This window comes from Edaphobacter aggregans DSM 19364 (genome assembly GCF_000745965.1).
Classification (GTDB): Bacteria; Acidobacteriota; Terriglobia; order Terriglobales; family Acidobacteriaceae; genus Edaphobacter; species Edaphobacter aggregans.
In genome coordinates this window covers 1-112065 of the sequence record NZ_JQKI01000020.1, presented here as the reverse complement: position 1 = coordinate 112065, position 112065 = coordinate 1, and the positions used below count along the sequence as shown (strand labels likewise).

At 60.6% G+C, this 112065-nt stretch carries 97 protein-coding genes; 63 read left to right on the top strand and 34 right to left on the bottom strand.

Annotated elements, in window-relative coordinates:
- Nucleotides 1-44: 44 nt before the first annotated feature.
- The 4 genes from Q363_RS10670 to Q363_RS10655 all read right to left on the bottom strand — a co-directional run bounded on the left by Q363_RS10670 (nt 45) and on the right by Q363_RS10655 (nt 3361).
- Nucleotides 45-473, bottom strand: a complete 429-nt coding sequence (locus Q363_RS10670) for an IS91 family transposase (protein ID WP_051978636.1) — start codon at nt 471-473, stop codon at nt 45-47.
- Nucleotides 470-1069, bottom strand: a complete 600-nt coding sequence (locus Q363_RS10665) for a tyrosine-type recombinase/integrase (RefSeq protein ID WP_169746961.1) — start codon at nt 1067-1069, stop codon at nt 470-472. Before Q363_RS10665 ends, Q363_RS10670 begins: the two co-directional genes overlap by 4 nt.
- 137 nt (nt 1070-1206) lie before the next feature.
- A complete protein-coding gene (locus Q363_RS10660; RefSeq protein ID WP_035349882.1) occupies nt 1207-1905 on the bottom strand; it encodes a response regulator transcription factor in 699 nt (232 codons plus the stop codon).
- Nucleotide 1906: 1 nt separating this feature from the next.
- Nucleotides 1907-3361, bottom strand: a complete 1455-nt coding sequence (locus Q363_RS10655; protein WP_035349880.1) for a sensor histidine kinase — start codon at nt 3359-3361, stop codon at nt 1907-1909.
- A 284-nt stretch (nt 3362-3645) separates the two neighbouring features.
- Between Q363_RS10655 and Q363_RS10650 the strand changes: the two genes are divergently transcribed.
- The 8 genes from Q363_RS10650 (at nt 3646) to Q363_RS10620 (ending at nt 14268) form a co-directional block, all read left to right on the top strand.
- Nucleotides 3646-6981: a TonB-dependent receptor gene (locus Q363_RS10650; protein WP_245632154.1), complete on the top strand. Its 3336-nt coding sequence runs from the start codon at nt 3646-3648 to the stop codon at nt 6979-6981.
- 785 nt (nt 6982-7766) lie between these two features.
- Nucleotides 7767-8717 (top strand): potassium-transporting ATPase subunit KdpA, encoded by a 951-nt coding sequence (locus Q363_RS45850; protein WP_342667404.1) that lies wholly within the window; start codon nt 7767-7769, stop codon nt 8715-8717.
- Between the two features lie 40 nt (nt 8718-8757).
- A complete protein-coding gene (locus Q363_RS45845) occupies nt 8758-9486 on the top strand; it encodes a potassium-transporting ATPase subunit KdpA (RefSeq protein ID WP_342667403.1) in 729 nt (242 codons plus the stop codon).
- A 565-nt stretch (nt 9487-10051) separates the two neighbouring features.
- Nucleotides 10052-11176 (top strand): MlaE family ABC transporter permease, encoded by a 1125-nt coding sequence (locus tag Q363_RS10640; protein ID WP_084080223.1) that lies wholly within the window; start codon nt 10052-10054, stop codon nt 11174-11176.
- 68 nt (nt 11177-11244) lie between these two features.
- The gene (locus Q363_RS10635; RefSeq protein WP_245632153.1) at nt 11245-11943 is read left to right on the top strand and encodes an ABC transporter ATP-binding protein; all 699 of its coding nucleotides are present in this window, start codon (nt 11245-11247) and stop codon (nt 11941-11943) included.
- Between the two features lie 4 nt (nt 11944-11947).
- The gene (locus Q363_RS10630; protein WP_035349871.1) at nt 11948-12910 is read left to right on the top strand and encodes an MlaD family protein; all 963 of its coding nucleotides are present in this window, start codon (nt 11948-11950) and stop codon (nt 12908-12910) included.
- Complete coding sequence (locus Q363_RS10625) at nt 12910-13512, top strand: ABC-type transport auxiliary lipoprotein family protein (RefSeq protein ID WP_035349868.1); 603 nt, start codon at nt 12910-12912, stop codon at nt 13510-13512. Before Q363_RS10630 ends, Q363_RS10625 begins: the two co-directional genes overlap by 1 nt.
- A 21-nt stretch (nt 13513-13533) precedes the next feature.
- Complete coding sequence (locus Q363_RS10620; protein WP_483782888.1) at nt 13534-14268, top strand: outer membrane beta-barrel protein; 735 nt, start codon at nt 13534-13536, stop codon at nt 14266-14268.
- A 69-nt stretch (nt 14269-14337) separates the two neighbouring features.
- On the opposite strand, the gene Q363_RS10615 is transcribed toward Q363_RS10620, so the two are convergent.
- Nucleotides 14338-15531 carry an L-rhamnose/proton symporter RhaT gene (locus Q363_RS10615; protein WP_035349862.1) on the bottom strand — a complete coding sequence of 398 codons (1194 nt, stop codon included), beginning with the start codon at nt 15529-15531 and terminating at the stop codon, nt 14338-14340.
- Nucleotides 15532-15647: 116 nt separating this feature from the next.
- Here Q363_RS10615 and Q363_RS10610 point away from each other — a divergent pair, with 116 nt between their 5' ends.
- The 5 genes from Q363_RS10610 to Q363_RS40380 all read left to right on the top strand — a co-directional run bounded on the left by Q363_RS10610 (nt 15648) and on the right by Q363_RS40380 (nt 23402).
- The gene (locus Q363_RS10610) at nt 15648-16853 is read left to right on the top strand and encodes a sugar isomerase (RefSeq protein WP_035349861.1); all 1206 of its coding nucleotides are present in this window, start codon (nt 15648-15650) and stop codon (nt 16851-16853) included.
- Between the two features lie 134 nt (nt 16854-16987).
- Complete coding sequence (locus tag Q363_RS10605; protein WP_035349858.1) at nt 16988-18076, top strand: substrate-binding domain-containing protein; 1089 nt, start codon at nt 16988-16990, stop codon at nt 18074-18076.
- A gap of 134 nt (nt 18077-18210) precedes the next feature.
- Entirely contained in the window at nt 18211-20418 is a 2208-nt protein-coding gene (locus tag Q363_RS10600; RefSeq protein ID WP_035349855.1) for a bifunctional rhamnulose-1-phosphate aldolase/short-chain dehydrogenase, read from the top strand.
- Complete coding sequence (locus tag Q363_RS10595) at nt 20415-21875, top strand: rhamnulokinase (protein WP_245632152.1); 1461 nt, start codon at nt 20415-20417, stop codon at nt 21873-21875. The genes Q363_RS10600 and Q363_RS10595 overlap by 4 nt, the downstream gene beginning before the upstream one ends.
- Before the next feature lie 486 nt (nt 21876-22361).
- Nucleotides 22362-23402 (top strand): tyrosine-type recombinase/integrase, encoded by a 1041-nt coding sequence (locus Q363_RS40380; RefSeq protein ID WP_245632151.1) that lies wholly within the window; start codon nt 22362-22364, stop codon nt 23400-23402.
- A 452-nt stretch (nt 23403-23854) separates the two neighbouring features.
- Here the strand turns inward: Q363_RS40380 and Q363_RS10585 are convergent, their stop codons facing one another.
- Nucleotides 23855-24112 (bottom strand): helix-turn-helix domain-containing protein, encoded by a 258-nt coding sequence (locus Q363_RS10585; RefSeq protein ID WP_035349852.1) that lies wholly within the window; start codon nt 24110-24112, stop codon nt 23855-23857.
- 873 nt (nt 24113-24985) lie between these two features.
- On the opposite strand from Q363_RS10585, the gene Q363_RS10575 reads away from it, so the two are divergent.
- The 3 genes from Q363_RS10575 to Q363_RS10565 all read left to right on the top strand — a co-directional run bounded on the left by Q363_RS10575 (nt 24986) and on the right by Q363_RS10565 (nt 26865).
- A complete protein-coding gene (locus Q363_RS10575) occupies nt 24986-25300 on the top strand; it encodes a helix-turn-helix domain-containing protein (RefSeq protein WP_035349847.1) in 315 nt (104 codons plus the stop codon).
- Complete coding sequence (locus Q363_RS10570; RefSeq protein WP_035349845.1) at nt 25293-25559, top strand: hypothetical protein; 267 nt, start codon at nt 25293-25295, stop codon at nt 25557-25559. The genes Q363_RS10575 and Q363_RS10570 overlap by 8 nt, the downstream gene beginning before the upstream one ends.
- 280 nt (nt 25560-25839) lie before the next feature.
- Complete coding sequence (locus Q363_RS10565) at nt 25840-26865, top strand: HNH endonuclease (protein ID WP_084080219.1); 1026 nt, start codon at nt 25840-25842, stop codon at nt 26863-26865.
- Between the two features lie 458 nt (nt 26866-27323).
- Here Q363_RS10565 and Q363_RS10560 read toward each other — a convergent pair whose 3' ends face one another.
- Nucleotides 27324-27548, bottom strand: coding sequence for a hypothetical protein (locus Q363_RS10560; RefSeq protein ID WP_035349839.1), 225 nt, complete (start codon nt 27546-27548; stop codon nt 27324-27326).
- Nucleotides 27549-27846: 298 nt separating this feature from the next.
- Between Q363_RS10560 and Q363_RS10555 the strand changes: the two genes are divergently transcribed.
- Nucleotides 27847-28296, top strand: coding sequence for a hypothetical protein (locus Q363_RS10555; protein ID WP_035349837.1), 450 nt, complete (start codon nt 27847-27849; stop codon nt 28294-28296).
- Between the two features lie 29 nt (nt 28297-28325).
- On the opposite strand, the gene Q363_RS10550 is transcribed toward Q363_RS10555, so the two are convergent.
- Nucleotides 28326-29702, bottom strand: coding sequence for a glycoside hydrolase family 28 protein (locus Q363_RS10550; protein ID WP_051978633.1), 1377 nt, complete (start codon nt 29700-29702; stop codon nt 28326-28328).
- A gap of 109 nt (nt 29703-29811) precedes the next feature.
- Between Q363_RS10550 and Q363_RS10545 the strand changes: the two genes are divergently transcribed.
- Nucleotides 29812-30258 carry a hypothetical protein gene (locus Q363_RS10545; RefSeq protein ID WP_035349835.1) on the top strand — a complete coding sequence of 149 codons (447 nt, stop codon included), beginning with the start codon at nt 29812-29814 and terminating at the stop codon, nt 30256-30258.
- A gap of 300 nt (nt 30259-30558) precedes the next feature.
- Here Q363_RS10545 and Q363_RS10540 read toward each other — a convergent pair whose 3' ends face one another.
- On the bottom strand, nt 30559-33315 hold the full coding sequence (locus Q363_RS10540; RefSeq protein WP_035349833.1) for a glycosyl hydrolase: 2757 nt from the start codon (nt 33313-33315) through the stop codon (nt 30559-30561).
- Between the two features lie 68 nt (nt 33316-33383).
- Complete coding sequence (locus tag Q363_RS10535) at nt 33384-33908, bottom strand: beta-galactosidase (protein WP_035349831.1); 525 nt, start codon at nt 33906-33908, stop codon at nt 33384-33386.
- A gap of 163 nt (nt 33909-34071) precedes the next feature.
- Between Q363_RS10535 and Q363_RS43935 the strand changes: the two genes are divergently transcribed.
- The 7 genes from Q363_RS43935 to Q363_RS10500 all read left to right on the top strand — a co-directional run bounded on the left by Q363_RS43935 (nt 34072) and on the right by Q363_RS10500 (nt 41593).
- Nucleotides 34072-34386 (top strand): hypothetical protein, encoded by a 315-nt coding sequence (locus Q363_RS43935; RefSeq protein WP_035349829.1) that lies wholly within the window; start codon nt 34072-34074, stop codon nt 34384-34386.
- A gap of 27 nt (nt 34387-34413) precedes the next feature.
- Nucleotides 34414-35715, top strand: coding sequence for an ROK family transcriptional regulator (locus Q363_RS10525; RefSeq protein WP_035349826.1), 1302 nt, complete (start codon nt 34414-34416; stop codon nt 35713-35715).
- Nucleotides 35716-35808: 93 nt separating this feature from the next.
- Nucleotides 35809-37296 (top strand): xylulokinase, encoded by a 1488-nt coding sequence (xylB, locus tag Q363_RS10520; RefSeq protein WP_035349824.1) that lies wholly within the window; start codon nt 35809-35811, stop codon nt 37294-37296.
- Between the two features lie 77 nt (nt 37297-37373).
- Entirely contained in the window at nt 37374-39107 is a 1734-nt protein-coding gene (locus Q363_RS10515; protein WP_084080217.1) for a sodium:solute symporter family protein, read from the top strand.
- A gap of 9 nt (nt 39108-39116) precedes the next feature.
- Complete coding sequence (locus Q363_RS10510) at nt 39117-39341, top strand: hypothetical protein (protein WP_035349822.1); 225 nt, start codon at nt 39117-39119, stop codon at nt 39339-39341.
- A 31-nt stretch (nt 39342-39372) separates the two neighbouring features.
- Entirely contained in the window at nt 39373-40785 is a 1413-nt protein-coding gene (locus Q363_RS10505; RefSeq protein WP_035349819.1) for an L-fucose/L-arabinose isomerase family protein, read from the top strand.
- A gap of 100 nt (nt 40786-40885) precedes the next feature.
- A complete protein-coding gene (locus tag Q363_RS10500) occupies nt 40886-41593 on the top strand; it encodes an N-acetylmannosamine-6-phosphate 2-epimerase (RefSeq protein ID WP_245632150.1) in 708 nt (235 codons plus the stop codon).
- A gap of 5 nt (nt 41594-41598) precedes the next feature.
- On the opposite strand, the gene Q363_RS10495 is transcribed toward Q363_RS10500, so the two are convergent.
- Together Q363_RS10495 and Q363_RS10490 are read right to left on the bottom strand one after the other, a co-directional pair.
- Complete coding sequence (locus tag Q363_RS10495) at nt 41599-42375, bottom strand: GntR family transcriptional regulator (protein ID WP_051978632.1); 777 nt, start codon at nt 42373-42375, stop codon at nt 41599-41601.
- A gap of 233 nt (nt 42376-42608) precedes the next feature.
- Nucleotides 42609-44840 carry a sialidase family protein gene (locus Q363_RS10490; RefSeq protein WP_211256163.1) on the bottom strand — a complete coding sequence of 744 codons (2232 nt, stop codon included), beginning with the start codon at nt 44838-44840 and terminating at the stop codon, nt 42609-42611.
- Between the two features lie 265 nt (nt 44841-45105).
- Here Q363_RS10490 and Q363_RS10485 point away from each other — a divergent pair, with 265 nt between their 5' ends.
- The 5 genes from Q363_RS10485 (at nt 45106) to Q363_RS10465 (ending at nt 51380) form a co-directional block, all read left to right on the top strand.
- Complete coding sequence (locus Q363_RS10485; protein WP_035349812.1) at nt 45106-46254, top strand: Gfo/Idh/MocA family protein; 1149 nt, start codon at nt 45106-45108, stop codon at nt 46252-46254.
- A 42-nt stretch (nt 46255-46296) separates the two neighbouring features.
- Nucleotides 46297-47433: a dihydrodipicolinate synthase family protein gene (locus Q363_RS10480; protein WP_035349810.1), complete on the top strand. Its 1137-nt coding sequence runs from the start codon at nt 46297-46299 to the stop codon at nt 47431-47433.
- The gene (locus tag Q363_RS10475) at nt 47433-48242 is read left to right on the top strand and encodes a sugar phosphate isomerase/epimerase family protein (protein WP_035349807.1); all 810 of its coding nucleotides are present in this window, start codon (nt 47433-47435) and stop codon (nt 48240-48242) included. Before Q363_RS10480 ends, Q363_RS10475 begins: the two co-directional genes overlap by 1 nt.
- 112 nt (nt 48243-48354) lie before the next feature.
- Nucleotides 48355-48708, top strand: coding sequence for a PadR family transcriptional regulator (locus Q363_RS10470; protein ID WP_035349805.1), 354 nt, complete (start codon nt 48355-48357; stop codon nt 48706-48708).
- Nucleotides 48705-51380: an ABC transporter permease gene (locus Q363_RS10465; protein ID WP_245632149.1), complete on the top strand. Its 2676-nt coding sequence runs from the start codon at nt 48705-48707 to the stop codon at nt 51378-51380. Before Q363_RS10470 ends, Q363_RS10465 begins: the two co-directional genes overlap by 4 nt.
- A gap of 60 nt (nt 51381-51440) precedes the next feature.
- On the opposite strand, the gene Q363_RS10460 is transcribed toward Q363_RS10465, so the two are convergent.
- The gene (locus tag Q363_RS10460) at nt 51441-51944 is read right to left on the bottom strand and encodes a YciE/YciF ferroxidase family protein (protein ID WP_035349803.1); all 504 of its coding nucleotides are present in this window, start codon (nt 51942-51944) and stop codon (nt 51441-51443) included.
- Between the two features lie 267 nt (nt 51945-52211).
- Here Q363_RS10460 and thiC point away from each other — a divergent pair, with 267 nt between their 5' ends.
- Entirely contained in the window at nt 52212-53699 is a 1488-nt protein-coding gene (gene thiC / locus Q363_RS10455; RefSeq protein WP_035349801.1) for a phosphomethylpyrimidine synthase ThiC, read from the top strand.
- A 372-nt stretch (nt 53700-54071) separates the two neighbouring features.
- Here thiC and Q363_RS10450 read toward each other — a convergent pair whose 3' ends face one another.
- From Q363_RS10450 to Q363_RS10435, 4 genes are all read right to left on the bottom strand, one after another.
- Nucleotides 54072-56315 (bottom strand): M28 family metallopeptidase, encoded by a 2244-nt coding sequence (locus tag Q363_RS10450; RefSeq protein WP_084080215.1) that lies wholly within the window; start codon nt 56313-56315, stop codon nt 54072-54074.
- Complete coding sequence (gene mscL / locus Q363_RS10445; protein ID WP_035349798.1) at nt 56315-56710, bottom strand: large conductance mechanosensitive channel protein MscL; 396 nt, start codon at nt 56708-56710, stop codon at nt 56315-56317. The genes Q363_RS10450 and mscL overlap by 1 nt, the downstream gene beginning before the upstream one ends.
- A 71-nt stretch (nt 56711-56781) precedes the next feature.
- Nucleotides 56782-58599 carry a VWA domain-containing protein gene (locus Q363_RS10440; RefSeq protein ID WP_084080213.1) on the bottom strand — a complete coding sequence of 606 codons (1818 nt, stop codon included), beginning with the start codon at nt 58597-58599 and terminating at the stop codon, nt 56782-56784.
- 53 nt (nt 58600-58652) lie between these two features.
- Complete coding sequence (locus tag Q363_RS10435) at nt 58653-58958, bottom strand: hypothetical protein (RefSeq protein ID WP_035349795.1); 306 nt, start codon at nt 58956-58958, stop codon at nt 58653-58655.
- 128 nt (nt 58959-59086) lie between these two features.
- On the opposite strand from Q363_RS10435, the gene Q363_RS10430 reads away from it, so the two are divergent.
- A complete protein-coding gene (locus Q363_RS10430; RefSeq protein WP_035349793.1) occupies nt 59087-60466 on the top strand; it encodes a hypothetical protein in 1380 nt (459 codons plus the stop codon).
- 6 nt (nt 60467-60472) lie between these two features.
- On the opposite strand, the gene mtnA is transcribed toward Q363_RS10430, so the two are convergent.
- From mtnA to Q363_RS43930, 4 genes are all read right to left on the bottom strand, one after another.
- Nucleotides 60473-61546 (bottom strand): S-methyl-5-thioribose-1-phosphate isomerase, encoded by a 1074-nt coding sequence (mtnA, locus tag Q363_RS10425; RefSeq protein WP_035349791.1) that lies wholly within the window; start codon nt 61544-61546, stop codon nt 60473-60475.
- A 53-nt stretch (nt 61547-61599) separates the two neighbouring features.
- Nucleotides 61600-61887: a hypothetical protein gene (locus tag Q363_RS40375; RefSeq protein ID WP_157466734.1), complete on the bottom strand. Its 288-nt coding sequence runs from the start codon at nt 61885-61887 to the stop codon at nt 61600-61602.
- Entirely contained in the window at nt 61884-62483 is a 600-nt protein-coding gene (gene pyrE / locus Q363_RS10420; protein ID WP_035349789.1) for an orotate phosphoribosyltransferase, read from the bottom strand. Before pyrE ends, Q363_RS40375 begins: the two co-directional genes overlap by 4 nt.
- A 454-nt stretch (nt 62484-62937) precedes the next feature.
- Nucleotides 62938-64449, bottom strand: a complete 1512-nt coding sequence (locus Q363_RS43930; protein ID WP_035349786.1) for an RNA polymerase sigma factor — start codon at nt 64447-64449, stop codon at nt 62938-62940.
- A 387-nt stretch (nt 64450-64836) separates the two neighbouring features.
- Here Q363_RS43930 and Q363_RS10410 point away from each other — a divergent pair, with 387 nt between their 5' ends.
- Nucleotides 64837-65247 carry a VOC family protein gene (locus tag Q363_RS10410; RefSeq protein ID WP_035349918.1) on the top strand — a complete coding sequence of 137 codons (411 nt, stop codon included), beginning with the start codon at nt 64837-64839 and terminating at the stop codon, nt 65245-65247.
- A gap of 80 nt (nt 65248-65327) precedes the next feature.
- Here the strand turns inward: Q363_RS10410 and Q363_RS37960 are convergent, their stop codons facing one another.
- From Q363_RS37960 to Q363_RS10375, 6 genes are all read right to left on the bottom strand, one after another.
- On the bottom strand, nt 65328-66122 hold the full coding sequence (locus Q363_RS37960; RefSeq protein ID WP_084080211.1) for a DoxX family protein: 795 nt from the start codon (nt 66120-66122) through the stop codon (nt 65328-65330).
- Between the two features lie 179 nt (nt 66123-66301).
- Entirely contained in the window at nt 66302-66733 is a 432-nt protein-coding gene (locus Q363_RS10395) for a YciI family protein (RefSeq protein ID WP_035349784.1), read from the bottom strand.
- A 33-nt stretch (nt 66734-66766) separates the two neighbouring features.
- Entirely contained in the window at nt 66767-67195 is a 429-nt protein-coding gene (locus Q363_RS10390; RefSeq protein ID WP_035349783.1) for a YciI family protein, read from the bottom strand.
- A 38-nt stretch (nt 67196-67233) separates the two neighbouring features.
- The gene (locus Q363_RS10385; protein WP_035349780.1) at nt 67234-67596 is read right to left on the bottom strand and encodes a YciI family protein; all 363 of its coding nucleotides are present in this window, start codon (nt 67594-67596) and stop codon (nt 67234-67236) included.
- A gap of 105 nt (nt 67597-67701) precedes the next feature.
- On the bottom strand, nt 67702-68319 hold the full coding sequence (locus Q363_RS10380; RefSeq protein ID WP_211256162.1) for a VOC family protein: 618 nt from the start codon (nt 68317-68319) through the stop codon (nt 67702-67704).
- Nucleotides 68320-68768: 449 nt separating this feature from the next.
- On the bottom strand, nt 68769-69218 hold the full coding sequence (locus tag Q363_RS10375; RefSeq protein ID WP_035349776.1) for a YciI family protein: 450 nt from the start codon (nt 69216-69218) through the stop codon (nt 68769-68771).
- Between the two features lie 156 nt (nt 69219-69374).
- Between Q363_RS10375 and Q363_RS10370 the strand changes: the two genes are divergently transcribed.
- Both Q363_RS10370 and Q363_RS10365 read left to right on the top strand, forming a co-directional pair.
- A complete protein-coding gene (locus tag Q363_RS10370) occupies nt 69375-70133 on the top strand; it encodes a 3-keto-disaccharide hydrolase (protein ID WP_245632148.1) in 759 nt (252 codons plus the stop codon).
- A 39-nt stretch (nt 70134-70172) separates the two neighbouring features.
- Nucleotides 70173-70760 (top strand): hypothetical protein, encoded by a 588-nt coding sequence (locus Q363_RS10365; RefSeq protein WP_157466732.1) that lies wholly within the window; start codon nt 70173-70175, stop codon nt 70758-70760.
- A gap of 186 nt (nt 70761-70946) precedes the next feature.
- Here the strand turns inward: Q363_RS10365 and Q363_RS10360 are convergent, their stop codons facing one another.
- Entirely contained in the window at nt 70947-71507 is a 561-nt protein-coding gene (locus Q363_RS10360; RefSeq protein WP_035349771.1) for a hypothetical protein, read from the bottom strand.
- Between the two features lie 780 nt (nt 71508-72287).
- On the opposite strand from Q363_RS10360, the gene Q363_RS10355 reads away from it, so the two are divergent.
- Nucleotides 72288-72782 (top strand): hypothetical protein, encoded by a 495-nt coding sequence (locus Q363_RS10355; protein WP_157466730.1) that lies wholly within the window; start codon nt 72288-72290, stop codon nt 72780-72782.
- Between the two features lie 10 nt (nt 72783-72792).
- Here the strand turns inward: Q363_RS10355 and Q363_RS10350 are convergent, their stop codons facing one another.
- A complete protein-coding gene (locus tag Q363_RS10350) occupies nt 72793-73806 on the bottom strand; it encodes a CPBP family intramembrane glutamic endopeptidase (RefSeq protein ID WP_035349765.1) in 1014 nt (337 codons plus the stop codon).
- Nucleotides 73807-73997: 191 nt separating this feature from the next.
- Complete coding sequence (uvrA, locus tag Q363_RS10345; protein ID WP_051978631.1) at nt 73998-77222, bottom strand: excinuclease ABC subunit UvrA; 3225 nt, start codon at nt 77220-77222, stop codon at nt 73998-74000.
- Nucleotides 77223-77375: 153 nt separating this feature from the next.
- Here uvrA and Q363_RS10340 point away from each other — a divergent pair, with 153 nt between their 5' ends.
- The 14 genes from Q363_RS10340 to recO all read left to right on the top strand — a co-directional run bounded on the left by Q363_RS10340 (nt 77376) and on the right by recO (nt 93002).
- Nucleotides 77376-77654: a hypothetical protein gene (locus tag Q363_RS10340; protein ID WP_035349764.1), complete on the top strand. Its 279-nt coding sequence runs from the start codon at nt 77376-77378 to the stop codon at nt 77652-77654.
- A 246-nt stretch (nt 77655-77900) separates the two neighbouring features.
- On the top strand, nt 77901-79343 hold the full coding sequence (locus Q363_RS10335) for an ammonium transporter (RefSeq protein ID WP_035349907.1): 1443 nt from the start codon (nt 77901-77903) through the stop codon (nt 79341-79343).
- 35 nt (nt 79344-79378) lie between these two features.
- The gene (locus tag Q363_RS10330) at nt 79379-79717 is read left to right on the top strand and encodes a P-II family nitrogen regulator (RefSeq protein WP_035349761.1); all 339 of its coding nucleotides are present in this window, start codon (nt 79379-79381) and stop codon (nt 79715-79717) included.
- An 87-nt stretch (nt 79718-79804) separates the two neighbouring features.
- Complete coding sequence (gene glnD, locus Q363_RS10325; protein ID WP_051978638.1) at nt 79805-82453, top strand: [protein-PII] uridylyltransferase; 2649 nt, start codon at nt 79805-79807, stop codon at nt 82451-82453.
- On the top strand, nt 82443-83150 hold the full coding sequence (locus tag Q363_RS10320) for a hypothetical protein (RefSeq protein ID WP_035349758.1): 708 nt from the start codon (nt 82443-82445) through the stop codon (nt 83148-83150). Before glnD ends, Q363_RS10320 begins: the two co-directional genes overlap by 11 nt.
- A gap of 72 nt (nt 83151-83222) precedes the next feature.
- A complete protein-coding gene (locus Q363_RS10315) occupies nt 83223-83837 on the top strand; it encodes an NADH-quinone oxidoreductase subunit B (protein WP_035349757.1) in 615 nt (204 codons plus the stop codon).
- A 217-nt stretch (nt 83838-84054) separates the two neighbouring features.
- Nucleotides 84055-85668: an OmpA family protein gene (locus tag Q363_RS10310; protein ID WP_035349755.1), complete on the top strand. Its 1614-nt coding sequence runs from the start codon at nt 84055-84057 to the stop codon at nt 85666-85668.
- A gap of 125 nt (nt 85669-85793) precedes the next feature.
- Nucleotides 85794-87818, top strand: coding sequence for a WD40/YVTN/BNR-like repeat-containing protein (locus tag Q363_RS10305; protein ID WP_035349752.1), 2025 nt, complete (start codon nt 85794-85796; stop codon nt 87816-87818).
- A 34-nt stretch (nt 87819-87852) separates the two neighbouring features.
- Nucleotides 87853-89004 carry an aminofutalosine synthase MqnE gene (mqnE, locus tag Q363_RS10300; protein ID WP_035349746.1) on the top strand — a complete coding sequence of 384 codons (1152 nt, stop codon included), beginning with the start codon at nt 87853-87855 and terminating at the stop codon, nt 89002-89004.
- Nucleotides 89005-89150: 146 nt separating this feature from the next.
- Entirely contained in the window at nt 89151-89690 is a 540-nt protein-coding gene (locus Q363_RS10295; protein ID WP_084080207.1) for a molybdenum cofactor biosynthesis protein MoaE, read from the top strand.
- A 14-nt stretch (nt 89691-89704) separates the two neighbouring features.
- Nucleotides 89705-90679: a VWA domain-containing protein gene (locus Q363_RS10290; protein WP_245632147.1), complete on the top strand. Its 975-nt coding sequence runs from the start codon at nt 89705-89707 to the stop codon at nt 90677-90679.
- Between the two features lie 119 nt (nt 90680-90798).
- Nucleotides 90799-91674, top strand: a complete 876-nt coding sequence (locus tag Q363_RS10285; protein WP_035349744.1) for an inositol monophosphatase family protein — start codon at nt 90799-90801, stop codon at nt 91672-91674.
- Nucleotides 91675-91809: 135 nt separating this feature from the next.
- Nucleotides 91810-92070 carry a 4Fe-4S dicluster domain-containing protein gene (locus Q363_RS10280; protein ID WP_035349743.1) on the top strand — a complete coding sequence of 87 codons (261 nt, stop codon included), beginning with the start codon at nt 91810-91812 and terminating at the stop codon, nt 92068-92070.
- A gap of 194 nt (nt 92071-92264) precedes the next feature.
- Nucleotides 92265-93002, top strand: a complete 738-nt coding sequence (recO, locus tag Q363_RS10275) for a DNA repair protein RecO (protein WP_035349741.1) — start codon at nt 92265-92267, stop codon at nt 93000-93002.
- 12 nt (nt 93003-93014) lie between these two features.
- On the opposite strand, the gene Q363_RS10270 is transcribed toward recO, so the two are convergent.
- Nucleotides 93015-94325, bottom strand: coding sequence for a nucleotide disphospho-sugar-binding domain-containing protein (locus tag Q363_RS10270; protein WP_051978630.1), 1311 nt, complete (start codon nt 94323-94325; stop codon nt 93015-93017).
- A gap of 200 nt (nt 94326-94525) precedes the next feature.
- On the opposite strand from Q363_RS10270, the gene Q363_RS10265 reads away from it, so the two are divergent.
- Together Q363_RS10265 and glyS are read left to right on the top strand one after the other, a co-directional pair.
- The gene (locus tag Q363_RS10265) at nt 94526-95515 is read left to right on the top strand and encodes a glycine--tRNA ligase subunit alpha (protein WP_035349740.1); all 990 of its coding nucleotides are present in this window, start codon (nt 94526-94528) and stop codon (nt 95513-95515) included.
- 11 nt (nt 95516-95526) lie between these two features.
- Nucleotides 95527-97635 (top strand): glycine--tRNA ligase subunit beta, encoded by a 2109-nt coding sequence (gene glyS / locus Q363_RS10260; protein WP_035349739.1) that lies wholly within the window; start codon nt 95527-95529, stop codon nt 97633-97635.
- Nucleotides 97636-97650: 15 nt separating this feature from the next.
- On the opposite strand, the gene Q363_RS40360 is transcribed toward glyS, so the two are convergent.
- Together Q363_RS40360 and Q363_RS10255 are read right to left on the bottom strand one after the other, a co-directional pair.
- Nucleotides 97651-97824, bottom strand: coding sequence for a hypothetical protein (locus tag Q363_RS40360; RefSeq protein WP_157466728.1), 174 nt, complete (start codon nt 97822-97824; stop codon nt 97651-97653).
- Between the two features lie 154 nt (nt 97825-97978).
- Nucleotides 97979-98203: a hypothetical protein gene (locus tag Q363_RS10255; RefSeq protein ID WP_035349738.1), complete on the bottom strand. Its 225-nt coding sequence runs from the start codon at nt 98201-98203 to the stop codon at nt 97979-97981.
- 197 nt (nt 98204-98400) lie between these two features.
- Here Q363_RS10255 and Q363_RS10250 point away from each other — a divergent pair, with 197 nt between their 5' ends.
- Nucleotides 98401-99129: a YoaK family protein gene (locus Q363_RS10250; protein ID WP_051978629.1), complete on the top strand. Its 729-nt coding sequence runs from the start codon at nt 98401-98403 to the stop codon at nt 99127-99129.
- Here the strand turns inward: Q363_RS10250 and Q363_RS10245 are convergent.
- A complete protein-coding gene (locus Q363_RS10245) occupies nt 99122-99787 on the bottom strand; it encodes a hypothetical protein (RefSeq protein WP_035349888.1) in 666 nt (221 codons plus the stop codon). The two genes, Q363_RS10250 and Q363_RS10245, sit on opposite strands and share 8 nt — an antisense overlap.
- Before the next feature lie 75 nt (nt 99788-99862).
- Between Q363_RS10245 and Q363_RS10240 the strand changes: the two genes are divergently transcribed.
- The 10 genes from Q363_RS10240 (at nt 99863) to Q363_RS10195 (ending at nt 111464) form a co-directional block, all read left to right on the top strand.
- The gene (locus Q363_RS10240) at nt 99863-102433 is read left to right on the top strand and encodes an LptA/OstA family protein (protein ID WP_157466726.1); all 2571 of its coding nucleotides are present in this window, start codon (nt 99863-99865) and stop codon (nt 102431-102433) included.
- Nucleotides 102430-103158 (top strand): LPS export ABC transporter ATP-binding protein, encoded by a 729-nt coding sequence (gene lptB / locus Q363_RS10235; RefSeq protein ID WP_035349735.1) that lies wholly within the window; start codon nt 102430-102432, stop codon nt 103156-103158. Before Q363_RS10240 ends, lptB begins: the two co-directional genes overlap by 4 nt.
- Before the next feature lie 206 nt (nt 103159-103364).
- Nucleotides 103365-105053, top strand: a complete 1689-nt coding sequence (gene rpoN, locus Q363_RS10230; protein WP_035349733.1) for an RNA polymerase factor sigma-54 — start codon at nt 103365-103367, stop codon at nt 105051-105053.
- Between the two features lie 32 nt (nt 105054-105085).
- Nucleotides 105086-105721, top strand: a complete 636-nt coding sequence (gene hpf / locus Q363_RS37435) for a ribosome hibernation-promoting factor, HPF/YfiA family (protein ID WP_064742625.1) — start codon at nt 105086-105088, stop codon at nt 105719-105721.
- Between the two features lie 49 nt (nt 105722-105770).
- Nucleotides 105771-106676 (top strand): RNase adapter RapZ, encoded by a 906-nt coding sequence (gene rapZ / locus Q363_RS10220; protein ID WP_035349731.1) that lies wholly within the window; start codon nt 105771-105773, stop codon nt 106674-106676.
- Nucleotides 106677-106755: 79 nt separating this feature from the next.
- The gene (locus Q363_RS10215; protein ID WP_035349730.1) at nt 106756-108636 is read left to right on the top strand and encodes an ABC transporter ATP-binding protein; all 1881 of its coding nucleotides are present in this window, start codon (nt 106756-106758) and stop codon (nt 108634-108636) included.
- A complete protein-coding gene (locus Q363_RS10210) occupies nt 108633-109538 on the top strand; it encodes a YicC/YloC family endoribonuclease (protein ID WP_035349729.1) in 906 nt (301 codons plus the stop codon). The genes Q363_RS10215 and Q363_RS10210 overlap by 4 nt, the downstream gene beginning before the upstream one ends.
- Before the next feature lie 53 nt (nt 109539-109591).
- A complete protein-coding gene (gmk, locus tag Q363_RS10205; RefSeq protein ID WP_035349728.1) occupies nt 109592-110248 on the top strand; it encodes a guanylate kinase in 657 nt (218 codons plus the stop codon).
- A gap of 77 nt (nt 110249-110325) precedes the next feature.
- On the top strand, nt 110326-110535 hold the full coding sequence (rpoZ, locus tag Q363_RS10200) for a DNA-directed RNA polymerase subunit omega (RefSeq protein ID WP_035349727.1): 210 nt from the start codon (nt 110326-110328) through the stop codon (nt 110533-110535).
- 38 nt (nt 110536-110573) lie between these two features.
- Complete coding sequence (locus Q363_RS10195) at nt 110574-111464, top strand: uracil-DNA glycosylase (protein WP_035349725.1); 891 nt, start codon at nt 110574-110576, stop codon at nt 111462-111464.
- Nucleotides 111465-112065 lie beyond the last annotated feature (601 nt).

Sequence of the window (112065 nt, the reverse complement as noted above, 5' to 3'; positions counted from 1 at the left end):
GGAGGTTCTGGCTCCAGGTATGCAGGATGGAGAGGAATCCGATCTCAGCGCCGAGGTATTTCGGATCGGCTGCGACTTCCAGCAGAGTCCGTGAACTGGCCACGAACAGCAAGTCGTAGAAGACCGCCGGTGTGGTGAGCGCCCAGTGGGTTCAACTCGTGGGGCACGGTGAACACGACGTGGAAGTAGCCGGTGTTGAGCAGATCGCGCTCCTGGGCTTCGAGCCAACGCTGTCGGGCCTGTGCCTGACATTTCGGGCAGCATCGTGAGCGGCAGGAGTTGTAGGAGATGCCGGTCTGATAACCGCAGTCGTGACACACGTCGAGATGTCCGCCCAGCGCGGCTGTGCGGCAACGGCTGATAGCGCGGAACGCCTTCATCTGCTGATAGCTGAAGCCGGACTGGTAGCGTTCCAGGAATCGGTTGCCGTGCGCGCGGATGATGTCAGCCACTTCGATGGCCGGCCGGGTCATGAAGGAAGCGGACGATGATAGGAGCGGCGGCTCTGGTCGACAGCGGAGATCTTCAGCTCTTCGAGCGGGTTCGAGACCTGGTGCAGGTGCTGCTGGGAGAGGTGAAGATACCTGGCCGTGGTCTCCAGATCCTCGTGGCCGAGCAGAAGCTGGATGGTGCGCAGATCGTTGCCGGCTTCAAGAAGGTGCGTGGCCCAGCTGTGCCGAATCAAATGGGGGCTTACCCGTTTACGAATGCCCGCTCTTCGCGCAGCCTGGCTGCAGGCCCACCATAGGGTCTTATCCGTGATGGGCTGCTCCCGGTCGCGATGCATCCGTGAGGGGAACAGGTAAGTCCGCGGCTTGAGCCAGCGCCAGTAAGCGCGCAGGGTCTCCAGCAGCGCCGGGCTCAGCGGCAGGTCACGATCCTTGCCGCCCTTGCCCTTGATCACGCGGATGATCATGCGCTGACTGTCGATGTCATCGATCTTCAGAGCGACGACCTCGGAACGGCGCATGCCCGTGCCATAAAGGACCATCAGCAGGGTACGCTGGAACAGGCTCTCGCTGGCGTCAATCAGACGCGCCACTTCTTCCTTGCTTAGGATGTTGGGCAATTTCCGCTGCACCTTCGGATAGGGCAGAAACTCGCAGAACTCGGGTCGCCTCAGGGTGCGCATGTAGAAGAAGCGCAGAGCGGCGACGTGGTTCTCGACGGTCCCCGGAGACAGCTTCCGATGATATAAGGTAGCGGCTATGGCTCACGAAAGCGGTATCCGACATGGCTGTCTGTCAAAAGATACATTGGGTCCGCAGCATCGTCCTCGAGTTTCTTACGGAGCTGACCGATGAGAACCCGCAAATAGGCACGATCGTTTCCAGAGCCGGGCCCGCGCAAGGCAGCAAGTAGCCGCGAATGTGTAATTGGCCGGCCTGCATGTGTCATCAGGAGATGAAGAGCATCGAATTCGCGCGGGGTCAGGTGTACTTCAATCCCAGTTCGTTCGACACGCCGTCGGACGGGATCGAGCACGATGGAGCCGTTTGTGAGCGCCATCTCGGCAGGAGTTTCCGGCGCACGAAATCGGCGAATCGCGGAACGGATTCTAGCCGTCAACTCACGTGTTTGAAACGGCTTTGTCACGTAGTCGTCAGCGCCAGCCTCCAACGCCTCGACTTTGTCATCTTCAGTGTCGCGAACCGTCAGCATTAGAATCGGCAGTCTCGTGTAGATGCGCCGAATACGCCGACAGGTCTCGATACCCCCAATTCCTGGCATATTAATGTCGAGGAGAACGGCCTCATAATCAACCATGCGCAGCCGTACGAGGCCATCCTCGCCGTTGCCGGCCTCACCCACATCGAATCCTAGAACATCAAGGGTGGTGCGCAGACTTCGTCGCAACGCGGAGTCGTCTTCTACAATCAGCAATCTGCCTTGTGATTCGTCCACATCAGGCCTCCTTGCATATGAGCGGCAGCGTGAAAAAGAATGTTGTGCTTGTCTCTGAATCACTCTCAACCCACACTCTACCGCGGTGGGCCTCAGCAATTCGTTTGGTTACAGACAGACCAATGCCAGTTCCGGATGCTTTATGTTGAGACCCTGGCGATCGATAAAAACGCTGAAAGATCCGCAACCGCTCTTCAGGGGCAATAAACGAGCCTTCGTTCTGTATGCTGAACACGACCTCAGTATCGGTTAGCGTGACACGAAGCGTAATTGGCGATCTGGGACTTGCATATTTGGAAGCGTTATCAAGCATCTGTAAGAGAGCCATTTGGAGCAAATGGGCATCCGCCCATACATCGCTCCCCGACGTCTCGTCGATGATCCGTAAATGATGGTCCGTCAAAGCAGGAACAGCCTCTTCTCTACAGAAGCGGAACAATTGATCCAGGCGGATCCTTTCGTGATCTACGTCTAATTGTCCTTCATCCAATTTTGCAGTCTGCAGCACTCGGTTGGTCAGTGTGGCCAGACGCGTTGCCTGTTCATCGATGAGAGACACAAGCTCTCTTTCAGGACATTCGAGCCGGTTGATTTCCAGCAATCCCGAACTTGCGCTCTGGATCGTTGTCAATGGCGTTTTGAACGCGTGGGCCAGTCCGTCGAGAATAGTCGAGCGGAGCTGCTCACTCCGCTTTGCAGCTTCGGCGTTACTCTCAGCTATAAAGGAATGTGCTCTTTCCAGGGCAATCGCCGAGAGCGAAGCAATCGCGTCCACTGATCGCGGATCGAGGTTGCTTTCGTGAGAAGAGCCTGCGATGTAAAGCGCGCCGACAGGTCTGGTCCCAAGTCTCAATACACGCTTGAATTTGCAAGAAATAAAGTCGTTCTCAATAAGTTCATGAAAATAGGTAGCACGAACCTCATCCTCTGGGATGATGTCTTTCCCCGCCTTGTCCATTCGCGCTTCGCGTGCGTCCCATAGAGCCACAGCATCGACCTTAAAAGTGTCAGCAATCAGGTTTGTAAGTTGTGCGCCAACTTCTTTGCGCCGGTCCATCGTGATGAGGTCCCGGCTCGTCAGATAAAGCCTTTCCATTCTTGTCCGTTCGCTCTCGGTTTGTGTCGCCTTTTGCTTTATGTGATCTGCAAAATGGCCAGCGGTCAAAGCGATAACCAAAAATATTCCTGATGAGATCCAGTCCTGAGGGTCTCGCTCATATAGAGAGAAGATCGGCGCCATGTAGAAGTAGTCCAGGCAAGCCACCGCCAATACTGAGGCGACCGCCGCTTCAATAAATCCCCAGCGGAACGCAATCAGCATCACGAGAACCAGATCGATGAGGCCTGCGGTCATTGCTTTGCCACGACCAAGGTAGACGACACCGGTTAGCAATGGGACAACGGGGACGATTGCGGCGGTTCGCAGCAGTCGCTTGGCTACTTGCGTGTACTTCATCTCTAGAGATCAGGATACCGGCAATTTCTTGAGGTTTCTTCTCGGCATTCGGCCAGAAATCAAGAAAGTTGTAAGCAAACCATAAAGGTCCTGCTCTTAGTTATGCCGTAGTTACGGAAGGCGCTCTTTCATGAGATATGCCACCAGTTGTGCTGGCAGATTGGAGAATACACATGTCCCCTTTGAGAGGAACCATTCGTCGAACCTCACCCTTGACCTCGCATTACCAGAGGTGTTTGCATTTGGAGCCAGTGCTGTTGCTCAACCGAGTTCAGAAGTGGCTTATGCTCGGTGGCCTTGTGCTACTGTTTGGGCTGCTCTTCATGAGCACTGCCCGTTTGGAAGCGCAGTCCACGTTTGGGAGCATTCGAGGGACCGCTCAGGATGATTCTGGCGCCGCAATACCGGATACGCAGATTACGCTGCACAGCATTGATCAAAATACCGATCGAGTTGTGAAGACGGGTGCTACGGGCAGCTATACGTTTGAAAATGTCCTCGCCGGCAGATACAGCATCCGAGCGCAGCACGACGGATTCGCCGAGACGGTAATCTCCGAAATCACATTGGCGGCGAGGCAGGATCTCCGGTTCACCCTCGCGATGAAGGTTGCCGCACAGGCGACGACAGTTGACGTGACCTCCTCTGCAAATCAGATCAACACCGAAAATGCAGTGCTCGGCGATTCCAAAGGCACCGCGGAGATCGGTCAATTGCCGCTCAATTTTCGCGCCTCGAGCACCAGTCCTCTGGCAGCCCTGGCAACGTCTGCCAATGTGCAACAGGACAGCCAGGGAAATGTCGCAGTGGGCGGCGCAACGTCGAACATGGTCGGGTTCTCGGTTGATGGCATTTCGACGGCGAACGTCTACAGTGCTGTTGCCGGAGCGAACCCTTACCCATCGTCCGAAGGAATCGCAGAGCTCAAGGTCGCAGCCTTTAACAACAATGCCGAGTTCTCCCAGGTCGGAGACGTGACGTTCACAACCAAGGGCGGAACGAACACGTTTCATGGGAGTCTCTTCGAGTATCTTCAAAACGACGCCCTCGATGCTCACGTGTACAACTTCGCACAGAAAGCGCCGAAACGTTTCAATACCTTCGGGGGCAGCCTTGGTGGCCCGCTGTTGATTCCGCACCTTTACAACGGACACGACAAGACGTTCTTCTTCTTCGACTATGAGGGTAACCGGAGACGGATCTCGCAGGCGCAGCAGTATGCGGTGCCGAGCGTCCAGGACAGGATGGGAGATCTGAGAGATATGGGAGGTCCGGTGATTCCGCAGTCGAGAATCAACCCCTTCGCTACCGCTTTGCTGAGTAAATATTACCCGCTGCCCAATCTGCCCAATGTGCCGGTTGGCCAACCCAATTACCAGACTCTCGTTTCGACTCCGTCGAACACTGACGGCTTCGATGCCCGCATCGATCAGGTCATTAACTCGAAGCAGCAGGTGTATGCGCGCTTCAACCGGAAGAACCTGTTGGTGAATGTGGTCAACCCGTTGCTGCCCAATGACGTGGACACCGAGCATGACCGCAGCTTCCTGATCTCCCACAACTATGTGATCAGCAGCCGGCTGCTGAATGAGTTTCGCTTTGGCTACACGGATACGACGCTCGCCCCAAACTTCCCGATCGTAGGTGCTGAGGCCCTCGAGGGGCTGAACCTTCAGGTAGGCGGCGATCAAGGTGTTAATGTTTCAAACCATCCGACCGATCAAGGGTTCCCTTCGATTGTCTTCTCCGACGGAACAGGCTTCCAATCCATCGGCAGGGATCACGTCGGCCCCACGCAGTCTTTTACCAAGCAGATTGCGGATAACGTCACGTACAGCCGGGGCAGACACACCATTCGCACTGGAGTGGATGTTCGCTGGGTACGCTTCGTCGTGCCTGAGATCGAGACGCCTTCCGACGATTACGGCCTATTCACCTTCAACAAAGGCGCCTTCACCGGAAACGCCTTCGGCGACCTCCTGATCGGCGCTCCGAACACCGCCTACTTTGCCGTGACGGGTCCGAAAGACGATGCTAGCGGCGTTCAGACCGGGATCTATGGCCAGGATCAATGGCAAGTCAATGACCGTCTTACGCTCAACTTCGGTCTGCGCTGGGAACTGCTCTCTCCCTTTGTTGATAAGAACGGGATTGCGGCCAACTTCGATCCCAACTACAGTGGGCCGGGTGCAAATGGACAGGGAGCAATTATCATCGATAACTTCGGCCTCAAGACAGCCCCAGCCTTCCTTGCGTCGTTCAATGCCTGTGGACTTGGCAATGTCAATCCGAACTACAACGCTGGCACTTGTACCCCAGTGGTGACAAACAGCCAGGCAGGACTGCCGGGGGGCCTTCGGCAGCGATATCTTCGTAACTTCGATCCGCGGGTCAGCGTTGCTTACCGTCCGTTCAAGGACAACAAGACGGTCGTCCGTGCCGGTTTTGGCATCTTTACTGTGACCGCGCTCGGACAACTTCAGAACAATATGGAGAGCACTCCGCAGGCTGCCGTCAACCTCTGGCAGAACAACAACGCAGGCACACCACTCTTCACGTTCCCACATGTGACACCGCAGGGCGCAGGCCTGCAGTTTGGCGGTGGCATATTCGAACAAGGTGTCGATCCGCACTACCGCGATGCTCAATCGGCACAGTGGAACCTCACTGTAGAACGGGAGCTTACTTCCAACACCTCTGTCCGGATCAGTTACGTGGGGATGAACTCCTACCGTCTGAACGTGAGCGTAAACCTGAACCAATCGAAACCCACTACTTCAAGCACTCCCAATCCCGTGCCGTTCCAGAACTGGGGCGTCATCTATTCGACCTATAACCTGGGCAAACAGAACTACCAGGCAATGGAACTCGAGGCAACGCACAGAATGGCCCGGGGCCTGTCCTATAAGGCAAACTACACCTGGGCGCATAACATCAGCGACGCTCAGGGCGATGCCCCCACAGCGTTTCAAGGTGAAACCCGCTATGGACTCTCGGATCTGAATCGCTTCGACATCAACGCAAACCGCGGCAATGTCGTTGGAACGCGGCGTCAGCGCTTCCTGGTGACAGGAACGTATGAGCTGCCATTCGGCAAGGGCCGGCAGTGGTTGAACTCTTCACCTGTCGTGGGCGGTATCCTCGGCGGTTGGAATGTGAACACGATCACGCTGTTGGAGACAGGGCCGTACCTGACCCCGACCGACAGTGTCAACGCTGACCAGACCAATACGAACCCTTCTGCAGCTGGATCGATTGTTCGCCCGGATCGGGTCGGCAATCCGATTCCTGCTCACCGTTCGTCGATCAATTACTTCAACCTCAATGCGTTTGAACCCACGCCGGCTAATGCAGGGCGGGTTGGCAACGCAGGAGTTGGAAGTCTCGAGGCGCCTGGCACCATCGCAGTCAGTGCGGGTTTGGCGAAGGTCGTTGCTGTCAGGGAGAGCTGGCGCCTGCGCTTCGAATCGACGTTCACCAATGTGCTGAACCGTACCAACTACGCGCCACCTGCGACGAACATAAGCAACCAGACCTCGTTTGGGGTGCTAAACCAGGCGCAGACGGCAGAAAACGCGGGCAACCGGACGGGCCAGGTCGCTCTGCGGCTTGAGTTCTAGGGCTCAATTGGAGGCAAAGCCAGCTGGTCAGGGCTGGGGGGAATATCAAGATACTTCGCCCCAGCCTGAGGCAGCCGCTCCAAAGATAGAGATCACGTTCTGAATGGATAGAACCCACGTCATTCGAGGTAGACGATGAGTTTGTTATGGACAGGTGCGTGCCGAATATATTTCAACGCATACACAGAAGCCCCCTTGTTTTGGTCGGTTGATAACGGAGACAGTGCCACGGAGGTCAAGTGTCCGCGCGTAGTGATGGCCGGAAGTTTTGAGACTGTCGTCGTGCCTGAGCAAAAAGTGCAGCCGCGCGCATGGCTTTCCTTCAAGAGAGCGAGCGTATACAAGCAAAGGGACGGAGTTATCGTTGTGATTGACTGGGCAACTGCATCGTCGCGCAATCGAGAGCGGCAATGAAGCTGCGTCTTTGGTAAGAGCAACCTCTGAGACGTGTCCGAATTCTTTATGACATCGCTACGTCTTTTTTATGCGACGGTTGTTTGAATAAAAAAATATGACGTTGACACTTTTGCTGGCCCGGAGTTTCACGGGCGCCAGCATCGTCCATGAACGCCACGGCTCGGAGGGTGCCGGCCGTCAACTCGGCTTCCTCGGCGAACGTCTCGTCAGCGGCCTCCTGACGGCGACTTACTGTGAATACACTAAATATCTAAGCGAACGAAAAACTGGCGTTAGATCTCATAGCAACAAAGATGAGCGCGCTAAGCCTAGGCTTGGGAGAGCGCCGCAAGGCCGCCCTAAACCCTGGCTTGCTCTTGAGGAGCCCCTTGGATTTTCATAGCATCTTGCAATACATTCTGTTCGTGGCAGTTGTAACCGTCCTGGTGAAGCCATTAGGCGGGTACATGGAGAAAGTCTTTTCCAGACAGGCGACCGTACTGGATCGATTATGTGTTCCAATCGAGCGGCTTATATACCGCGTTACCGCCATTGATTCAAATGTGGAGATGACCTCCACCCAGTATGCAGTGTGCTTTGTGCTCTTTAGTCTAGCTGGCACGCTTTTGTTATATGCCATTCTCAGATTGCAGGGATTCCTGCCATGGTTCTTTCCTAAGTACCTCACTACGCCGCTATCTCCTGACCTGGCTCTCAATACAGCGATCAGCTTCTCGACCACCACGACCTGGCAAGCCTACGGCGGCGAGAACACCATGAGTTACTTCAGCCAGATGGTCGGCCTCTGCGCGCAGAACTTCCTGGCTGGCGCAGCTGGACTGGCGATAGGTATTGCTTTCATCAGAGGTTTTGCTCGTCAACTCTCAAAAACACTTGGCAATTTCTGGGTTGATACTACTCGCGCATTGCTTTGGATCCTTTTGCCGGGCGCGCTGGTCGGAGCCGTTCTACTCGTATGGCAGGGAGTTCCGATGAACTTCCACCACTACGCCGTTGCGACTACTCTGGAGGGTTCTAAGGAGGTGATCCCGCAAGGCCCAGTCGCCGCACTTGAATTTATCAAGAATCTAGGGACAAACGGAGGCGGCTTCTTCAACGTTAATGGCTCCCATCCATACGAAAACCCTACACCGCTCGCAAACTTCATGGAAATGTTGGCAATCGTGCTCTTGCCGGCGGCCTTAACCAACACATTCGGCAGAATGATTCGCCAACCCCGCCAGGGCTGGCTGCTTTACTCCCTAATGGTTGTTCTATTCGCGATTGGATTGATCTCAGTCCATCTCTTTGAACAACACGGCAAACCCACATCTCGGTAGCGTCAACTCTTATCATGGTGCGTCTCAAGCCGGAGGCAATATGGAAGGGAAAGAGGTCCGTTTCGGCATTGCCGGCTCTACGTTAACCGCTGTCGTGACGTCAAACACCGCTACAGGATCGAACAACTCGATGCACGACAGTTATACCTCCTTTGGAGGGATGGTCCTCCTGGTCAACCTTCTACTCGGGGAAGTTGTCTTCGGAGGTCTCGGCACAGGGATCTACAGCATGGTGATGATTGCTGCTATAGCTGTGTTTTTGGCGGGGCTTATGGTAGGTCGTACGCCAGAGTATCTCGGCAAAAAGATAGGTCCGGCGGAGAACAAATTCATCATTCTCTATGCCCTGGCTGCCCCCGTGACTATCCTTTCGCTAACCGCGCTTGCTATTAGTAGCAAAGCCGGACTCGCCGGCCTGACCACTAACACGGGACCCCACGGCCTTACTGAGATTCTGTTCGCTTACTCGTCTTGCTTTGCCAATAATGGACAAAGTTTTTCAGGTCTCAGCGCTAATAATGTTTTCTATAACATCACCACTGCGCTGGCCATGATGGCGGGGAGGTTCGGATTGGCAATTCCCGCCCTGGCCTGCGCGGGTTTGGTTGCGCGGCAGAGAAGTACACCCTCCTCAACAGGAACTCTTCGCACAGACGGTCTTACATTTGGGATTTTCCTGACAGGTTGTCTAATAGTAGTGGCTGCACTGAGCTATCTTCCGGTACTAGTCCTCGGCCCCGTGCTTGAGCATTTGATATTCGGAGTTTAGGGCGCGAGCAACTCACACAACTCCGATTTGATCCCGTTGGTCTTTATCTCTGGCTACTCGTCGCGCGTGGGCGATATACACTCTGCAACAACGGGCCAGAGTCACCGATCAACCGATCAGATGATGAACCGATGAGCTATCGAAACGGAGTGAAGATCGACTTCCCCCGTCCCGGCAAGTTAAGCAATCTGTCTTCCTGCTGTGTCTGGAGCGGTGGCGGAACATGGGTCTTGAACATTGCGAGATTCTTGCTGGTTTGGCCAATTTTGCAGTATGATACCTAACCGATAGTGGCTAGGTTGGATACAGCGATCTAAATCTTCTGCAAGCAGTGTTGAAAGCCGTATCAGGCATTGCCCAATCTTCTGGTGGTGCTAAGTTGCGCATCGTCCAGGATACGAAGGTAAGGCAGGACAAAATGGTTGGGTATTGCTGCGCTGCCTGACCATGCTGTTGCTCGAAAGTCCAGCGTTTCGCGTCAAAATATACTCGAAGTACTGAATGCTCTCCGGTTTCGGGCTCTGGAAACTTTGACCTGCCCAACTAAGCTCGGGAGATCTGCGCAATGAGTGTTGCCCTTCGGGCTGACCGAGAAGGAGGCCACGTAACTCTAGTACCTACCGGTCCGTTCGACTTGGCCCATGCGACAGCGGTGACGCGGGCACTCAAGAACACTGAGGCCAGTCTGAGTGGATGTTGCTCAGTCGATGTCGACTTGGCGCAGCTCGATCGAATTGACGGCACGGGCGCAGCCTTGTTGGCACGTCTTCTCGATCGGCTGGACGCGGATGGGCTGCGCGCGTCGGTCGTTGAAGGCCATAACCCCGAAGCGGCACGCTTGATCGCGCTTTATCGCGAACGCCGGGCTGTCCTCCCAGCGCCTCAGACGCGAACGATGAATCCGCTGACGCGGATCGGCGCACTTGTGGCGCACCTGCCTGGCAAGACAACCGCCGCACTTGATTTCATCGGTCGCTGTGCCGTCGCAGTTCCGAGAGCGTCCGCCACACCGAGCTCGGTCGATTGGCGTTCGTTGCCGAGGCTGATTCAAGAGATCGGCGCAGACGCGCTGCCGGTCACGAGCGCCGCCAACCTGCTGGTCGGCGTCATCATCGGTTTGCTCGGCATCTCGCAACTCGGGCGCTTCGGTGCGATCACCTACGTCCCCGAACTTGTAGTGGTCGCGCATTTCAGAGAGCTCGGACCGCTGGTAACAGCAATCGTCGTGGCCGGGCGATCAGGCGCTGGTCTCGCGTCGGAGATCGCCACGATGAAGGTGTCGGAGGAGATTGACGCTTTGCGCTCGATGGGGTTCGACCCTGTGAGATGGTTGGTCCTGCCCCGCTGTCTCGCGCTCGCCGTTACGGTGCCGCTCTTGACCTGGGTTGGCGATGTGCTGGCCCTCGTCGGAGGCCTAATGGCCACCGTGGTTATGACGGACATGACACCCCACGCCTATATTCAGGCGACTGCGAAGGCGATCACCGTCAGCCACCTGCTCACGGGTCTCATCAAGGCTCCGTTTCTGGCGCTCGCGATCGGGTTGATCGCATGTGGCCAAGGGCTGCTCACACGCGGTGGCGCCGCCGCTGTCGGCGCCCGGACGACGACCGCCGTGGTGCTGGCCATCTTCAGCACGATTGTGATCAGCGCGCTTTTTACGCTATTCTTCGCACTCATGGGAATCTGAACATGCCGCTATCAAGACCGCACATCATCGTCGACGATCTGCGCATCGGTTGGGGGACACGCGTGCTCATGGAGCACACCACTTTCCAGGTGGAGCGCGGAACGATTTTCGCTATCCTCGGCGGATCAGGGTGCGGCAAGAGCTCGCTGCTGCGACATTTGATCGGGCTTGAGCAGCCCCAGGCCGGGCGAATCGATATCGATGGCGTTGGAGATCCGAGTAGCTACGCGGGCACGCCGCCATTCGGCGTGCTCTTTCAGTCGGGCGCGCTGTTCAGCTCTATGACGCTCGCGGAGAACCTCGCGCTGCCGTTGACCACATGGACTCCGATACGCGGCGCGACAGTGCGTGAGCTCGTCCACGCGAAGCTCGACCTCGTCGGCCTTGGTGCGTTCGCCGAGCATCTTCCCGGCGAAATCTCGGGTGGCATGAAAAAGCGGGCCGGCATTGCCCGTGCACTGATGCTCGAAGCCGATCTCCTGTTTTTCGACGAGCCGTCCGCCGGACTCGACCCGATCTCGGCGGTCGAGCTCGACCAGCTCATCCTCACGCTTAGCCGCGACCTGGGAATCACGGTCGTTATTGTGACCCACGAGCTGCCGAGCATTTTCCTCGTGGCTGACAACTGTATCGTGCTGGACAAGGCCGCGAAAGGGATTGTCGCACGGGGAGACCCGCGCAAACTTCGCGATGAATCGGAGATTCCGTTCGTCCATGCTTTCTTCACGCGGTCGCCGTATGGCGTGTCCGCAAATCCGGGAGGATAACCGAATGGCCGTCGAGAAAAGTTATGCGCGACTGGGCTTGTTCATCGTTGTCGTACTGGTTGTTGTCCTAGCCACGGCGGTGCTCTTCATCCAACGGATGAGGAGCCGTGACGTGATCGGCATGGTCACCTATACCACCGAGAACGTCAGGGGCCTGGACGTTTCGAGCCCGGTACTGTTCAGGGGCGTCCACATCGGCCAAGTCACAGAATTGCGTGTGGACGCACAGGGGACCATCGTCGAAATCGACTTCGAGGTGTTCCTCGACCGCCTCAATACCGTTGGCCTGGATGTCACCAGGATCCGGACGATTACTGATATTGGAGGCACCTTTCCTCGCCTTCGGGCCCGGACCGTGGCCAACCCGGTGACGGGGGAGGCATACCTGCTGCTCGATGTTCCGCAAAATCCCCCTCCACCGATGGACCTTGGGTTCACACCGAGTCGGCCTTACGTGCCGTCGATGCCCTCGACGTTTCAGACTGTGCAGGATCGGCTGCCTGCGCTTTTGGATCGCGCGGAAGCGACGCTACAAACTCTCAAGGAGATTGTTGCCAGGGTTCCCGATAGCCTCGACCGAAGCGACCGATTCTTCACTAACGTCGAGCGCATTGTGCAGGACAGCGACCTACCAGCGCTGAGCGCAGACTCGCGGAAATTCTTTGCAACGACAACTACGCAGATCGAACAGATCAGGTCTGAGTTGGATGGGGTAATCGGCACCGAGGGGACTTTGGTCAAGTTCTCTGAAGAGGCTCGGGCCGCGATTAAGGGCGCAGACTTTCCGGCCGTGAACCAATCGGCGCGCGAAGCGGCGGAGAATTCCAGGCTTGCGGCGGACGATCTCCGACGTTCCTTGCCTGCCATCCAGGATTCGCTCGAAGAGATGCGCGATCTTGCGCGGCTGCTCGAGGATCAACCCGAGTCGGTGGTCCATGGTCTACGACCAGCTAAGGTGAAACGCTAATGATTCGTGTGCCCCGACTAGGGTTCTGTCTCCTGCTCACGATCGCCTGCCTGGGGGCAGTCGCCTGTCGCCTTCGGCGCCCCGATACGGCACCCACCCGCATGATCGAGCCGCAACTGCTCGAGCCGCAACTGCCCGAGCCAGCGAGGCAAGTGACCAAGGTTCCCAATGCCGCCGCTGTCCGGCTGCTCGATACACAAGCACGCGGACACATCGGCCGCCGGGTACTGCACCAGCAACCGGATGGTGAGTTGACCGAGGACTCTGTCTGGCGATGGTCGTCCGCTCCTGACAGGTATCTGGACACGGCACTGCGCATCGAAGTGGCGTCGAGTCCCGCTATCCGCCTTGTCGACGCTGGCCGTGCTCCCGCGCTGGCCGCGACACTCCTGGTCTGGGATCTAGAGTCCGCGGGAGGGACGCGACTCGTCGGGGCTGTGGAGTTTCAGATCACTGGGACCGACCGCGTGGTCCATACACAGGTGGTGCGAGCTAGCGAGCCCGTCTCGGCCGAGCTACCTGGGGACTTGGCCGCCAGCGCCGGCCGCCTTTTGCGCCGCCTCGCGTCTGAGGGCCTCAAGGGCGTCGCAAACGAACGATGAGGAAGCGCGGTATGTTCTTGGCTGTTCTCCAGATCACTACTATCAACAATTCAATCCCGAAGCGCGCTCCCTACGCGGGTCTGTCGATTCGGCGTATATGAACTTCCCTTCGGCAAAGGCAAGATTGGTGGAGACCACTTCTGGGTTCGCGCGCTGCTTGGCGGGTGGGAGTTTTCGAACATCTTCCAATACTCCTCGGGCATTCCGTTGGCGATCGTGGGTACTTGCAACGCCACCACTCAGAACGTGGGTGCGGGTACCTGTATGCCGGATGCCAACCCGAACTTCATCGGAGGCAACCCGCGCCAGGGTGGGGGATGGGGCGACGGCGTTACTGCAGCCACGCTGGGAACCAAGAGCTACCTGACGGGAGCATTGTCCAGCGCTAGTCCAGGTACCGGCGCCGGAGGTGTTCCCTGTGCCGCGAGCACAGGGCCGTACTGCAACTCCGGTACGTTCATGATCAGCAACCTTACTCGCATTGCTCCCTATGGCCTGCATGGTCCGAGCATGAACCGCCTCACCAGCGCTCTGCGCAGCACCTTCGACATTACGGAACGGGCTAAGTTTGTCTTCGGGGTCGATTGCCAGAATGTCACGAATACCGTGACGTTCGGAAGCAATGCTTCGAACAACACGATCCCGGTCAATGTAAACAACAGCGCTACCTTCGGGACCCTCAACTTCGCCAGTGTGATTCGCGTGCCTTTCAGTTCTTCTCTGGAAGGTTCACATTCTAGGCAGGAGATTGTTTGACAGGGCGGACTCGGTACTTCAAGCAGACGCCCGCCATCTCCGTTGAAGCGTACCGCTCTGCGCTTCGAGCTATTGCGCGGAGACGGTCGGGATTCCATCTTGAACGGCTTTCAGGTAGTTGCCATAACCGACCACTACCGTGGAGCCGATCAGGAGGAAGAGGCCGCAGGAGACGAGGAGTTTGGTGCGGCGACTGGTGCCGTGCCATTCCTTCAGAAAGAGGCCCCAGAGAGTGGCGAAGATGATGATGCTCGCCATATGAAGGGTCCAGCTGGAGAAGTCGTACTTGCCCATCTTGGTCTGGCCCATGGAGTAGAAGAAGAATTGAAAGTACCAGACAACTCCGGCGAGAGCGGCGAAGATATAGTTGGCCGCGAGGGTCTTGGGAGCGAGTTGGTCGTAGGTGGAGGCGTCCAGAGGATCGAAGTCGACGAGCGTATCGCCTGAAGCGTGCGTGGCACGCATGGGGTTGTGGCCGGGAGCACCGAGAAACTGCTTGATGGAACTGTTTTTGATGATGAGGATGGCGGACCAGATGAAGTTGGTCAGGAAGCCTCCCCACAGAACGACGATGAGGACGGGGAGATTCTGCCAGAGGTCGAGATGGTGGTTGGCAAGCAACTCACGCTTGGCGATGTCGCCGATCGGAGCCCCGGCCTTGAGTCCAAAGGCGAAGAAGGAACTCATGATGCCGGCGAAGATGGCGACGGCGATGCCCTTGCCAAAGCTATAGTCGGTCTCGCCTGCCTCGGCCTTCTCTTCCGGGGTAATCTCGTTTTCCTTGGAGAGGCCAGCGGCTCCATTGACCGCGACGGCAATGAGGCAGATGAGAACACCGAGTAGGATGATCAGGCCCGAGGTTTCATGGACGATTGTTCTGATGGAGCCGTCGTAAATAGGAGGGATGAGAGTTCCGAAAGCTGTGCAAAGACCAAGAGCGATGGCGTATCCGAGTGCGATGCCGAGATAGCGGATGGCGAGGCCGAAGGTCAGTCCGCCGACTCCCCAGAGCGCTCCCCAGAGGAGGGCGTAGAAGATGCTCTCGGGCTTGGTGGCATAGGCTTCGTGGAGGATCGAAGCGAGATGAGGAACGAAGATCGCCGCAAGGATAAGCGGCGCGACGATCCAGGCGGCGAAGCCCTGGATGAGCCAGTAGATCTCCCAGGACCAGCGCTTGATGCCTCGGAAGGGAATGAAGTTCGTCGCGGAGGCAAAGCCTCCGACCCAGTGATAGATGACGCCGATGAATGGATTTGGTCCCACGTGTCCCTCGTTGGCTGCCTGATGGATGTTCCTCGGTCAGAGCGTACCATTATAGGGAATCGTTTCAATAGGGAGTATATTTCTACTCAAGAGTCTTCAGGTGGCGAGGCAGCGAGATGACAACGAATGGTGCAGGTGCGGCGGAGCGGAGTACGGAGAAGGTCTGGAGTGCCCTGGACAGCTTTCGGATCGAGGTGCCTTCCTGGGGATTTGCCAATACCGGGACCCGCTTCGGAAAGTTTCTGCAGGATGCTGCGGCGACGACGATTGAGGAGAAGTTCTCCGATGCTTCGCAGGTTAATGCCCTGACTGGCGCAAGCCCCACGGTGGCGCTGCACGTCTTGTGGGACCTGCCCGGAGGCAAACAGGACGTGTCGGCGATCCATGCTCTCGAGAAGAAGTATGGGGTGCGGGCAGGATCGATCAATCCAAATCTGTTCCAGGACCAGGGGTACAAGTACGGATCAATCGCAAATCCCGACCCGGAGATCCGCAAGAATGCGCTGACTCATTTGCTGGATTCGGTGGAGATTGCGCGCGCGCTTGGTTCGAAGGATGTATCGCTTTGGATCGCGGATGGATCGAACTACCCCGGAGCGCAGAGTGTACGGCGGCGCATCGCGTGGATGGAGGAGGTTCTAGCGGCCACGCATGCCGCCCTGGGGTCGGATCAACGAATGCTGGTAGAGTATAAGCCGTTTGAGCCGGCGTTCTATCACACCGACATCGCCGACTGGGGAATGGCCCTGGAACTCGCGCGGCGTGCAGGGCCTAAGGCCAAGGTGCTGGTGGATACCGGACATCACTATCAGGGAACAAATATCGAGCAGATCGTCGCGTGGCTGCTGCACCTGGGAGCTCTGGGTGGATTCCACTTCAACGATCGCAAGTATGCGGACGACGATCTGACGTTGGGCTCCATCGATCCCTACCAGGTGTTCCGCATCCTCCACGAGATTGTGAGTGCCAGGGAGAGCGAGCGGGCGGAGATCGCCTTCATGATCGACCAAAGCCACAATATGAAAGGCAAGATGGAGGCGATGGTGCAGACGGTGGTGACGGCGCAGGAACTCTATGCAAAGGCATCGCTGATCGATCAGGAACGTCTGGCCGAGTTGCAGGATGCCTGCAGACTGGTCGAGGCTGAGGAGTGTTTCCGCAGTGCGTTCTGGCAGGATGTGCGACCGTTTGTGCGGGAGTGGCGCATCGCGCGCGGGTTGCCGGCAGATCCTCTGGAGGCGTTGGCCGAGAGCGGGTATGTTGAGAAGATTGCGCGAGAGAGAAAGGGCGCGAACGCACAGAGCGTCTCAAGCTACGCGTAGTGGCGGTACGGCCGGTGATCCCAGGGCGCAGAGCGAGGTTCATGAAACGGATAGTGGCGCATTTCATTACCGAAACCGAATCGATGTGCCGCATAATGGGAGCCACTGCGTAGTTATTTTCTGTGCGAGAGATTATGGCCGTAAGAAGAACGATAAAGAGGCTCTATCTGATCCCGGTGCTGTCGAAGGCGCTGGATATTCTTGAACTGTTGCAGTCAGAAAACCAGCCGATGACGCTGGAGGCAATTCACCGGCAGACGAGAATTTCGAAGACGACCGTCTACCGTGTGTTGAAGACCTTCGTGCATCGCGGATATCTTTCGCAGTCCCCCGATGGGTTGTACCGCCAGGTGACGCGGCCGAAGAAGATGCGTTTTGGGTTTGCGGGGCAGAGCGCGGATATGCCCTTCTCGAATGAGGTGACAGAGAGCCTGAGGGCGGCTGCGGCCTCCGTCGGGGTGGATTTGCTAGTGCTGGATAATCGTTACGATGCGGCGACCGCGCTCAAGAATGCGGAGGAGTTTGTCCGGAGCAGGGTAGACCTGGTGATCGAGTTCCAGGTTGAGGAAGAGGTTGCCCCGATGATCGGAGACAAGCTTGCCGAGGCGAAGATTCCCCTTATCGCGATCGACATTCCGCATCCCCACGCGACGTATTTTGGTGTCGATAATTACCGGGTAGGGATCGAGGCAGGAGAGACACTCTCGGCATATGCGACAAAGAACTGGGACGGCAAGGTCGATTGGGTGCTCGGTCTCGATCTGCCAGAGGCGGGACAACTAGTGCAGAGCAGAATTACGGGCGCGCTCGAAGGCGTACGCAGCGGCATTCCCGATCTTCCGGTGGAGTCCTTCGTTCGGATCGATGGGCGTGGTATGCGCGATAAGAGCAGGAAGGTGATCTCGGACTTCCTGCAGCGGCATCCGAAGGACAGGCGCATCCTGATCGCGGCGGCTACCGATTCGAGCGCGCTGGGAGCCGTGGATGCGGTTCGGGAGCACAAGCGGCAGAAGCACGTCGCCATCGTTGGCCAGGATTGCATCGCAGAGGCGATTGCAGAGATGAAGAGGGATGGCTCGCCTTTGATCGGCTCGGTATCGCACGAGGCAGGCTCCTATGGCCCGAACCTGATTCATCTTGGCCTGTCCCTCTTGCGGGGACAGATGGTGCCGCCCTATAACTATGTGGCGCACAAGATGGTGACGCGGGAATCACTCTCGTAATTGCAGATCTCCGCACCGCATCTCGGTGAGCGATCACGAGCGGTTTTCACATTGGAAATAGTTGCTGTATTGATCTTGCCTGTGGAATGATATGCCTAAGACCCGTGTTCCGGGCAGAAGATTGAGGACTCTCCATGGTGACAACAAGCGGACTCCGGTTTTTAGAGGATCGGTGGGATGACGCGGTCGCGTCGAAGCTGGATGAACCGGAGCTGCTGCGATATCGCTCGAACCTGCTGGGATCGGATCTGCGCATTACCAACTTCGGTGGCGGCAATACGAGCTCAAAGATCGATCAGGTCGATTCGCTCGACGGACAGACGAAGAAGATCCTCTGGGTGAAGGGAAGCGGTGGTGATCTGGGCAGCATCAAGCGCTCCGGCTTCGCGACGCTGTATCTCGATAAGCTGCTCGCGCTCGAAAAGATTTACAAGGGAGTCGATCTCGAAGACGAGATGGTGGAGATGTATCCGCTGTGCACGTTCGGGAATAACCCGGTGGCAGCGTCGATCGATACTTCCCTGCACGGCTATCTGCCGTTCCCTCATGTGGACCACCTGCACCCGGACTGGGGGATCGCGCTCGCAGCGTCGGCCAACGGCAAGGTCAAGATGGAGAAGTTCAATAAGGAGTTCGGCCACAAGCTCGCTTGGCTGCCCTGGCAGCGGCCGGGATTCGAGCTGGGCATGATGCTGAAGAAGATCGTCGCCGAGACTCCGCGGTGTGATGGTGTCGTGCTGGGCGGCCACGGGCTATTTACGTGGGGCAGCACCCAGCGCGAAAGCTATCTGAATACCATCACCATCATCGATCAGCTTGGTCAGTTCATCGAACGTCATGGTTCGGCGGTGGAATACAAGCCGTTCAGCGGCCAGAAGACGAAGGCGCGCGATGACCGCGCGGAGATTGCGGCGGCGATCATGCCGTATCTCCGGGGCGCGGTCTCGCGGAGGCAGCGGTGGATCGGAAGCTACTCGGACGCGCCGCAGGTGTTGAACTTCGTCAACTCCGAAAGCGCGGAGAAGCTGGCGCATCTGGGCACGAGCTGCCCCGACCACTTCATCCGCACGAAGATCCGTCCTATGTTCATCAAGTGGAATCCGACCGGTGACCCTGCTGAGATAAAAGAACTGATCGAGACGGCGCTCGAGATGTATCGCGCGGAGTATGCGGAGTACTATGCGACGCACGCGCTCAAGGACTCACCCGCGATCCGTGATGCGAGTCCTACTGTAGTGCTGGTCCCGGGGGTAGGGATGTTCAGCTTCGGCAAGAACAAGACCGAGGCGCGCATCACCGGCGAGTTCTACATCAATGCGATTGGTGTGATGCAGGGCGCCGGGGTACTGGGTGCCGGGGTGACGTGCACGGATATCCCGCAGGCTGGGCCGGCTGCTTCGGCCGACCAGTTCTCGATGTATGAGAACTATGTTGCGCTGCCGCCGAGCGAGGCCTTCCGGATCGAGTATTGGAAGCTCGAAGAGGCGAAGATTCGCCGCCAGCCACCCGAGAAGGAGCTGAGCCGCAGGATAGCGCTGATCGTCGGCGGAGGAAGCGGCATCGGCCGTGAGGTCGCGCTGCTAGCTGCGGAGCGCGGAGCGCACGTGATGGTCGCCGACCGTGACGTGCAGGGCGCCGAAGCTGTCGCGGAAGAGGCCAGCGCAATTGCCGGTAAAGAAGCGGTCGGCTGGACCAGCATCGACATCCGGGACCGCAAGGCGATCAAGGACGCGCTCGATGCGACCGTCAAGCAGTTTGGCGGAATGGACATCCTGATCAATACGGCAGCGCTGTTTCCGTCGTCGCCGGATGGAATCATCACGGACGCGCAGTGGGCCCTGACGCTTGAGGTGAATGTTACGGCGAACTATCTGCTCACAGATGAGGCTTCGAGGATATTCAAAGAGCAGGGAATCGACGGCAGCGTGGTGCTGACCAGCTCGGCCAATGCGGTCGTCGCGAAGCGCGGCAGCGAGGCGTACGATGTGAGCAAGGCTGCGTTGAGCCACCTGGTGCGGGAGCTGGCGGTGAGCCTTGCTCCGAAGGTGCGGGTGAACGGAATCTCGCCGGCGACGGTGGTGAAGGGATCGACGATGTTTCCGCGCGACCGTGTGATTGCGTCGTTGAAGAAGTACAACCTCCCCTTCGATGAGCAGGGAAGCGATGACGATCTTCGGAACGAGCTGGCGAAGTTTTATGCGACCCGTACGCTGACGCATCAGCCGATCGATCCGAAGGACTGTGCGCAGGCGATTATGTTTCTCGCGGGGCCGCTGGCGCGGTGCACGACGGGGCATCTGATCCCGGTGGATGGGGGTTTGACTGAGGCGTATCTGCGATGAGCGAGGCGCCAGACATGGCGTTGCCCGCGGATAGGCGGGCTCTGGTTGCGGTGGACCTGGGGGCGGAGAGCTGCAGGGTTTCGTTGTTGCGTTGGGTGGACGGCGGACCCTCGATCACGCTGGTGCATCGGTTTGCGAATGCTCCGCGTGAGGTGGAGGGGGAGCTGCACTGGGACCTCGCCATGATCGAGGCGGGGCTGGATGACGGGTTGCGGCGGTGTGCGGCGGTTGCTTCGGAGGGTATTCGGTCGATTGCGGTGGATGGTTGGGCGGTCGACTATGTCCGCGTGAGAGAGGATAGTCGGGCGCTCGGAGATCCGTTCTGCTATCGGGATGAGCGGACCGTGCGGTCGGAGCGGCTGCTGCACGAGCAGATCGCTCCGGAGCGTCTTCGCGAGCTGACGGGCGTGCAGCTGCTGCGGATCAACACGCTGTACCAGCTTTACGCGGATTCGCTTCATCATTCCTTCGAGAGGCTGCCATGGCTGAATCTGCCGGAGTATATGTTGTCGCGTTGGGGTGGGGCCAGGGTTGCAGAGTATACGAACGCTACGCACACCCAGATGGTGGAGCTCGACACGCGGCGGTGGTGCGGTGAGATCTTCGAAGTGGCGATGCTCGATGCGGCGTGTGCGCCGGAGATCGTTCCCCCGGGGACGGAGGTGGGGCGGTTGCGCGGGCCGCTGGCGGAGCTTCCAGCGTTTCGCGATACGGTGCTGATCGCTCCGGCCTGTCACGATACGGCTTCGGCGATCGCCGGGATTCCGGCCGTGGGCGACGACTGGGCTTACATCAGCTCGGGCACGTGGTCGCTGGTTGGGACGGTATTGGAGCGGCCGAGGAACGATGCGCCGGCTGCGGCGGAGAACTTCACCAATCTGGGCGCGGTTGGCGGTCGCGTCTGCTTTCACAAGAACGTGAACGGGATGTGGCTGATCCGGCAGTGCATGGATCAGTGGGCATCTGCTGGTCAGGAGTGGACGATTCCGGAGCTGGTTGCGGCGGCGGAGGGAGTTCCAAGGCCGCAGGGTCTGCTCGAGGTGGATGATCCTGACCTGCTGCTGGCGGGGAAGATGCTGCAGCGGATCAACGCTCAGCTTCGGCGGAGGGGGCTTGCTCCGATGGATGAGGGGCCGGAGAACGCTCCCGCGTTTGCGAGCCTGATCTTTCACAGCCTGGCGGCGCGTTATGCGGAGGTGCTGGGGCGGGTCGCGTTTCGCAGCGGCAAGACGCTGAAGCGGCTGTTTGTTGTGGGCGGTGCGAGTCAGAATGACTTGCTGAACCGCCTGACCGGGGAGGCTACGGGGCTCGAGGTGTTTCGCGGGTCGCCGGAGAGCTCGACGATCGGGAACTTCGCGGTGCAGTTGGCGGTGCTTGGAGGTCATCGGGATCCGGTGACCGGGGCGGATGCTGGTACGGTGGCGCGTTGGGCTGGGGTGTTGTCGGCTGCGGTATGACCATCCCCCCGGTACTTAATCGTGCAAAGTCTTCGAAAATAAAGAGATAGGTTGGTACTTTGTGCGGTAGGATACCTCAATGGCAGAGCTCGGCGTTGGCTCCTTTTCGATCTCCATATCTTCTCTATATCTATTGTAGGGAGGTGATAGGAATTAATCGGCACTTTGGGGAGTTGGGGTTAGTCTACTCATTTCTTTGGTTTACGGGGTGTTTGAGATTTGAGTGGGCTTGACAAAAATTTTGTAGCTTCCCGTGGCATTCGAGTCGTTCGCCCTTTGGCCTTCACCTCGGCCTACGGCAGTGCGGTGTGCCGCTTTCAGCGGCGGGTTGATAGCCGGGCTGAAGCCCGGCCCTACCTCAGAGGCAAGAGCAAAAACAAATGCAGGTCCCTTTGGCTTACGCCTCTTTAGGGATTAGTGGCTTGACGGGAAATTAACCGGCGGAGTGGGGCTGAGTTTTAGGGTGCGATTGGCACCTGCGAAGAAATGCAGGTCCTTCGACTCCGCCCTTCGGGCTTCGCTCAGAATGGCGCGGGACGTAACAGGCGCAACGGCGTTCGGGAGGTGAGCGACGAGATGGCGCAAGCATTTGCGGACAAGGAAGCCGAGCGCCGTACCAAGGTTCAGCAGACTCTGGGCATCAGAGTGTTGAAGCCGATTGAAGTCAGACCTTCAGAAGAACGGACGGTTCCTTTTATTAGCGATTCCACGATCCGCTTTGAGATGTCCATATTCGGTGCGGTGATGAACTACGCCATCAAGAAGCGCTATGTTCCAGCTAGCCAGCGTTTCGACGAGCGCCCCAAGCTCAAGGCTATGCGGCGCGACGAGTTCACATTGGAGGAATACCGCAAGCTCCACACCGTAGGCCGCAGGTGGATTGGCGAGGCGGACAAGCCTTCGAGCATCTGGTATCGCACCGTTACCTACAACATGATTCTGATTGCGTGCAATACAGGCATGCGGCCAGCGGAGATGAAGAATCTGCGCTGGCGCGACATCATGGCCGCAAAAGATCGCGAAGGACGTGAGATTGTTGTGCTGTTCGTGCAGGGCAAGGGCAAGTCGCGCAAGCTGGTTGCTCCTAAGAGCGTCGGAGAGTATCTGGAACGCATCCGCGTGATCTCCAAAGCCACCGACCCGGAGGATCGAGTCTTTACCAACATCACAGGTAAGCCCGCAAAAACTCTTTATACCAGTCTGATTGCCGATCTTCTGAACGAGGCGAAACTGCGCGAAGGCACGCAAGGCGTGCCGCGTTCGACCTATTGCTTCCGGCACACCTACGCCACGCTCCGATTGCAGGAAGGTGTGGATGTGTATTTTCTTGCCGAGCAGATGGGCACTTCCGTCCACATGATCGAAAGCCACTATGGGCATGTGAACACGATCAAGCACGCCGACCGCGTATTGCAGGGGATGGCGGGATGGGAACTTCCGCAACCGGACGACGCCAAGGCCAAGGCGTCGAAAGCTGCAGCGACTCACGATCAGTCCAAAAGAGGTCAGCGCAACAAGCTGCGCTGACTGTGAACCTTCCGAAGCCGTCTTTAGCCGGAGCCCCTGGCGGAGACGGGCGCAGAAGATCGTTCCATGTCCGGCCCGGACTCTTCTCAGTGAGATTGTTCTGATTTGCCGCTGCCCCGCTGGGGCGTGTTTAGCGGCAAATCTCCCTGCACGTGCCGCCGCTGGCGGCTGTTCTTAGTGCAGTTCCAACCTCTTTAATGCCGGGAACCGTGCTGACAAGCGACCAGATGATGGCCCTTGAGGACTTAGCTGAGGCGGGAAACGCTACGGCACTGCAGGAAGTCCTCAACCTCAAGACGCGGGGCAGCGGACCGATCGCAGGCTGCAAACTTAGAGATATTCCACGGGCTGAAACTATGTGTGCCGTTCAATTGATGAGCGTGACACAACGAGAAAGACCTGATGCGATTCTGGGACTTTCTTTAGGCGGAAAGCTGATCTCTACTGGCGACTCAATCCGTCTGTTTTTTCGGAACGGCTTGCTTTTTGGGCGCAGCTTTTTTGCGTGGACGCCCGATTGGCATCGGAACAAATGCCTCTACCTCCGAGCGCCGCACCAGCATGCGACCGCCAATTTCACGAGCCGATAAGCGGTTCCGACGAATCAGTTTGGCGATGGCTTGCTTGGATACGCTCCGAATGCGCGCGGCCTCGACCTGTGAAATCCAATCGTCGATGTTTTCATTGTCCTTAATGGTTGTCGCGGACACCTATTTGTGCTATCATCCTTTCAAGTAGTAGTCCCGGTTCAACTATAGCCGTGACGACGCACCCTTGTGCGCCCATGCAAACCCTTGTTTTCAAACAGCTCTCTATCTCTGGAGGTCTGGCATGAAATGGGACTTTCGCCATCACCTGCTCACACAACTCGAAATGCTGCGCGGAAATATCTCGCATGAAGAATTCAGCGAGAGGCTAGGCGACGTAACCGAGCGCTGCCTGGCTCGGTACATAGCCGGGAAGAGTCATCTGACGGAAAGCGAGTTCAGGGACGTTGCGAAAGCTCTCAGCATAGATGCGCAAGTACTCGCAAGCGCATGGGCCTCATCTCTTGGTCTTCGCGCATCGAGTAAGGATGCTGTGAGTTGGATGGTGAGTCGAGCCTACCGGCGGTGGCGGCAACATTCGCGTGTCGCCGATCGCGCCGTTCCATCCCATCCCTCTCCCATGGCCATCATTCGAGCGAAATACGCCGACCGGCTTCCCATTCAGACTCCTCCTCTATGGTTTGGTCCCTATAGTCGTTGCGAAAAGGAAAGGGACACCCCTGTAAACCGAGCGCGCTTTGCGCGTGCTTACGAAATGCTGGTCGAATCTGTGCACGGTGGTCTGTCGGCCCGAGATATCGGAGCACTACGCGGTATCAGCGGGGAGCGAGCGCGGCAACTCATGGTGTGCGCAGCCTACACGTGGGCAAGGCGAGAGCGGATCGACCTCGCTGGCAAGTCGCTTCCTTTCAAGAATGAGGCTGGATTCGTCAAGAATCTCTATGCCGGACTGAGGTTCTTTGCTCAACAGCAGTTCAATGATCTTGCTACTCAGGGTTTGATGAAGGGATCTGTTACCAACGGAGATCAAGTTCGATGAAAGAACAGAGGGATACAGCTGCATTCGAACGCTACAGCCAGGAACATGGCCGCTGTCTTGGTATGGCTGTTGAAGAGTTACGAACGGATAAGGCTTTGACTCGAAGCGAAGTTGCGAAGCGGGCAAATGTCTCTGTTCTGTGGATTCAACGGCTGGAGACAAATCAGCTCCACACAAACTACACGATACGTAGGCTGGACCAAGTTGCCCGGGCTTTAGGGGTGGAACTCTATGATTTGTATAAGCGCGCGGGCGAGATGATGAGACCGCCACCTTGGCTGGATAGGGAAGGAGCGCTGAACGATGAATAAGCCAAAACGTGCCGTGCTGGTGATGGACGAGGCCACGGGGAAACGAATCCGCCGCTTGTACCTGGCAGAACCCTACCCAAAATCCCAAGAAGTTTATCTAACAATTGAGTTTGATGACGAGACGGAAATTTTGATCGAGGTGGAGTGTCGCCCGTGGTTTGGTATCACACATCTTGTCCGTGACACACATGGGGAGCTGGGACCAGTGAAAAAATCAATGCACGGATCAATCCGGTCGCTTGCGAAGGGTAGGCGGTGACTCTACTCCGTGCTGTTGGCGCTACACGCGGCATATCCGCACCGATTAACTCGCCCGGTAAACATCCTTCAGATTCATCTCGTTTGCGCCGGAAAAGCTCGCCTGGTCCTGCTGCTGTTTTTCGCCGTCGCCACGGATAGGAGCGGCTTGTTTAGGACGACTCCAAAGGATTTGAATAAACCTATGTTCAGTAATCCACGCCGCCGTTTATCTCCCATGAAGGTGAATGGCGGCGGTTGTTCGTTCTGATGTTTGGGCAACCGGATTAAACTAGCTTTCTGTGAAAAAGTGCATCTATTGCCGATGTGACGTGACGGCCGACGCGGGGCGGGAACACGTCATTCCTCAGAGCTTCGGGGTATTCAAGCCCGACCTAACCCTGAACTGCGTCTGCCGCACATGCAACGGGTATTTCGGGTCGAAGCTTGAATGGCCGATGCTGATCGAGAGTATCGAAGGCGGGCGCCGCCTTCAGTTTGGCCTCAAGGGCACTGTAGGCGGTATCGGCACAAAGGGCGTCATGCCGACAGTCGCCGAAGGCGACGATTGGAAGGGCGCACGCACACGGATTCGGACCGAAAAGGACGGGACGGAGAGCACAGAGGTTCTGCCGCAGGTCGGCGCTAGGCGCAACGCTTCAGATCCTTGGGAGTGGGTACTGGCGCATGAACTGACAACTGAATTTGCGGATCGGTACCCGAAAGGCAGCGAGTTTCGGATTGTCGGTGGCAACGATGAGGCCGACAACGACCGAATCGTCCAGAAACTCATCGCCGTATGCACGACGTTCGTCTATGGCGGAAAGATGAATCCGCCGTTCAGCGGCGACGGAAAGGTGATGCTCCACGTCGAGACCCAGACCAGCCGGGTTGTCGGAAGGTGTCTCTGCAAGATCGCGTTCAACTACATGGCCATGACCTGCGGGGATACCTTTGCGCTGGCCAGAGACTTCGACCAGATGCGGGAATTCATCCGAAACGATGTGGGTGACGAGATGGGGCGCGTGTTCGTGAAGCACAAGCCGATCATCGCCCAGGAGATATTGAGCGGACAGCGTGGAACCGATGGGCATGTGTTGACGGTCGAGGGGCGTCCAGCGGACAGCACTCTTGAAATACAGCTCACCCTGTTCAACAGCATTCCCTACAGAATCCCGATGACCCGGAACTACATCGGGCATCGCTTCGCCCAGGGGCACCATTTCAGCCTCGAGTCGGGCGAAGTGTCAGAATTGAAGACGACGTACGCCGGGCCTGACTTCGATCCGCCAATATCATCTGGTAGCTCCTCAGCCAAATTCGATTAATTCCGAGTTGCTCATGCTCATGACAGCCAATTGCTGTTACTAACACTCAATCCGGTCTTTTGACGTATTATTCCTTCGCACAACACATTTCAATCGCAGAGGGCCGCGCGCCCCGTAGCGCAGGCGGCCAGCGGCGAAGCGCAACACCGCAGGTGAAGGTTGTCCCTCGCGCCCGAGGCGCGCTTTCCTATATCTTTGATACGTTCAACCACAACTTATGAGTGCACCCGAACAGCGGTTTCAGAGCTTCATAACTCGCGTCCGACCCCACCGTGTTGCCGTCCTCACCAACATTGCCGATCCTAATTGGCAGGACGCGCGTGCCTTGGCATCATCGAATACTTCACGAAGTTGTGGGGCGGAACGCATTGCATCATCGTTCCGACTGACGGCAATACGATCGATGAGACGTTCTGGGCGGTTCTGTCCTCCCAAGACCCGGACAGCATTTACCGATATCAGAGGACCGGCGCCGACGAGCACAGATTCGCGACCTGGAAGCGTTCAATAAGTTGGTTGCAGACGCCGTTACGGACGAGGCGAAACAGACCGGTTGCGAAGAAGACCAAATTCGAAATCAGATCGAAAGGGCAATACTTGAGGCGACCTTCGACGAATGGACTGTATCCGATGAGTTGCGCGAGCAACTGCTCATGCGAATCGCGCCATTTCACCTCGAACAAATGCCCCTCCACTCGATGCCAGATCGGCAACTCAACATTTATTCCATAACGCGTGGCTCGAGGCCCAGCCACCCGCATACCGCCGTCGCCGATGTTCTAAGGGCCAGCAAGAGACCGCAAAACGTCGTTCAGATTGTGCGCGATGTAGATGACGCCGCCGCTCCGCCTCCTCTTTGGCTTGCATCGACGATAGGGAGCGGAGATGGAGCCTATTTCGCTGAAATGAATCAGATTGAAATCGTACCCATGCCCGTGCCGATGAGTCACAGCCGGCAATCTGAAATCATCAAATGGGGGATTGATTCACGTCGATACCGAGCTGGCCGCGAAAGACCTGCTCAACAGCCGCATGGCTTACGTCGCCGTCTCGCGCGGCGCGGAGGATGCACAGCTTTTCACTAACGATCGCGAGAAGCTGCCGGAGGCATTAGGGCATGACGTATCTCACGAGAGCGCCCACACGCCGATGATGAAGCCGGAGCAATCCATCACGCCGCCGCAGCCGGAGATCGCGCCGGTCATCGAACACGGCTTCGGCATGGGACAAGTCTCTAAACTTTATGAATCGTCCGTCCAGAGTTGTGTCTCGCGTTCAAGATATTCACAGAAATCGAGAATTTCCCTGCACAGTTCCTACACAGCCCAAAATCACCGTATTATTTGCAATAAAAACAATCGGATACAGAAGTTTTATCACCCGCTCAGGATGACAAGGTCTGGGTGGGTCGAGTTGGGGAGTCGTCGGTGATGGAAATTGGATCCGGCTTCGATCTCGATCTATTTGGGTTCGCCGTATGGGGTTTCTACTTTGGCGGGTGGGCCGTTGAGGGTTAGTTTGCTGGCGTCGGCGGTATTGAGGTTGATGTCGGAGAGGGTCCAGTTATTGGCGTCGGTGATGGCTCCGGCAGTTTTTGCTTCGATTTCGAGGTGGTCGATGCGGAAGTCTTCGAGGGGGGCTTTGGGGTAGGCGCTGACGTTGAAGGCCTGACGGGCTCCGGTGGCCTTGATGTTCCAGATGTGGACGTTGCGGAAGTGGGGGAGACCCTTGTCTTCGGGGACGCGGGTAGTGAGGGTGATGTAGTAAGGCGGCGGGTTCTGGATGTCGGGCGGGAGGGTGGCGTAGCTGTAGGTGGGGTTCCAGTTCATGGTGATGTGGATGGGGATGGCTACGCCCTCGAGGGTGAGGTCGTGGATGCGGATGTCGGAGGCGCTGCCGCCGCGGGTGCGGGCGGATTTGAAGAGGACTCCTGAGGGTACGCTGGAGAGGGCGGTGAGGTTGTAGGCCTCGATGTCGCGGAAGCCGCCGGAGGTCTCGGAGCCGATGGTGACGGCGGCGGCTCCGCGGCGGATGATGGAGTCGCGGATCACAACGTTTTCAGTGGGGCGGTTGACGCGGAGGCCGTCGGAGTCGCGGCCTGCCTTGAGGCAGAGAGCGTCATCGTTGACGTCGATGTCGGCGTGCTGGACGAGGATGTCGTGGGAGGAGTCGATGTCGATGCCGTCGGTGGAGGGGCCTTTGCCGCCTTCGTTGTTGCGGATGATGACGTTGTCGATGGTGACGTTGGAGGAGTAGAGGACCTGGACGGTCCAGAAGCCGGAGCGCTTGAGGGTGATGCCTCCGCCGAGACGGACGTTGGTCGAGTTCTGGAAGAGGATGAGGCGGGGGCGGCGGGCGTCGTAGTCGGAGGCCCAGCGGAGGCCTTTGGGTTCGTACTGGGCGCGGAGGTCCCAGTAGGACTTCCACCAGATGGGGCCGTCGCCGTCGATGGTGCCTTTGCCGGTGATGGCGACGTCGTGCTGGTCGCGGGCGTTGATGAGTGCGGCGGGCCAGGTCATCTCGATGCCGGCGATGCGGGTGGGGAGCATGGGGTAGTCGGAGAGCTTTTGCGAGCCGATGATGGTGACGCCTTCGGGGACGTCGAGGGTGACTCCTGATTTGAGGAAGAGGGAGCCGGTGAGATAGGTTCCGGGGGAGAGGGTGACGGTGCCGTGGGACTTGGCGGCAGCGTCGATGGCCTTCTGGATGGCTGCGGTGGAGAGGGTGGTGCCGTCGGGTTTGGCTCCGTAGCGGTTGGCGAGGAATGTTTCGGGTGCGGCGTGGGCCATCGTCGCAAGACAGATGACGAGGATGGAGAGCCATCGAGTTTGGGGCATTTCGCCTTACCTTTCCATTGGCTGGAGCTCTGTGGGCTACCAGGGATACAATTGTTCGCCGGCCTGCTAGTCGGACGCTAGCGAATTACAACTCGTTCGAGGTGAACTTATGTTTGTCCGAAAGCTTGTAATTGCTGTTTTCGCGGTGGTTGTGTTGTCTATCACGACAGCATCTGCTCAGCAGACTCTTATTGAGAAGGAAGTGCGGCTGTTCGGGATCGTTCGCTTTGATGTCGTAGTTATGACGGCATCCGGAGAGTGTGTCACGAATCTTCAACTGTGGGATTTCAAGGTATTCGACAATAACTCGGTCCAGGCGATTACGTCCTTCAAGGCGGGTCGGGTAGGTCCTAAGATGGCCGAGGCTCCTCAACTGACCTATGCTGCTGGTGCTCGAACAAATGGGTGTTATGACGAGCGTGGACTTTTTCGGTATGAGATCGCCTTCAAGGTTCCCAGGGATGCGCGGCTGAACGAATACCGCGACGTCGGGATTTCGGTGAAGAGACCGAATCTTGTTGTTCGAGCTCGTCAAGGGTACTACGTGCGGTTCTAACGCTGGACCCAGGGGCTAAAGCCCCGTTTGGGTTGGTGCGTTGAGAGGCCCAAGGCTGAGCCTTGGGGTACCTAGTGGCGAAGGCGGACTCTTGCGGAATTGAGTGCATCATGAGTGATGCGAAGGGAAGAACGGATTGTGTTGGGGAATGGGAGAGAATGCATGGGCGGGCATAACCGCAGATCCTTCGACTTCGACGCGCATGGAGCGCGCGTCTTCGCGCAGGATGACGCTTCAATAGATGGGTCTCTGATGGCCCGACAGGAGAGAGTGATATTACGGTGCTCGTTGCGGAGTTGATCACCTGGGCTCCTGCTGGATGAGGTGGATTTGGCCGAGGATGCCGGCGGGGATGGGTTTGACCTGATCGAGGTCCTGCATCTGGAAGCGGTCGCCGTATTTTTCGATGAGGGGTTTGTAGTCGTGGGGCGGGAGCGCGGACCAGGCGTTGAGGGCGGTGTTGTAGACGCGGATCTCGATGTGGTTGGGGCCGGGCTTGAGGAGTCTGGAGACGTCAAGGCGGTAGGGTGGGTGCCAGAGGGAGCCGGCGCGCTGTCCGTTGATGAAGACGATGGCGGCCTCCCGGATGGGCGGGTTGTACCAGGCGCGCATGCCGGGGCCGGTGCGGGTGACGAGAGGGTTGGGCACGCCGGGGCTGTTGTGTTCGGCTTGGTGGGTGATGGGTGGGTTGGGATTGTTAGCGGTGCCGCCTTCGATCTGGAGATAGACCGAGGTGCGGGGTGGTGATTCGAGGTTGAAGTCGCGCGAGTAGATGGCTTCGCCAGAGTAGTGGAGGGTGGCGGGGTTGGCGGTCCAATCGGAGGGGATGGATTGTGTTTCGGTCTTATTGGTAGCGGCGAAGCGGAGCTGCCAGTTCTGTGAGAGATCGGTCAGGGCAGTTGTCGATGCGGAGTCGTTGAGAGGGGAGTCGGGCGGCTCTTCCGCGCCGCTGTAGTTCGCGAAGACGAAGACGCGGGATTCATAGGGGGCCAGATTCAAAGACAGATTGCTGGCGTGAATGCGGAGCGCTTTGCCGGTTTCTGGATTCCACTGCTCGCCGTCGCGGTGCGAGGTGTCGAAGGTTGCGGTGATTCGAATGGTTCGATTCGAGGTGTTGGCGACGAAATAGATATCGGCGGTGGGGAGTTTGCGGCGGATGAAGCCGATGGACTCCCTAGTGGCATCATCGGCGTTGATGAGTTGCAGGTCCGGATCGCCTGCTTTAGCGAGAGCTTTCTCGAGCGCCGCAGCGTTGGGGACGAGCGGAATCCTTTGCGGGAGGTCTGTCAGTTCAGTCGACGCTTGGCCTTCGGGATCAGTGCTGGGTAGGTTGCCGACGGCGATAACCTTCCCTCCATATTTCATGTAGCGCTGAATCTGTTGAAGGGTTTTGATGGGGATGCGTTGGGTTGGAGGGAGGACGAGAATTTGATAAGGGCGGAGGCCGATGCGGTTGATGGTGTCGGCGTCGATGAAGTCGACGTTGTAGCCGGCGGAGAGGATGGCGGACATGAGTTCGGGAGTGATGAGGTGGGCTATCTCGCCGGTGACGGAGACTTTGCCGGGAACGAAGTGGGCCCATGCGTCGTCGGTGGGGAGGAGGAGTGCGACCTGGTTGGCGGGTTGGCCCTGACGGAGGAGCCAGCTGACGCGCTGGATGTAGAGGGCGACGTCGGGCATGACGGGATGCCAGGGGTTGTGGTCGTTGAAGACGGCGGCAGCGTAGAGGGACCAGCCGGGATCGCCGGGCTGGAGCTGCGATGGGGGCGGCGAGTAGGGCCAGCCGTGGCCGATGATCTGGTTGGTTCCGATGAGGAAGTGGAGGTCGGCCTCGGCCTTCATGTCGAGCGGGGTGGCTCGGAAGACGGGGGAGTGGAGCCAGGTGAAGGTCTCGGCGGAGGTGACGTTGTTGCCGAAGAGGTGATTGGCGGAGGATGCCCAGCGGAGGGTAGAGAAGGCGCGCCAGTGTGGGCCTTCGCCCTCGGGAAGCGCGGCGAGGCGCTGGCTGGAGAGGGTGACGGCGGGGTCGCCGTAGGTCTGGGAGCGGAATTTGGTGTGGTGCGCGGTGGCCCAGGCGTTGATCTGGGTGAGGTAGTTTTCGTCGACGAGCTCGGTGAGGGTCTTGCCCCAGTCGTGGCGGATTTTTTCGGCAGCGGGGGTGTTGCCGGCGACAAGCTCGGGGAGGTGGGGGATGAGGTCGTAGCCGCGGCGCTTCAGGAACTCAGCGGGGAGGTTGGGGGTCCAGTCGGCACCGTAGGCTTCGAGGGAGTCGGAGAAGACGGCGTAGGGCGGGGTGGGGCCGAAGGCGTTGACGAGCGGCTCGGCGACGGTTTTGAGATGTGTGGTGACGGCCTGGTGGCTGAAGGGATCGAGGACCCAGCCTTCGGCTCCGACTGCGGCTCGTTTGACCTGCTGGCGGGTGTGAGACTGGATGAAGAAGAGGGCTGTGCGTGGGGCGTTGCCGGGAGGAAGAGGGGCGGCGGGCTGGAGGGTTTTGGCAGTGGCGGCGTCCCAGTGTTTGGGTTCGCCGTTGACTAGTGCGATGGAGAGGATGGAGTCGCCTTCGGGGAGCTTGAGCTGGGGGAGTGAGGTGGCGGAGGCGGGGATGGGAATCTCGGCGACGCGGAGGCGGGTGGCAGCCTCTTCGAGTGTTGTGGCGGGGCCGCCGTAGGGCCAGCCGCTGCCGAGAGTGACGTCGACGCGGAGGCCGAGCTTGCGGGCTTCGGACTGCGCGTAACGGACGTTGTCGAGCATGGCGGGGGAGAGGAAGGGATCGTTGACGAGGCCTTTCGATGGGTCGTCGATGACTTGGGGGTAGACGAAGGCGAGCTCGACTCCGCCGATGCCGTCGGCGTTCATCTGCTGAAGCTCGCCGAGGATCTCGGGCTTTTCGACGGCCGTGCCGAACCACCACCAGCGCATCATGGGCTTGGCGTCGTTGGGGGGATTGAGGAAGGTCTGGTGGAGAGTGGCGATGGAGGTTTGGGCGGAGGTGTGGGTGGTGGAGGCTCCGGCGAGGAGGACGGCTGCGGCGATAGCGGCGATCTTGAGGGTCATTGCTGGTGGCTGTGGGTCTGGTCTTGCGTGGGGCCGTTGAGGATGGGGTGGTCGAGGCCGGTGACCTGTCAGGTGGCTGGAGGCATAAGGTCGAAGATCACGATCTCATTTTCGCCCTTCTTCAGCCAGGGGCCGGGGACGTAGAGAGTCTGCAGGGGGCCGATGTTCCAGAAGCGGCCGATGGCGTGGCCGTTGATCCAGAGCGCGCCCTTGCCGAGTTTGGAACTGTCGAGGAAGGTATCGCCTGGTTTGACGTAGAGGCCTTCTTCCTGTGCGGCTCGGATGAAGGCGGCGAGGCCGTTGTTGCCGGTGAAGTCGAAGTGGCCGGGCGTGAGTTCGTGGACGTTCCAGAAGACGTAGGTGGCGATGGTGTTGAGGCCCATGGCGCGAGCCATCTTGAGGCGCGCGTGCCAGTATTCGCGGGGGATGCGGGCGTAGTGAAGCTCGCCGGAGAGGATCTTGAAGGACTTGCCGTCGAGAGTGAAGTGATCGGCGTCAGTGGAGAAGACGTGGGTGGAGAAGGCGTGGTGCGGCTGCGCGAGAGCAGGGAGTGAGGCGAGGGCAAGCAGGGCGGAGAGGATTCGCTTGATCATTTCGGCGGTTTGCGGCGACGCAGCCACGTTAGTTCATTTGGGAGAATGTTTCAAGGGGAGAACCAGTCCTCGGGGCTGATGCGGTCTTTGCCTGGTTCATGGAGGAAAACCAATTGAGAATTTATTTTCTTATTGGTGCTCGCGTAAGATTCAATGCGAATGAATGCAGTCGTCGGGAGTCTTTCCGGTGAATGTGAGGACTCCGCAGATCGAGGGCGGGAAGGAGATTCACCTGAAGCCGCGTGAGATCGGCAGCCTGGACTTGGATTGGAAGTTGACGCTTGAGTTCATCGGGAAGAGCCCGAGTGTGCGGAGCATAGTGGTGGAGAAGGTGGAGGATGTTCCGGCGGTTTATCTTGCGGGTGACTCGACGCTGGTGGATCAGGACAAGGAGCCGTGGGCTGCGTGGGGGCAGATGCTGTCGCGGTCCTTCGCTGGCCAGGGATCGGTTTGGAGCGGTTCGGTTCGTCGCGGGTGATGGCTGGGGGTAATATGATGTTGAAAAATGGGCAAAAGATCGACTACTCCCGGCAGGACGATCGAGGCGTCTGCCCCTGAGCGGCTTTATGGCGTGCGACGGATCGACCTTGCGTCGGCGCAGCTGGCCTCGAGTGAACTGGCTCGCGACATCAATCGCGATATTGTCTTGGAGTTCATACGGTTTCGTCAGCCTGTGTCGCGAGTGGACCTATCGCGGCTGTCGGGGCTGCAGCCGAGCACGATCTCGGCGATTGTGGAGGAGTTGATCGAAGAGGGATGGGTGCGGGAGGGCGCGGTGGTGCGCGGGGCGCGGGGGCGGCCTTCGACGATGCTTTCGGTGAACGACGACCTGGTGACGCTGGCTCTGGATGTGCGGCCGGACCAAGCAATTGTGGCGGTGGTGGATCTGAGCGGACGCTTTCTGTCGCATGAGGCGGTGGTGACGGTGGCGGATCCGGTTACGTCGATGACGAAGATTATCGAGAGGATGCGGCGGCTGCGGCTGCGGCACTCGGACAAGACGTTCGAGGGGATTGGCGTGAGCGTACCGGGGCGCGTGGATCGAATGACACAGCGGCTGCTGCTGGCGCCAAATCTGAAGTGGCATAACTTTGACATCAAGGCGGCACTGGAGAAGGGGCTGGATCTGCAGGTAGAGATCGATAACGACGCGAATGCGTGCCTGTTGTCGGAGCTTTGGTACGGGCGGCTGGAGGGGGTGAAGGACGCGGTGCTGGTCGCGGTCTCGGAGGGATTGGGGACGGCGATTTTGGCGGGGGGGCAGCTTCACTCGGGATTCAATGGGCTAGCTGGGGAGTTTGGGCATATCTCGATCGACCCCACGGGGCCGATGTGCGGGTGCGGGCAGCGAGGCTGCTGGGAGATGTTTGCGTCTTCGCGTGCGGCGTTGCAGGCATATCGCAAGCTGGCGCCGAAGTCTCCTGTGAGGAGTATCGAAGAGCTTTTGCGGCTGGCCGAGGAGGGGGATCCGGCGGGGGGGAAGGCGGTGACGGCGCAGGCGACGGCTCTGGGGCGTGGGCTGCGGTTGGTCACGGCTGCGCTGTCTCCGGAGCTGATTCTTATTACTGGCGAAATAACTTCGTGCTGGAGCAGGTTTGGTCCGATTGTGCAGAAGGAGATGGAGAACGTGATGCTGGCGGGCCCACCGCCCAGGCTCGCGACGGCCGGAGATGGGTATCTGGCACGGTTGAGCGGCGGGGCTGCGATTCTATTGCAGCGCCACTCGCGCTATCATCGCTCAACGCATGCTTCGCGGGCGGCTAAGCCGGTGCGAGTTAAGAAGGCGCGCCGGAGGCGCAAGTCGTGAGGGGGTGTGGGCCGGGAATTATTTCATGTGTCATAAATAAATGAGTTCTTGCGAGCCTTGTGGTTTCGGCATGGGGCTTCTTTGAGGTGAGCGATGTTTCTCGGCATTGATTGTGGAACCCAGGGGACCAAGGCGCTGCTGGTGGATGAGAGCGGCCGATCGCTTGGCCGTGGGTATGCCGGGCATGCGCTGATTGAGCGGAAGAATGGTGCGCGGGAGCAGGAGCCGCGGTGGTGGGTGGACGCTCTGCGCGAGGCGGTGCGGCAGGCGGTCTCGCAGGCTCCGAAGGGTGAGGTTGTTGCGCTTGGCGTCTCCGGCCAGCAGCACGGACTGGTGGTTCTGGACAAAGCTATGCAGGTGATTCGGCCAGCCAAGCTTTGGAACGACACGGAGACGGCTCGGCAGAATGAAGAACTCGTCCGAAGGCTGGGAGGGGCGGGCGCGTGGCTGGATCGATTCGGGATTGTTCCACTGACGGGCTATACGGTTTCAAAGCTGCTTTGGCTAAAGGAGTGCGAGCCGGAGAGCTTTGCGCGGGTTCGTCATATTCTGTTGCCGCATGACTACCTGAACTTTTGGCTGACGGGGAAGCTGAGCGCAGAATATGGAGATGCCTCGGGGACGGCCTTTTTCAACGTGCGCACGCGAACGTGGGCCAATGAGGTGCTTGATGCGATCGATGGCGGTAGCGGTCAACTGCGGGAGGCACTTCCGAGGCTGGCTGCGCCGGAGGAGATTGTCGGTACGGTTCGTGCGGAGGTGGCCGAAGAACTGGGGATCTCGCCGAGATGTGTGGTGTCTACAGGCGGCGGGGACAATATGATGGGGGCGATTGGGACAGGCAACGTGAAGGAGGGTGTGGTTACGCTGAGCCTGGGGACCTCGTCGACGGTATACTCCTTCCGGCAGCGGCCGGTGGCTGATCCGACGGGATCGGTGGCTTCGTTCTGTTCCTCGTCGGGCGGATGGCTTCCGCTGGTGTGCACGATGAACGCGACGAACGTGGTGACGCAAACGCTGAACGTTCTGGGCAGGACGGTGGATGACATCGAAGAGGCACTGGCTTCGACGCAGCCGGGAGCGGAGGGACTGACGTTCTTTCCGTTTTTGAATGGGGAGCGGACGCCAGATCTGCCGCGTGCGCGGGGGACGATCGCAGGAGCCTCGGCGAATAACTTCACCAGCGCGAATCTGATTCGAGCGGCGGTGGAGGGAGTGAGCTTCGGGATTCTGAACGGGCTTGACCTGATGATGGAAGGCAGCCGGCCGGAGACGGTGGTGGCGATTGGAGGCGGGGCGCGTTCGCGGGAGTGGCGGCGGTTGCTGGCGGATGCGACGGGCGCGAGAATCCAGGTGCCGGCGGAGGAAGAGGCAGGATGTCTGGGGGCGGCGATTCAGGCGATGTACGCCTACGGCCATGCGTCGGGGAGGGGAGAGTCCTTCGTGGAGATTGCGGACCGCTGTGTGCGGGAGCTGGAGAGCGGGAGCGAGGAGCCTCGCGCAGGGATGCACGATGACTATCGGCAGGCGAGGGAGGAGTATCAGGTGCGGCTCGCAGAGCTGTATCTTGGAAAAGATTGACAGTCGTCTTCAGTGGACCATATTATTTCGCGACGCCTAATAAAATGCGGGTTTCCTTCAAATAAGGTCTGCTCTTGATGCCACTTTTCGCTGCGCTCCCTCTGGCTCTTCCTTCGCGACAACTTACGGCGCTGGCTCCGATCGACGTCGCGGTGTTGGTTCTGTATTTTGCCCTGGTCCTCTTCATCGGCTTCTATGTGAAGAGCTCGACGACGACGAGCGAAGAGTTCTTTCTTGCGGGCCGGGAGATGACGGCCTGGATTGCGGGGTTGAGCTTTGTCTCAGCCAACCTGGGATCGCTGGAGTTGATGGGATGGGCGGGGGCAGCCTATCAGTATGGAATTCTGGCGACTCACTGGTACTGGATCGGTGCGATTCCGGCGATGCTGTTTCTTGGCATTGTAATGATGCCGTTCTACTACATCTCGAAGACGCATTCGGTGCCTGGATACCTGAAGCTTCGCTTCGGCGAGGGGGCGCGCGGAGTGAGCGCGACGTCATTCGCGCTGATGACGATTCTGATGAGCGGCGTCAATATGTACTCGATGGCGCTGGTGATGAAGGTAGTGCTGGGCTGGAATATCAGCTTCTCGATTTGGGTTGGAGCGGTGACGGTGGCGATCTACGTGATGCTGGGAGGCCTGCGGTCGGCGATTATCAACGAGGTGCTTCAGTTTGTACTGATCTGGGCGGGCGCTGCGCTTATTCCGATCCTCGGGTTGATCGAGACGGGAGGCTGGGCGAATCTGAAGGCGCAGATTGCGGCGAACGTGGGCTCCGACGATTACACGCACCTGTGGACGACGCTGGGGCATTTTCGCGACAACCCGATGGGAGTGCACTGGACGGGCATCGTCTTTGGCCTGGGCTTTGTGATCAGTTTTGGGTACTGGACGACGGACTTCCTGGTGGTCCAGCGCGTGCTCTCGGCGAATAGTCTTCGCTCGGCAAAGATGGCTCCGATCATCGGGGCGATGTTCAAGATGGCGGTTCCGCTGATCGTGATTGTGCCGGGGCTGCTGGCGCTGACGGTGTTGCGCAATCCGGATGGAAGCATCATGCATCTGGTGGGCGAGGATGTTGCGGCGGCGACGGGACAGCACAGCTACAACGAGGTCCTGCCGCTGATGCTGATTCGCTACTGCGGTCCGGGGCTGCTGGGGCTGGGGATTACGGCGCTGGTCGCCGGGTTTATGAGTGGCATGGCAGGGAACGTGAGCGCGTTTTCGACAGTATGGACCTATGACCTTTACGGCGCTTATATGAAGAAGAATGCCGCTGATAGCCACTACGTGGCGATGGGGCGTTGGTCGACGGTTGTGGGAATGCTGATCTCGGTGGGCACGGCGTACCTGGTGGCGCATGCGGCCAGCATTATGGATTACGTGCAGGCTCTGTTCAGCTTCTTCATCGCGCCTCTGTTCGGCACGGTGGTGCTTGGGATGCTGTGGAAGCGGGCGACGCGGTCGGGAGGCTTCTGGGGGTTGCTGGCCGGCACGGTGGCATCGATTGGGATGTGGATATGGGTGCAGCGTGATGGCGTGGCGCTTCGCTATATCGCGCTGTCGTCGGATGCGCAGCCGATGGCGGAGAATCTTTATCGCGCGCTGTGGAGCTTTCTGATCTGCGTGACGGTGACGGTGGTGGTGAGCATGATGACGGAGCCGGTTCCGGAGACGCAGCTTGCCGGCCTGGTGTACGGCGCGACGACGCTGCCGGACGATGGCGCGAAGACTCTGTGGCAGAAGCCGATCTTCTGGGCGTGCATCGTGATCGTTGTGTTTTTTGTTCTGAATCTGATCTTCTGGTAGGGGTGTTCTATGGCTGAAGGCACGGGACGTGGCGAGCGATTTTCTATCTGGTTTTTCGTCGGAATTCTGCCGCTGTTCTACGGCTTGATTCTGGTGCCATATGGAATCTATGAGGCGATGGGACATGAGGCTCCGACGGCGCTGCATGAGCTGCATCCGACGCTGTGGTGGGGGCTGCTTCTGCTGCTGTTTGGCGTGTTTTATGTGATTCGTTTTCGACCGGGGAAGGACTGAGCTGGATGAGCGGGAGAGTTTGGGAGGAAGTATGGGCAGGCAGATGACTTTTGGCGTGATCGTTGGCAACCGCGGATTCTTTCCGAGCCATCTGGCGGCTTCAGGACGCACGGAGATGATTGCGGCGTTGGAGCGCCAGGGGCATAAGGCGATCGTGACCTCTGCGGAGCAGACGGCGTTTGGCGCAGTTGAGACTTACAAAGAGGCGATGATCTGCGCCGAGCTGTTTCGGCAAAATGCCCGGGAGATCGATGGGATCATTATCACGCTGCCGAACTTCGGAGAGGAGCGTGGGATCGCAGATGCGATTCGGTTGGCGAACCTTCAGGTTCCGATTCTGATCCAGGCGACTCCTGACGACGCGGGGAAGATGAGCATCGCGTTTCGCCGCGACAGCTTCTGCGGCAAGATGTCGATCTGCAACAACCTGCGGCAGTATGGGATTCCCTACACGCTGACATCGCTGCACACGGAGGCTCCGGACTCGGAGGAGTTTGCGCGGGACCTGGCGACGTTCGCTGCGACGTGTCGTGTTGTTCGCGGCTTCAGGAACCTTCGCATCGGCGCGATCGGCGCGCGTCCAGCGGCGTTCAACACAGTGCGCTACTCGGAGAAGCTACTGGAGAAGAGCGGCATCACGGTGGACACGCTGGATCTGAGCGAGGTGTTTGGGCGCATCCGCAGGTTGGCCGATGACGATGGCGCGGTGAAGGAGAAGCTGCAGGCGATCAAGAGCTATCTTCCGGTGAATAACACGCCCGAGGATGCGCTGTTGAAGATGGCGAAGCTGGGCGTGGTGATCGATGGCTGGATGCAGGGGAACGCGCTGGATGTGACGTCGGTGCAGTGCTGGACGTCGATGGAGGAGTTCTTTGGCGTTGTGCCGTGCACGGTGATGAGCATGATGAGCGAGAAGCTGCTGCCGAGCGCGTGCGAGGTCGACACGATGGGAACGCTCTCGATGCATGCCCTGTCGCTGGCGAGCGAGACGCCATCTGCGTTGCTGGACTGGAACAACAACTACGGCGGCGATCCGGACAAGGCGGTCTGCTTCCACTGCTCGAACCTGCCGAAGCACTTTTTCCGCGAAGGCGTGAAGATGGACTTCCAGCAGATTATCGCCGGCACGGTGGGGAAGGAGAACACCTTCGGGACGCTGGATGGAAGAGTGAAGTCCGGCCCGATGACGTTTGCGCGTTTCTCCACGGACGAGTTTGCCGGGACGATTCGCGGCTATGTGGGGCAGGGAAGTTTTACAGACGACCCGCTGACGACATTCGGAGGAGCCGGTGTGGTGGAGATTGAACATATGCAGCAGCTGTTGCGATATATCTGCGAGAACGGGTTTGAACACCATGTTGCGGCGAACTTCTCGCATGTGGGCGAAGGGGTGAAGGAGGCCGCGGAGAAGTATCTGCGGTGGCCGATGCACCTCCATCACTAGAGCAGGCAGCTTGGCTATCCCATTCTGTTGAGACTAGATAACGAAGGCGCGATACAGCGGGTCCGTCGGCTTGAAACGATGGGCCCCCCGGGGAGTTTCTTTGATCCAGAGTTTCTCGGCAACTTCAGCTTCGTCCATCCTTGCTTCGTTGAAGGGCAAGCTCATCGTCTCGTGCCAGGCGGATCCTGGCGATCCGATGGATCACGTGGACACGATTGCCCGAATGGCGACCTCGGTGCTTCGCGGAGGTGCTGCCGGACTGAGGGCGGAAGGTGCGGAGTGCATCAAGGCCTTCCGCGCGATGACGGACCTCCCGATTATCGGCATGGTGAAGACCAAGGGCCCCAATGGCGAGGTCTACATTACGCCTACGTTTCGAGCGGCACAGACGGTGAGCGAGGTCGGTTCAGACATCATCGCTCTGGATTGCACGCTGCGCCGGCTGACGGAGCCTGAGCCGTGGCCGGAGCTTATCGGGCGGATTCACTCGGAGCTGGGACGACCGGTACTGGCCGACATTGCGAGCCTGGAGGATGGGCTGGCGGCGCAGGAGGCCGGAGCCGATGCGGTGGCGACGACGCTCTATGGCTATACGGCGGAGACGGCGGGAGTTCGGAGTTTCTCGTGGCCCCTGCTGGATGCGCTGGTCGAGCGGCTGCAAGTTCCGGTGGTCGCGGAGGGGCATATCAACCGGCCGGAGGATGTGCGCATCGCGCTGGACAGGGGAGCACATGCGGTGCTGGTCGGCTCGGCGATAACACGTCCGGAGAGCATTACGGCGCGCTTCGTCGCGGCGACGCGAGGCTGACGCGGCTATTCGAGGGTGGTGGTTGGTATGCGGATCAGGGCGCGGTAGCGGTCGCCGCGATATCGCGAACAGGCGACCTCTATAGGAGTCTGTTCGGTGGTGATGATGATTCGCGAGATGGAGAGGACGCTGGCCCTTCGGGGGATCGTGAGCAACTCCGACTCTTCAGGGGTGGCGGGGAGCGCCTCGATGATCTCATCGGCCCAGGCGACACGAACGCCGTAGTTTTCGCGGAGGATGTAGTAGAGAGATTGCTTTGCGAAGTTGATCCGCTCAAGGCCAGGGAACTGTCGCAGGGGGATGTGCGATTCTTCGAGCGCCATTGGGATTCCATCGGCTAAGCGCAGTCGGCGGAGCTTCATGACGGATGCTTCGTGCTCGATCTTGAGGCTTTCGGCGAGGTCCTCGGTGGCCTTTACGACGATCTGCTCGAGCAACTGGGAGCTTGGGACCATGCCGCGCTGCTTCATGTCCTCGGTGAAGCCGCGGAGATGCATGATGTTCTTTTCGAGCTTCGGGCTGGTGACGAAGGTTCCGCGGCCCTTCTGGCTGAGGGCATAACCACGAGCCTTCAGGCCGTGAAGGGCCTGCCGTGCGGTCATCCGGCTGACCTTGTACGTGCGCGCCAGTTCCTCTTCGGAGGCAAGCAGGTCGCCCTCGGAGAGTTCACCGGATTGAATTCTTTCCATTAATGCGCGCTGGATCTGATAGTAGAGCGGGATGAAGCCGCTCTTATCGAGCGGATGTACGGATGAGGCAGCATGAACTTGGGCTTTCGACACAGTATTTCAACCTCCTCGACTTTTGCGGCAGCTTCCTGTCTGTGTGCGCGCATTCATGCAAACTTCCGGTGGGATGACTTGTTCCTCAGCAGATCGTCCTTATGCGTGGCTTCTATGCTTCGCGTTCCCTTGAGGTTCCGTACCGTTTCTAATTGCATTGTCCGATACTTGTCTATACATCTCGTGAAAATATTCCCAATTCGGTGTTCTTTCCGCGGATGAATGTGCGTATCTCAGCGGCTGGGGTCGAGTTCGGGAGCGGCAATGTCCCTGCTGGCGGGCGTGTCGAGAGGAAGGTGCCAGACGCCTCCGCCGAAGGTGGTGATGTAGACCTTGCGGGGATCTTCGGGGTCGGGCTGAACGCTGTGACCCCATTTGAAGTTGAAGCTGGGGATTCGGCTCCAGTGCTCGCCACGGTCGCGGGAGATCCAGGCGGAGGATTCGAAGCCGGCGGCGTAGAGGGTGCTGGGGTTACGTGGGTCGATGGTGACGTCGTAGATGTGGCGGTCGCGCTGAAGGATCCAGCGCCAGGTATGGCCACCGTCGGTGGAGAGAGCGATGCCTCCTGCTTCGCCGTTCTGGATTGAGATGCGAGAGTGGCTTGGTGGGGGCGAAGGGGCTGTTGCTTGCTCGGGAGTGGCTCGTGCCCAGAGCGCGAGATAGAGGCGCTGCGGGTCGTTGGGGTCGATGGCGAGGCCGTTGGGGGCGTTGGCACCGCTGGGAAGTAAGACGGGCGACCATGAGTCGCCGCGATCCTGAGAGCGGTAGAGGGCTCCGTCGCCTGCGTTGCCGATGCTGCCGTCTTCGCTGCGGCGTGCGATGAGGGCGTAGAGAGTGCCGTCGCCGGCACGGGCGAGGCGCCATGCGAGAGGGTTCGCGCCGGCGATGCCTTTGTTGGCGGGCTGCCAGGTGTGTCCGTCGTTGGAGGAGCGATAGACGCCGTAGCCCATGGTGGCGATCCAGAGGGTACGGTGGCCGGGCGGGCTGGCTGGGTCGAGGAGAATGTGCGTGGGGGCGGTGGGAGGGAGGCCTTCGTTTGAGGGCTGCCAGGTGCGCCCGCCATCGATGCTGACGCAGATGCCTCCGATGTAGGACGAGGTGGGAGTATGGCGCCACATTTTGGGGCGCGGCAGGTCGTGTATGTCGCTCATTGCGGCCCACATCTTGCCGGAGATCGCGGGGTCGAAGGCGACGGAGTAGGTGGTGTTGCGCCAGTTGCCGGGGACGCCGGCGACGGAGCGTGTCCACGAGCGGCCGGAGTCCTCGCTGCGGAAGAGGCCGATGTCGGTGGTAAGGATGAAGCGGCGGCGCACATCGAAGGGGTCGAAGAGATAGCCGTAGGTTGTGGTGACGTCGAGGCCAGTTGTAGTCCAAGTGGCGTTCTGTTCGGGGGCGCTTGAGGAGAGCGCGGAGTAGCGCGCGGTCCAGATTGCTCCGCCGTCGGTGGTGGCGAGGGTTCGGCCGAGGTCGGTGGCGTAGGCGAGATCTGGGTTGTTGTCATCGACAGTGAGGCTGAGTGGTTCTTCGGCCCACTCCGGGGTCATATCGCGCGCGATCCAGGCGTCGTGGACGTTGGGGGATTCGGTGCTGAAAGTGGAGCGCCAGACGAGCGTCCAGTGCTGGCCGTGGTCGGTCGTGCGAGCGATGCCTTGCAGCGTCTGGCCATCGAGTTGGAGGTGCGAGTAAGAGGCGTAGGCGACCTCAGGGTGGTGAAGGCTGGTGGCGACGGCGCGGAGTTGAGTGCCGGTGCCCGGGAGTACGGAGGTGGTCCAGGTCAGGCCGCCATCGGTAGAGATGAGGAGGCCGGAGCTAGACTGCCCGAGATGTGAGACGGCGTAGAGAGTTGGAGGACCGGAGGCCGCGAATCCTGCAGAGACGTCGGTGAAGGTGGCGCCGGGTGGTGGTGTGCGTTGTTGCCATGCTCCATGCATGCGGACGTGGATGGTATGGGCGTCGGCGATGTAGAGGTCGCGCGAGGCGCGCGGTGAGTTGGGGTCGATCCAGATGCGAAGCGGCGGCTCGGGCAGCGGGCGGAGGCGATGCCAGGAGAGGCCGCCGTCGCGGGAGAGAACGAGGGCTGTCCGAACGTCTTTTTGGGCGGCGGCGTAAAGGATGCGTGAGTCTGTGGGGTCGATGGTGAGGGCGACGATCTGGCCGATGGGGTTGGGGCTGGCGATGACGGTCTCGTCGGCGTGATCGGAGTCCATGCGGATGGCGCGGACGGTGGAGGGGCGCGGCCAGAGCAGGCGCCAGGTTGCGCCGTCGTCGGTGCTGCGCCAGAGGACGTCGGTTGCGGCGTAGAGGGTGTGGGGGCGGATGGGGTCGAAGGCGAAGAGGTGCACGCTGCCGCGAAGGTTGAACATTCTCCAGTGGTGGCCGGCGTCGTGGCTTATGTAAGCGCCGGTCATGTCGCAGGAGAGCAGAACCTCGCTGGGATCGCGCGGGTTGATGGTGACGTGAAACATGGCGCCGCCGCCTCCGGGGCCGACGATGCGCGGTGCTTGCGCGTGGATGGCAGCAGCCAGTGCCGCAAGGAGTGATACGGCTATCCAAGAGGTGATCGTTTTATGTCTTGAGATTGTAGAGACCTTCCTGACATCAAAATTGCCACCGTTTCCTGTCGTTCATTATGATCCCGTGAAGGTGGTTCTTCGTTGTGTCCCTGCTTGATGAACATTGGGGATCATTTCTTATGAGAGTTCCTTATTTCTTTTTCAGGGGAGTGCAGGGATGCGGAAGATCGGCATCATCATGAACGGCGTCACGGGACGCATGGGGACGAACCAGCACCTGGGGCGGTCGATTGCGGCGATTCGCAAGCAGGGCGGCCTGGAGCTTCGAGACAAGACAGTAGTGATGCCGGAGCCGGTGTTGGTGGGGCGGAATGCGCTAAAGTTGGAGAGGCTGGCGAAGGAGTGGGGCATCGAGCGGTGGTCCACTTACCTGGCTGCTTGCCTGGCGGACAAGGAGAACATCATCTACTTCGATGCGCAGTCGACGCTGCTTCGCGCCGAGAGCGTGAAAGAGGCTATCAAGGCAGGCAAGCACGTGTACTGCGAGAAGCCGCTGGCGGGGACGCTGGAGGAGAGCCTGGAGCTAGCGCGGGCGGCAGAGCGTGCGGGAGTGAAGAACGGTGTGGTGCAGGATAAGTTGTTTCTGCCGGGGATTCTGAAGCTGAAGCAGGTGATCGCAAGCGGCTTTCTGGGCAGGGTGCTTTCGGTGCGCGGCGAGTTTGGCTACTGGGTCTTCGAAGGACCGATGCCGCCGGCGCAGAGGCCGTCGTGGAACTACAGAAAGGAGGAGGGCGGCGGAATCATCCTGGACATGTTTCCCCACTGGCAGTATGTGCTGGAGAACCTCTTTGGACGGGTGACCGCTGTGAGCTGCATTGCGAGGACGACGATTCCTGACCGCGTGGACGAGGCGGGCAAGACGTACACGTGCACGGCGGACGATGCGGCGTATGCGACGTTTGAGCTGGAGGGCGGGGCGATCGCGCACATCAACTCGTCATGGGCGACGCGCGTGAACCGGAGCGAGCTGCTCGAGCTGCACGTCGATGGCACGGCGGGCAGTGCAGTGGCGGGGTTGCGCGAGTGCAAGGTGCAGTCGCGGGTGACGACTCCAAAGGCGGTGTGGAATCCGGATACTCCGAATCCAATCCACTTCCTCGACGCCTGGCAGACGGTGCCGACGACGGTGGCCGAGGAGAATGCCTTCAAGATTCAGTGGGAGATGTTTCTGCGACACGTGCTCGAAAACGCTCCGTTCCCACATGGGTTCCTCGAGGCCGCGAAGGGGGTTCAGCTTGCGGAGGCGGGACGGGCATCGTGGTCTGAGCGGCGCTGGGTCGAAGTGCCGGAGCTCAGTCTTCGCTGAGGCGAAGGTTGCAATTTGTAACTCTCGGAGATCGAAAGACGAATGACACAGATTCGACTTCCACTTCACGGTGGGCTGACGCAGTACAGACTGAACGAAGCAAGACCGCTGCCGATTGTTGCCGGGCCGCCCCCGGCATCGCGCGTGGCCTATGCGGCTGCGCATGTGGTGATCGATCCGCTGCGGCCGCAGGTGCTGGACATCGAGGCGACGATGGCCTTTCGGCGCCATTTGTGGTCACTGGGCTTCGGTGTGGCTGAGGCGATGGATACGGCGCAGCGCGGGATGGGGCTGGACTGGGAGACGGCGCGTGAGCTGATTCGCGTGTCATCAGGCGAGCGTGGCGGAGCAATCGCCTGCGGTGCGAACACGGACCAGCTGGAGACAGGGAAGGTCTCGACCCTGAACGAGGTGATTGCCGCATACGAGGAGCAGTGCGAGGCCATCGAAGCCGCGGGCGGCAGGGTGATCCTGATGGCGAGCCGCGCGCTGGTTCGGTGCGCGAAGGGGCCGGAGGACTACGCGCAGGTGTACGGGCGGCTGCTGAGCGGACTTCGCCAGCCGGCGATTCTGCATTGGTTGGGCGAGGCGTTCGATCCGCAGCTGACGGGATACTGGGGTGGCGCGAGCCTCGAGGAGGCGATGGCGACGTGCCTGGGTGTGATCCGCGACAACCGCGAAAAGGTCGACGGCATCAAGATATCGCTGCTCGATAAGCAGCAGGAGATTGTGATGCGGAGGCAACTGCCCGAGGGCGTGCGGATGTATACGGGCGACGACTTCGACTATGCGGAGTTGATTCGTGGTGATCAGGAAGGCCACAGCGATGCGCTGCTTGGGATCTTCGATGGGATTGCACCGGCCGCGGCGCTCGCGCTAAGGGCGTTGGATGCGGGCGACCTTGCGAAGTATGAGGAGCTGCTAGCTCCGACGGTACCACTGTCGCGCCACATCTTTCAGGCGCCAACATATTTTTACAAGACGGGGCTGGTGTTTCTCGCGTATCTGAATGGGCACCACAGGCACTTTCATATGCTGGGCGGTCAGCAGAGTGCGCGTTCGGTCGTGCATCTGGCGGAGCTGTTTGTGCTGGCGGATCGAGCGCGGCTGCTTGCAGACCCGGAGCTTGCAGTGCATAGGATGCGGCTGGTGCTGGAACTGGCGGGAGTGGAGGCTTAGTGGCTGATCTGTCGAGGCTGAGCTTCAACCAGATGACGGCGGGTAAGGCCACGTTGCGCGAGGTGGTGGATGCGTGTGTGAGGCATGGCGTCGAGTGGATCGGGCCGTGGCGTCATGCTGTCGGCGACGATCCGGGGGCTGCGGGCAGGATGATTCGCGATGCGGGGCTGCGTGTCTCGAGCCTGTGCCGCGGAGGCATGTTTCCGGCTGCGACGGCGGAGGAGCGGCGGAAGAGGATTGATGACAATCTGCGAGCGATCGACGAGGCGGCTGCGCTGCGGACGGATCTTCTGGTGCTGGTGAACGGGCCCGCTCCAGGGCGAGACATTGAAGGAGCGCGGCAGATGGTCGTGGAGGGGATTGCGGCGATCGTCGACCATGCGGAGAAGAGCGGTGTGAGGCTGGGGGTGGAGCCGCTGCACCCGATGTTCGCTGCCGACCGGAGTGTGGTGGTGACGATGGGGGAGGCGAACGAGATCGCTGCGCGTTTTGATGCGCGCCGGGTTGGATTGGTGGTGGACGTCTACCACATCTGGTGGGACCCGCAGGTGTATGCGGAGATTGCACGGACGGCAGAGCGGATCTTTGCCTTTCACGTATCGGACTGGATTGTGCCGACGCCGGACATGCTGATGGGCCGCGGCATGATGGGTGACGGTGTCATCGAGATACACAGGCTGCGCGAGGCGGTGGAGCGAGCCGGCTACACAGGGCCGATTGAGGTGGAGATTTTCAATGAAGAACTGTGGGCGCAGCCTGTGGATGCGATTGTGAGCCGGGTGGCGGCGAGGTTCATAGAGTTTGTTTAGACGTTCCGTAGCCTCAGCTAGATAAAAAAATAAAAAAGCAGAACTGCGGGAACTTTCGTGTTCCTGTGGCGTATCCACAGGTATAAATGTTGTTATGCCACAGGAGAGACGCATGGGAGACGCGAAGCTGGATCTTTTGCAGGGGACGCTGGATCTGATGGTGCTGCAGACGCTGGCAACGATGGGCGAGATGCACGGCTATGGGATCGCACGGCGGATCGAGCAGGTGAGCGGCGACGAGGTTCTGCTGAACCAGGGGACGATCTACGCGGCGCTGGTTCGACTGCAGCAGCGCGGGTGGATCGACGCGGAGTGGGGAGCTTCGGAGAACAATCGCAGGGCGAAGTTTTATTCGATTACGAAGCGCGGACGGAAGCAGTTGGCCGAGGACACGGCGTACTGGATGCGGCTCTCAGGCGTGATGGGTCGAGTGTTGGCGATGAGCGAGGATGGAGGCGAGCAATGAGTGGCCGGGCGGGTGGCTCGTCGCTGATGGATTCGCTGCGGCGCGCGGTGGCGCGGATGGGGGCGTTCTTTCACAGGGAGCCGCTGGATCGTGAATTGGAGGAAGAGGTGGCGTCGCATATCGCGATGGCGACCGAGGACAACATTCGCAGCGGAATGACGCCGGAGGTGGCGCGGAGGAAGGCCATGGTGAAGTTCGGTGGTGTGGAGCAGGCTAAGGAGCGACAGCGAGAGTCGCGCGGGCTGCCAGGCCTGGAGACGTTGCTGCAGGACCTGCGCTACACGATCCGGACGCTGGGGCGCGATCGCGGTTTTGCAACGGTCGCCATACTAATTCTCGCGCTGGGGATCGGGGCCAACGTTGTGGTGTTCAGCGTCGTGAACACGATTCTGCTGCGACCGCTGCCGTTCTACGATCCGTCGCGGCTGGTGTGGATTGCTCCGGAGGACGCGAAGGGGTTGTCGAGTTCGACGTACTCGGTGGACGCGTACGAAGACCTGCGGCTGATGAATAGGTCGTACGAGGACGTGACGGGTTACTTCGCATTTTCCACAGAGGACAACTACAAGCTGACGGGGCGCGGTGTTCCGCTGCCGGTAACGGGAATTATGGTGGCGGGGAACTTCTTTCATGTGCTTGGAGTGGAGCCGGTGCTGGGGCGGCAGTTCAGGCCGGAGGAGTCGTTAAGGGGCGGGCCCGCGACGGTAATGCTTTCCTACCCGTTTTGGAAGAGGCAGTTTAGCGGAGACCAGTCGATTGTAGGTAAGCCGATTGAGCTGGATAGCAAGCCGGTGATGGTGGTGGGGGTGCTGCCGGAGAGTTTCGACTTTGGCGCGGCGTTTTCGCCGGGAGCGAAGGTGGATATTCTGACGCCGCTGATCATGGATGATATTCGCTATCAGGGGAACACGATCGCGATCATCGGGCGCCTGAAGCGCGGCGTGACCTTGGAGCAGGTGCGCGCCGAGGCGAAGATACTGTTTCCGCAGTTCTACTGGGGCAAGCGCTTTCCGGACTCGAAGGGGAACTACACGGCTCACCCAATTTATCTGAAGGAGTACGTGAGCGGGAAACTGCGGCGTTCGCTGATTGTGCTGTGGTGCGCGGTGGGGCTGATCCTGCTGATTGTGTGCGTGAATCTGTCGAACCTGCTGCTGGCACGCGCGGCGGCGCGGAGCAAGGAGTTTGCGTTGCGTAGCGCCCTGGGTGCGGGACGCGGGCGGCTGATACGGCAGTTGCTGACGGAGAGTCTGGTGCTGGCGGGTGCAGGAGCGGCGCTGGGGCTCGGGCTCGCCTATGCGCTGCTGCAGTATCTCGCGCACCAGGGATCGATTGCGCTTCCACTGCTGAGCAGCGTCAGGCTCGATGGCACGGCACTTGGGTGGACTCTTCTCATTACGGTATCGACAGCGGTTCTCTTTGGGCTGGTTCCGGGGATAAAAGCTTCTCGTGCCAATGTGCAGGAGGCGCTGAAGGATGGCGGTCATGGAACGACCGAGGGCCGCCAGCATGAGAAGATGCGCACGGCGCTGGTTGTCTCGGAAGTAGCACTGGCTTCCGTGCTGCTGGTCGGCGCAGGGCTGCTGTTGCGGAGCTTTCTGCGCGTTCTGGACGTAGATCTGGGGTTTCAGCCAAGCACGGCGGCAGCGGTTCGCGTGGATTATGACGATGGCGGAAAAACAGAGAAGCGGACTGCGATTCTGGAGAACATTGCGCATCGTGTGGAAGGGCTGCCGGGCGTGGAAGTGGCGGGCTTCTCGGACAATCTTCCTCTGGATCGGAACCGGTCATGGGGATCGCCGTTCATCAAGGGCAAGCATTACAAGCCGGGCGAGCTTCCGGGAGCGTTTGTGTACATCGTTTCGCCGGGCTACCTGAAGGCGATGGGAATGCGGCTGCGCGGGAGGGACTTCACATGGCAGGACAACGACAAGGGTGAAGGCGTGGTGGTGCTGAACGAGAGTGCTGCCAAGGGGTTGTGGCCGGGAGAAGACGCGGTCGGGAAGATGGCTGTGATCGGAAAGAAGGATGTTCGCGTGATCGGAGTGATCGCCGATGTTCGCGATACGAACGTTGAGGGCAAATCGGGCTGGCAGATGTACCTGCCGATGATGCAGAGCGACTGGGGTCCGGACGGTGCAGTGCTGGTGGTGCGGTCGAAGCTTCCGCCGGAGCAGCTGGCGCGCAGCGTGATGCGTACGCTGCGTGAGATCAACCCGAACCAGGCGGCGGTAGAGTTTCGGCCGATCCAGCGGCTAGTCGATCATGCGGTCTCACCGCGTCAGTTCTTCATGCTGCTGGTGGGGATGTTTGCGGCGCTGGGACTGGTGCTGGCTTCGCTGGGAATTTATGGGGTGATCTCGTACTCGGTAACGCGGCGGACGCAGGAGATTGGCGTGCGGATGGCGCTGGGTGCGTCGCCGGGCAACGTGCAGATGGGAGTGATCTCGAAGACGATGCGGATGGCGTCGATTGGGATCGGTGTCGGGGTGTTGGGGTCGATCGCCGTGGCGCACCTGATCGCGTCGCTGCTGTTCGGGACGGCTCCGACGGACCCGGCGACGTTTGTGGCCATGGCTGTTCTGCTGGGCATTGTGGCGGGGCTGGCGGGTTATCTGCCGGCACGGCGGGCGTCGCGAATCAATCCGATGGTGGCCTTGCGCAATGAGTAGTCTCCATAGAAAAGCCGGCAGGTGGAGTGTGCCTGCCGGTTATTTTTTCCTGCGCACCGGTTATGCGGCCGCTTGCATATTGACACCGTCGGAGATAGAACTCAGCAGCTTGTCTGCAGCCTTTTCTTCGTTCAGGATCGACTCGAGAGCCTGAGCATCATTGGAGAGCCCGAGCAGGGTGGCCCAGTTGCGCAGAGTACCGTAGACAGCGATCTCGTGATGTTCGACCTGCTGAGCGGCGGCGATGAGCGTGATGTCGCGAATGGCAGTGTGCTTTGCGTCCTTGATACTGTCTTCCGCTTCGGTGATGAGGCCGCCAATTGCCTTGCAGGTGATGGTGTCGATGTCGCCGGTGGATCTGCGCAGCAGGTCCTCCACGCGGGCGACATGGCCCTGAGTCTGTTGCAGATGATCGCGGAAGGCGGCGGCGAGTTGCTGGTCGGTCGACTTCTCGATCATCTTGGGAAGAGCGTCGGTAATCTCCTGCTCCATGTCGAGTGCTTTCTTGAGGTTATTGATGTAGAGCGTACGTAGATCTTCGATGTTGGCTGAGAACAGTTTCATGAAAGTGCTCCTTTTGGGATATCGCAACATGCACGCCGAGCGACGCCGCGCGTTGAGGCACAGTGGCAACGGATTCCATTCGCCTGGGGTGAGACGGCAACGTGCGCCGGAGTGCTCACGGGTCGTGCGCGTTCTGTCTGGGTTGGATGCGCTCCGTTGTTGCAGGTTGGCCGGGGTTGGGGAGAGACACACACCATGTTACAGGCGTGCAACAGCGATATACTCGGATATGTCAGGACACGCACAGCGTTTCGTTGAAAGGGACCTATGAGCACAAGCAGCGGCAGTCATCCGAGTGGAAACGGCACGAACGGCAACGGCAATGATTACAAGGTTCCGACGGGCCGGGCGGAGTGGATCGTCAAGCGGAAGGCCGAGGCCGAGCGGACGGGCGACGGGAACATGTCGCAGATGCACTTTGCGCGGAAGGGTCTGATTACAGAAGAGATGGCGTTTGTGGCAGAGCGAGAGAAGATCTCCGCGGAGAAGGTGCGGAGCGAGATCGCCAAGGGAACGATGATTATCCCGGCCAATATCAATCACGTTGAGCTGGAGCCGATGTGCATTGGGGTTGAGAGCCTCTGCAAGATCAATGCGAACATCGGCAATTCGGCGCTGGTTTCCAATGTGGACGAGGAACTACGCAAGCTGCACACGGCGGTGCATTTCGGTGCCGACACGGTGATGGATCTGTCGACGGGCGGCGATATTCCGATGATCCGCGAGGCGATTTTGCGGCACAGCCCAGTGCCGATCGGCACGGTGCCGATCTACGAGGCGCTGAGCCGGGTGAAGCGCGTGGAGGACCTGAACATCGACCTTTATCTCGAGGTGATCGAGGAGCAGGCGCAGCAGGGTGTGGATTACTTTACGATTCACGCTGGCGTGCTGATCCAGTATGTCCCGATGGTGGCCAAGCGCATCACCGGCATCGTGAGCCGCGGCGGCGCGATCATGGCGCAGTGGATGACGCATCATCACAAACAGAACTTCCTGTATGAGAACTTCGACCGCATCACGAAGGTGATGGCGAAGCATGACGTCAGCTACTCGCTGGGCGACGGACTGCGGCCGGGCTGTGTGGCCGATGCGAGCGACGAGGCTCAGTTCGCCGAGTTGAAGACGCTGGGCGAGCTGACTCGACAGGCGTGGAAGGATGATGTTCAGGTGATGATCGAAGGCCCGGGCCACGTTCCGATGGACAAGATCAAGGAGCAGGTGGACAAGGAAGTGGAGATGTGTGACGGCGCTCCGTTCTACGTGCTGGGGCCGCTGGTCACGGATATCGCTCCGGGCTACGACCACATCACCTCTGCGATCGGCGCAGCGATGATCGGCTGGCATGGTGCTTCGATGCTCTGCTATGTGACCCCGAAGGAGCACCTGGGGCTTCCGAACGAGAAGGACGTGAAGGACGGCATCATCGCGTACAAGATTGCGGCTCATGCGGCGGATATTGCGAGGCATCGGCCCGGCGCGCGCGATCGCGACGACGCGATCTCGTACGCGCGCTACACGTTCGACTGGGACAAGCAGTTTGCGCTCTCGCTCGATCCGGAGACGGCGCGTGGGATGCACGATGAGACGCTGCCGGATGACTACTACAAGGAGGCGGCGTTCTGCTCGATGTGCGGGCCGAAGTTCTGCTCGATGAACTGGTCGAGCAAGGTGGATCAGTTCAATGAGCGCGAACATGGACTGAAGAAGGCGGACCTGACGCAGATCGTGACCGAGCAGATGGCGCTGAGAGGCTAGCTTCGACCCAATGCAAAATCAAAGGCCGCTCCTCTGGGGGCGGCCTTCTTACTGCGCGATGGGGTTGATGTTTCCGGTTTGAGGCAGGGCAACGGTGAAGGTTTAGAGGATGTCCTTCTCCTCACGCTCAGAGCGCATGGCCAGAAGTGCAGGAGCGATGATCATAGCGAGAAATACGAGTGCAAGAACCAAGTCGTGGACCATTGGGGAAGACTCCTTGGGGCGGTTTTTTACCGTCTCATGGAGCATCTTGAAGCAGGTATCTCGCAAGGAACATCCCACCTCGGGAAGCGCTGACTGACCCGAAAGTGGTATGGCGATTTTCCGGGAAGCCGGAAGGAGAAGCTGTCTCGGAAGTGCGTCCTGCTGGGCCTACTTTGCGGCAGCTTCAAGGATGGCTGCGGAGCGGTTGAGAGCATCGGCGAGGAGCCCGAGCTGGGTCTGGGCTCGGGCCGGGTCCGGCGTGCTGATGGCCTCGTTGACGCCGGGGATGACGACGGCGGCGTAGCCGGTGAACTCGCCTGGAGCGTAGATGGTGTGCTTGTACCACGGCCGGTGCGGCAGGCCATCGGGATTGAGCAGAGCGCTCTCGGCGGCGCGCAGGGCGTGGTTGAGAGCGGCTGCATCGGACGGCGGGGCAAGCTGCCGAGCACGGATCGCGGTTCCCGCCGCCTCGAAGCGATGTGCGGCCGCGAGCGCCGAAGCGAAGTTGAGGCTCAGCTTGTTCGAAGTAGCGTTCTTCTGCGCGGTCTCGATGTAGTTGACGATCTCCTTGCCATAGAGTTGGTAGTCGTAGGGCAGCACATCGGCGTCGGCCATGTGGAGGATCTCAAGCCCGAAGACACGGGCCTGCTGTTGCTCGAAGATGAAGGTGGGGTCGGCGAATTTGATGAACCAGTTGTAGTTGTCGAAGGCCGAGTGATAGACGCCGTAGGGGCCCTCTGAGCCGATGTCGGTGGAGGGTACGCCGAGGTGCTGGATGAAGGGCGTGTAGTCGGAGCCGGAGCCGAGGTCGCCCACGCGGACATCGTCTTCGACCTGCGCATTGAAGCGCGTGGGGCTTGCGGAGGTTGTGGCGATGCGGCGCTCTGCGTCGGTCTCCTGCGCGGTCTTCCACTGCTCGTAGACGGTGCCTCCCTTGGGCGATGGGACCTGCCTGGAGACCTCACGGACGAACTGCTTGAGGGAAGGGACGGCTGCGGACTTGAAATCGGGGCCCGAGACGCCGACGTCGGTGTTGAAGTAGGCGACGGCGTTGGCGAGATGATTGGCATGCTGCTCGGCCCACTCGGTCGAACCCATCAGGCCCTCTTCTTCTGCATCCCACGATGCAATGACGATGCGCCGCTTCGGCCGCCAGCCCTGCTTGAGCAACTCGCCGAGGCCATGGACGGTCTCGAGCATGGCGGCGGTGCCGGAGTTCGGATCGACGGCTCCGAAGACCCAAGCGTCGCGATGGTTTCCGGCGACGACCCAGTCTTCTTTCTGAGCCGGATCGGTTCCTTCGATGGTTCCGATGACGTCCCAGATGGTGCGCAGCGCGGTGTCCTGCTCAAGGTGCATGTGGACGGTGACCTTCCTATCGCTTCCACCGACGTGATAAGTGAAAGGCAGCGCTCCCTGCCATGAGCGCGGTGACTCGGGGCCGCCGAGGCACTTGAGGATGGGGCTGGCGTCCTTGTAGGAGAGCGGGTTGGCAGGAATGCTGGGCTGGTTGCCCTTGAGCTGCGAGAGCGGGATGCGCTTTGAGTCGGGAAGGTCAGACGTGGAAGCGACGCCGGGGGTCTGCGGGTCGCCGGGATAGATGGGGAGAAACTGTACGGAGCCGCGCTGTACGCCGGACTCCGGCCGATAGGGGCCCTTGGGGTATACGTCGCCGCGGAAGTAGCCGTCGTCGGCGGGGTCGGAGTAGATGAGGACGCCCTTGGCGCCGAACTGCTGCGTCAGGTAGACCTTGACGCCGCGGAAGTTGCCTCCGTAGCGGACGAGAACGATCTTGTCCTTGACGCTGACCCCGAGCTCGGCGAGCTTTTTGAAGTCGGCGAGATTGCCGTAGTTGGCGTAGACGACCTCACCGGTGACGTCGCCGGAGGGCGAGGAGCCGTTGAACGCGGTGAGGATGCGAGGGTCGTCCTGGAAGGGGTCGCCGCCGTGCTTCTTTGGATCGACGTGCTCGGGCGTCGGGCCGGACATCAGCTTGTTGCCGCTGGCATCAAAGGCCTCGATCTCGATCTTGACCGGCTTGTTGAGCAGGACCTTGTAGGGGACGATCTGGGTATCGAGTCCGGCGGCCTTGAACTTGTCGGCGACGTAGACTGCGGTGGCGTAGTCCTCGGGAGAGCTTGCCCAGTGAGGCGCGGCGGTGAGGGTCTTCAGGTGCTCGCCGGCGAGCTTGGCGTCGGGGACGGGAAGGAAGGCAGCGTCCCACCTGGCCTGCTGGGTGAAGTCGCGATAGCCGAAGACCTGCGGGGTTTGAGCCGAAGCGGTTAGGGCAGTGAGAAGAAGAGGGCAGACCAGTGTACGGACAGCGCGCAAGAAAATACCTCTAAGGGAAAGGTAGAGGTAGAGTATCGCATTCTGTGCGGTGCCCGGGCAGACGCGCAGAATGCGAAGCATCAGGCGACCGGCTCGCTGCAGAACTTGCAGCGGCGGGCCGCGGTGGGAATATCGGAGAGGCACTCGGGGCAGGGCTTGACGGCGGCGGCCTGCGGACCCTGAATGCGGGCCAGCAGCTTCTGCATCGGCAGCACCAGGAAGAAGTAGATGACGAAGGTGATGATGAGGAAGTAGATGACGGCGTTGAGGAAGTTGCCGTACTTGAGGGGCGTTCCGTTGACATTCAGGACAAGTGCGGAGAAGTCAGGCTTGCCGGCGACTGCAGCGATCAGTGGTGTGATGATGTCTTCGACGAGCGATTTTGTAATGGCCGAGAAGGCGCCGCCAATGATGACGGCGACAGCCAGATCGATGACGTTGCCGCGGAGGATGAAGTCGCGAAAGCCTTTGATCATGTAGCTCTCCGGTGAGCGAAGCTGTTTTTACGGGAGTCTAACACCGCCAAGTGTCTTCCCCGGACCGAGGACTACTGCTTTGGTACCTCAAGCGTGGCGGTGGAGACCTCGACGGTGCCGATGTGGTTGTTGCTCGTGTCGAGGACGCCGACCCGCAGGTAATACTCTCCGCTGGCGGGCATGGCGATCTCCTGACTGAGACGAAGACCGCCGCGCGAGGCTGTGGCGAAGTCCTGCTCGCTAAGGTGAAGAGGCACGACACGGCTGGTCTTGTTAACGGTATTGCTCTCTTTGTCGTAGCCGATGATCATGAACTCGAGGGTCGCCGATCGCTTGCCGTTGTCGATCTGCCAATTCATATCTTCCGGATCGACGGCGTAGTCTACCCGATAGCGGCGCTGGGCGTGCAGTGACACCGCAGCCAGGCCCCCTTGCGCGGTCGTTTTGGCAACCTCGGCAGGCGGATTGATCGCTACCGACGGGGAGACATGGATCGAGAAGATGATCTCGGTGGGGTCGGGAGCCCCGCGGCGCATGGTTGCGATCAGCGTACTGGCCTCGCTGCGTTCTGACTCGGGCGTTGTCTGCTGGTTGGCGGTGGTTGCGGCGCGCTCGCTGGCGATGTAACTGGTTCGATACGAAAGGTGGTAGTTCCTGCCGTCGAGGTTGACCTTGATCTTGCGTGTCTTGCCGTCCCATTTCGCGTTGGAGGGGACGTAGGTCAGGGTGTAGTAGTTCGCGCCCATATTGATGGCCTTGACCACCGCGCCGGCGACGTCGTTGGTGTTGACGAAGGCGTGGCCTCCGGTCTCATCGGCCACGCGATACATTGTGGCCTGTTGGGCGAGACGCGTGGCATTGGCCTGCATCGACTGTCTGGCATGGCTGCCCGGATCGGCCTGTTGCGCACCTGGAATGGTGGAACCGACCTCGGCGGTGTAAGCACGGTCGGCTGTGAGCCCGGTGGCTTCGACCGGATAGACGGCGACCTGACTCTTTGCGAGGTCGATGGAAAGCTGCTGTACCTCCCGGCTGAAGTCGACTGTGCTGTCAAATGGCCTCGATCCCGCCTCCGCCGAGTCGGCATCGAGGAAATACTGAAGCGCGAATCCTCCGGAGGCCCAGATGAGATTCTTACGTCCGGGGAGCGCTGAGAGATATTGGCTGAGTTGGCGCAGCGCGGTTAGCGTAAACTCGGCTCGGTCACGGAGTGCGGCGACGTTGACGCGGCGATCGTAGAGCGCAAGCGGTGAGCCCGGAGCGTATCCCGTTGCCTCGTAGCTGCCATTGGCGCTCATCACCATTGCCTGGTCGGCCGCGCCGGTCTGAATAGAGGAGGATGCCTGGAGGGCCGCTGCGCCGAGAATGCCGCGTTGGCGTGAGACCGCTGCCTTCAGAACAGCGGGGTCCGAGGTAAAGCTCTGCAGCATCACAAGGCGGTTGCTGATTCCGAAGACGGCGACCCGGGTGCCCGAAGGAAGGGAATCGACGACCGACTTCAGCTGGGAGCGGAGGAACGGTTGCACATCAAGCGGCGTGTTGAGCGAGTCGAGCACGATGATGTTCAGCGCGCTGCCCTCCGGCGCTGTGACGACGTTGCTGAAGGTATTGGGAGGCATCTTCGGCTGCGGTGGCAACGCCGCGTTTGCCGGGGCTGCAGTGTGCTCCTCGAAGTGACGAATCGTCTGTGGCTGCTTGTCTTCGAGCAGGACAAAGTCTGACGACTTGAGGTCGTGCACGGCGTTGCCCTTGGAGTCGGTGACGACGACATCGACGACAACGATGCGCGACTTCACATGCAGCGTCGCCGATTCGTTTGTCGGTTGCTGGGCTGCGGCACGGAGGACCATGGCTGACAGAAGGAGCAGCGAAACAACGCGAATTTTCATGATTAGCGGGGAACGTATCACGGAGTCCACCGAGGATCAAGAAAATTGACGGTCTACTGCGAACTTGCGAGCCAGTGTGTGTAGGGGTAGAGGAGGAAGAAGAGGATCATGCTGAGAGCCATCAGATCCATGTAGATGAGGAGAACGACTCCGCCGTGATACCAGCTCCAGCGCGTGCGCATGCAGCGGAGGTGGTCGAGGGTTCCGGCCGCGGCGGTGAGCGCGGGCAGGACGAGGAAGAAGTTGGCTCGGTTGTTCGGAAAGTCCGAGAGCAAGAGGGCCACTCCCAGGCTGAGGAGGACGAGAAGGCCTCCGCGGAGAAGAGAGCGGTTGCGCGGATTGAGGATGCGAGGGAGCACTCTGCTCTCTCTAGGGTAGAAGGTTTTGGCATCGGACGTGAACCTGGGCCGGATATCGATCGAAGTTTTCGTGCGGTCGCAACGTATGATGATGACGACTCACATCGAATCTTCAACGGCGGATCTCTGTGACTGGAAATCTAAAGGGTTGCGAACCGGTAACGGCCATCGAGCATAGGAAGGGTGGATGGCGGAACCTGGGTGTCTCACCGGAGCGTGCCTTTGCGGCGGTCGTGGCACTGAGCATCGCGCTACGGCTGGTGGCACTGGTGCTTGGCGCACGGGAACCGCTGGTCTCGGACTCAACGGATTATCGCGAGATGGCCGCGCTGCTCGCGAGCGGGGCAAGGTTTCTGCCTTACTGGCCGCCGGGGCTTCCGCTGTATCTTGCACCGTTCCTTGCGGCTGGCTTTGGGGATGCGGTGCTGCGCGCGGCGATGCTTCTGTGGTGGCTGCTGTTCTGCTGGGGCACATGGCGACTGGTCGTCGATCTTGGCGTAAAGAGAATCGGCTGGCTGGTGCTGCTGGTCTTCGCCATCGCACCGACAGAGATCCATTTTTCGATGGAGTCGATGACGCAGATGCCGGCGGCGGCCCTTCTGCTGATTGCCGCAAGCGCGGCTCTGCGATGCGCGCGGGGAGCGGGGTGGGGAGAGGCGCTGTTGCTGGGCGTTTCGCTCGGTTATCTGTCGCTGGTGCGCCCGAGTGTGCTGCCGCTGTTGGTCGTGATTCCGGCGCTGGTCTTTCTTCGCCGGCGACGGCTGGCTGGGCCGATTGCAGCGATGCTTATTGGCGGTGCGATGATCTTCGGCTGGATGGCGAGGGTGCACCAGCTTAGCGGGGTGTGGACGGTCAATACGTCGAACGGCGTCAATCTCTATTACGGCAACAACCCGTGGACCCCGATGTACAGGACCTGGTACTTCGGGTCGCATGCCAAGCCGGGGTCAGAGGAGATTCTAGAGTTTCCGGAGTATGCGGAGATCATGGAGCGTGTCTCCGCTCTTCCACGGGCCAAGCGCTCGGCCGAGTATCAGCGGCTGGCGGTGTCTTATGTCACGCACGCCCCGGGTGCATTCGTGCTGCGGACGCTGAACCGGGTGCGATGCTTCTGGGGCTTCGATACGTTTACGGCGGCGAACCTGCGGTCGGTTCCGGGCTGGATGCACAGGCTGTTCGTGCCAGTTCTTGCCTTGGATGCGCTTTGTTTTCTGGCGATCGTTGGGTTTGCGGTGTACTGGTTGGCGTGCGCGCCGGGGGTATTCTGGCTGCAGTGGGATACTTGGCTGCTGGGTGGGACGGTGGTGCTTTACAGCCTGCCGTACTGGGTGACGATGTCGCACCCGACGTATCACTTTCCTGTGATGGCTCCGCTGGCCTTGCTGGGCGTGAAGGCTCGGGAAGCCTCGGCGGCATCGTTAAGAGCGCCGCGTTGGCACGGCTGGCTTGGAGTGACCGCGCTGGGGCTGATCCAGGTGGAGTGGATGTTTTACTTGGCGAAGGGCTGACGCGGCTTACGCCGTCGTCAGCTCAGGCTTCGCAGAGGTTGCTTCGAACATCTCGCGGATGCTCTTGTCGTAGGGGGCGCGGAGGACTCCGTGCTCGGTGATGATGGCGGTGATGTATTTGGCCGGGGTGGCGTCGAAGGCGGGGTTCTGGATGGCGGCCCCGTTTGGCGTCATCTGGCGGCCGTTCGAGTGGGTGACCTCGGTGGCGCTGCGCTGCTCGATCGGGATTGCGTCGCCGTCGGGGGTATTGACGTCGATGGTCGAGAGCGGCGCGGCTACGTAGAACGGGATGCCGTGCTCCTTGGCGAGGACGGCGACCGAGTAGGTTCCGATCTTGTTGGCCGTGTCGCCGTTGGCGGCGATGCGGTCGGCGCCGACGATGACGGCCTGGATCTTGCCCTGACGCATCAACGAGCCGGCCATGTTGTCGCAGAGGACGGTGGTGGGGATGTTGTCGTGCAACAACTCCCAGGCGGTGAGTCGGGCTCCCTGGAGGTAGGGGCGGGTCTCGTCGGCGTAGACGTCGATCTTGTGGCCGCGCTCGACGGCGGCGCGGATGACTCCGAGGGCGGTGCCGTAGCCGCAGGTGGCGAGGGCTCCGGCGTTGCAGTGGGTGAGGACGGTGCCTTCCTGCGGAAGGAGGGCCGCGCCGTGCGCTCCCATGGACTTGCAGGCGGCGATGTCCTCGTCGTACATCTGCTGGGCTTCCTTGATGAGGGCGGCCTTGATCTCGGGGATCGGCGTGTTGGCGGCTGCGAGCGCGTTGTACTTGTCGCGCATGCGCTCGATGGCCCAGAAGAGGTTTACGGCGGTGGGGCGCGTGGCTGCGAGGGTGTCGCAGATGAGGGCGACTTCGGCGTTGAGGGCGGCGATGTCGGTGGCCTTCGACTGGCTGACGCCGAGGGCGACGCCCATGGCGGCAGAGACTCCGATGGCGGGTGCGCCGCGGACGATCATGTCGCGGATGACGGTGGCGACCTGCTGGTAGTCGGTGGCGAGGACGTAGGTCTCCTCGAGGGGGAGCTTGGTTTGATCGAGGAAGTTAACGCCGTTCGGGAGCCATTCTAGGGTGGGAATCATGTCCTTACTAGTTTATCTGCAATTGTTCGTTGGAGCAGTTAGTGGTCACACAACTAAGTTGGCACCCAGTTAGAAATGCAATGGTGAAACTCTTCCCAATCATCAAACGCCTTCCAGAGCTCAGCAGCCTGAAGTTCAGCAATTGGCGGCCCACTCAAGTTGTATTGATTGCGGCCTTTAGTGATCTGAATGCAGTCACTTTCACGACATAATTCGACATACCAATTTCCGAATGAACGAGCATCGTAAATAAGCGTCGAAAGCGACCAGCCTTTCGTTTGCAGTTCCGTTATAAGAGTCCCTGCTTCCTTTGCAATCTTGGGATGAAGAACTTGATTCATGTTGTTTTCAATGCAAGATGCGCGGCGCGGACGTCGTTGGCGGTGAAGGCGGAGTAGAAGGGGGCGTGGGGGGCGGCCGCTTCTATGTTGGCTCGGCCGCCTTGTTCGCGGTCTACGAGGCAGAGGACTCCGATGACGTTCATGCCTGATTCTTGGGTGGCCTCGATGGCGGTGATGGTGGAGCCTCCGGTGGTGCAGACGTCGTCGACGATGACGACTTGGGCTCCGGGTTTGTGGAATCCTTCGAGGCGGCGGCCGGTTCCATGTTGCTTTTCGGCTTTGCGGACGAGGAAGCCGTGGACGAGGGTTTCGCGGTGGTGGTGCAGGTGATGCCAGGCGGAGGCGCTGGCGGTGTTGGAGACGAGGGGGTCGGCTCCCATGGTGAGTCCGCCGACGGCCTCGGCCTGGGGGAAGTGCTGGGCGATTAGGTCGTAGAGGACGAGGCCGGAGAGGCGGCCGCCCTCGGCGTGGAGGGTGGTGGTGCGGCAGTCGATGTAGTAGTCGGACTTCTGGCCGCTGGCGAGGGTGAAGTCTCCCAGCTTGAAGGAGAGGGTGGCGATGAGGTTGAGCAGGTCGGTCTTGTTGTCGTCTGGCATGTCTTCTCGAGGATACCCCTCCCCCCGGCTTCGTTGTGCAAAGTCTTAGAAACAGAGAAGTTAGGTTGGTACTTTGGTCTGGATGAGGTTGATGCTTAGGTTTTCTAAACTCTATCTACTTCTATTTTAGCGAGTGGAGGGTAACTAATCGGCAACTTGTAATTCTTTTTGTTTCATGGAGTTATACGGTTTTGGGGGCTTGACAAGATTTTTTCGAAGCATGGGGCTGCATTGGTGGTTAAGTTGGCTTTGCCGAAGAGCGGCGCTTCAGACGAAATGCGGGGGTTCTTCCCCTTCGGCTTTGCTCAGGGTCAGAATGACGACCTAAAAGAGCATTGATGAGCGAGGGGTGGAGGCGGATTGACCTGCGAGGGGTAGAGGCGGATTGACGGGCGAGGGTAGAGGCGGAACGACGGGCGAAGGGCAGCGGCAGAAGCGGTCTCTGTGGCCTTTATCAGGAGTAGAGTTTGGTGGTGGTGCAGGACTGGGCTCGGGTGAGGAGGAGGGCTCGCTCGCGGGCGTTGCGGGCGAGTGAGGCGGCTCGTTCGAACTCGGCGCGGGCTTCGGGGAGGCGGCCTAACTTGAAGAGGAGGTCGCCGCGGACGCTGGGGAGCAGGTGGTAGTTGCTGAGGGAGGGGTTGGAGAGGAGGGGCTCGACGAGGTCGAGGCCTGCGGCGGGGCCGGAGGCCATGGAGACGGCGACGGCTCGGTTGAGCTCGACGATGGGGGAGGGGGTGGTCTGGTTGAGGCGCTCGTAGAGGGCGGCGATGCGGTCCCAGTCGGTGTCGGCGGCGGTGGCGGCGCGTGCGTGGCAGGCGGCGATGGCGGCCTGAAGGACGTAGGGGCCGGGCTGGGTAGTGGGCGTGGGAGCATCCTGTGAAACCGGTGTTTCAGAGGGGAGACCTGGGGTACCCGGTGCATACTGCGAACCCACCTTAGTCTTGTGCCGACTGGCGTTGTCACGAGTCGAAGATGGGGCGCCCGGGTTGGTGGCTCTACGGGGATCCTGGGAAACCTGGGTCTCAGAAGCGAGACCTGGGGCACCGGGCTTGGTGGCGGCGGGTCGAGAGGCGAGGAGGCGTTCGGCGAGTGCGAGGGCGGCGAGGCCTCGGCCGATAAGGAGGTGGTCCCAGCGTGAGCGGTCCTGGTCGAGGAGGAGGATGGGTTCGCCGGTTGGGGTGACGCGGGCGTGGAGGCGGGACGCTTGAATTTCCATTAGCCCGACGAGGCCGTGGACCTCGGGCTCATCGGGGGTGAGTTCGGCGAGGATGCGGCCGAGGCGGAGGGCGTCCTCGCAGAGGGCGGGGCGGGTCCAGTCGTCGCCGGCGGTGGCGGAGTAGCCCTCGTTGAAGATGAGGTAGATGACTTGGAGGACGGAGGCGAGACGGGCGTTGAACTCTTCGCCGCGGGGGAGTTCGAAGGGGACGCGGGCTTCGCTGAGGGTGCGCTTGGCGCGGACGATGCGCTGCGCGACGGTGGGCTCGGAGAGGAGGTAGGCGCGGGCGATCTCGTCGGTCGTGAGGCCGCCGAGGAGGCGGAGAGTGAGGGAGACGCGGGACTCGGGGGGGAGGATGGGGTGGCAGGAGATGAAGATGAGGCGGAGGAGGTCGTCGGCGATGGGGGTGTCGATGGCGGCGTTGATGTCGTCTGGGGTGAGCTGGCGGGTGCCCTCGATTTCATAACTTATTTGTTCATGTTTTCTGTCTAAGAGCTTGTTGTGGCGCAGGTTGTCGATGGCCTTGTTTTTGGCGGTGGCCATGAGCCAGGCGGCGGGGTTGTCGGGGATTCCGGTGTTGGGCCAGCGCTCGAGGGCGGCTACGAGGGCATCCTGGGCGAGGTCTTCGGCGAGGCCAACATCGCGGACGATTCGGGTGAGGGCGGCGATGAGGCGGGCGGACTCGATGCGCCAGACGGCGTCGATGGAGCGGTGGATGTCTTGCGCCTGGTGTGTGCCTGGGGCCTGCATCAGGGATGATGAGAGCACCTTTGGCGGAGGTGGTGCAAGGCGGTTCGAGCTTCGCCCTTCGGGCTTCGCTCGGGCCTACGGCAGTGCCGGTTGCGCCTTCGGCGCGGCGGGATGAGAGACCCAAGGCTGAAAGAGGGTGCTGAAAAAGTGGCTCGCGGGGGAAAACGCGACCTCAGCGGCTAAAGCCGCATTCAAAACAGGGCGGTTACGGCACGGCTGAAGCCGTGCCCTTAAGCAAGACGGGGTATTCAGCACCCTCTTGGAAGCCTTGGGGTACCTAGAAGCTCTATGCTGCATCCTGCAGAAAAAAATAGTCCCTGGTGTCGATTTGAGGGGGTGTCGTTCGACATATGAGTGGGCGCTGCCTGCGCCGGCGAAAGGGAGACGATGAAGCTACTTACTTATGTCAACTATGGCGGCAACTGCGCCGAGGCGTTTCGTTTTTATGAGAAGAACCTGGGCGGCAAGATCGTGATGATGATGATTCATGGGGAGTCACCGGAGCCTAATCCGAATGTGCCTGCGGATTGGAAGAAGGCGATTCTGCATGCGCGGATCGACATTGGCGGGACTTCGTTGCTGGGGGCAGATATTCCGAAGGCGGAGCCGATGAAGAGTGTTTACCTCTCGCTGATGCTCGACTCGGTGGAGGAGGCCGAGCGCGTCTTTGCTGTGCTGACGGACGGCGGGCAGGTGTTTATGCCGATGCAGGAGACGTTCTTTGCGCTTCGGTTTGCGATGCTGAGGGACAAGTTTGGGACGTCTTGGATGATCCTTAAGGAGCGGCCGCAGGGGTAGAGTTTTTGAGTTGGTTTGCAGATGGGAAAGGCTCGGCTGAGTGCCGAGCCTTTCTGCGGTTGCGTTTGATGTAGCTTTGGCTAGCTGCGGAGCGGGAGCAGGCGATGGAGGCGTAGGTCGCGCAGCCAGAGGCCGGCCCAGAGGATGACGGCGATGAAGGCGGGAATGAGGGAGCTGCCGAGGGACTGGCCGTCGCGGAGATTGATGCAGGTGGCTCCGCCGAGATAGCCGGCTAGCAGCACGGCGCCTGAGAACGAGGTTCGGGGGATGAGGTAGAGGATCGTGCAGGCGATTTCGATGTATGCGATGTGGTGGAAGTGATGGAGCGGGAAGCTGGGTGGGGGTGAGCCTGCTGGTGGAACGTAGATGAACTTCATGACGGCGGAGAAGAGTACGAGGAGGGCGCCGAGGGCAGTGAGCGCGTAGCCGGTCCAGAGAGTTTTCTTTAAAGACGGTAGCTGTGCAGGCGGATGGGTGACGGGGAAGAGCTCGCGGAGGTTGGCGTCGCGGGGCCAGAGGCCTCCCCAGAGGAAGAGGGCGATGTAGATGGGGAAGAGGGTGTGGGAGAAGAGGGGATTGTCGACGCGGAGATGGAGGGCGATGGCTCCGCCGAGGTATCCGGTGAAGAGGACGGCTCCGAGGACCGAGGTGGCGGGGATGAGGTAGACGGCGAGGCAGACGAGGGCGAGGACGCCGATTGCGGGAACGAGGTGTATGGGGAAGCCGAGCTGGTTGTTGGCTTCGATGACGGGCGCGGCGTGGGTGAACTTCATGCCGGCGTCCATAAGCATGAAGAGGGCGAAGAGAGTGGTAAGGGTATAGCCGGTGTAGAGGGCGGCTTTGGTGGTGGTGGCGGGCTGGGTTTGGACGGGCATGGGGTTCTCCGTGTCTGGAGTGGATTCAGTGGCAGAAATGCGAAATGCAGGTCCTTCGACTGCGTTTGGCGCGCAGGTGCGCGCCAAACTTCGCTGAGGATGACAAGTCAATTCGTGTTCGTTAGTGTTCGTTGGTGTAAAGCTGTCTCGCTTCTCGGAAATTGCTTTTTGTAGGCTACCTAGTTGGGTTTGCGGGAGGAGAGCTCGGCGCGGAGGCGCTCTTCGCTCTCGCGAAGCTCGGGGGTTAGCTCGGGACCGAAGTCTTCGAGCTCGAAGATCTGGCGGATCTCGATCTCGCTCTCTTCGTCGAAGGGGTTGGGGCAGCGCTTTGTCCACGAGATGGCCTCGTCGAGGGAGCTGCACTGCCAGATCCAAAACCCGGCGATGAGCTCCTTGGTCTCGGCGAAGGGGCCGTCGACGACGGTGCGGTCGTTGCCTTTGAAGCGGACGCGGGCGCCTTTGGCGGAGGGCTGGAGGCCTTCGCCGGCGAGCATGATGCCGGCGGCAACGAGCTCCTCATTGAACTTGCCCATGGCTTCGAGGATCTTCCGGTCGGGCATGGCTCCGGATTCGGAGGCGGGGTTGGCTTTGATGATGATCATGAATCGCATGGGTGTGCTCCTTCTCGGAATTAGGGGTTCAGGTTAGGAGGCTTTGGTGTTGGTGAGGTGGGGCTGCATGTCGGTGAAGCCGTCGAGCTGCTTCTGGACGTCGGCGGGGAAGTCGGCGAGTTCCTGGACCTGGCGGATCTCGATGGTCTCGTTGGGGCTGGCGGGGCAGCGCTTGGCCCACTCGATGGCCTCTTCTCGGGAGCGGACCTGGATCATCCAGTAGCCGCCGAGGACCTCTTTGACCTCGGCGAAGGGGCCGTCGGTGACGACGGGCTTGCCGTGGGGGAAGCTGACGCGGGCTCCCATGGAGGGTGGGTGGAGGCCGTCGAGGGAGAGGAGGACGCCGGCTTTTTTGAGGGACTCGTTGTAGCGCATCATGGCGGCGACGGCCTCGGCGGAGGGCATCTCGCCTGGCTTGGCGGATTCGTAGCCTTTGGGGATCATTAGCATCATGAATCGCATTGCTGTAACTCCTAGAGTGATGGTTGATGGTTCTTGGGTTAGTCGAGGCAGACGGGGTCGTGGATGAGGCGGATCTCGACGGTGCCTTCGCCGGCGATCTCGAGGAACTCGCGGGCCTCGGCGATGGCGTCCTGTTTGGACTTGAGCTGGAACATGGCGAAGCCTCCGATGATTTCTTTGGCCTCGGAGAAGGGGCCGTCGGTGACGTTGAGCTTGCCTTTGCTGTAGGAGACGAGGGCTCCCTTGGAGGTGGCGGCGCAGCCTTCAGTGGAGAGGAGCTTGCCCTCGCCGATCTTTTTCTGGATGAGGGCTCCCATCTGGGCGATCAGTTCGGGGGTGGGCGGGGCGCCGGACTCCATGGCGGCGGTGTCGGATGGGCGGTAGAGCATGAGGTAACGCATGGGTCTCCTTTTTTTGGTGGTGGTCCTGAGAGGGTGTCGGCGCTACGGGCGAAATGCGGGGGGTTCCTCGCTGCGCTCGGAATGACGACTTCTATCGAGGCCGGTTCAGGCGGTGGGTTGCTCGCAGTTGATCATCCAGGGGATGCCGAAGCGGTCGGTGAGCATTCCGAAGCGGGCGGCCCAGAAGGTGGGCTGGAGGGGCATGGTGATGCGGGCGTCGGCGGCGAGCTCGCGGAAGATGCGCTCGGCTTCGGGGATGTCGGTGAGGTTGAGCGAGACGGCGAAGCCTTCGGGTTGTTTGTAGCCCTGAGGCGGGGCGTCGGAGGCCATGAGGATTCCGCCGTTGACGTTGAGGCGGGCATGGAGGATCTTGTTGCGCCACTCTGGCGTGGTGTGCTGCTCGGCGGGGGAGCCGGCGTGGGGCATCATGGCCTCGATTTTGCCCTTGAGGGTGCGCTCGTAGAACTCGAAGGCCTCTTTACAGTTGCCGTTGAAGTTGAGGTAGGGGGTGATCTGCACGGTGCACTCCTTTATGTGGTGAGCGGAGGGTTTTTCTGCCGCTCTACTTGTACGTCGAACGGAGTCGACTGAGATCGACACGGAGAATGAATCTTTTTGAAAGATTTTTTGCCAGGGGCGTAGGGCGGTGGGGGAGCCAGTGAGGAGGGCGAGGGTGTAGAGGGTGGCGAAGAGGGTGATTGCGGAGCGGGTGGTGGTGTGCATAGCTCCCCTCCCTTCTGGGGTTCACTTATATGTCGATTGGGGAGGGGCGGAATCGACAGGGGGAGGGAGGTTTTTGGTGCTGCGTCGTTTTGACAAAGGCAAACCCCAGGGGCTGAAGCCCTTCTTCGCGGGCAGGAGTAGAGGGCCAAGCCTGAAGGCTTGGCGTACCCAGAAGCAAAAGCAGGAATGCAAGTGCAGAGCGAGTCCAAAAGCAAACAAAAGCAAAAGCAAGTGCAAAAGCAAGTGCAAAGCAAAAGCAAAGGCGGTGCAAAGCAAAAGCAAAGGCGGTGCAAAGCAAAAGCAAAGGCGGTGCAAAGCAGAAGCAAATGCGGGGGTTCTTCGCTTCGCTCAGAATGACGAGCAAGAGCAAGAGCAGAGGCAAAGACAAAATACAGGGGTTCCTCGGCTACGCGCTGCGGGCTTCGCTCGGAATGACGTTTGGGGTGGGGCTAGACAGTGGTGGCTGGGTGAAGGAGTTTTTCGGCGTCGGTGGCGATCTGCTTTGAGGCGTGGAGGGTGAGGGGGTCGGCGCAGTCCGCGGGGAAGTCGGAGGCTTCGAGGACCTGGCGGATCTCGGCCTGAGCGTCGACGGCGCCGGTGAGGGTGGGGCAGCGGCGGGCCCAGCGGATGGCCTCTTCGAGGGAGGGGACCTCGATGAGGATGAAGCCGGCGATGAGTTCTTTGAGCTCGGTGAAGGGGCCATCGATGACGGTCTGCTTGTTCTGGGTGGCGACGATGCGGGCGGAGCTGGCGGTGGGGCGCAGCCATTCGCCGGCGAGGAGGACGCCGGCGTCGCGCATGTCCTGGTAGTAGCGGCCTACGGCGGCGAGGAGGCCGTTGTCGGGGAGGGCTCCGGTCTCCATGTTGGAGTCGGATTTGCGGATGATCATGAAGCGCATTTGGGGTCTCCGAGTGGTTGGTGCGGATGAGTGCTACGGTGCTTGAGAAGATGATATTTGCATAGTGAAACGAAGAGTACTTCGCTGGTCACAAAAGGCTATGATGATCGGCGTTCCGGTCTGCGTCGCCGGGGATGTGTATCTTGAGGAGGGGTTGTGGTTTTAGGTGGAAGAGCGGCAGTTGCGGTGGCTGCGTTGGTTGTGTCCGTGGGGATGAGGAATGAGGCGGCGGGGCAGGTGCCGGCGATTCCGGCGCATAAGGCGGCGGTGGTTCTGTTCGATGGGAAGGATTTGAAGAACTTCGATGTGTTTCTGAAGAGCAAGGGGCTAAACTCCGATCCGGATCATGTCTTTCAGGTGGAGAACGGCGTGATTCATGTCTCGGGCAAAGAGATGGGGTACATCATCACGAAGAAGGAGTATCAGAACTACTATCTGCGGGCGGAGTTCAAGTGGGGCGAGGGGACGTACGGGTCGCGCGAGGGAAAGGCGCGGGATAGCGGGATTCTGTACAACATCCAGGGTGAGCAGAAGGTTTGGCCGCCGTCTCTGGAGTTCCAGATTATGGAGGGTGGAACGGGGGATTTCTGGATGACCGATGGCGCGGCGCTGACCGGTAAGGACGGGGGGCGGGTGACGGGGCCGGCGGGCTCGGCGATGAAGATCGATCGCTTCGGTAAGGGGCCGACGGAGAATGTGGTTGGTTTTCGCTCTGCTGTGGGCGAGGTGGAGAGGCCGCATGGAGAGTGGAATGTTGTGGAGCTGGTGATTCAGGGAAACGATGTGAAGCAGTATGTGAATGGGAAGTTGGTGAATGAGGGGACGGATCCTTCACCGGGTAGCGGGAAGATTCTGTTTCAGTCGGAAGGGGCGGAGGTTTACTTTCGCGATATGAAGCTTTATCCGCTGAAGTAACTCCTGCAAACCTTGCAACCTGAACGGACGGAGAAGATCATGCGAGTTTGGCGAGATTTGGTGATCGGTTCTCTGTTTTTTTGTGCGGTTGTTGGGGGCGCGATCGACGGCGTGGCACAGACAGCGGCGCATGATGCGGCGAAGTCTTCTGTGCCCGCGGGTTTGGCCGATCAGCGGGCGCGGTTTAGCGGGACGTATCGCTATGCGGGGAGTGCGCAGGAGGAAGAGGCGCGGAGCAAGGCGATTGATCATGCCGTCGAAGGTTTTTCTTTTGTCACTCGCTCGACTGCCCGAAGCCGCGTCTCGGCGACGACGCAGATTCTGGGTTTCTACAACTTCTCGTTTGAGCCGGGGAAGATCGTTGTTCGTCCGGAGGCGCGTCCGGAGATGGTCTCGGGGGATAAGGGAGAGCCTGCTGACTATGTGTATAAAGGCAAGCGGAGCACACTCACGCAGGTGTTTGCGGGTGATCGGATTACGCAGGTGTTTGTGTCGGAGGATGGCCGGCGCGAGAACGAGTTTACGGTCTCGCAGGATGGGAAGACGGTGACACTCAAGGTTACGTTGACAAGTGGCAAGCTTTCTAGTCCGGTTGCTTATAGCTTGTCTTACAAGAAGGTGGATTGAGTTCACGAACGGGAGGAAAAGTACTTCAGCGGCTGAAGCCGCGTTTCTGGCGGGGGTGATTGCGGCACGGCTGAAGCTGTGCCCTTAAGCGAGGCGGGGTTCGAGCTGAAGCTCGAATGAACCCACATCTCAAAATCGAGATGTGGGGCACCCGGCACCCGGCGAGTATGGAAGCACCCGTGCCGTCTAATCTGTCACAGATGTGAACTCCCCTGAGACGAAGCTTTGAGATGTTTTGTTCCAGCTCCAGCGGCGGCGTTCAATGCGGGTCAGGCGCTTCTCCACATCATTCTCTCCCGAGAGAATAGTTGTCGCGCGGGTCTCCTCTAAACTGCCATCTGGGAATGGCTGAAGCGTGCTTTGCTGTTCGACGGTCTTGTCGTCTCCGACGATTTGTTCTCGCTTGTACTCAGCGGTCCTGAGAACTGTGGACAGATGTCCGGTGTCCAGGCCGAAGAGCAGCAACATATCATCCTGCACGAAGCCGGAGCAGTGACCCTTGTTGACATGATGGGCCAACACGGCTCGTTGGAAGTGTCCGGGGATTGAAAGCAGTTGATAGGTTGCGTTCTGCCACCAACAGTCGAGTGGTACGTCGTCAGCCACGCGCCAGCCTTGCTTCGTATCTGGCCGGAGAACAAACAGATGGGCTGTCGGAACTCCAGGGCCTGTGCAGGGCAAGAACAGAATGTTCATATCCTTGCCCTCAAGGCTGTCAACCTTGATGGTTGTCTCGGTGGTCGCCACGGATGCCTCGTGGGCAATTCCCGGGTGTACGCCAAGTCGTTTTAGCAGATCTTCGCGTTGCTCCGGTTCGCCTAATTGGAACTCGCTCCCCAACTCGTCTGCAGACGCGGCGATAGGCAGTGGGCCAGAAGGATAACCAACCCGATACTGGGACCATGCCCGACCTTGAAAGCCATGATGAAGAAGCAAAAGGGAGAGAACGGTTGCCACTAGAGGCGCTCTGCCGGTCAAAGGAGAACCAAGCAATTGTAGTTTCATTGGGTGAGTGAAGGCACTTCGCTGCGGCTTCGATAGTTTCGCTGCGGCTTCGATAGTAGAGCTGTCGACGCTATCCCGCAAGGGGTTCTCTGCGAAGAGTCGGCACTGCTGAAGCTGTGCCCTAAAGCGAGGCGGGGTTCGAGCTGAAGCTCGAATGAACCCACATCTCAAAATCGAGATGTGGGGCACCCGGCGAGACCTGGGGCACCCGGCCAGGCTTTCGAATCCGGTAGTCTATGAGCTGTCGTACAAGAGAGCGGAATAAGCGACGCAGAGCTTCTGCACAAGCGTGTTCTGTTAGTAGCAGGGTGATAGACATATATCCGCATGAGAGTAAATCGGTGTTGGATCGCTGTCTGGATAGTGTTGCTAGGACCGTTGGCCTTAGCTCAGTTAGGGGCACCGAGAAAGAACGCGGCCTTTCCGCGTTTCACGCTAACCGGAGGGGATCTGGACGGTGATGGATTACCGACGTCTGGGGCAAGGCTCTGTGTTTTAGGGAGGCGAAACATTTGCTATCAGATGCCATCGCAGAAGGCTTCCGGCGAGTCGACAGTTGTCTATCAGTTTGGTCTGGACCCAAGATCTGAGAGGCTGCCACTGGCAGACGGCGGTTCATGGGCATTTTTCACCGGTACTTTCTCTGGTGGCGGAAGTGGAACGCTCGAACGCTTAGCCGTACTTCGTTTTGAATGGGATGCGGACGCCGGAAAGATCGTCAACTTACTTCCGTTCATGGCTGTCACCAACGCTAGTGATCGAGCGATGTGGACAGTACCGAGTGCATCACCATATCCAATTCTGGTTCGCGCAGATTTCATTTGGGGTGATGGTGAAACCCATTTCGGTCAGCACTATTACACGGTGGAGGTGTGGCGCTTTGAGCCGCAGTCGGATCAATATGTCAAAGCATTCTCTTACCGCACAAAGAGAAAGTATGACGGCGGCGATAGTAAGCCGGTTCACGTATTGAGTCCCGAACGACAGGAGATTGAACGGAGGCTCGACGCAAAGTGAGTAGGTAAGTCTAGCGCGCCAGTCGCTCGAGGTGGCGGTAGCCGCCGGTGGCGATGAAGAGGGTGAGGAAGACGGAGGCGTTGTAGCTGGCGTGGACCAGGGTGGAGCTGGCTACGGAGCGCGTCTTGATGCGGACTGCGGTGAGGATTAGGGAGACCACTAGGAGGACGGCGAGGGCGGCCCAGGCGTGGGCTAGTTGTTCGGCGTGGAGCAGGACGAAGAAGATGCTGGAGACGATGGTGGCGAAGACGAGTGCCGTGGGGGTGAGGTTGGTGGTCATGTGCCAGCGCTCGCGGGCGGCGGGGGTTTTGGGGAGAGAGAGCCAGTCGTAGGCGATGGCGAAGGCGGGGAGGAGGAAGCCGCGGAAGCAGATCTCCTCGGCCATGGGGGCGAGAAGGGTACCGAAGGCGGTGACGAGCCAGACGTCGGACGGAGTGCGGAAGAAGTCGTCCATGGGGATGTTCTTCGGGACGGGGATGAGGGAGGAGAAGGCCTGGACGCCGAAGCCGGTGAGGAGGCCGATGGGGATGAGCTTGTACGCGTTGCGGCGGGCGGTGACGAAGTCCCACTGGATGCCGTTGCCGAAGGGGCGATGCCAGAGAAGAGGGAAGAAGAAGTAGGACGCGACGAGGGTGGCGATGTAGGCGAGGGTCTGGACGGCGATGAGAATCTTCGGCTTCATCACGGAGGTGACGATCTTCTGCGCGTCGGCTGGGTGGGAGAGGCCGACGAGGAGCGCGGAGAAGACGAAGAGCATGAGGGCCGCCAGGGAGACGAAGAGGATGGCGTGGCCGAGATGCGGGACGCGGGCGGGGACTCCGGGGCCGGCTGCATCGGACGGCGGAGGTGCTTCGATGACGATGGCAGGGCCGTCGAGGGGTGTGATGGGAATGACGGGCGGGGGAACTGCGGGTGGAGCCTGGGGCTGGGAGGCGTCGGCGGTGAGGTCGAGGATGGCGCCGGACGGATAGGAGGCCGCACTTAACCGCAGGTCCTTCGACTCCGTAACTTGCGCGATGCGCAAGTTATTCCGCTCAGGATGACACATCTGGGGGGAAGGCTCAGGATGACACACCTGGGGGGAGGGCTCAGGATGACACATCTGGGGGGAGAGATCAGGATGACACTTCCAAAGGGGGTTCGCCAGAGAATCGTTCGTGCAATAGCGATACTCGCTACGGAATGGATCGATGAGGCGGCTTCGCATACGGGAGTTCATGCTTTGGTCTTTGTTCGCGGCTTTGCGGAGGCCTTGGCGGCGGTCTTCTTTGCGGCGTTTTTTGGCGTTAAGGCTCTCTCCGTATCGGCCAGTTTAGTCTTTCGGGCGGTGGGGACGCCGGTTTTCTTTTCTGGTGGGGTGAATTTGCCCTTTGTTTTCTTGTCGGGGTCGGCGGCGGCGGTGATGGTCGCGGGCTGCGGGCCGGCGTGGCCGTTTGCTGCTCCAGCTCCGTTTTTCGATGCGAGGACCGAGGGGGCGTAGTGGCGGGCGAGGAAGCGGGCGGTGTGGGAGCCGGCGACTTCGGCGACCTGAGCTATTTCTTCTGGGGTGCCGTGGGCGATGATCTGGCCGCCGCCTTCGCCGCCCTCGGGGCCGAGATCGAGGATGTAGTCGGCGTTGCGGATGATGTCGAGGTTGTGCTCGATGATGATGACGGTGTTGCCGAGGTCGGTGAGGCGGTGGAGGACCTCGAGGAGCTTGCGGACGTCGTCGAAGTGGAGGCCGGTGGTGGGCTCGTCGAGGAGGTAGAGGGTGCGGCCGGTCTGGCGCTTGGAGAGTTCGCGGGCGAGCTTCATGCGCTGGGCCTCGCCGCCGGAGAGCGTGGTGGCGGACTGACCGAGGTGGATGTAGCCGAGTCCGACGTCGACTAGGGTTTGCAAGCGCTGGTTGACGGCGGGGATGTCTTTGAGGATGGGCAGGGCGTCTTCGATGGCGAGGTCGAGGAGGTCGGCGATGGAGTAGCCGTTGAACTTTACGGCGAGCGTCTCCTGGTTGTAGCGGCGGCCGTTGCAGACCTCGCAGAGGACGTAGACGTCGGGGAGAAAGTTCATCTCGATGCGGCGCTGGCCCTCCCCCTGGCAGGCCTCGCAGCGTCCGCCTTGGACGTTGAAGGAGAAGCGGCCGGGCTTGTAGCCGCGCTCGCGGGATTCGGGGAGCATGGCGAAGATGTCGCGGATGGCCGAGAAGACTCCGGTGTAGGTGGCGGGGTTGGAGCGCGGGGTGCGGCCGATGGGGGACTGGTCGATCTCGATGACCTTGTCGATCTGGGATATGCCGCGGATGCGGCCGTGCTGACCGGGTTCTTCGCGGGAGCCGTAGAGCTCCTTGGCGAGCGCGCGGTAGAGGATGTCGTTGACGAGGGTGCTCTTGCCGGAGCCGGAGACGCCGGTGATGACGGTCATGACGCCGAGGGGGAAGTGGGCGGTGACGTTCTTGAGGTTGTGGGCGCGGGCGTCTTCGACGGTGATCCAGTTGCCGGTGAGGGGTCGGGGCTGCTTGCGGGCTACGATCTCGATCTTGCCGGCGAGGTACTGGCCGGTGATGGAGGCGTCGTTGGCCATGATCTGGTCGGGCGTGCCGTCGGCGATGAGGTGGCCGCCGTTTTTGCCGGCGCCGGGGCCGAGATCGAGGACGTAGTCGGCCTTGCGGATGGTGTCTTCGTCGTGCTCAACGACGAGGACGGTGTTGCCGAGGTTGCGGAGGTCTTCGAGCGCGGAGATGAGGCGCTGGTTGTCGCGCTGGTGGAGCCCGATGGACGGCTCGTCGAGGACGTAGAGGACTCCGCGGAGGCGAGAGCCGATCTGGGTGGCGAGGCGGATGCGCTGGCCTTCGCCACCGGAGAGGGTGGCGGCGGAGCGGTCGAGGGAGAGGTAGCCGAGGCCGACGGCGTTAAGGAACTCCAGGCGTTCGATGACCTCGCGCTGGAGGCGGTCGGCGATGATGCGCTCGCGGCCGGTGAAGTTCATGCACTTTGCGGCCTGGAGGGCGCGCTCCAACGAGAGGGCGGTGAAGTCGGCGATGGAGAAGCCGTAGCTACCATTGGATTTCTTCGCCGCTCCATCCCGCATCTCAGAATCGAGATGTGGGGCACCCGGTTTGGTGGCGGGGATGGGGATGGTGACTGCAAGCGATTCGGGGCGGAGGCGCTTGCCCTGGCAGCGGGGGCAGGTGGTCGCTGACATGAACTGCATCATGTACTCGCGGTAGCCCTCGGACTTGGAGTCTTCGAGGTTGGTGCGGAGGTAGGCGAAGATGCCGTGGAAGCCGGTGCGTCCTGCTTCCCCCTTCGGGGGACCGTAGAAGAAGAGGTTCTGCTGCTCGGTGGTGAGCTGGTCGAAGGGTTTGCGGATGTCGATCTTGTACTTTTCGGCGGCGAGCTTGATGAGGCGCAGGAGATATTGCGAGGCAGAGCCGGGGCCCATGGCTCCGTCGAGGAGGGGCTTGGACCAATCGGCGATGGTCTTGGCGGGGTCGAAGTCGTAGATGGAGCCGAGGCCGTGGCACTCGGGGCAGGCGCCGTAGGCGGAGTTGAAGGAGAAGCTGCGGGGCTCGAGCCTGGGGACGTTGATGCCGCAGTCGGGGCAGGCCATGGAGGAGGAGTAGAGCGTCTCCTCCTGGTGGCGGGTGACGGGGTCCTGGATGCCGATGAGGACGAGGCCGTTGGCCATCTGGAGGGCCTTGGCGACGGAGGCTTCGAGACGGCGGGTGTCGTACTTGGGTGGTGTGCCGGCTAGCGCGGCGGAGGTGTTGTCCGGCGAGAGCGGCTTGAGGATGATACGGTCGACGATGGCCTCGATGGTGTGGTTCTTGCGCTTCTCGAGGCGCATGCCTTCGGTGATCTCGATCATCTCGCCGTCGACGCGGGCGCGGAAGCCCTGCTGGTCGAGGGATTCGAGCTCTTCGCGGAACTCGCCCTTGCGGCCGCGGACGATGGGGGCCATGATCGTGATGCGCTCGCCGGGGGCGAGGGAGACGATGCGCTCTACGATCTGGTCGGCGGACTGGCGCGAGATGGGGCGGTGGCAGTTGGGGCAGTGGGGCTGGCCGACGGAGGCGTAGAGGAGGCGGAGGTAGTCGTAGATCTCGGTGATGGTCCCGACGGTGGAGCGCGGAGAGCGGGAGGTCGTCTTCTGCTCGATCGAGATGGCGGGACTTAAACCGTCGATGGAGTCGACGTCGGGGCGCTCCATCTGGTCGAGGAACTGGCGGGCGTAGGCCGAGAGGGTCTCGACGTAGCGGCGCTGGCCTTCGGCGTAGATGGTGTCGAAGGCGAGGGAGGATTTGCCGGAGCCGGAGAGTCCGGTGACGACGGTGAAGGTGTTGCGCGGGATGGAGACGGAGACATTGCGCAGGTTGTGCTGGCGGGCTCCACGCACTGTGATGTGCGTGATGCCCGGAGTGGTGCGAGTGGTCTTCGAGGAAGCGGTCGGAGTAGTGCCCATAGACAGTGTTTGGCGTTCTGTGGCCAAGTTATTAGGATACGGCATCATTGGGTTCGGCCGGGAGCGGGCTGCTGGCAACGGTGTGTCAGGAGGTTGATAATCGAGCGGTTCGATTATCTATCTTGTGAAGTTGGGCGAACGAGGGGGTGCGGGATGACGATTGCTGAGTTTCGGGCTTCGCGTGCGGAGGAGTTGAAAGGGGCGCTGCTGGCTCTGTGGTGGGACGCCCGGGGCGACTGGAGCCGTGCGCACGAGGTGGCCCAGGATGTGGGCGGGCGAGACGGCGCGTGGGTGCACGCGTATCTGCACCGCAAGGAGGGGGATGCGGGGAACGCGACCTATTGGTATCGTCAGGCAGGGCATGCGGACGGCAAGGGCGATCTCGATGCAGAGTGGGAGCAGATTGTGAAGGAATTGCTTGCTCGGCGATAGCGGCCTGCGCGGTTGCTGACAGGCCATGCAGGCTCTGCGCAGAGCCGGGAGGAGAGTTTCGGTTTTGTGGTGGGCCTCTGATTGTGTAGATTAAGTTCATCAGCAAGAGACAAAAAGCTTCGCTCCCACGCCGCAGCGAGGTGATGTGTCCCCGGGGGCAGCCGGTTCTTCTCAGGACCGAGGCAGACGGGGGTGTCTGCTCTTCTTCTAGCCTTAGGAAAAATCTTGAGACAGGTGATGGATTCCATGCGTGTTGCCGTAGTGAAGGTATTTCTGGCTCTTCTGCTGGCGCTGTTTGTGGGCGGGCCTCTGCTGGCCGGACGAGAGGCCATGGCTCAGGCTCCTGCTGCCACCGCTGCTGCGAGCCAGGCGGATCGCCTGGCGGCGCTCGAGAAGCAGGCGAGCGATAATGCGGCGGCGATTGCGGTGGCGCAGACCTCGGGCGACAACGCGTGGATGCTGGTCTCGGCGGCGCTGGTGCTGATGATGAGCGGGCCGGGGCTGGCGCTGTTTTACGGCGGGCTGGTGCGCAAGAAGAACGTTCTGAGCACGATGATGCAGACCTTCGCGATGATGGCGGTGATCACGCTGCTATGGGCGCTGGTGAGCTACTCGCTGGCCTTCGGCGAGGGCACCGCGTTTATCGGAGGCTTCCACAACGTGTTTCTGCATGGTGTGGGGCTTGTTCCCGATCCGAAGTATGCGGCGACGATTCCGCTCGAGACGTTCATGGTCTACCAGTTGATGTTCGCGATCATTACGCCGGCGCTGATCACCGGGGCCTTTGCGGAGCGGATGAAGTTCTCGTCGATGCTGGTCTTCATGGTGCTGTGGTCGCTGTTTATCTACAGCCCGATGGCGCACATGGTTTGGGGCAAGGGCGGCCTTCTGAATGCGGCGCTGGGCGGGCGGATTCCTTGCCTGGACTTTGCGGGCGGTACGGTGGTGCATGTGACCTCGGGAGTCTCGGCGCTGGTGACGGCGATTTATCTGGGCAAGCGACTGGGCTATCCGAAGGAGGCGATGCCTCCGCACTCGGTTGTGCTGAGCTTTATCGGTGCGTGCATGTTGTGGGTGGGCTGGTTCGGCTTCAATGCCGGCTCGGCGCTTTCGGCGGGCACGCTGGCGACGTCGGCGTTTGTGGCGACGCATTTTGGCGCGGCTGCGGCGGCGGTGGGCTGGAGCGCGGCGGAGTGGATCCGGCAAGGCAAGGCCTCTGCGTTGGGGGCGATCTCGGGCGCTGTCGCGGGATTGGTTGCGATTACGCCGGCTGCGGGCTTTGTGACGCCGATGTCGGCGCTGTGGATCGGGCTGATCGCAGGAGTGTTCTGCTATCTGATGGTGGTGAAGGTGAAATCGTGGTTCGGATATGACGACTCGCTGGATGCCTTTGGCGTGCACGGCGCGGGCGGAACGATCGGTGCGATCATGACGGGCATCTTCGCCAACAGCACGATCAATCCCATCCTGGGCGCAGGCAAGCCGACCGGACTGCTGGAGGGCAACGGCCGCCAGGTGTTGAACCAGGCGGCCAGCGTGGCGATTGCGTGGACTATTTCGATCGTGGGTACGCTCATCATTTTGTTCCTCGTGGACAAGGTGATGGGGCTTAGGGTGAGTGTGGACGAGGAGCGCGACGGTCTGGACCTGTCGCAGCACGGCGAAGAGGGCTACGACTGGGCGCACTAGACTGATAGGCACGACGTCGAGAGGACGAAACGGATATGCAGAAGATTGAAGCGGTGATTCAGCCGTCGAAGCTGGACTCGGTGAAGGACGCGCTGGTGGAGATCGGGGTCAACGGCATGACGATCCTCGAGGCCCGCGGACACGGCCGGCAGAAGGGACACACCGAGGTGTATCGCGGCCGGGAGTACTCGGTGGATCTGCTGCCGAAGGTGAAGCTGGAGGTCGTGGTGACCGATGAGATGCTGGACCGCGCGGTGAACGCGATCATCGGCGCGGCGCGCACGGGCACGATCGGCGACGGCAAGATCTTCATCTCGAAGATCGATGAGGCGATCCGCATTCGCAACGACGAGCGCGGAGAGATTGCGCTTTAGCCAGGCGCGTCTTTGCCTGCGGATGGAGGGCTGACACCGCACCTTGCAAGCGGCGCCGGACTGTATTCTGAAGACTCGGGAGAGACGATGCAGGCGGACGAGTCCACAGGCAGCGAAGTGCGCGGCGAGTTCGGGCGCCAGTACCAGCGACGGATGCTGGAGATTCGCGGCGCCTTCGCGACTGGCGCATCAGGCACTCAGACGATCGCCGCTCGCACTGCGGCGATGGACGAGCTGGTGACGCGGCTCTGGCGGAGTGCCGTGGAGCGCGATTCGAGGCTGGCAGAGGGGATTGCGTTGCTCGCCATCGGGGGCTATGGGCGAAGGGAACTGTTTCCTTATTCGGATGTTGACCTGCTGTTTCTGCAGGATGCGCGCGTCGTGGAGAAAGAGGTCAAGGAGGCGATCCGGCGTGTGGGGCAGGAGATGTGGGACTGCGGGATTCGCGTCTCGCAGGCGACCCGCAAGCTGGCCGAATGCGAACGCTTTTCTGAAGACAATGCGGAGTTCACGCTGTCGCTGATGGACCATCGTCTGCTGGCGGGCGATGCAGGGCTGTATGCGCAGTTGGCGGGTGAAACGGTACCGAAGCTGCTGCAGCGCGGTCAGAAAGGGATTACCGCGCGGCTGGTGGAGCTAACCCGGGAGCGGCATGCCAAGTACGGCGGCACGCTGTTTCACCTGGAGCCGAATATCAAGGACTGTCCCGGAGGCTTGCGCGACGTGCACGTCTGCGGCTGGCTGAGGATGCTGGACGGCTCTGTGGTGGCCGATGGCTCGGAGGATATTGAGTTCCGCCACGCAGTTGAGTTTCTGCGGCTGGTGCGGTGTTTTCTGCACTACCGTCATGAACGCGACGACAACACGCTGGACTGGCAGGCGCAGGATGTAGCGGCGGAGGCGGCGGTTGGACTGAAGGGACGCGACACGCAGAAGCTCGATGCCGCGTATTGGATGAGGTTCTATTTCCGGCATGCGCGCAGCATCGAGCGGTCCCTCAAGCGCCTGATTGAGGATCTTCCGATGCCGAAGAGCGCGCGGCGGATCCTGCTGAAGCGGGAGCGTGGAGTGGAGCCGCAGGCAGGCTTCCGCATCGACCACGGCCGCATCCTTCTGGACCCGGCGGTGCAGGGTTATGTGGCGGGGGCGCGGCGCGATGTGGCGCATGATCCGGAGATCGTCCTTGAGGTGTTTGCTGCGATTGCGCGTACCGGCTGCCGTCTGGGGCGCGAGGCGGAGGAGCGCATCTCACAGGCGCTTCCGCTGCTGTCGGCGAATCTGGAGGAGGGGCCGGCGCTGTGGCGCAGATTTCAGGCCGTGCTGGTTGGCCGCTATGCCGGCGATGCGCTTCGCGCGATGCACGCGTTGGGGATTCTCGAGCTGCTGATCCCGGAGTTTCATGGCATTGATGCGCTGGTGATCCGGGACGCGTATCACCGCTATACGGTGGATGAGCACACGTTTGTGCTGATCGACACGCTGCATGGGCTGGAGGAGGCGCAGGGCGGGGCAAAGTCAGAATGGGCTTCGCGGGCCGAATGGGCGTCGCGCTTCGGTGCGCTGCTGGGCGAGCTTCCGCATGCTTCGGTGCTGTATCTGATGGCTCTGCTGCACGATACCGGCAAGGGCCGCAGCACGGGGGATCACGCGCGGGAGAGCGCAAAGATGGCGCATGGCGTACTAGCGCGCCTGGAGCTGGACCAGTATGAGAGCGATCTGGTGACGGGCCTGATCGCCAACCATCTCGAGATGTCGTCGGCGCTGCGGCGCGACATCTTTGACGCGGAGACGGTGCGGGCGTTTGCGGGCAAGGTGCAGACGCCCGATCTTCTGCGGATGCTGACGCTGTTCACGTACGCCGATATCAACGCTGTACATCCGGACGCTCTGACGCCGTGGAAGGCGGAGAACCTGTGGCGGTTGTATATGGCGACGGCGAACTATCTGGATCGCAGCGTGGACGATGAGCGCGTGGGGGCGCAGGAGGCGCGCGAGCTGGTGGACAGGGTCTCGGCGTTGGTGCCGAACCAGAGACACGCGGTGGCGGAGTTTCTGGAGGGACTGCCGGAGCGCTATGTGCTGACTCGCTCGCCGGAGCAGATACGGACGCACTTCCGCATGGCCGAACGGCTGGGCGAGGACCGCGTGCAGCTTGATTTCCGGTATGCGCCAAGTGTGAGCGAGCTGACGGTGGTGACGCCGGACCGGGCGCTTCTGTTTGCCAACATGACGGGAGCGCTGGCCGCGTGGGGGATGAACATCGTCACGGCGGATGCGTTCTCGAACCGGAACGGCATTGTCGTCGATAGCTTTCGATTCACCGATACGTTCCGCACGTTGGAGATGAATGCCTCGGAACACGAGCGGTTTGTGAAGAGCCTTCACGATGTGATGACGGGCGCGGTGCCGTTGGAGAAGCTGCTGAGCGGCCGGAGGCGCGGCCGGCGGAAGACGCCGAAGGTGGTTGTGGAGACCAGAGTGGAGTTCGATGACGTGGCCTCGTCGCACAGCACGCTGCTCGAGGTGATCGCGCAGGACATTCCCGGACTGCTGCGGGCGTTGAGCCTGACGATCGCGGCGCACGGGCACAACATCGAGGTCGCGCTGATCGACACGGAAGGCGAGACCGCCATTGATGTCTTCTACCTGACGCATGAGGGGGCGAAGCTCGAGAAGAGGCAGCAGCGGGCCCTGCGCGCGGCGCTGTTGGAGGCGATGGAGGAGAATGCGGGTTAGCTGGGTGAAGGGCGCGGTGTGGCTGGTTCTCTTGTGCGGCGCGGGAATAGGGTGGGGGGCACCGGCGTCGTGTCGGACGGGCTCGCTCGAGGGCGAGGTTCGTGGGGGCGAGCTGTTTGTCCGGCCGATCGGCAATGGCCTGGAGGTGATGCTGGAGCCGTTGGCTTCGGGGTGGATTCTTCGCGTGCTGCCGGCAGGGAAGCCGCGGCCGCCGCACGACCATGCGGAGCTGGCGACGCCGCCGTATCGCTCGGTGAGCCCGCTGCTGATCACGACGGACTACAGCTTTCGCGCGCAGGACGCAGTTGGATGGAATCCGCGGCGCTTCCGCTTTGCGCCGGAGGAGCGGAGCTTTCAGGAGCTGCTGAAGGCCTATGACGAATACGAAAGCAAGGGTGTGGGCGCGGCGACCACGCAGCAGAGGCTGGCTGGGCTGGTGAGCCGTGCGCCGGAGGGAACACTGACGATTGTGGATGCACATCTGGTGCCGGGAACGGCGGATCAGGCGGCCGCTGCGGCTGCGGTGGCCTCGCACTTCGCAGCGACGGCTCACACGCTGGAGAGGCCTGCCGATGGGAGGACGACGGCATTGGGGAGGCTGACGTGGATGCGGTTCCGGATTGCGATTGAGCTGCCAAGGGGATTTGCGGCAGATCGGCGCCTGACGGTGAGCAACGAGCCATGCGGCAGGCCTTAGTAACTGTGTCGGGGCGGGACGTTATCGGGCGATTATTTCACGGGGCGCTCGTATCGGCTTTATCATTAGCGTATGAGTACAGGATCAGGGAATTCAAGCAGTGGGCGGCCTGCCGAGGCGCCTCAGAAGGGCGACCGGTACCTCTTTGGCAATCTGGAGAGCTCTGCCAAGAACCAGGAGAAGGTGAGAGAGGTTAGCTGGGGGTACGACCAGCCTGAGGGGATTGTGCTGGCATCGCTCGATGCCGCGATCAACTGGGTGAGGAAGAGCTCGGTATGGCCGATGACCTTCGGTTTGGCGTGCTGCGCGATCGAGATGATGTCGATGGGTGGCTCGCGCTATGATATCGCGCGCTTTGGTGCTGAGGTGTTTCGTCCGTCGCCGCGGCAGAGCGATCTGATGATTATTGCGGGACGGGTCTCGCAGAAGATGGCGCCGGTGATCCGCAGGCTCTATGAGCAGATGCCGGAGCCGAAGTGGGTGATTTCGATGGGCGCCTGCGCCACCTCGGGGGGCGTCTTCAATAACTACGCCCTGATGCAGGGGGTCAACCAGGTTATTCCGGTCGATATCTATGTCCCGGGGTGCCCGCCTCGTCCGGAGCAGCTGCTGTACGCGATCACATTGCTGCAGGAAAAGATACAGCGGGAACGTGGGACGCTGCGAAAAACCCTGAATCTGTCCTGAATTTCAGGTCGAATCTTTGGTAACTGGGAAGGTTCTCCCTACTTCTCCGCTCGTTTTGTTCGATGTAAAGTATTGAAAATATAGTTTCCGGAGAGTATTTTTTACCGGTACCCTCTAGCAACTGAAGTAAGCTTTACTGAATCGAAGCAGGATATCGAACATCTTGAGCTGCAAGAACGGCTCATTACTTATGAAGAATTTGAGCGGAGGAAGTCGAATGGTTTATAGCCCGTTACGTAGTTTTGGCCGGTTCGTACTGGCTGCATGTGCAGTCAGTCTTGGAGTAGCGAGTCTGGGTGCTCAGACTCCCACCACAACCGCCCCCGTGGGCGTTAACCCATCCCGCTTCGATCTCTTTACGGGCTATTCCTACTTCGGGGCGCATGGCCAATTGAAGCCGCTCGGCGTGGACTACAACTCCATTGACGCGGGAGCGATCGGCAGCGGCGCCTACTACTTTAACAAGTACTTCGGCGGCGAGTTCATCTTTGTGGCGCATCCAGATGGAAAGAACGACGGTCTGTATACGGCGTCGGCTGGACCGATCTTCCGCGCTCCAATGCAGAACTTCACGCTGTTCGCGCATGGCCTGGCCGGCGGCGGACGTCTGGTTGGTCCGAACTCCTATCGTTCGTTCCAGTACCACAACCCTTGGGAGTGGGGACCGACGCTGACGGCCGGCGGCGGCATGGACTATGACCTTCCGTTCATGAATCACCGTTTTTCGTTCCGTCTGTTTCAGGCGGACTACCGCTACATCCATGTAAACTTCGGACCCTATGTTCCGCCTCCGAGCGGACCGACGGGTGGACGCGCCAACCTCAATGGCGTCGATCTGAGCACCGGCATTGTGACGCACTTCGGCCACATCATTCCTCCTCCGCCTGTTACGTTCAGCTGCTCGGCCTCGCCCTCGACGGCATTTCCTGGCGATCCGATCACTGTGACGGGTACGGCTGCGAACCTGAATCCCAAGAAGACGGCGACGTATAGCTGGACCTCGGACGGCGGCACGGTCTCGGGCACCGCCAACACGGCGAATGTCGACACGAAGAACCTTAACCCCGGCAACTACACCGTGAAGGGCCACGTCTCGGAGGGCGCGAAGCCCGGCGAGATGGCGGACTGCTCGGCTCCGTTCACCATTCAGCAGTACGGTCCTCCGACGATCAGCTGCTCGGCTAACCCGTCGACGGTATCGCCTGGCGATTCCTCGACGATCACCTGCACCGGCTCCAGCCCGCAGAATCGTCCTCTGACCTACAGCTACAGCTCGACGGCTGGATCGGTCACGGGCAACACCTCGACGGCAACGCTGAACACGACGGGCGCGGCACCGGGAACGATTACGGTTACGGGGAACGTGGTTGACGACAAGGGCCAGACGGCCTCCAGCACCACGACGGTGACGGTGGTTGCGCCTGCACCTCCGCCGGCACCCACGACGACCAGCCTGTGCTCGATCACCTTCGATCGTGACAAGCGTCGTCCGACCCGTGTGGACAACGAAGCCAAGGCTTGCCTTGATGACGTCGCACTCAACATGCAGCGCTCGCCGGATGCGAAGCTCGCCATCGCCGGCAACGCCGCCAGCACGGAGAAGAACGCCAGCCAGGCTGCAGCCTCCCGCGCTGTCAACACGAAGGACTACTTGGTGAAGGAGAAGGGTATCGACGCAAGCCGTATCTCGGTCTACACCGGATCGCAGGACGGCAAGACGGCCAACTCGACCCTAATCCCGACCGGAGCAACGCTTGATCAGACTGGCCTTACGCCGGTTGACGAGAGCGCTGTGAAGACTCCTCCTGCCAAGCGCCCCAAAAAGAAGTAAATCCAACTAAAGTGTCAAAGAAAGGCTGACTGGGACCAACCCAGTCAGCCTTATTCTTTGTCCACGCGTGCGACCCTAAAGATTGGGTTGCTAAACTTGGGTTACTAGACTAAAAGTAAGGACCTATGCAAAACAGACGAATATCTCTCCTCCCCCTCCTCATCGTCTTGATTTTGTCTTCAACCCGCTCTCAGGCTGGTACTGCTGAGTGGCAGCCGTTCGGACCGAATGGCGGAGATGCACGCGAGATCGCGGCCGATCCGCATGACAGGACGCACCTTTATCTGGGAACAGCGACCGGCTGGATCTACGAGTCACACAACAGCGGTGCGGACTGGAAACGGCTCGCCCGGGTGGGCAAGCGAGATGACCTTGTTCTGGACTCCATCGTGCTCGATCAGGCGACGCCTGGACGCATCCTGGTGGGCGCCTGGGTTCTGAGCAAGGCCGAGGGCGGACTCTACGTCAGCAACGACGCTGGCGTCAGCTGGACGGAAGTGTCCGAGATGAAGGGCCAGTCGATTCGCGCCCTTGTCAGTGCCCCGTCAGATCCGAAGACACTCGTCGCGGGAACACTAAAGGGGGTCTATCGTTCGAGCGACGGCGGGACCCACTGGCAACTCATCACTCCCGAGGGCAGCCAAGAGCTGCATGAGGTCGAGTCGATTGCGATCGACCCGAAGGATACGAAGACCATCTATGCGGGAACCTGGCATCTTCCCTGGAAGACAACCGATGGCGGAGCACACTGGTCGAACATCAAGGAAGGCGTGATCGACGACTCCGACGTCTTCTCGATCATCATCGATCCGAAAGACCCGAATGTGGTCTACGCCAGCGCCTGCTCGGGAATCTATAAGAGCGATACCGCGGGTGCGAGGTTCCAGAAGATGCAGGGGATTCCCTCGACGGCGCGGCGAACCCGTGTGCTGATGCAGGACCCGCAGCATCAGAACATCGTCTTTGCCGGGACGACGGAAGGACTGTACCGAACGAGCGACTCGGGCAAGACGTGGGCCCGCACCAGCGGGCCGGAGTTGATCGTCAATGATGTGTATATCAACCCGACAGACTCCAATCGCATGCTGCTGGCGACAGATCGTGGTGGCGTGCTGGTCTCCAACGACGGTGGCAACAGCTTCCAGCCGACGAACAATGGCTTCTCTGCGCGGCAGATCACTTCCTACGTGGAGGACTTGCGGCAGCCTGGAACAATCTACGTTGGCCTGGTTAACGACAAAGCCTGGGGCGGCGTGTTCGTCAGCACGAACGGCGGCACTACGTGGACGCAGAAGAGCGCGGGACTCGAGAAGCATGACGTCTTCAGTCTTGGACAGGCCAACGACGGGACGATCTTCGCTGGTACGAGACACGGAATCTATCGGCTGAACGGAGCGCTGTGGAGCAAGGTCGATCGTGTCTCGCTGACGCTTCCGGTGACGCAGGTTCCGCCTGCGCCAAAGACCACGAGCAGGAAGCGCGTAGCTGGCAAGACTGCCACCAATGCAGCGTCTGCTTCGGCGAAGCGCAAGCCCGTTGAGAAGCCGTTCGACGGAACGGTGTTTGCGTTTACGCGCGATGGCGACCGGATGTTTGCTGCGACCCAGGACGGTGTTCTGAAGAGTACCGACGCCGGCCAGAGCTGGACGCTGGTCGCTAATCCCGAGGGGCACGTGTGGTACTCGATCTCTTCGGCGAAGTCGATGGTCTTCGCGTCATCGCTTTCCCGAGCGTCGCTCTCGACCGATGGTGGGCAGACCTGGACTGACGCGAAGCCACCGGCGGAGCTGACGCAGATTACTTCGGTGGCAGTGGACGGATTCGGCGGCCTCTGGATCGGCGGCCGCGAGGGCGTCTATCTCTCCGAGGACAAGGGAGCAACGTGGCAGAGCGTACATAACCTCTATGTGCGCGATGTGAACAGCATCTTCTACGACGAGCGCGGGCAGCGGGTGCTGATTACGGCGAACATCTCGACGACCCTGGTCTTCGCGGCACATCTTCCCGATAAGAGCATCAATTACTGGAATACGGGATGGAATATGCGGCTGGTGCGGCCGGTGGGCGATCACCTGGTGGGCGCGACACTGTTCGACGGCATCGTGGTTCAGCCGGAGATGGTGAACTCGGCTGAGGTGACGACGCACTGACCGAGCGGTTGCGCGAAGGGATTAGAATCGAAGCATGAGTTCAGAGACGACCTTCGCGCGACTACGGCACTCTTTCCAGACGGATGATCGGGCGCTTGAGCCAATTGCCGCGAAGGTTCTCGCAGGCGAGCGCTTGAGCTTTGACGATGGGATGGCGCTGTATCGCTCGGGCGATATCCTTGCCGTCGGCTGGCTGGCGAACTACGTGCGCGAGAAGCTGCACGGAAACGTCGCATACTTCAACGTGAACCGCCATATCAATCCGACGAACGTCTGCGTCGCGTCGTGCCGGCTATGCGCGTTTGGGCGCAAGAAGGGTGAGGCGGGAACGTACACGATGGCTCTGGAAGAGGCCTGGGAGACGGCGGGCGCGGGCTACACGGAGGCTGTGACGGAGTTCCACATCGTCGGCGGCCTGCATCCCGATCTTCCATTCGAGTACTTCATGGACTTGGTTCGTGGGCTGAAAGAGCGGTTTCCGAAGGTTCACATCAAGGCGTTCACCATGGTGGAGGTCGCGTTTCTGGCCAAGCGCGGCAAGATGACGATTGCAGAGACGTTGGAGCGGATGAAGGTTGCGGGCGTGGATTCGCTTCCCGGGGGCGGAGCGGAGATCTTTGCGGACCGGATACGGCATATTATCTGCGACCACAAGATCGACGGCGCGGAGTGGCTGGAGACAGCGAAGACGGCGCACAGGATCGGGCTGCGCTCGAATGCGACGATGCTGTACGGCCATGTGGAGAACGACGAGGACCGGGTCGATCACATGCTGCGGTTGCGCGTGGTGCAGGACGAGACGGGCGGATTCCAGACGTTCATTCCGTTGGCGTTTCATCCGGATAATACTGCCCTGGCGCATATTCCGCGGACGACGGGGATGTTGGACATCAAACAGATTGCGGTGGGCCGGTTGCTGCTCGACAACTTTTCGCACATCAAGAGCTACTGGCAGATGGTCTCGCCGAAGATCGCGCAGATCTCGCTGCGGTTTGGGGCGGATGATATCGACGGCACGGTGATCGAGGAGAAGATCTACCACGATGCCGGCGCGACAACTCCGCAGGGGTTGCGGCGGAAGGACCTGGTCCGGCTAATTACAGAAGCCGGGCGCGAACCGTTCGAGCGGGATACGATGTATCGCGCGGTGACGCGGAACGAGGACACCTTTACGGTGGCGGTGTAGGCCGCTTCAGATTCGGCTAGCTTTCCTCCACAGAGTAGCGATCGTTTGAGGTTGCGCCGCGGATCTTTGCGTGCGGGTGAGCCCGGCAAGGGGTATGCTTGAGCGGCAGACCTGGGCAGCGGACAGGCGCAGGGCACTGGACGGCGATGAGGATTGAGATTATCGACGATGTAATTCCGGCGGCGGAGATTGTTGCCGGATTGAAGAGCGGGCCGGATGGGGCGGTTTGCGTCTTCGACGGAATTGTGCGCGACAACTCGCGCGGGCGGAAGACGCTGCTCCTGGACTATGAGGCTTACCGGGAGATGGCGCTCGCGCAGATGAAGGCGCTGGCGGCCGAGGCGGTGGAGCGCTTCAGCGTGCGCGATGTGGCGATGGTGCACCGGCTGGGGCGGCTGGTGGTAGGAGAGACGAGCGTGCTGGTTGTGGTCGCTTCGGCGCATCGCGGGGCGGCGTTCGATGCTTGCCGGTGGCTGATCGATACGCTGAAGAAGACGGTGCCGATCTGGAAGAAGGAACAGTTTGAGGATGGGGCTATCTGGGCAGATGGCGAACCGTTTCCGGAGGGCATGGGGATTGCGGGGGCTAGCGAGTTAGCGAGTCAGCAAGTCAGCGAGTTGGAGGGGCAACGAGTTAGCGATTCGGAGGGTCGGCGCGTCAAAGAGGCAGCGGGTGAGCACGAGTGAGAGGATGCGTCGGAGTGCTGGTTTGGGTTTTGGGGGCTTCGCTGCTGGCACAGGCTCCGATTGTGCGGCGGCCTCCGATGAAGCCGGTGGATCCGGATCCGGACTCGCAGCAGCAGCCGGCGCAGCAGGACCAGGTTCCGACGATTCGGGTGGAGACGCGGCTGGTGAATGTGGCGGTGAACGTCGTGGATAAGACGGGCGCTCCGGTGGGTGGGTTGCAGAAGGACGACTTTGAGATTCTGGAGGACGGGAGGGCGCAGAAGATCGCTTACTTCGAGCGGGAGTCTTCGACGCCGCTCTCGATTGTGCTGGCGATCGATGGGAGCCAGAGCGTTTTGCGGAACGAGCGGCTGGAGAAGAATGCGGCGAAGCACTTTGTGAATGCCCTACTCCGGGACCAGGATGAACTGGACCTGATGGACTTCTCGGACACAGTACGGGAGATTGTGCCGTTCACGAACTCGAAGAAGAGGATCGAGAGCGGGCTGAACGAGATTCAGCGTGGGGATGCGACGGCGCTGTTCGATGCGATTTATCTGGCTTCGGACCGGCTGGCGGAGACGAGGACGGACGCGGGCCGGCGGCGCGTATTGGTGCTGATTACCGATGGCGAGGACACGGCGAAGCGCTCGCGGTATGGGCAGGCGCTGGAGCAGGCGCAACGGGCGGGGGCGATGATCTACTCGATCATCATTGTGCCGATTGCGGCGGACGCGGGGAGGAGCACGGGCGGAGAACATGCGCTGATACAGCTGGCTCAGGACACGGGCGGGAGGTACTACTACGTGGAGGACCCGAAGGACCTGGAGCCGGCGTTTGCGCGCGTCTCGGACGATCTGCGGACGCAGTATGTGCTGGGGTATTACGCGCCGCAGAAGGAGAAGGGCGGGTCGGCGTTCCGGTCGATTCGGGCGCGGATGAAGGACCCGGAGATGAAGCAGAAGTACGAGCTACGGTACCGGAGCGGGTACTACGGGGATGGGAAGTAGTTCGGCATCGAGGCGCTACAAGACCAAATGCAGGTCCTTCGACTCCGCGCGCTCCGCTCAGGATGACACCTTCTTTGCAAGGGGCTGAGCTGCATTAGAGTTGAGGGAGAGGTATATCTGTGAGCCGATTTGAGTTTGCCGAGGTAGCTGAAGGGATTGCGCGCGAGGCGGGCGCGCTGCTGAAGGGTTTTTACGAGAACGGTGTGATCGCCCAGTACAAGGGCGATGTGGACCTGGTGACCGAGGCCGATAAGGCGAGCGAGAAGCTGATTCGCGAGCGGCTGCATGCGGCGTTTCCCACGCATGGGGTGTATGGCGAAGAGGGTACGCGGGATGCGCTGGACAGCGAGTATCGCTGGTATGTGGATCCGTTGGATGGCACGACGAACTTTGCGCACGGGTTTCCGGCGTTCTGCGTGGTGCTTGGTCTGGAGCATCGTCCGAAGGGGCTGAGGCAGGACGAGGATGGAGTGTTGACCGCGGGGGTGGTCTACGATCCGCTGCGCGATGAGATGTTTGTGGCAGAGAAGGGCAAGGGCGCGTGGCTGAACGGTCGGCAGATTCATGTGTCGAAGGTGAAGACGCTGCAGGAGTCACTGACGGCGACGGGGTTTCCGAGTCATAAGCGGCACCTGAATCCGAATGCGTACTTCTACTACCAGATCACGCTGCGGTCGCACGGGGTTCGGCGCGCGGGTTCGGCGGCGCTGGACCTGGCGTATGTGGCGTGTGGGCGACTGGAGGGGTTCTGGGAGTTCAACCTGAATCCGTGGGACACGTCGGCGGGCGTGCTGCTGGTGACGGAGGCAGGCGGAGTGGTGACGCACTTCGACGGTGGTGCGTTTACGCTGGACAGCCGCGAGGTTCTGGCGACGAACGGGTTGATTCAGGGGGAGATGGTGCACATTTTTAAGGAGATGTTTGCGGGGCGGGAGCTGGAGCCGATACCGACGCCGGCGGAGTTTGCGGCGCGGAGGGCGGCGGCGGGGAAGTAGGGCTGGTAGGTCGTAATTGAATGCTGATTTCGGGTTGCAGTTCGGCCGACGGATGCTGCTAGAATCGAAGCAACGCCCCCTACAACTGGACGGAATTTTTCAGAGGCGGCACAAGATCAAGGGAGATTACCAGAGATGGCTTATGTGATTGCGGAACCGTGCATCGGGACAAAGGATACTGCTTGCGTTGACGCGTGCCCGGTGGACTGTATCCACCCGAAGAAGGACGAGGCTGGCCACGGCGATACGGATCAGCTGTTCATCGATCCGGTCGAGTGCATCGACTGCGGCGCTTGCGTTCCGGTGTGCCCGGTCTCGGCCATCTATGCGGGCGATGACCTGCCAGAAAAGTGGGCGGCCTTCCAGCAGAAGAACTCAGATCACTACGGGCGGTAAGCTCGCAAGTCTGGAGATTGGAGGACGCGCAGCCAAGGCTGCGCGTCTTTTGCGTTTGGGGCAAGTGGCGAAGATCCGTTTGGATACGTTCGAGCAATGATCGAAAGGCATACCCCAGGGGCTGAAGCCCTTTCGTGGCGGGCCGAGAGACCTAGGGCTGAAGCCCTGGGCTACTAGAAGCGACAGGCGGATAGATGGCGCAGCGGCAGGGTGAGGCGATTGTTTTGCGGACGTGGCCGTTTGAGGAGGCCGACCTGCTGGTGAGTCTGCTGACGCGGGAGCAGGGGCGCATCAAGGGCGTGGCGCGCCATGCCATGCGGTCGCGGAGGAGGTTTGGGGGGGCGCTGGAGCCGATGACGTATGTTCGCGCCACGTATTCGGAGAAGCCGCGGCAGGAGCTGGTGCGGCTGGATGCGTTCGAGGTTCTGTGGTCTCCGCTGAAGGACGCGGTGGACTACGAGCGGACGGCGGCGCTGGAGTTTGTCGCAGAGGTGCTGGAGGAGGCGCTGCCGGAGCAGGCTCCGGAGGACGCGGTGTTTCGGCTGGCGCTGGCGGTGATGGACGAGATGCAGGTGGGCCGGGTGTGGATGCCGGTGACCTACTTTGCGCTGTGGATGAGCCGGCTGATGGGGTGGATGCCGGCGCTGGGACACTGTGTGGTGTGTGGGTTGGATCTGCGAGGCGGGACGGTGTGGTGGTCTCCGGCGGCCGATGGGGTGACGTGCGAGGACGACCGGCGCGGGGGGAGTGCGGCGCTGTCGGCGGGGTCTGTGGCAGAGGCGCGGAGGATCTTTCAGATGCCCGTGGAGGAGTTGGCGAAGGAGGAGTGGCCGCGGGGGAGGGCGGCGGATCTGCGGAGCTTTGCGGTGGGGGTGCTGGAGCGCAATCTGGAGCGGCGGATCAGGAGTGCGCGGGCTCTGGAGCGGGGGTGAGCGAATCGGTGATCAGGAGGCGGCTCGCAGGTTAGTTGGGCCGGCTGCAGTGTTCCCGGCTGACTCGATGCGTATGCGGAGGACGTCTTCGATGATGTCGGCGGCCCGAGCCTTGCCATTGATGGTCTGCATGGCCCGCTGGATTCGGCGCGCGGCGGCGCGGTACTCCGGCTGTTGAAGGACGGATTGGAGGGCGGAGCGGAGGCGGCTGGTGGTGAGCCTTCGCGAAGGAACGATGATGCCGGATCCGCAGGCGGCGATGCGTGCGGCTACTCCGGGCTGATCGTTGCCCTGGGGGACGGCGACGAGGGGCAGGCCCTCGGTGAGGGACTCAAGGACGGTGTTGAGGCCGGCGTGGGTAATGACGGTGGCTGCCCGCTGAAGGATCTGTAACTGGGGAACGTATGGCACGACGATAGGGTTGCCAGGGAGCGGCCCGAGCTGGGCTGGGTCGAGACCTCCTCCGAGGGAGAGGACGAGTTGCGCGTCGAGCGGGGCGCAGGCCTGGGCGATGGTGCGGAAGATGGCGGTGGAGTTGTTCTGCATGGTACCCAGCGAGGCGTAGACGAGAGGTCGGCCATCGAGCTGTTGCCAAGGAAAGTCGATCGGCGGACGCTGGGCGCTATCAAGGAACGGACCGGTGTAGTGGAGCAACGGTGAAATGTCGATCCCAATGTTGAACTCGAGCGCTGCGGGAAGCTGAGTGACCTGCGCGAGGGGAGAGAGCGCGTCGGTGACTCCGCGAAGAGCGGGCAAACCCCACCGCCGACGCTGGCGGTTGACGACTGCGTAGATGGGGGAGGCGATTCGATAGAGGAGCCGCATGCCGAGACGGTTGCGCAAACGGGTGAGGGGGCCGGCGCCAGCCTGCCAAGGGAAGCAGAAGGGTGGGATGCGGTCGTCGTGGATGAGCGGGGGAAAGAATGCGAGGGAGATGAAGGGAAGGCCGAGATGCTCGGCGATGCTGCCGGCCATGTCGGCCTCGTCAATGAGCATGGCGTCCAGGTTGGCCGCTCGGACGGCCGCGGGGCCGTCGCGGAGGAGCATGCTGGCGGTATTTCGGACTCGCTCGACGGTGAAGCGGAAGGTGGCGAGGCCGCTGAGCTGGCCGAGGCGTTGGTCGAGCAGACGGAGGGTACCGAGGGGATAGTCGTCGGCGCCAACGAGGCGGAACTCGATGCCGGCGGCGCGGATGCGTTCCTCGGTGTCGGCAATGCCGAAGACGATGACCTTGTGACTGCGGCGCTCGAGTTCTTTCGCGAGCGCCATGAGCGGATTGATGTGTCCAGTGCCGGGAAAGCAGAACGCTCCGAGTCTTGCCATGATTCACGTCCATGCTGTGGATTTGACCCATATGAGTACGCAGAAGCGGGCGGTCTGGATGGCGGCGGTGAATTCACAGAGTGCCAAGTGAACGGGCGGGCTATTGTTTTGCCTCGATGGTTGCATTGAGTTCTCGTTCCGGCAGCCTCGCAACCAGAACAGCATTTAGAATGATGCAACCGGGAAGAGTATAGGGAAGAATGCCAGCGACGAGCGAGAAAAAAGCACTGACGTTTCAGGAACTTTTGTTCCGCCTGCAGCGGTTCTGGGCGGAGCAGGGGTGTGTGCTGCAGCAGCCTTATGACGTTGAGGTGGGCGCGGGGACGATGTCTCCGGACACGTTTTTGCGTGTGCTGGGGCCGAAGCCGGTGAGGATTGCGTATGCGCAGCCCTCGCGACGGCCAGCGGATGGGCGCTATGGCGAGAATCCGAATCGGCTGTTTCGGCATACGCAGCTGCAGGTGATTCTGAAACCGCCGCCGGAGCGGATCCAGGAGCTGTATCTGGAGTCGCTGGAGGCGATTGGGATCGACCTGCGCGAGCACGATATCAAGTTTGAAGAGGACAACTGGGAGTGGCCGGTGGGCGGCGCGTGGGGCGTGGGCTGGCAGGTGATGCTGGATGGCCTCGAGATTACGCAGTTCACGTACTTTCAGCAGTGTGGCGGGATGGACCTGGAGCCGATCTGCGGCGAGATCACTTACGGGCTGGAGCGGATTGCGGGGTTCCTGCAGGATGTGGACTCGATCTACGACATCGTTTGGGCCGTGGAGCCGGACACAGGCCGCAAGGTGACGTATGGCGAGATGCGGCTGGCCGAGGAGGAGCAGTTCTCGGCGTACAGCTTCGACTATGCGGAGGTTCCGAAGCTCTGGGAGCATTTGATGCTGTATGAGGCGGAGTGCCTGGACCTGCTGGAGCGTGCGAAGGGAATGGAGAAGATGGATGCGTTGGCGCTGAAGAGGTTTCCGGTGCTGGGAGCGTATGAGCTGGCGCTGAAGTGCTCGCATGTCTTCAATCTGCTGGATGCGCGGGGCGCGATCTCGGTGACGGAGCGCGTGGGCGTGATGGCGCGGATTCGTGCGCTGGTGATTGGTGTGGCGAAGGCGTATGCGCGGCAGGGAGAACTGCTGGGTGAGCAAGCCAGCGAGTCGGCGAGTCAGCAAGTCAGCGAGTCAGCGAACGCGTAAGAGAGAGTGTGATGGCGGATTTTCTTTTCGAGATTGGGCTGGAGGAGGTTCCGGCGCGGATGATCGCACGGGCCGAGGCGGAGCTGAAGCGGCGCGTGGTGGATATGCTCCGCCGTGAACGACTTTTGTTTGCCAAGGGAAGTGTGAAGAGTTACTCAACCCCGCGAAGGTTGGCGGTTCTGGTGAGTGATGTGGAAGAAAACCAGAATCCACTTCAAGTGGAGACGTTGGGTCCTTCGACGAAAGTTGCTTATCGTGACGGGCAGCCGACTCCTGCTGCAATGTCGTTCGCTAAAAAGGTCGGTGTCGATGTAAGCGAGTTGCGAAAGGTGCAAACTGCAAAGGGCGAGTATCTACAGGCACTTTCCTACACTCCAGCCCGAAAGACCGTTGACGTTATCGGAGAAGAGATGCCGAAGGAGCTGGCGGGCATCTACTGGGCGAAGAACATGTACTGGCGGGCGGGCAAGCCGGAGCGGTTTGTACGGCCAGTGCGGTGGATGATGGCGCTGCTGGGCGAGCAGGTGGTGCCGGTGGCGTTCGGCGGCAAGACAGCGGGCGCGGTGACGTATGGGCATCGCGTGCTGTTTGGCGATGCGGCGATCAGGCTGGAGGCTCCGGCGAAGTACGAGGAGGCGCTGCTGGGTGCGCATGTGATTGCCGATGTAGAGACTCGGCGGCAGAGGATTCGCAAGGCGCTGGATCGCGTGACGAGGACGGTGGAGGGTGCGCGGTGGCGCGAGGATCATGGGCTGGTTGACACGCTGACGCACCTGACGGAGTGGGCGTCGGATCGGTCGGTAATCCTCGGCAGCTTCGAGCCGCAGTATCTTGCTCTGCCGGAGGAGGTGCTGGTGACCGTGATGCGCGATCACCAGAAGTACCTGGCGGTGGAGGACAAGGCGGGCAAACTGGCTGCTCACTTCCTGGCGGTTTTGAATACGGAGGCAGACGCGCAGGGCCTTGCAGTGATTCGACATGGGAACGAGAGGGTGCTGCGGGCGCGTTTCAACGATGCGCGTTTCTTCTGGGAGTTCGATCAGCGCGCGACGTTGAAGGAGCGGGTGAAGCTGCTCGAGAATGTCACGTTCCAGAAGGAGCTGGGCAGCTATGCGGCGAAGTCGACGCGGGTGCGGGAGCTGGCCCTGGGGCTGGCGGAGATAGGGATCGCTCGCGGAGTGACGGTGGATGCGGTTGCGCTGGACGAGGCGGCGACGCTGGCGAAGACAGACCTGACGACGGAGCTGGTGAAGGAGTTTACGGAGCTGCAGGGAATTGTCGGCGGGCTGTACGCGAAGGCGCAGGGCGTTGCGGCTGCTGCCGCGGATGCGATCTACGACCAGTATCTGCCGGAGTCGATGGAAGACGCGGTTCCGCGTACGGTTGAGGGCGCGCTGTTGTCGATTGCGGACAAGGCGGACACGATTGCGGGAATGTTCGGGTTGGGGATGGAGCCGACGGGATCGAAGGATCCGTTTGCGCTGCGTCGCGCGGCGAACGGCATCGTGAAGATTCTGGCGGAGCGTGCGCCTGCGCTTCCCTTGACGCTGAGCGAGGTCGCCGGGCGCGCGACGGCGAACGAGGCGGTTGAGGCGAAGATCCGCGCGTTCCTGGTGGAGCGGCTGGAGTTCTACCTGCGTGAGGCGAAGGGGCAGGCCTACGATGTGGTGGCGGCCGTGCTGGCGGCGGGAAGCGACGATGTGCGCGATGCCGTGGCTCGTGCGGAGGCGGTGAGCGCGGTGCGTGGCTCGGCTGACTTCGAGGCGGTGAGCGCGGCGTTCAAGCGGATGAAGAACATTCTGTCGCAGGCGAAGGAGAAGGGCGAGTCGATCGACTCAGCGCCAGTCGCGGCGAAGAATGTTCATCCCGCGCAAGGAGCGCTGGCCGAGGCGGCTGCGGTGCTAGGCGGCAAGGTCGATACGCTGAGCGAGGGGCATGAGTATGTTGCAGCTCTCGAGGCGGTGGCTACACTGCGCCCGCAGGTCGATGGTTTCTTTGACCAGGTGATGGTGATGGACCCGGATGCGGAGGTGCGCAGAAGCAGGCTGGCGCTGCTGGCGTCGATCGTGAAGAGCTTCTCCGGTATCGCGGACTTCTCGGAGATCGTGGTGGCTGGCTGAATTCAGCGCGTGCAGCTAGCTGTGGATCAGCATGAGGCCTACCATTACGAGAAAGACGGCAAAGAGGGAGCCTAGCGGGATGAGAATTCCTTCGCAGAAGGAGTTCCACGAGGAGCGCTGCTGGAATCCATCTTCGGCGCGGGCGTTGGATTGATCCATCAAGGCAGTTTTCAGATCTGCAATGGTCATGGGTTCTCCTTTACAGAGCGCCATGCAGTGTGCAAGGAGCTCTTTTCGTGCATCGAAGTTACGTTGATTCCCGTGCAGCCTGCTACAAGGTTGAGCGGGAGGGAACCAAGGTAGCAATTGCACGAAAGAACTATAAGGAAGACCGAGGGCGAGATCAACTCCCGTAGTTTCGCCCTTCGGTCACGGGTTCGCCGCACACAGGAGCGAAGGTTCGCTGAAAGAAGGCGTTATCTACGATGTAGCGCTCGTGATTTTCGCCTTCGATGATCCAGTCGCCGGGGAGAGCTTTGCGCTCTCCGACATCGGTGAAGAGAACGGTGGTGTGGCTGCATTGCTTCGCCTTTACGAGGAGTGGTCTGCGCGTGCGAAAGGTCTTCAACGGAGTCTCCCAGGCGGCGTTGGTCCGCCGACGTTCTTTATCTCAGCACCGCGCTCATAAAGAGTGCGTATCGCAGTCATAAAAAGGCCGTATTGGTCGAGCGTGGAAGAGGGGCCCTTGGGATGATTGGAATTGCGGGTCGCCTTTGCTTTCCAGGGGGCAGTGGAGCATTCTGCACAAGAAGGAGTCATGACGAGATGGACGCGAAATCAGCGCGGGGAACGGAGGCGGAGCGATGGGCTGAGGGCGACAGCACGGATCAGGCTGCCTCCCAACTGGCGAACAGCGCACTGCTTGCCATGGGCGGGGGCTTTCTTGACGGCTTCACCTATGTAGGCCACGGGCATGTGTTCGCCAATGCGATGACAGGCAACGTCGTGCTGTTGGGGATCAACTGTTTTTCCGGGGCGGTGGGGAGCGGGCTGCGGCACCTGCCGCCCATCCTGATGTTTGTGCTGGGCGTCGCGGTTGCCAAGACGCTGGAGACGCCTGCGATGGCGCGGCTGCTTCGTCATCCTCACCTGGCGTCGTTGCTGATTCAGATTGCTTCTTTGTCGGCGCTCGCGCTTCTGCCGGAGGGCACGCGGGATATGTGGTTTACGACGTCGATCGCCTTTGTGGCCTCGATACAGGTGGAGAGCTTTCGCAGGGTGAATGGGCGAAGCTTCAACTCAACGTATACGACGGGAAATCTGAGGACGTTTGCAGAGAGCTGTTTTGCGTGGCTCTTTGCGGGCGGCGGCGGCGAGGCGCGGAGCGCCACGTGGGACTTTGGCGTGATCTGCTTTGCTTTTTTTGCCGGTGCGGCGGCCGGTGGCATCGTGACGATGCCGCTGGGAAACCGTGCATTGTGGATTGACGTTGTGCTGCTGGGGATTGTGGCGGTGCGGGTGCGTCCGAGAGCCGTTGCTGTGGCGGTTAGTTGAGCCGTTGCAGGCGGGCGATGAGCTTTTCGGCCAGCGGCTCACCGGACTCGGTCCAGAGCAGGCGGCTGGAGATTCCGGAGTTCTTCTCGACCGAGAGGGTGAAGGCGAGCAGCATCTCGACGTTCTGCTGGATGTGTTTTTGCGCTTCTTCGTCGAGGGCTTCGTCGTCCTCGTCCATGACCCATGGCGTGTCGAGGCCGAAGTCGATGCGGATGTGTCCGTTCTGCTCGTAGGTGGCCTGGTCAAACTGGGGACCGAAGCCGATGACCTTGACGGTGGAGGGCTGCGGGCGCCAGAGGGTGTCGAGCGCGGCCTCGGAGGAGGGAGCGGAGCCGGGCTCGGGGCGCCAGAGGTTCCACTTCATCTCGAACTCGTAGGCCATGTCGTCGTGGAGTTGTTCTGTGGCCTCGGCAACGGCGTTTTCGATGATGGAGTCCTCGGTGGATTGGGCGCGGTCGTCATTGACGTAGATGCGCTGGTAGGCGGGCGCCTCGTTGAAGCTGATGGGATAGACGGTGGCGGCGGCGACGCGCCGGACCTCTGCGGATCCAGACCCGCTGATGAGGGCGAACTGTCGCAGCACGGAGACGAGCGCGGCCGGCAGCGTGTCAAAGCGGAAGTTCGGGAACCAGAGGCTGAGGTAGAGCTGGTCGGCCATGGGGATAGTGTACAGGCCGGTCGGTGGCATGGTTTTGTCGCCGATGGATGAGAAGATAGTAGGGATAGGCTCACGATGCGTGTTTCGGTAGAGAGGCTGAGGCGGTGGTTGCTGGCGGGCGCAGTCCTGCTGGTGCTGGTTATCGCCGGCTTTCTCGGCTACGCGCACTATCGGACGCATCGGTTCTTGACAGAGCTTCCGAAGAAGCTTGGCGCGGACATCCGGCAGGAGACAAATGCGTTTACCTGGTCGCAGACGGTGAAGGGGCGTACTGTCTTCACGGTGCACGCGGCGAAGGCGATTCAGCATAAGGACGGCAAGTACACGCTGCACGACGTGGGGATCGCGGTGTACGGCAACGGCCCGACGCGGGGAGACCGTGTGGACCGGATCTACGGCAAGGAGTTTGACCTCGACCAGGTGCAGGGCATCGTGCGGGCGACGGGGGAGGTTCATCTGGATCTCGAGGCTCCGATGGCTGCGGATGCTTCGGGAAAGATGGACTATGCGGCGGGTAAGGATCTGAAGGCCGAGACGAGCGGCGCGCAGGATCAGCATGAGGCAGGTAAGGGAGATGCGCGGCTGATTCACGTGAAGACGAGCGGCCTAGTCTACCTGGAGAAGCTGGGAGTTGCGGCCACAGAGGAAGACATTGAGTTTGAATACAACGGGCTGAACGGTCACGCGAAGGGCGCGGAGTACGACGCCGATACGGGGATTCTTACGCTGCAGTCGGCAGTGAAGGTGAGCGGGCTGGAGAAGGGGCAGCCGGTGCTGCTGACGGCCTCGCGGGCTGAGTTGGACAGGGTGAGTCGCAGAGCTGTGCTGACTCAGGCGAAGTATGTGACGGTGCCTGCTGAGGGAAGCGGCGGCGGAGCCAGGCAGACGGTGGAGGCTCGGCGTGCGACGGTTACGATGCGAGCGGATGGTTCGGCCGAGCGGATTGAGGGTGAAGGCGGAGTGAGGCTGACGGGCGGCGACGGCTCGCAGATGACAGGGGAGCGCGGCGAGGTATTGCTGGGCGCGACGAGCAAGCCGCAGTCGATGCGCATGACGGGGCAGGTGAGGTATTTGGCCGATGATCCGGCGCGGCAGGCCCGAGGCGAGGCCATCGAGGCGAGGGTGATGTTTGATAAGGCAGGCCATGCGGAGAAGGTGGTTCTGGACGGCGGGGTGCATCTGAATGAGAACCTGCGCCCAGCGGGCGCAACTGCGAATGCGTCGAGCGAGCGGGAGTTGAGCGCGACTACGGTGGAGATGGGGATGATGGTCGATGCGGCGGGACGAGCGACGCCCCGAGATGCGAAGGCGAGCGGCGACGCCCGGTTGAAGGTGACGGATGCAGGCAAGGACGGCAAGGGTTCGCGCACGAGTGTGATGAGCGGCGATGTGTTGCTGGCGCGCTTCGTTCCGTTGAGCGGGCGGCGGCGGCTGGATGAGGTGAAGGGAGTGGGGCGGACGACTCTCGAACAGGTGAGCGAGTCGGGAGTGGTGGAGACGAGCTCAGGCGATTCCCTGGACGTCCGCTTTCGAGCTACAGCTGGGAAGCAGCCACAGAAGGCCACGGTGGCGGGCGCGGGATTCGCCGGCGGGGATGCGATTGCGTCCGCAGTGCAACAGGGCCATGTGGTGCTGACGCGTAAGAGCGCGGCGCAGCCCGGAGCCGCCGTTGGCGTGCAGACGGACAAAGCTACGGGGACGAAGGCGATCTACGACGGCGATGCGCAGACCATGAGCCTGAGCGGCGGAGTGGAGATGTCGAACGCGAGCGGAACGATGTGGGCCGATCGCGTGGTGGTGGATCAGAAGACGGGAGACGAAACCATCGACGGCTCCCTGAAGGCGAGTTATCGGCAGGCAGCTCAGGGAGAGATGGTGCATGTGCTTGCGGAGCGTGCGGAGCTGAAGAAGGCCAGCGATACGGCGATCTTTTACGGCGCTGCGGGCAGGCCGGCGAGGCTGTGGCAAGGCGGCTCGCAGGTGGAGGCTCCAACGCTCGAGTTCACACAGAAACAGCGGCGGCTGGTGGCCAGAGGTGACAGGAGCGGCACAGCGATGCCGGTGCACGCCGTGCTGGCGAGTGCGCGTGGGCCGAATGCAGGTAAAGATCAGGATGGGGCTAAGCCCGGTGATTCGCCCAAGGGAGGCGCCGCAGCGCTGCGCGGCCCGGCTGTTGTGCGTATTGCGAGCCGCGAGATGGTGTACTCCGACGAGACGAGGGTCGCGGAGTTTACGGGAGGCGTAAAGGTTGAGAGCGCGGATGGCGTAATGCGTGGCCAGCAGGCGACGGCGTATCTCGAGGGATCTCAGGCGAAGGCGGGAGTGAAGAACGCGGCGGGCGAAGCGGGAGCGGGCTTTCTGGGCGGTAGCGTGGAGCGTGTCGTGATGAGCGGCGCCCTCGAGATCGAGCAGCCGGGAAGACGCGCGACGGGTGAGCAGCTGGCATATACAGCCAGCGATGGCCTCTTTGTGCTGACGGGGACGCAGGCTGCGCCTCCGCGGGTGATGGATGACACGCGGGGTACTGTGACTGGTGCGGAGCTGCGATTCCGCGCGCAGGACGAGAGCGTCGTGATTTCTAATGGAGAAGGGAGCGGTGCGGGGCAGAGGGTTCGCACGGAGACGCGGGTGAAGAGAGAAAGATGAGGACGCTATCGACGGAGGAGATTGGCAAGTCGTACGGCGGCCGCCAAGTGGTGCGAGGCGTAAGCCTGAAGATCGAACAGGGTGAGGTTGTGGGGCTGCTGGGCCCGAACGGCGCCGGCAAGACGACGAGTTTCTACATGATCGTAGGTCTGGTCAGACCGGATGCCGGGCGTGTGCTGGCCGGAGATCACGATATTACGCGGCTGCCGATGTATTTGCGGGCGCGGAACTACGGGATCAGCTATCTACCGCAGGAGCCTTCGGTGTTTCGCAAGCTGACGGTGGAGGACAATATTCTTGCCGTGCTGGAGACGCAGCAGCTGAGCTGGGAGAGCCGGCGCACGCGTACCGAGAAGCTGGTCGAACAACTGAACCTCGGGCATGTTCGCAAGACACGGGGTTATGCTTTAAGTGGAGGCGAGCGGCGTCGCGTGGAGATTGCGCGCTGCCTCGCGATCGACCCGGCCTTTATCCTGCTGGATGAGCCGTTCTCGGGCATCGATCCGATTGCTGTGTTGGATCTGCAGGAGATTATCTTCGGGTTGAAGAAGAGTGGCATCGGTGTCCTGATTACCGATCACAATGTGCGCGAGACACTGTCGGTGACGGACCGGGCATACATTATTAATGAGGGCAGGATCTTTCGAACCGGAACGCCAGGTGACTTGGGACGCGACCCGGAGGTGCGGCGCATCTACCTCGGGGAAAAGTTTTCGATGGACTAGGTCTCCGGTACAACTTCTGTTGTAAGAGTGAGTCAACCATCGTGAGAGCGTTGGTAAGGTCAACCGGAGTAGACTTAAGTCGAAGTCGTTTCTATCCGTGTAGACTAGTTCTTTACCAGAGGTTCGATCTGGCCCTGGCGATGCATCGCCGCTGTGAAAGCGGAGCATCCAAACCCGTGCAAACGAAGTAACGAGGATCGTTCGACGTGCTGCTTCAACCCAAGCTGAATCTGAAGGTTTCGCAACGACAGGTGCTGACCCCAGGACTGGTGCAGATGGTCAGCGTGTTGGCGCTGAACAAGCTTGAGTTGAAGGAGATGATCAATACGGAGATTGTGGAAAACCCAGTGCTCGAGGAGATTGAGGATACGGGAGTCTCGCTGGATGAGCGGGCCGGGATGGAGGGCGACCGGGAGCGTTCCGCGGAGGAGGTCGTCGCCGAGAGCGAGCGCCCGGAGAAGGATCCATTTGAAGAGATCGACTTCGGAAGCTATTTCCAGGAGTATCTCGATCCGGGGTTCCGCACGAGCTCGAACTTCGAGGAGTACGACAAGCCATCATTTGAGAACTTTCTGTCGCAGCCGGGGACGCTGAGCGATCACCTGATGTGGCAGCTTGGATCGTTGACACTGGATCCTGAGGTGGCTGCGGCGGCAGAACTGGTCGTGGGCAACCTGAACGAGAACGGCTACCTGACGGCTACCGATGAGGAACTGGTGGACTCACTAATCCAGCTGAAGATGCCCGCCCCGCCGGATCCAATTCCGTTTGAACGCGGCTCGCGGAGCCGGAGCGGGACCCTTTGGTCCGAGTCTGGGGAGAAGGTGGAGGAGGGCGCGGAGGTGGAGATTAACGCCGCTGCCCCAGAGGAAGATCGCGAGGCGCTGCTGTCCGTGGTCCGCGAGGCAAGGTCGATCGTGAACAACCTTGATCCGGTGGGAGTAGGCGCACGGGATCTTCGCGAGTGCCTCCTGATCCAGATCAACGCGCAGAAGAACGAAGCAGCGATGGTGTTGCGCAGGCGCCAGGCAGCGGAGAAGAACAACAGCCGCAACGGCGTCTCGGTGGAACCCTCGGGCAGTGATCGTACCGATACCTTCGACGCGGCGAGCCACATTGTGACTCACTGCCTTGCGCTGCTGCAGAAGAAAGACATGCGCGAGTTGACGCGAAGCTGCGGTCGTACTCCGGAGGAGGTACAGGCGGCGGTAGAGTTCATTCGTACGCTCGACCCGAGACCTGGCCAGCGCTACAACCACACGGAGACGCGGCTGATTGAGCCTGATGTCGCCTTCGTGAAGCGCGACGACAAGTTTGTTGTGCTGGTGAACGATGAGGATATGCCGGCGCTTCGCCTGAACCACAACTATCGCCGCATGCTGCAGGAGAAGCAGACCGACAAAGAGGTCAAGGAGTACGTGAAGGAGCGCTACAAGTCTGCGATTCAGCTGCTGAGGAACATCGAGCAGCGGAAGAACACGATCGTTCGGACGTGCGAGGTGATAGTGCGTCGGCAGACGGATTTCCTGGAGAACGGTGTCGAGGCGCTGAAGCCGATGATGATCAAGGAGGTCGCCGAGGAGATCGGCGTGCATCCATCGACGGTGAGTCGCGCGGTGGCGAACAAGTATGTCCACACTCCGCAGGGGGTCTATGAACTTCGCTTCTTCTTCTCCGAAGGAGTAAATGGGCCTGAGGGCGGCGATCTTCCACTGGTTCTGTTGAAGCGCAAGGTGAAGAAGCTGATCGAAGAGGAAGATGCGCGCAAGCCGCTGACGGACGACCAGCTTGCCGCCGAGCTGCAACGGCAGGGGATCCAGGTGACCCGGAGAACCGTGGCAAAGTATCGTGAAGACATGCAGATTCCAAGCACGCACCAGCGCCGGGTGCGCTGAGCGGGCGTAAGATGTCTGCACGAGGTACCGCGATGAACGTGGATTACACCGGTAGACAGACGGCAATCACCAAAAAACTAAAGACTCAGACGGAAGCAGGGCTGGAGCGCATTGCCAGGATCATCGGCATTGCGGGCAGCGTCCATGTGATCCTGACCACCGAGAAGTATCGGCACACTGCCGAGCTGACGATACAGACGAGAAACCTGAAGCTGGTGGCGGCCTGCGAAGCCACAGAGATGGAGATGGCGCTGCGCGATGCGCTGGCGACTGTCGAAAAGCAGGCGATCCGCCACAAAAAGAAGAAGACGACCATCAAGCGGAACGGAAAGGGTGGCGTCCGGCAGGTGGCGGTTGCGACGGCCGAGGATGGCTCGGTCGCCGTGGTGACCCGGCAGGCGGCGAAGGCAGCCGCGACAACGAACGGGTCGACGCGCAAGGCGGTGCCGATGCTGGTTCACTCCTTCCCATCTCACTCGCCGCTGGCGGAGCCGCACCTGGTGCGCTCGAAGGACGGAGTTGCGCTGCGCCCGATGACGCTGGAAGAGGCCGTAAAGGAGGCGGCCTTTCGCGACCGGGAGGTGTTTGTCTTTCGCGACCACGCCGGCCAGGCGATGGTGCTGCATCGAAAGCGTGACGGAAAGATGGAGCTGATCGAGGTGCCGTAAACGGCTTCTGTTCTCCGTGGCATGACGGACCGATGCTAGGATTCCAGTCATGCCACGGAAGGAAGCGAAGAAGACAGCAAAGAAGTCAATTGGGCCGGAGAGCAAGGGCGAACTGGTGATTCTGACGGGGTTGTCGGGATCAGGCAAACTCTCGGCGTTGAAGACCTTTGAAGACCTTGGATTTTACTCGGTAGACAACCTGCCGCTCGAGTTGGTGCCGCGTTTTGCGGATCTGGTGCGGCAGTCGGCGGGAATCGAGCGGGCAGCCCTGGTCGTGGACGTACGCGAGGGCATGCGGCTGGATGAGTTTCCGGTGATCCTCAAGAGGGTTCGGAAGGTGCTGCCAACGCGGGTTTTGTATCTCGAGGCGAGCGACGATGCTCTGATCCGCCGCTTCTCCGAGACGAGGCGCCCGCACCCGATGGGGCGCACCGACACGGTGATTCAGTCGATCCGGGCCGAACGCAAGCGGCTGGACCCGATCCGCAATGTCGCCGATATTGTCCTCGACACGACGAAGTTCACCGTACACGACCTGCGGGCGCACATCGGCGCTCAGTTCGAGCGGGAGGAGAGCGACCGGAACCTTACGATCTCATCGAACAGCTTCGGCTTCAAAAACGGCGTGCCATCGGAGGCGGACCTCGTCCTCGATGTGCGGTTTCTGCCGAATCCGCATTTTGTTCCGGAGTTCCGCAAGCTGACCGGCAAGCATCCCAAGGTCGCGAAGTATATCCGCGACTTTCCGCAGACCACGGAGTTTCTGGATAAGACGATGGACATGCTGGAGTTTCTGCTGCCGCACTACATCAAGGAAGGGAAGAGTTATCTAACGGTTGCGTTCGGATGCACGGGAGGACAGCATCGCTCGGTTTTCATTGCCGAGGAGATGAAGAAGAGGCTGACGGCTGCGGGCTATCGTGTGAAGTCGTCGCATCGCGATATGCCGAGGTAGGTTTGACACTCGAGGAATACGGCGCGCACCACTAGAATAGAGAGATGCCAGGCATGGTAAGGATCAGGAGAGTGGCGGCTTGAGGCGCATCTGGCGACTGCTGCTGTATGTGCGGCCGTACATGCTGTACCTGCTTGTGTCGGTGGTGCTGATGGCGACGGTGGGCGCCATGGCGGCGTTCCGCGTCCTGCTGGTGAAGCCGATCTTCGATAATGTGCTGCGGCCGGATGCCTCGACCCATGACGTGCTGGTGTACACGATTCCGCGTGTTGGGTGGACGATGAACCTGCACTTCCTGGTGCCGAGCCACTTTCACAATGCGTGGACTGTCGTGGCGTACGCGCTTGTGGTGTCGGCGCTGGTGAAGTCCGTCTGTGACTACGCGGGCACGTACCTGGTGAACTACGCGGGCTTCGGAATGATCACCGACCTGCGCAATGATCTCTACAACGCAGTGCTGCGGCGTTCCGTGTCCTTCTTTCAGAAGCACACGACCGGGACGCTGCTGTCGACGCTGATCAACGACATCGAGAGGGTGCAGTATGCGATGTCGACGGTGCTGGGTGATTTTCTCCAGCAGCTGTTTACGCTGCTATTCACGATCGGCGTGGTGATCGTCGTCGGCGGCAAGATGGCTTGGGTGCTGCTGCTGTTTGTGCCGGTGGTGATTTCGTCAGCGCGGCGCATCGGCCGCCGCGTGCGGCAGACGACCCGCAAGGGCCAGGATAAACTGGCCGAGATCCAGAACATCCTGCACGAGACGATCACGGGTAATCGCATCGTGAAGGCCTTCGGGATGGAGCTATGGGAGATGAACCGCTTTCGGCGTGCGGCGCGAAGGCTGTTCCGCGCGAATCTGAAGTCGGTCAGCGTGCAGGCGATCAGCTCGCCGCTGATGGATGCGCTCGGCTCCGTGGGTATCGCGCTGCTGCTGCTGTTTGGGCGGACGCGGATCCAATCGGGCGGCATGACGGCGGGATCGTTTGTCACGTTTCTGATCGCGGTCTTTACGCTATATGACCCGGTGCGAAAGTTCGCACTTTACTACAACAACTTTCAGCAGGCTTTGGGTGCTAGCGAAGAGATCTTTAAGTTCATGGATGCTCAGGACGATGTTCGGGAGAAACGTCGCGCGCAGGTGCTGAAGGGATTTCACAAGGGCATTCAGTTTGAACATGTGGGTTTCGGCTACGCAGACGATGAGGGTGAGAGCAAACAGGTGCTGCACGACATCAACCTCGACGTGAAGCCGGGTGAGGTGATCGCGCTGGTTGGGCCGAGCGGGGCGGGGAAATCGTCGCTGGTCAATCTGATTCCGCGCTTCTTCGATGTGAATGAAGGCAGGATCGTGGTTGATGGCTACGATGTGCGGGATGTAACGATCGCTTCGTTGCGCGAGCAGATCGGCAAGGTGACGCAGGAGACGGTCCTGTTCAACGATACGGTGCGAAACAACATCGCCTACGGACAGCCCGATGTTCCGCTGAGCAGGGTGGAGGAAGCCGCGCGAATGGCTCTGGCGCATGACTTCATCCTGAGGATGCCAGATGATTACAACACGAGGATTGGCGAGAAGGGAACGAGGCTGAGCGGAGGCGAGCGGCAACGGCTGGCCATCGCAAGGGCGATCTTGAAGAATGCGCCGATCCTGATTCTGGACGAGGCGACGAGCGCGCTCGATACGGAGAGCGAGCAGTTTGTGCAGGCAGCTCTCGCGAACCTGATGCAGGGCCGCACAGTGTTTGTGATCGCGCACCGGCTTTCGACGGTGCGCAGGGCGACGAAGATTGTGGTGCTTGAACAGGGGCGGATTACAGAGGCAGGCACACATGAGGAACTGATGCGGCGCTCGGGAACATACCGCAGGCTCTACGACATGCAGTTTGGCGACGAGGGCGTTGCTGTTGCAGCAGGATATGGCGAGACGCTGCAGCAGGGAGATCTGGAGGGGTTTGCTTGAGTACGATCTACTCGATGACCGGGTTTGCGAGCGTGCGGAGCGCCGCGGATGAGAGTGTGGGCTTTGCGATTGCCATCAAGAGCGTGAACCACAGGTTCCTGGACCTGCAGCTTCGGCTGCCGTCGTACTGCGACGGGCTGGAGATGCAAATGCGGCGGATGTTGAAGGAGACGCTCAAGCGCGGCCACGTGGAGGTGACGCTGCAGGTGGAGCGCAGAGCGAGTGCGCAGATTCAGTTGAACGCGGAACTGCTAGGCGCTTACGTCGGAGCCTTCACGAAGGCAGCAGAGCTGCATGGGCTGACGAGCCAACCTGATATGAATGCCATGCTGCGGATTCCGGGCGTGATGAGCGCGGAGACGACGGTTGGCGTCGAGGGCATTCCGGAGCTGGATAGGGCGGTGATGGCCGAGATGCCGCTGCTGGTGGAGAAGCTGAATGCGGTTCGTGCGGAGGAGGGTGCTGCTCTGGCTGCGGAGCTGCGGAACTCGATGGGCCGGCTGCGCGCGTTTGCTGATGAGATGGCGACGCTGCGGAACGGCGTACGCGAGGCGCAGTTCGAGCGGCTTCGGGCGCGACTGACGGAGCTGACCGAAGGGGTTCCGGTGAGCGAGGAACGGCTGTTGTCGGAGGCTGCAGTGCTCGCCGAGAAGAGCGACGTTGAGGAGGAGATCGTACGTCTGAAGACGCACATCGACCGTTTTGTCGGGATGCTGGATGAGGGCGGCGAGCTGGGCAAGCGGCTGGACTTTCTGCTGCAGGAGCTGAACCGCGAGGCGAATACGATGCTCTCGAAGACGAGCGCCGCGGCTGGCGAGAACAGCCTGCGGATTACGGAGCTTGGCCTTGAGATCAAGGCTGAGATCGAGAAGGCTCGCGAGCAGGTTCAGAATCTTGAGTAACAGACAGCAGTTACACTCTTCTGTATCGCTACAGGTTGGTCTCTAAGGAGCAGATGGCAGGAATACTGTTTATTATTTCGGCGCCTTCGGGGTCGGGCAAGTCGACGCTGGTGAATCAGCTGAGGACGCTGGTTGAGGGTCTTGATTTTTCGATCTCGTACACGACGCGATCTCGGCGCGGCTCGGAGGAGGACGGGCGCGAGTACCACTTCACGACGCGCGAGGAGTTCGAGAGGATGGTCGCCGCATGCGACTTTCTCGAGTGGGCTGAGGTCTTCGGCAACTACTATGGAACAGCGGTTTCGGCGCTCAAGCATGCGAAGGCTCTGGGCAAGGATCTGCTGCTCGACATTGATGTGCAGGGCGCGATGCAGGTGATGAAGAAGATGCCTGAGGCGGTCTCGATCTTCATTTTGCCGCCGAGCCCGGAGGTGCTGGAGTTGCGGCTACGCAATCGCAGCAAGGCGGAGAACGTGACCTCCGAAGCTGTGATTGAGAAGCGGCTGAATGCGGCGAAGGGCGAGTTGAAGCAGGTTTGGGACTACAAGTACGCTCTGGTGAACGACGTTTTGGACAAGGCTGTTGCGGAGATGCGCGCGATCGTGCTGTATGAGCGCGGCTCCGAGGAGGCTGCGGAGATGGTGAAGAGTTGCAGAACCGATGTTGCTGCTCCTAAACTCAGAGCGGTTCTGGAGGCGTTTGGAGAATAACGACGGGATATACACCACAAATTTGTTATGGACATTTCGTCCGGCTGAGATACATTCAGACGACAAGGGGGATGCCAATGACAACGATCGAGTATTCATTGCATAACAAGTACAGCCTGGTGAAGGGTGCGGCGCGGCGTGCTCGTCAGCTGCAGTCGGGAGCTCAGCCGCTGATCGTGGCCAAGTCGACCAAAGCCTGCCGCGTGGCTCAGGACGAGATCATGCAGGGGCAAGTGAAGTACATTCTGCCGGAGCGTCCGGCGACCTCTGAGCCGAAGGTTCATTAGCGCGGGGTTCCGTGCTCTTGACGCGATAGCATAGAACTATGGCAGGAGAAGCAGAGGATCAGCTGCGCGCTTACGTCGAGTACTTCCGCGACCTGGGCGTCTACGATTTTTATCGCCGCGGCGAGCCCGTGTACGCGGCGGAGGAGATTCAAGCGGCGGCGGTCGTGGTTCCTGCTGTCGCGTCTCCTGCGAGCAAGACGGTTGAGTCGAGTCCTGTTTCAAAACAACCTGTAGCTCCGGTCGCGGCAGCGGCGGTTGTTCCACCTGTACGAGAGAATCCGGAGTTTGTTATTCCGAAGCCTGTGAGTTTTGATGATCTCGCTCCTCTGCCTGAGGTGCGTGTGACTGCTGGGGCGAAGCATGCGGTGCTGGCTGCGATTCAAGATGAGATCGGCGACTGCACGCGTTGTCCGCTGGCGTATGCGGGACGGCGCAAGATTGTGTTCGCGGACGGCGATCCGAACGCGCGGCTGATGTTCGTCGGCGAAGGGCCGGGCGCGGATGAGGATGAGCAGGGCTTGCCGTTTGTGGGCAAGGCAGGGCAGCTTTTGAACAACATGATCGGCGCGATGGGGCTGAAGCGCGAGCAGGTCTACATTGCGAACATCGTGAAGTGCAGACCGCCGGCGAACCGGGTTCCGGAGCCGGAGGAGGCGAATACCTGCACGCAGTTTCTGGTGAAGCAGATCGATGTGGTCCAGCCGCAGGTGATTGTGGCGCTGGGCTCAACGGCGGCGACCTATCTGCTTGGGGTGAAACAGTCGCTTGCAGGGCTTCGCGGGCGGTGGCACAGCTGCCGCGGGGCGAAGGTTGCGGTGACGTATCATCCGGCGTTTCTGCTGCGGGACCCGCGGCAGAAGGGCGAGGCGTGGAAGGACCTTCAGATGGTGATGAAGGAGCTTGGGTTGAAGGCTCCGGCGAAGGGGTGACCCCTCCCCCCCGTTTTCGGCAAAATATTGGAAATAAATGGATAAGCTTGTCTAGACAATAGGTAAAGTATTGAAAATAGACGAGTTAACCAAAATATTAAAAACAAACGGGTTATGAGAAAAGCCCCACTTTTTTAGCGGGGCCTTTGTTTATGTCTGATACCAGTTTAGCGGGTCGGGGGTAATTAGTCGGCGCTTTTTTCGGATTTAATTTTGGGTGGAAGTGATTGGTTTTCATAGGGTTGTGGATTTTGGAGTGGGATTAGTGGGCTTGACATCTCTAACGACGTTGGCGGTGTCAAGGGCGAAGTAAGGCGCGGTCGTGGGGAGCGGGGTCAAGGGCGCCGTTTTTTGGCGTTCATCTTGACCCTTGACGCCGCTCCCCACGCGCATAAGCTCGGGCCGGGAACGAAGCTCAGGTGTTCTTTCTGAGCTTCGTTCCTTGACAGCGAGGTTCTTCGGTTTGGGCCAGGGCTGCATGGGGTTGTTGGTTCAACTGCATCGTCGTTTGAATCGTCGGGGGAACTCGCGTCCCCATCCATCTATCTCCGGCCACTTCACTGCGGCCAGGATGACGGAGTCGAACTCCCGCTTGCGCGGG

Coding starts and splice junctions, on each gene's coding strand:
- mtnA (WP_035349791.1), bottom strand. CDS start 61,546: ATGATTCCCACCCTAGAATGGCTCCCGAACGGCGTTAACTTCCTCGAT.
- recO (WP_035349741.1), top strand. CDS start 92,265: ATGGCGCAGCGGCAGGGTGAGGCGATTGTTTTGCGGACGTGGCCGTTT.
- glnD (WP_051978638.1), top strand. CDS start 79,805: ATGCAGGCGGACGAGTCCACAGGCAGCGAAGTGCGCGGCGAGTTCGGG.
- Q363_RS10245 (WP_035349888.1), bottom strand. CDS start 99,787: ATGGCCGACCAGCTCTACCTCAGCCTCTGGTTCCCGAACTTCCGCTTT.
- hpf (WP_064742625.1), top strand. CDS start 105,086: ATGAACGTGGATTACACCGGTAGACAGACGGCAATCACCAAAAAACTA.
- Q363_RS10250 (WP_051978629.1), top strand. CDS start 98,401: ATGGACGCGAAATCAGCGCGGGGAACGGAGGCGGAGCGATGGGCTGAG.
- Q363_RS10545 (WP_035349835.1), top strand. CDS start 29,812: ATGTTTGTCCGAAAGCTTGTAATTGCTGTTTTCGCGGTGGTTGTGTTG.
- Q363_RS10315 (WP_035349757.1), top strand. CDS start 83,223: ATGAGTACAGGATCAGGGAATTCAAGCAGTGGGCGGCCTGCCGAGGCG.
- Q363_RS10610 (WP_035349861.1), top strand. CDS start 15,648: ATGACAACGAATGGTGCAGGTGCGGCGGAGCGGAGTACGGAGAAGGTC.
- Q363_RS10240 (WP_157466726.1), top strand. CDS start 99,863: ATGCGTGTTTCGGTAGAGAGGCTGAGGCGGTGGTTGCTGGCGGGCGCA.
- Q363_RS10550 (WP_051978633.1), bottom strand. CDS start 29,702: ATGCCCCAAACTCGATGGCTCTCCATCCTCGTCATCTGTCTTGCGACG.
- Q363_RS10670 (WP_051978636.1), bottom strand. CDS start 473: ATGACCCGGCCGGCCATCGAAGTGGCTGACATCATCCGCGCGCACGGC.
- Q363_RS10460 (WP_035349803.1), bottom strand. CDS start 51,944: ATGAAACTGTTCTCAGCCAACATCGAAGATCTACGTACGCTCTACATC.
- Q363_RS43935 (WP_035349829.1), top strand. CDS start 34,072: ATGCAGTCGTCGGGAGTCTTTCCGGTGAATGTGAGGACTCCGCAGATC.
- Q363_RS10375 (WP_035349776.1), bottom strand. CDS start 69,218: ATGCGCTTCATGATCATCCGCAAATCCGACTCCAACATGGAGACCGGA.
- Q363_RS45845 (WP_342667403.1), top strand. CDS start 8,758: ATGGAAGGGAAAGAGGTCCGTTTCGGCATTGCCGGCTCTACGTTAACC.
- Q363_RS10535 (WP_035349831.1), bottom strand. CDS start 33,908: ATGATCAAGCGAATCCTCTCCGCCCTGCTTGCCCTCGCCTCACTCCCT.
- Q363_RS10465 (WP_245632149.1), top strand. CDS start 48,705: ATGAGTGGCCGGGCGGGTGGCTCGTCGCTGATGGATTCGCTGCGGCGC.
- Q363_RS10355 (WP_157466730.1), top strand. CDS start 72,288: ATGCCATCGCAGAAGGCTTCCGGCGAGTCGACAGTTGTCTATCAGTTT.
- Q363_RS10635 (WP_245632153.1), top strand. CDS start 11,245: ATGGAGCACACCACTTTCCAGGTGGAGCGCGGAACGATTTTCGCTATC.
- Q363_RS10440 (WP_084080213.1), bottom strand. CDS start 58,599: ATGAAAATTCGCGTTGTTTCGCTGCTCCTTCTGTCAGCCATGGTCCTC.
- Q363_RS10605 (WP_035349858.1), top strand. CDS start 16,988: ATGGCCGTAAGAAGAACGATAAAGAGGCTCTATCTGATCCCGGTGCTG.
- Q363_RS10320 (WP_035349758.1), top strand. CDS start 82,443: ATGCGGGTTAGCTGGGTGAAGGGCGCGGTGTGGCTGGTTCTCTTGTGC.
- xylB (WP_035349824.1), top strand. CDS start 35,809: ATGTTTCTCGGCATTGATTGTGGAACCCAGGGGACCAAGGCGCTGCTG.
- Q363_RS10280 (WP_035349743.1), top strand. CDS start 91,810: ATGGCTTATGTGATTGCGGAACCGTGCATCGGGACAAAGGATACTGCT.
- glyS (WP_035349739.1), top strand. CDS start 95,527: ATGGCGGATTTTCTTTTCGAGATTGGGCTGGAGGAGGTTCCGGCGCGG.
- Q363_RS10525 (WP_035349826.1), top strand. CDS start 34,414: ATGGGCAAAAGATCGACTACTCCCGGCAGGACGATCGAGGCGTCTGCC.
- uvrA (WP_051978631.1), bottom strand. CDS start 77,222: ATGGGCACTACTCCGACCGCTTCCTCGAAGACCACTCGCACCACTCCG.
- Q363_RS10195 (WP_035349725.1), top strand. CDS start 110,574: ATGGCAGGAGAAGCAGAGGATCAGCTGCGCGCTTACGTCGAGTACTTC.
- Q363_RS10595 (WP_245632152.1), top strand. CDS start 20,415: ATGAGCGAGGCGCCAGACATGGCGTTGCCCGCGGATAGGCGGGCTCTG.
- Q363_RS40375 (WP_157466734.1), bottom strand. CDS start 61,887: ATGAATCAAGTTCTTCATCCCAAGATTGCAAAGGAAGCAGGGACTCTT.
- Q363_RS10505 (WP_035349819.1), top strand. CDS start 39,373: ATGGGCAGGCAGATGACTTTTGGCGTGATCGTTGGCAACCGCGGATTC.
- Q363_RS10515 (WP_084080217.1), top strand. CDS start 37,374: ATGCCACTTTTCGCTGCGCTCCCTCTGGCTCTTCCTTCGCGACAACTT.
- Q363_RS10640 (WP_084080223.1), top strand. CDS start 10,052: ATGAGTGTTGCCCTTCGGGCTGACCGAGAAGGAGGCCACGTAACTCTA.
- Q363_RS10270 (WP_051978630.1), bottom strand. CDS start 94,325: ATGGCAAGACTCGGAGCGTTCTGCTTTCCCGGCACTGGACACATCAAT.
- Q363_RS10575 (WP_035349847.1), top strand. CDS start 24,986: ATGAAAGAACAGAGGGATACAGCTGCATTCGAACGCTACAGCCAGGAA.
- Q363_RS37960 (WP_084080211.1), bottom strand. CDS start 66,122: ATGCCCGTCCAAACCCAGCCCGCCACCACCACCAAAGCCGCCCTCTAC.
- rpoZ (WP_035349727.1), top strand. CDS start 110,326: ATGACAACGATCGAGTATTCATTGCATAACAAGTACAGCCTGGTGAAG.
- mqnE (WP_035349746.1), top strand. CDS start 87,853: ATGAGTTCAGAGACGACCTTCGCGCGACTACGGCACTCTTTCCAGACG.
- Q363_RS10265 (WP_035349740.1), top strand. CDS start 94,526: ATGCCAGCGACGAGCGAGAAAAAAGCACTGACGTTTCAGGAACTTTTG.
- Q363_RS40380 (WP_245632151.1), top strand. CDS start 22,362: ATGCAGGTCCTTCGACTCCGCCCTTCGGGCTTCGCTCAGAATGGCGCG.
- Q363_RS10395 (WP_035349784.1), bottom strand. CDS start 66,733: ATGCGATTCATGATCATCATCAAAGCCAACCCCGCCTCCGAATCCGGA.
- Q363_RS10390 (WP_035349783.1), bottom strand. CDS start 67,195: ATGCGATTCATGATGCTAATGATCCCCAAAGGCTACGAATCCGCCAAG.
- Q363_RS10570 (WP_035349845.1), top strand. CDS start 25,293: ATGAATAAGCCAAAACGTGCCGTGCTGGTGATGGACGAGGCCACGGGG.
- Q363_RS10480 (WP_035349810.1), top strand. CDS start 46,297: ATGACACAGATTCGACTTCCACTTCACGGTGGGCTGACGCAGTACAGA.
- mscL (WP_035349798.1), bottom strand. CDS start 56,710: ATGATCAAAGGCTTTCGCGACTTCATCCTCCGCGGCAACGTCATCGAT.
- thiC (WP_035349801.1), top strand. CDS start 52,212: ATGAGCACAAGCAGCGGCAGTCATCCGAGTGGAAACGGCACGAACGGC.
- Q363_RS43930 (WP_035349786.1), bottom strand. CDS start 64,449: ATGCAGGCCCCAGGCACACACCAGGCGCAAGACATCCACCGCTCCATC.
- Q363_RS10310 (WP_035349755.1), top strand. CDS start 84,055: ATGGTTTATAGCCCGTTACGTAGTTTTGGCCGGTTCGTACTGGCTGCA.
- Q363_RS10385 (WP_035349780.1), bottom strand. CDS start 67,596: ATGCGTTACCTCATGCTCTACCGCCCATCCGACACCGCCGCCATGGAG.
- Q363_RS10490 (WP_211256163.1), bottom strand. CDS start 44,840: ATGTTTCACGTCACCATCAACCCGCGCGATCCCAGCGAGGTTCTGCTC.
- Q363_RS10295 (WP_084080207.1), top strand. CDS start 89,151: ATGAGGATTGAGATTATCGACGATGTAATTCCGGCGGCGGAGATTGTT.
- Q363_RS40360 (WP_157466728.1), bottom strand. CDS start 97,824: ATGACCATTGCAGATCTGAAAACTGCCTTGATGGATCAATCCAACGCC.
- Q363_RS10305 (WP_035349752.1), top strand. CDS start 85,794: ATGCAAAACAGACGAATATCTCTCCTCCCCCTCCTCATCGTCTTGATT.
- Q363_RS10365 (WP_157466732.1), top strand. CDS start 70,173: ATGCGAGTTTGGCGAGATTTGGTGATCGGTTCTCTGTTTTTTTGTGCG.
- Q363_RS10410 (WP_035349918.1), top strand. CDS start 64,837: ATGAAGCTACTTACTTATGTCAACTATGGCGGCAACTGCGCCGAGGCG.
- Q363_RS10340 (WP_035349764.1), top strand. CDS start 77,376: ATGACGATTGCTGAGTTTCGGGCTTCGCGTGCGGAGGAGTTGAAAGGG.
- Q363_RS10335 (WP_035349907.1), top strand. CDS start 77,901: ATGCGTGTTGCCGTAGTGAAGGTATTTCTGGCTCTTCTGCTGGCGCTG.
- rapZ (WP_035349731.1), top strand. CDS start 105,771: ATGCCACGGAAGGAAGCGAAGAAGACAGCAAAGAAGTCAATTGGGCCG.
- Q363_RS10540 (WP_035349833.1), bottom strand. CDS start 33,315: ATGACCCTCAAGATCGCCGCTATCGCCGCAGCCGTCCTCCTCGCCGGA.
- Q363_RS10510 (WP_035349822.1), top strand. CDS start 39,117: ATGGCTGAAGGCACGGGACGTGGCGAGCGATTTTCTATCTGGTTTTTC.
- Q363_RS10655 (WP_035349880.1), bottom strand. CDS start 3,361: ATGAAGTACACGCAAGTAGCCAAGCGACTGCTGCGAACCGCCGCAATC.
- Q363_RS10625 (WP_035349868.1), top strand. CDS start 12,910: ATGATTCGTGTGCCCCGACTAGGGTTCTGTCTCCTGCTCACGATCGCC.
- Q363_RS10650 (WP_245632154.1), top strand. CDS start 3,646: ATGCTCGGTGGCCTTGTGCTACTGTTTGGGCTGCTCTTCATGAGCACT.
- Q363_RS10380 (WP_211256162.1), bottom strand. CDS start 68,319: ATGCACACCACCACCCGCTCCGCAATCACCCTCTTCGCCACCCTCTAC.
- gmk (WP_035349728.1), top strand. CDS start 109,592: ATGGCAGGAATACTGTTTATTATTTCGGCGCCTTCGGGGTCGGGCAAG.
- Q363_RS10470 (WP_035349805.1), top strand. CDS start 48,355: ATGGGAGACGCGAAGCTGGATCTTTTGCAGGGGACGCTGGATCTGATG.
- Q363_RS10630 (WP_035349871.1), top strand. CDS start 11,948: ATGGCCGTCGAGAAAAGTTATGCGCGACTGGGCTTGTTCATCGTTGTC.
- Q363_RS10330 (WP_035349761.1), top strand. CDS start 79,379: ATGCAGAAGATTGAAGCGGTGATTCAGCCGTCGAAGCTGGACTCGGTG.
- Q363_RS10485 (WP_035349812.1), top strand. CDS start 45,106: ATGCGGAAGATCGGCATCATCATGAACGGCGTCACGGGACGCATGGGG.
- Q363_RS10600 (WP_035349855.1), top strand. CDS start 18,211: ATGGTGACAACAAGCGGACTCCGGTTTTTAGAGGATCGGTGGGATGAC.
- pyrE (WP_035349789.1), bottom strand. CDS start 62,483: ATGCCAGACGACAACAAGACCGACCTGCTCAACCTCATCGCCACCCTC.
- lptB (WP_035349735.1), top strand. CDS start 102,430: ATGAGGACGCTATCGACGGAGGAGATTGGCAAGTCGTACGGCGGCCGC.
- Q363_RS10450 (WP_084080215.1), bottom strand. CDS start 56,315: ATGCTTCGCATTCTGCGCGTCTGCCCGGGCACCGCACAGAATGCGATA.